Here is a 115,343-nt window from a genome sequence, read left to right as displayed (position 1 = left end):
CGGCCACCATCTCGGCCAGCGGCGCGACGCCGTCGGTGAGGTCGGTGTGGGTGTGCAGGTCGCCGCGGATGTCCGCCGCGCTCACCAGGGCCGGCAGCGCTCCCTCCCGGGCCGCCTCGACCTCGCCCCGGTCCTCGCGCAACGGCGGTGGAACCCACTGCAGGCCGAGCCGCTCGTACACCACCTCCTCGGTCTCCGAGGCCACGAGGCTGCCGTCCTCGACGCGGAACAACCCGTATTCGGACAGCTTGAACCCGGCGCGGACGGCGATCTCGCGGACCCGGACGTTGTGCGGCTTGGAGCCGGTGAAGTACTGCAGCGCCGCGCCCCACGACGCCAGCGGGACCACCCGCAGGTCGACCTGAAGGTCCCCTTGCAGCCGGACCGAGGACTTCGTCGCGCCCTTCGCCAGCACGTCGTCGACCGACGGCAGCCGGGTGAACGCGTCCATCAGCGGACCGGGCTCACTCGCCGCGGCGAGCACGTCGACGTCGCCGACCGTCTCGCGGAACCGGCGCAGCGAGCCCGCCCAGGTGCACCGCAGGCATCCCGGCACGCCGCGCAGCACCTCCACGACCTGCTCCGCCGCGGCGGTGGCCGCCGACAGCAGCACCCGGCCGTGGCTGCGCTCCAGCACCTCGATGCCGTGCAGGATGTTCTCGGCCGCGCGGGCGCCGAACCCGCGGTGCCCTTCGAGCTTGCCGGCGACGATCGCGTCGCGCAGCTCGTCGATGGAGTCCACGCCGAGCTCGTCGTGCAGCTGCACGGCCCGTTTCGGTCCCAGGGTGGGGATGCGGGTGAGCTCCAGCACGCCGCCGGACACCTGCTCGCGCAGCGTGTCCATCGCGGCCAGGTGGCCGTTGTGCAGATACTCGGCGATCTTGTCGGCGATCGAGGCCCCGACGCCCGGAATCTGCCGCAGCCCGCCCGCGTCCAGTGTCGCCACGTCGACCTGGTGGCCGGCGACCGCCCGGGCCGCCTTCTCGTACACCCTGGTCTTGAACTGCTCCCCGCCGGTGACGGTGAGCAGGTCGGCATACTCCTGGAGCATCGCCGCGACGGCGTCGTTCGCCCGCCCCATGCTGCCCAGTGTAGGTCGGCCGGGGCGGGTTCGGCCGGGCCGCGCCGGGCCGGCGCAGGTGAGTCCGGCCCGGTCGCGGGTGATCTGCGAGGTCTCGTCACAGGCGGCTCGCCAGGCCGTCGAGGATCAGCTCCAGGCCGAAGGCGAACTGGTCGCCGAAGTCGTAGCCGGGCTTCGTGATGTGCTCGGTGGCCATCTCGACCAGGTGCGGGTAGGCGCCCGGCGGGAAGTGCTCCATGATGGCCTCGGCCACATTGCCGGCGCTCTGCCCGCCGTCGTCGAAGGGCAGCGCCGCCTCCTGGACCGCGAAGCCGTAGATGTAGCTGTCCAGCAGCGCGTACGCGTGCGCGGTCAGCTCGACCGAGAAGCCGGCCGCACGCAGGCAGCCCAGGACCGCGTCGTGGTGGCGCAGGGTCGCCGGGCCCGGCGCGGACCGCGACTCCATCAGCCCGATCGCCCACGAGTGCCGGCGCAGCACCCGGCGCGCCGACTCGGCCCGGCGGCGCAGCTGTGCCCGCCAGTCCCCGCCCGGCGCGGGCAGCTCGATCTCGGCGAACACCTCGTCGACGATGCCGTCGAGGATCTCGTCCTTGCCGGCGACGTGGTGGTACACGGACATCGGCTTGACGCCGAGCCGGTCGGCCAGCGATCGGATCGTCAGCGCCGCGATGCCGCCCGAGTCGGCGAGCTCGACCGCGCAGCGCAGCACCCGATCCCGGCTCAGCGGGGGTCCGTCGTGGATCCGTCTCGACATTCGTGGCTCCTCGGGGCTGTTGCCGATCGTACTAAGTACGGTACCGTCACCGTACTTAGTACGGTTACATCGCTCAGGAGGAGTGTTCGTCATGACCGTCTCCGCCCCGTCCCGCCCGGAGCTCGACGAGCGCGGGCGCACGGCCGCCCCGCGCGTGCTCGGCGGGCTGTTCCTGGCCGGGTTCCTCTGCTACGGCACCGGGTTCGCGCTGGTGACCTCGGTCGTCGGCGAGCCCGGCTTCCTGCCGTCCGTCGGCGCGCACCGCACGACGCTCACGGTCGGCGCCTTCCTCATGCTGCTCAACGTGTTCATCGACATCGGCAAGGGCGTGCTGTTCTTCCCGATCCTCGACCGGCGCGGCCGCCGCACGGCCCTGGCGTACCTGACGATGATGAGCGCCCAGGCGGTCCTGCTCGGCCTCGGCGTGTTCTTCCTGCTGATGGTCGTCCCGCTGCACGACCGCGGCGCCGACCCGATGTTCGGGGAGCTGGCGCTCGACGCCAACAACCTGGTGTACCAGATCGGGGAACTGCTGCTCGGCGTGGCCGGCGTCGCCCTGTGCGCGCTGCTGCTGCGCCACCGCCTGATTCCGCGTTACCTGGCCTGGTGGGGCGCCGCCGGCTACGTGCTCTTCGCCTGCGGTACCGTCGCCGAGCTCTTCGGCGTCCACGCCGGGCTGGCCCTGTCGATCCCGGGCGGCCTGTTCGAGGTGGCGCTGGGCATCTGGCTGCTGAGCCGATCCGCCCGGCGGCCGTTCGCGTAGGCGGCAATTTCAGCTACGATCATCGATATGCAGTCGGCCTTGCGGGTCCTGGTGGTCGGGGCGCTCGTGGCGAGCCTCGCGCCGCTCGTCGGTTTCGGTGCGCCCGTCGCCGCGCAGAACTCGTGGACACCGCCGCTGAGCACGCGCGGGCGGTACATCGTCGACGCCGACGGCCACCGGTTCAAGCTCAAGGCCGGCAACTGGCACGGCGCGAGCGGCACCTGGACCGGCTCCGGCGACCCGGAGGCGGACGCGAACCACCACGCCGGGGAGAACTCGGGGCGCGTCCCGCTGGGGCTGGACCGGGTGCCGCTGCCGGGGATCGTCGCCCAGTTCGCCGCGACCGGGATCAACAGCGTCCGGCTGCCGTTCTCCAACGAGATGCTGCACGACCAGCGCCCGGTGACCGACGCGGCGGTGGCCGCCAACCCGGGGCTGCGCGGGCTGACGCCGCTGCAGGTGTACGACGCCGCCGTCGCCGCGCTCACCGGCGCCGGGCTCGCGGTGATCCTCAACAACCACACCAACACGACCCGCTGGTGCTGCGGCGTCGACGGCAACGAGCGGTGGAACGCGAGCCAGTCCGAGGACACCTGGCAGTCCGACTGGCTGTTCATGGTGCGGCGGTACCGCGACAATCCCCGCGTCGTCGGCGCCGACCTGTACAACGAGGTCCGCCGCTCCGTCTGGGACGACCCGAACTGGGGCCTGGGGGACAGTCACGACTGGCTCGCCGCGGCCCAGCGCCTCGGCGACCGCATCCTCGCCGAGGCCAATCCCGACCTGCTCGTCATCGTCGAGGGGATCAACTGGACCGGCATCCCCGTCGACGGGTTCGCGCACGGGCGGCCCACCCTGGAACCGGCCCGCACCCTGTCGCCGACCCTGGTGCGCTCCGGCAAGCTCGTGCTCTCCGCCCACTTCTACGACTACACCGGGCCGCACCACAGCGGCGCGACCGGCATCGGCGAGACCAGCGACCCCCGCTACCGCGACCTGAGCCGCGACGAGCTGTTCGCGACGCTCAACCAGCAGGCCTTCTACGTCGCCGACGAGGCCGCCCGGCACTACACGGCCCCGCTGTGGGTCAGCGAGTTCGGCATCGGCCGGTTCGGCACCGATACCAAAGGCCGGGCCTGGTTCGCGAACTTCGTCGACTACCTCGTCGCGCACGACACCGACTTCGCGTACTGGCCGCTGGCCGGCTGGCAGGACAACGGCTCCGGCAACGGCTGGGCGCTGCTGAGCTGGGACCGGGCCGGGCACCTGCTCGGCATCGACGACGGCGCCGACTGGCGGGCCGCGGACTGGCACCGGCTCGTGAACGCGCCCGGCCGGACCGGCGTCGTCGACCCCGTCCCGCGCTGGTCGATGCTCGCCCCCGACCACGGCGACTTCGTACAGTCGCTGCGGATGCGGGCACTGCCGGACCGGGACTCGGGCGCGCGCAAGGCCGCCTGCCCCGACGGGCAGCGGCTGATCGGCCTCGCGCACGACGGCAACCGCGGCCTGTGCACCGACGCCGGGCCAATGCCGTCGTGGCCGGCCGGCGCCACCCATCGGGTCGTCACCGACGAGCGCTACGTCAGCCCGGACTGGGCGGGCGGATACACCAAGCTGCAGTGCCCCGACGGGTCGTTCCTCGTCGGATACGCCGTGCGCGGCGCGACGGTCTCCAGTGCCCTGTGCGCCCCGGCGGCGGCCGCGCTCCCGCCGGGCGGCCGGACGGTGTGGTTCGACCGGGGCGACAACGCGCCCCGGCGGGCCCGGCGGTGACTTCGCCACCGGGCACTACAAGGGGCAGTGCGGCGAGGGTGAGTACGCGGCGGGCATCGCCTTCACGCGCCGGATCGGCTCGAACGGGGCCCCGGCCGCGTTGTACTGCCGCTTCTTGTAGCGCCGGTCCGGCCCTCAGCCGGCGGGGCCGCCGCATCAAGAGCCGCTGGCTCTCGGCCCGCATCATGGTCGTCGGCCACCCGGTCTTCTGGTCTGCGGCCGGCCGAGCCCGGCACCGGTGGCGTGCCGGAAGGATGAGGTCGGCGTGATATCGCCGCGGCGACCGGGGTAGCCCGACGGTGTGAACGGCGTCGGTTTCCTGATGGTCGTCATCTGCGCCGTGGCGCTCACGGCGCTGGCCAACCGGCGCGGCTGGCCGGGCCCGCTGGTGGTGGTGGCGGTCGCGTCGGCCGTGTCGTTCATTCCGGGGCTGCCGCGCATGGAGCTGCCCGCGCAGCTGATCCTGGCCGTCGTGCTGCCGCCGCTGCTGTACTCCGCGGCGCTGGAGCTGTCGTTCGTGAGCTTCCGGCGCGACCTGCGGCCGATCCTCTCGCTCGGGGTGGGCCTGGTCGTGTTCACCGCGGTCGCGGTCGGCTTCGCGGCCTGGGGCATCGTGCCGTCGCTGAGCGCCGGGGGCGCGTTCGTCCTCGGCGCGGTGCTGGCCCCGTCCGACGCGGTCGCCGCGGTGACGCTGGGCCGCCGGGTCGGGTTACCGAACCGGCTGATGACGATCCTGACGGGGGAGAGCCTGGTCAATGACGCCGTCGCGCTGGTCGCGTTCCAGCTGGCGGTCGCCGCGTACGCCGGCTACCGGCCGTTCATCGCCCAGCCGGCGCTGCTGGCCTGCTACAGCGTGGTGGTCGGCATCGGCGTGGGGCTCGTCGCGGCGGTGGTCGTGCACCAGATCCGGCCGCGGCTGCACGACCCGGCGCTGGAGACGGTGCTGGGCGCGATCGTGCCGTTCGCCGCGTACCTCGCCGCGGACCAGGCGCACGCCTCGGGCGTGCTGGCCGTCGTCGCCGCCGGGTTCTGGATCGGCCACCACAACGCCGACGCGGCCTTCGCCACCCGGCTGCAGAGCCGCCAGGTGTGGCGCACCACGGATCTGCTGCTGGAGGCGTTCGTCTTCGCCTACATGGGCCTGCAGGTCCGCACCATCCTGGACGCGGCGGTCGGCGAGGGCGCCGGCCCGGCCATGCTGGTCCTGGCCGTCGGCGTGGTGCTGCTCGTCGTGGTCCTGGCCCGTCCGCTGTGGGTCTTCACGCCCATGCTCCTCGTCGTACCGCGGCGGATATCGTGGCGGGCGGCCACGGTAGTGTCGTGGTCCGGCATGCGCGGCGTGGTGACGCTCGCGGCCGCGGCCGCCGTTCCCGCCACCACCATCGCCGGCGCACCGACGCCGGACCGCAACCTGATCCAGGCCATCGCGCTGCTGGTCGCCGTGCTCACGATCCTGCTGCAGGGGGCCACGCTGCGGCCGCTGGTCCGGGCGCTGCGCGTCTCCGACGCCGCCGAACGCCGCCGCGCCGATGCCGACCTGTCCCGGGCGCTGCGGGTGGCGCGTAAGGCCGCGCACGAGGTCACCGCCCGCGCCGCCGCGTCCGGCAACGCTGTCGAGGCGGCCACGCTCGCGCTGATCGAGCGGCGGATCGCGCACGTGCTCACCGCCGCCCCGCACCGCCTCGCCGGTCTGCAGGAGACCGCGCCCGCCGCGGAGCAGCCCGCGCACGAACTCGTCCAGCAGATCCTGGCCCACCAGCGCCGGGCCCTGATCCGCGAGCGCAACCGCGGCCGCCTCGACGACGAGGTGCTGCGCGCCGTGCTGCAGCAGCTGGACTACGAGGAGGCCGCGGCCTGCACCGACCTGCGCACCCGGCTCTGAGCGTGCCAGGTGCCCGCGCGCCCGGCGCCGGGTGGGAGCCCTGGCCGACGGCCAGCAGGGCCACCCGCGATGTCATGCTTCGCACGCCCCGCGCTCCGACCGGTTGCTCGTAGCATCGGCTCGTTCCACCAACGTTCTCCGCCGGCGCGCCGTCGCGCTTCCCGGCGGTGGCCTCGTGCGCCCGTCTCGCCGTACGGCCGATCCGAACCGGAGCTTCCATGGCAATGATCAGGACCCTCTGCGCCGCGTCCCTCGGCGTCCTCGGCTGCACCCAGAAGCCGGCGTACCGCCGCCGCGTCTCGATGGGCGTCTACGTGTCGCGCCGGCCGGAGCAGTACGACGAGGCCGCCCGGCGCTTCGGCGGGCTCGAGGTGGCGCTGCTGCCCGCGCGGGGCGGAGCGGCGGCATGAACCGGCTGCGGGTCCTGCTCTTCGGCGCGTCCGGATTCCTCGGCGCGGGCGTGCGCACGGCGCTGGCCGCCGACCCGCGGGTGGCCGCGCTCACCTGCCCGTCGCGCTCCCGCCACGACCTCGTCACCGACGGCGTCGCGAACCTGACGGCGCTGGTGCGCCAGGCGCGCCCGGACGTGGTCGTCAACTGCACGGGACGGCTCACGGGCACGGCCCTGGACCTGCTCGAGGCCAACACGGTGGCGACCGCCCGGCTCGTCGAGGCCGTCACGGCCGCGGCACCGGGGGCGCGGCTGGTCCGGCTCGGCTCGGCGGCGGAGTACGGCCCTGTCGCCCGCGGCGCCGGCGTCAGCGAGGAGCACCCGTGCGCGCCGGTCGGCGAGTACGGCACGACCCATCTCGCCGCGACCCGCCTGCTGCAGCTGGCCACCGCGGCCGGCCACGTCGACGGGGTGACCCTGCGGGTGTTCAACCCGGTCGGCGCGGGCCTGCACCGCGACAACCTGCTGGGCCGGGCCGCGGTGCTCATCCGCGACGCGGTGGCCGGCGCGGCGGGCGAAGTACTGCTCGGGCCGCTCGGCGCGTACCGCGACTTCGTCGACGTCCGCGACGTCGCCGCGGCCGTTCTCGCCGCCGTCACCGCGGAGGGCCGGGGCGCCGGGGTCGTCAACATCGGCAGCGGGCAGGCCGTGTCGGCCCGCGACGCCGTGCGCTGCCTCGCCGACGCCGCCGGGTACGGCGGCGCGATCGTCGAGCCGGGCCGCGGCCCGGCCCGCCCGGCCGGCGTCGACTGGATCCGGGCCGACGTCGGCCGGGCCGAGGCCGTGCTCGGCTGGGTGCCCACCCACACGCTGGCGGAGTCGGTCAAGGCGATCTGGGCCGGGCTCGAGGACGCCGAGCGGTGATCGGCTCGCGGGCCCGGGTGCCGACCGCGCTCGCCGCCGCGCTGGCGTCCGTCTCACCACATCGACATCAACGGAAGGATCGTCACATGACCCGCAGCATCGGCGTGATCGGGATGGGCTACGTCGGCCTGACGCTCACCGCCGCCCTGGCCCGCAAGGGGTTCACCGTCCACGGCGTGGACGTCCAGCCGTCGGTCGTCGACGCACTCAACCGCGGCCGGCCGCACATCTACGAGCCCGGCGTCGCCGAGACCCTGGCCGAGTACGGCGGCCGGACGGTGCACATCGACACGGCGTTGCCGCGCGGCGTGCTCGACGCGGCCGTCATCTGCGTCTCGACGCCGGTCGACGAGCACACCCGCCGCCCCGACCTGACCAACCTCGCCGCCGCGGCCCGGCAGGTGGCCGAGGCGTGCGCGCCCGGCACCCTCGTCGTGGTGCGCAGCACCGTGCCGGTCGGCGCGAGCCGCCGGGTTGTCCTGCCGCCGCTGCGCTCGGCGTGGGGCGAGGTCCGGCTCGTGATGGCGCCCGAGCGCACGATCCGGGGCCAGGCGCTGCTCGAGCTCGTCGAGCTGCCGCAGATCGTCGGGGGCCTCGACCAGCCGAGCCTGGCCGCCGGGCTCGACCTGTTCGGCGAGCTGGCCCAGCGGCTCGTCCCCGTCTCCGGCCTGGAGACCGCCGAGCTGGCGAAGCTGGCGAACAACTGCCACACCGACCTCATCCACGCCTACGGCAACGAGGTGGCGCTCATCGCCGAGCAGCACCGCCTCGACCCGCTCGAGGTGATCCGCGCGGCCAACGTCGACTATCCGCGCCCCGACCTCGCCCGGCCCGGTTACGTCGGCGGCGGCTGCCTGTCCAAGGACCCGTACATCATGCTCAGCGGCGCCGGTGCCCGGCCGCCGTTCCTGGTCGAGCCGGCCCGGCGGCTCAACGAGTTCCTGCCGGTCCACGTGGCCCGTACCGTCGTCGAGCTCATCCGCCAGGAGCGCGGTGCGACCCAGGGCGCGCGGCTGGCCGTGCTCGGCTGGGCGTACCAGGGGTGGCCGCCCACCGACGACATGCGCGGCACCCCGATCGCCGCGATGATGCCGGTCTTCTCCGAGGCGGGGCTCACCGTGCTCGGCCACGACCCGCTGGTGCCCGACGCCGTCGTCCGGCAGTACGGCGGCGAGCCCGTCAGCATCGACAAGGCCTTCAGCGACACCGACGCCGTGCTCGTCGTCAACGACCACCCCGACTACCGGGCGATCCTGCCGGGCGCCGTGCTCGGCGCCGGCCGCCCGGCCGTCGTCTTCGACTCGTGGCGCATCCTCGACGAGGACGCGCTGACCGCCGCCGGCGTGCGCTACGCCGGCATCGGATATCTCCCGCGGGGGGCGGCGGTATGAAGACGCTGCTGCTCGGCGGGGCGGGCTTCATCGGCCTGCACCTGGCCCGCCGGCTGGTCGACGACGGTCACGAGGTGTCCATCGTGGACGACTTCTCCCGCGGCCGCAACGACGCCGAGCTCGCCGGGCTGGCCCGCGATCCGCGCCTCGGCGTCCAGCACGGCGACCTCACCGACCCGGCGACGTGGCGGGTGCTGCCGCACGGATGGGACCGGATCTACCTGCTGGCCGCCGTCGTCGGCGTGCGCAACGTCGAGGCCGACCCGGCCCGGGTGGTACGCGTCAACAGCCTCGCCGCGCTGCACCTGCTTGACTGGCTCGTCCCCGGCGAGCGGGTCTTCTTCGCCTCGACCAGCGAGGTCTACGCCGGCGCCCTCGACGCCGGGATCGCGCGGGTGCCGACCGGCGAGTCCGTCCCGGTCACCGTCGGCGACATCACGGCGCCCCGCTACGCCTACGCGGTGAGCAAGCTGCTCGGCGAGGCCGCCCTCATCCACGGCGCCCGGGCGAAGGGCTTCCGGGTCGTCGTGGGCCGGTTCCACAACGTCTACGGGCCGCGGATGGGCACCGACCACGCCGTGCCGGAGATGACGGTGCGCGCGCTGCGCGGCGAGCGCCCGTTCCGGGTGCCCGGCGCCGAGCAGACCCGGGCCTTCTGTTACGTCGACGACGCCGTCGAGGCGACGGTCCGCCTGATGGACTGCCCGCGGGCGGCCGGCCGCATCGTCCACATCGGCGACGACACCGCCGAGACCGGCATCGCCGACCTGGCCAAGCTGATCCTGCGCCTCACCGGCTCCGACGCCGACATCGAGCCGGCCGCCGGCGCGCCCGGTTCGGTCACCCGGCGCTGCCCCGACCTGACCCTGCTGCGGGCGCTGACCGGCTACCAGCCGACCGTCCCGCTGGAGGAGGGCGTGCGGCGCACCGTCGAGTGGTACCGCGGATGAGCCACTATGTCGCGGGCCGCGTCACGGCGCGGCCCCGGCGGTCTTCACGCTCTCCCGCCGGGGCCGGGCGAGCGCCTCGTCGGGGTTGAGCGCCAGGAACGCCATGCCCGCCCCGGCCCCGGCGAGCAGCTGCACGATGAGGTACAGCAGGGTGACGTACCACGGCAGCAGCCCCATCGCCGTGAGCCCGAGGGTGACGGCGGGGTTGAACGCCGCCCCGGAGATCCGCCCGACCGCGATCCCGCCCGCGGCGACGGTGAACCCGATCGCCAGCCCGTAGAACGAGGCGTTCGGGTTGCTCCGGCTGGTGGCCACGTTGAGCATGACGTAGGCTAGGGCGAAGGTGAACAGCAGCTCGACGAGCAGCGCCGCGGCGAGGGCGCGCCCCTGCGGGCTCAGCGTTCGCGTCCGGGCCGGGTTCACCGCCCAGAGCGCCACCGCCGCCCCGATGATGCCGCCGAGGATCTGCGCCGCCCAGTAGGCGACGGCGTCGGGCCGCCCCAGCCGGCGCCGCACGAGCGCGGCAAGGGTCAGGGACGGGTTGTAGAGGCCACCCGACACGTGGGCCCCGGCGTAGACCATCACCATGAGCACGGCGCCGATCGCGACCGGGGCGAGCGCGGAGCCGGACAGCACGCTCGTGCCGACGGTGAGCATCAGGAAGAACGCTCCGATGAACTCGGTCACGTAAGCCGCGTACCTGTGCATGCCGCGTCTCTTCCCCGCCCCGCCGGGCTTAGACACCCCGGCGGGGTCAGGCGGCGAGCTGGGCGAACAGGCGCCGGGCCCCGAGGAGAACGGAGTGGCGGCGGGCGAGCAGCCGCGGCTCCCTCGACACCGGTGGGCGGGCCGCGACGTCGGCGGCGCACAGCAGCAGGTTGACGGCGAACGGCTCGACGATGTCGGCCTCGGCGGCGCGCCGGCAGACGGCGAGGCGGGCCGGTGCGTCGGGGGCTGCGAGGGCGAGGGTCGCCAGGTCGATCCCGGCGACGTACATCCCGGCGTCGCCGAATCCGGTCAGGGCGAGCCGTCCGGAGGGCAGCCGGATGACGTCGGACGGGGTGAGGTGGCCGTGGGCGAAGGCACGGTCGGCGCCGCAGCCGCGCAGCAGCGTGTCGAGCCGGTCGGCGTCGTCGGCCGTGAGATGCCCGGTGCGCGCGTGGCGGGCGATCCAGGCGCCGTAGTCGACGCTCCACCGCCGGGCCTCGGCCGGGCTGGGCCGCCAGACGGACAGCAGCGCGCCCAGCCGCTGCGCCGCGCTCCAGTCCGAGGCGTCGATGGCGGGCGGGGAGTCGGTGCCGTGCTGCAGCGGCTCGCCGACCGGGCGGCTGACGACGAGCATCTGCTCGTCGTGCCAGCGGTGCTCCTCGACGGTCACCCACGGCGGCGTGCGGGTGAACGCCTGCGCGACCTCGACCCGGCGGCGGAACCGGCGCACGGCGGCCGGCTCGTCGGTGGTACGGATGATCGCCGTTGCCGGTTCGCCGCTCCACCGGCCGGTCACGACGACCTCCGCGGACCCGGCACGCGTGGGCGGCCGGCCGTCCAGGGTCAGCGCCGCCGGAAGCTCCCGCGGCGTCCACAGCGGGCGGATGCGGCCGTGGCCGGGCGGCGGCCGCTCACCCGGCAGCGCCGCGGCGGGTGCACGGGCATCGGCGGCCGGCGGGGCGGCGGCGCTGAGCTCCAGCAGCTTGCGGCCGCAGCGGGCGGCGAGACGGTCCAGGCCGGCCAGTTCCGGTTCGGTCCACGCGCGCGGCTCGGCGTCGATGGCGCACACCGCGCCCAGGACATGGCCGTCGCGGCCGCGCACCGGGGCGCCCGCGTACGCGGTGACCCCGAGGTCGCGGATCGCATCGCTGGTGTGCAGCACCGGGTCGCGGCGTACGTCGGCGATCGCCAGGATCGCGCCGGCCCCGACGACGTACTGGCCGATCGAGAGGGTGAGCGGGGTCTCCCGGCGCTGTTGCCACGGCTGCGGCAGGCCGACCGAGCCGGGAAGGATCTCGCGGTGGCGCTCGACGAGCACCAGCAGGACGATCGGAACCCCCATGGCGTGTCTGGCCAGCTGCACGAGCTCGTCGAACCAGGGGTGCGGACCCGCCCGCAGACCGGTGGCGGACACGGCCCACAGCCGGCCGGCGTCGCGCACGGCCGCGGCGGCACGGAGCACGTCGATCGCGGCACCCGGCAGGTCACGCATGTCACGCTCACGGTCGCATCGGTTCAGATGTTTACCTGTCTGGTTTATCGAGCCTCCGTCCGCGCCGCCATCGGCCACGTGGTCGCGATCCGCCGTGTCCGGCCGTCCGTCCCCGACGAACAGCACGGCGTACCCGTCCGCCGTGAGGGTGAGACCCGGCATGTATCCATCGATCAGACAGACAATGTTGCCCGCGCGTCCATCGGCGGGCGCCAATCCGGTAATAATCGCCGCAACCGGCGCAAGCGGTGGACAGGCGACGGATCGTGCTGCATTGTCGGCGTGACGGCCTGTAGCCATATCGTTTCGCTCAGGCACGGGCCGCCGCGGATCGCGGTCGAGGGTGGGAGACCGAGGCGATGGACCGCACATCCCTGCACCGCCGTGTGAGCAGCATGGGCAGCCGTCGCCGCTGGGATCGCCGTGTCCCGGTTCCGCCGTCATGACAGCCGGGCTGCCCGGAGCGCCCGGTGGGCGCCCGCCGCTGCGCCGTCCCCGCCTCGCCTCCGCGCTCGACACCGGGCTCGACGTCAGGCGCCGCAGGCCGATCGCGGCCGTCTACGGCCCGGCGGGCGCCGGCAAGACCACGGCGCTGCTGGACTGGCTCGCCCGGCTGCCGCGTCCCGCCGCGGTGCTCTACCTGGAGGTGGCCGAGGCGAACACCGCGCACGTGCGATCCTCGCCCGGCTGGGCCGGGGCCCGTGTCGCCGGAGCCGGCCGGGCGACCCCGGCGTGGCTGGGCGTCGAGCGCCCGGCCGGCTCGGCGCGGATACCGCTACAGGAGATCGCCGGTTTCATCGCCGGGCTGAGCGGCACCACGACGACGGACCAGCCGCCGATCGTCGTCGTCGACGGCATCGAGCGTGCCACCAACGCGCGCGCCCTGCGCGGGCTCCTCGGCTCGCTGACGGCCTTGGACCCGGCAGACCGGGGCGGCCGGCCACGCGCGCGGCTCGTCGTCTCCGGCCGGTCGCAGCGCCAGCTCGACGCCGTCGAGGACATCGCGCCGAGCGTGACCACGGTGCTCAGCCCGGACGAGCTGCGGCTGACCAGCGGCGAAACCGCCCAGCTGTGCGCACAGCGCGGCCTGGAGCTCGAACCGGACGCACTGCGCCGCCTCTATGCGATCACCGGGGGCTGGGCCGCCGGGCTGTCGGTCGTCATCGACACACTGCAGTACGACCGGCACGACCCGCACCACCAGCTGGACGAGGCGTTGCGCACCGGGGCGGGCCTCGACGCCTACGTACGCAACGAGGTGCTGGCCGGCTTCCCCCGGGACGCCCGCGACGCGCTGCAGGCGGCCAGCATCCTCGCCTCCTTCGACGCCGAGCTGTTCACCGCCGTCACCGGCGTGCCCGACAGCCACGCGCTGCTGGACGCCCTCGCCGAACACGAGCGCTGCCTCGTCGAGCTCGCCGGCGGGTCCGGCTGGTACCGCATTCCCCGGCTGTGGCGCGCCGCCCTGCACTTCGGCCTGTCCACCACCGCCCCCGACCGCGTCCGCGACCTGCACCGCGCCGCGGCCACCTGGTACACCGAGCACGGCCAGCCGGACGAGGGTCGATCCCACGCCGCCGAGGCGCTCGGCGAGGGCCCCACCGGCCGGCTCGCCGCCGCGCCCCACCCGCCAGAGCGAAGATCGGATCCGCGCCCCGGCCCGGCGCTGACCGACGCCGCGCTCGCCCGGGCCTGGCTCGCGTTGCGGGCGGGCGAGCCCGGCGTGGCCCGGCGCCATCTGCTGGCGGCACCGACCGGCACGGCGGCGGCCCGGATCGAGGCCCTGGCGGACTGCCTCGCCGGACGCCTGCACGCGGCCGCCCGTACCGCGGCCGGCATCCAGGCCACCCTGCACCGCCAGGGCACCGCCGACTCCGGGGACGAGGGATGGGCGCTGCTCACCCTGGCCGCGGTCGCCGTGCTGCGCGGACACGCCGAGCAGGCCCACCGCCGCCTCGACGAACTGCTGGTCCAGAACTGGCCACCCGAGCCGAGCCTGCAGGCCGGCGCGGTCTTCCACCGGCTGCAGATCGAGTCCCAGACGGGCCACGTCGGCGTCGCCCTCACCGAGCTGGAGCGGCTCATCGCCGAGGAGGCCGACACCCTCGTCCTGCCGGCCTGGGCACCGCGCGCGCTGCGAATCGACCTGTTGCTCGGCAACGGCCTGCTGCACGACGCCCAGCGCCGGCTGGACTCCGACGCCGCCCGCTTCCCGCCCGTCGTCGCCGCGATCACCGCCGCGAAACTCGTGGTCGCCGGCCCCGCCACCCAACCGCCGGCCGGCGCCGTCGAACGCCTGCTGCACCCGTTCCTCGACGACCACCCACCGTGCCTGGCCCAGGCGGTCGAGCTGCAGCTGCTGCTCGCGACCGCCGCCCGCCAGTCGGGCGACACCCGGAGGGCCGACCGCTGCACCCACCGGGCCATCGCGCTGGCCCGCCCCGAGGAGCTGCGCAGCCCGTTCATCACCACACGCCTCATCGACCGCCAGCACCGCACCGGTACACCCAGCGGTGCGCCATCGCACTCCGCGACGCCCGCAGTCACCGGCGATGCACCGCCGGACCCGCCCGCCACGGCCCACTCCCACCCGGACAACACGGCGACCCTGACGGAGGCCGAGGCCGGCGTCCTGCACATGCTGGTCGGCTTCCTCACGGTCGCCGAGATCGCCGAGACCCTGCACCTGTCCCCGAACACGGTGAAGACCCACCTCACGGCGATCTACGGCAAGCTGGGCGTGCACCGCCGCCGAGACGCCATCCGCCGCGCCCGCGACCTGGGTCTGCTCTGACCCTGCTGGGCCCTGGTGAATGCGCCGGGGCTGATGATCGCGGCGGCGCATGTATTATCCAAAGTGAAATACATGCGTCGGCCCCCTCGACGGAGACGGAACCTCTCATGCCTTCAGTTCTGACCGATCTACGCACCGACGGACAGCGTGAACCGCTCGGCATCGGGTCCGATGCGCCGGAGTTCAGCTGGCGAGTCGCGTCTGCGAACGCGTCGCCGCAAGATGCGTGGGAGATCGAGGTCTCGACGAGCGCCGAGTTCGCCGGCGGCGACATTGTCTGGGCCAGCGGACAGGTTCGCGGCAGCTCGCCGTTCGGCGTGCGATACGCAGGTGCCGGTCTCGGGTCGGCCTCGGTCTATCACTGGCGGGTGAGGGTGTGGACCGCCAAGGAATCCGAGCCTTCGCCGTGGATCGCGAGCCGATTCGAAACCGGTCTGCTGAAGGACGACGATTGGAAGGCCGCCTGGGTCGGGGGCCCCGCGCGAGGAGCAAAGGACCCGGCGACGACGCTCTACCTTCGGGGTACCGCGCTCATCGACTCGGAAGTCGTCCGAGCCCGCGCCTACGTTTCATCCCTCGGATGGCATCGGCTGCTGCTCAACGGCGAGGATCTGACCGGCCCCGCTCTCGTCCCGCGCTGGACCGCCTTCGATGAGGAGGTCGAGTACGTCGCATACGACGTCACGCACGCCCTCGCAACCGGCCCGAACGTGATCGGGATGGTGGTGGGCGACGGGCGCTTCCGCGGATCCAACGGATTCGAGAACCACACACGTATCTACGGTGACCGCCTCGCCGGGCTCCTGCACATTGTCGCCGAGCTCGCCGACGGTACCGAGCAGATCATTGTCACGGACGGCTCGTGGAGCGCGGGGACGGGGCGCATCAAGGAGTCTGACCCGAAGCGAGGCGAGCGCGCCGACCTGCGCGTGCCCGAGGACTGGGCGCGGGTTCCCGAGCTGCCGTCCGGCTTCGCTCGGGTCGAAGTCCTGACGCACCCCCGCCGGCTCGTGGCCGAGAGTGTCGGGCGTGTCCGTCAGGTCGATGAGCTCGTCCCGGTAGCGATCTCGCGCACGAAGGACGGCGCGCAGGTCGTGGACTTCGGACAGAACTTCGCGGGAGTCGTACGGATTCGGCTGCGGGGTTCGATCGGGACCGAGGTGACCCTCACGCACACCGAGGTCCTCAAACCCGACGGAACCCCGGACCTCGACTACATCCACATCGTGCCGTGGGGTCGTTGGTACCAGCGGGACGTGGCCGTGCTCGGCGGGGATGACGTCTTGTGGCAGCCCTGGTTCACGATTCACGGCTTCCGATACGTCGAGGTCCGCGGTCTCGTCGCCGACCTCGAGCCCGACGAGGTGCGCGGCATCGTCATGTCGAGCGATCTGGAACAGGCGGGTGAGTTCGAGAGCTCCGATCCGCGCCTCAACCGGCTCTGGAAGAACGTCGAGTGGTCGCTGCGCTCCAACTTCATGGACACGCCGACCGACTGTCCGACACGCGAGCGGTCGGGATGGACCGGTGACATCCAGGTATTCGCGCCCACGGCGACCTTGTTCGTCGATGCGCAGTGGTACCTGCGCCGATACCTGCACAACCTCGCCGTTGAGCAAGGCACCGACGGCACTGTCCCGGCCGTGATTCCTTCGGGTTTCTCGCAGTTCTCGGGAGGACCCCGCGGACGACTCGCGTCCGCGGGGACGGCCGCTGGTTGGGGGGATGCCAGTGTCCTTGTGCCCTGGACGCTCTACCAGTACTACGGTGACAAGCGGGTGCTGGAGGACCAGTACGAGTCGATGGTCGCTTGGGTCCAGTCGAGTAAGCGCCTGGCGCGCGAGTCGACGAGCCGGGCGCGACGCGGCGCCGCACGACGAGACCCGGAGACCGAGAGCCACATCATCGACGGCGGGTTCCAGTTCGGCGAGTGGCTCCGCCCGGGTGAGAACGCCATTCTCTCCTCGATAGACGCCCGGCGCCGGGGCGCCGTCGTGGCGACTGCATACTTTGAGCGCTCCGCCCGCGTGCTCTCGCAGGTGGCGAGCGTGCTCGGCCGGGACAGCGACCATGTGCAGTACCTGGCACTCGCGGACCGGGTGCGGCGGGCCTGGCGCTCGGCCTTCCTCGGCGCGGACGGCCGCATCGGAACCGACCGTCAGGACGACTATGTGCGGGCGCTGGCTTTCGGGCTCCTCGACGACTCGGAGCGTCGCGCTGCTGCCGCTCGGCTCGTCAGCCTGATCAAGAAGGCCGGGGGCCACCTCGGCACCGGCTTCCTCTCCACCCCCATGCTGCTCGGCACACTCGTCGACACCGGGCATGCGGATGTCGCGTGGGACCTGCTGCTCACGACCTCCAGCCCTTCGTGGCTGTACCAGGTCGAGCACGGCGCCACGACGGTCTGGGAGACGTGGGAGGGCTACACCAAGTCCGGCAAAGCCAAGATGAGCCACAACCACTACGCATTCGGCTCCGTCGCGCGCTTCCTCATTGAGCGGCTCGCGGGGCTCTCACCGGCGGAGCCGGGCTATCAGGCCATCACGGTGAACCCAATGGTTGGCGGCGGGCTCACCTTCGTGCGGTCCTCGGTGCAGACCGTGTTCGGCCGCGCGGCGAGTGCATGGCGGATGGACGGCGACGACGTCGAGTACACCGTCACCGTGCCGCCCGGGACAACCGCGCGATTCCAGCCCGTAGGGCACGAGCGGGCCGAAACCCTCGGCCCGGGAACCCATACGCTGCGGCGCGCCCGCGAGGCGTGAAACGGCGACCTCCAGTTCACTCGGGATCGAAAGACACGATGATGGCGATGACGCGCAAGGATGCGATCGCAGCGCTCAACCCCGACTTCCTGGTTCCCGGGGTGGCTCGGCCCCTCCACGTCCGAGGACGGCTCACGCTCTGGCTCATCCGCAGGTTCAACAAGAGGAAGACGAGCACCCGGCCCGGGGTCACATCCGAGCGCAAGGAGATTCCCGGCGCACACGGACTCCGGGTCGTCGTCCACCGGCCTGACGGCCGGGAGGCGCCGACCGGAGCGTTGTTGTGGATCTTCGGCGGCGGGCTCATCTCGGGATCCGCGGAGCACGTGAACGACGTCGCGTCGACATTCGCCGCGGAACTGGGAATCGTCGTGGTCGTACCCGACTACCGCCTCGCCCCCGAGCACCCCTACCCTGCGGCGATAGACGACAACTTCGCCGCCCTCACCTGGCTCGCAGAAAATGTTGAGGACCTCGGCGTCGACGCCGACCGGATCATCGTGGGAGGCGAGAGCGCGGGAGCGGGCCTCGCCGCAGCGCTCGCTCAGCGCGCCCGGGATGCGGGAATATCCCTTCGTCTTCAGGTGATGATCGCCCCGATGCTGGACGACAGGTCGGTCATCCGTGCGGAGGAAAACGGAGAGTACTACCTTCTCTGGACCGTTCCATCGAATCGCTACGCCTGGATGAGGTATCTCGGTCACGCCCCGGGCGAGGAGGAGGTACGCCCCTATGCCGTGCCCGCGCGACGCGAGGATCTCCGGGGCCTCGCCCCGGCCTGGATCAGCGTCGGAGAGTCCGACCACTTCTACGCCGAGGCGGTCGACTACGCTCGCCGGCTCAGCGAGGCCGGTGTCCGCGCGGAGATCTGCACGATTCCTGGTGCGCACCACGGCTGGGAGCTCTTGACTCCTGAACACCCGGAAGTCCTACGTGTCCAATCGGAGCGACTGGCTGCGATGCGATCAGCTCTCTGGGACTGACGAAGCCTCAGGCGAGGATCGGGGGCAGGGCGAACAGCATCACCATCGACCACGTGACGTGGGTCAGCATCGGGGCCAGGATGCCCCCCGACGCGCGGCGCTGCAGGCCCAGCACCGTGCCGAGCACCGCCGCGGCGAAGGCCAGCAGCGGGTTGGCCGTGGCGAGCGTGGCCAGAGTGTAGACGAGCGTGGAGATCGCGACCGGGTGGCGGCGGCCGATGGCGGCGAACAGCGCACCCCGGAAGAAGACCTCCTCGGCCAGGCCGTTGCCGAGCGTGACGGCCGTGATCAGGGCGATCTCGCCGTAGCGGGCGTGGTCGAGGACTCGGCCGGCGTAGTCGCGCAGCGGGGGGATGCGCTGCACGACGAGCGCGCCGGCGATGAAGACGGCGCCGACGAGCAGGCCGGTGACCACCGGCGTGACGACGGGGCGGCGCAGGGTGTCGCGGTAGGCGATGCGGCCCAGGTGCAGCGGCCCGGACAGCAGGCTGCCGGCGATCCAGGTCGCGGCGACGGCGAGGGTCGTCGGGTAGAACAGCGGGTCGCCGGGGCGGATCGCCAGCGACCAGCCCAGCAGAACGGCGCCGGCGACCAGGGTCACGGCGACGACGACGCGGCGGCGCAGCCGCGCGGCCGGCGACACCGCCCGCTCGGCCGTGGCAGGATGGACGAACGCCGCCCTCGCCAGGTCGTGCAGGGCCCTCACGCCGGGCCCGGGCCGAGGGCTTCGCGGCGGCGCGCGCCGGCGGACCCGGAGGCGCCGGTCACCAGCACGGTCATGCTCACCCTTCGGTCATACCCTACGCGGGTCCCGCCATGTACGGTTCACGGCCGGCCCGAGGCCGCCCCGTACGTGCGAAAACTGCCCGTTGCGCGGCGGGGGAGGCTCGGCTATGTTAGCGCTCACATCAACGGTGTTCCATGGCAGGCAGTCCCGGGACACGCCCGCGTGTGAGCGCCGACAACACTCCGTCCCGCCAAACGGAAGAGGTTGGAACACATGGCAGAACACCTGCGGTCCCGGCGTCTGCGGGCGGCCGCGCTGGCCGTCGCCACCGCCGGAGCCCTCGTCACGAGTGTCCTCGTGGACGCCGGGACGTCGCAGGCGGCGACGTCGCAGCCCTGCGACATCTACGCCGCCGGCGGCACCCCCTGCGTCGCCGCCCACAGCACCACCCGTGCGCTGTACGGCTCGTACAGCGGCCCGCTCTACCAGGTCCGCCGCGCCTCCGACAACGCCACCCAGGACATCGCGCCGGTCAGCGCCGGCAGCTACGCCAACGCGGCCACCCAGGACAGCTTCTGCGCGAACACGTCGTGCGTGATCACGATCATCTACGACCAGAGCGGGCGCAACAACCGCCTCACCCAGGCCCCGCCCGGCGGCTTCAACGGCCCCGCGGCCGGTGGCTACGACAACCTCGCCAACGCCACCGCGGCGCCCGTGACGATCGGCGGGCACAAGGTGTACGGCGTGTTCGTCGCCCCCGGCACCGGCTACCGCAACAACAACACCAACGGCATCGCCACCGGCGACCAGCCCGAGGGCATGTACGCCATCTTCGACGGCACCCACTACAACGCCGGCTGCTGCTTCGACTACGGCAACGCCGAGCGCAACAGCCGCGACAACGGCAACGGCACGATGGAGGCCATCTACTTCGGCAACATCAAGGCCTGGGGCTACGGCGCCGGCAACGGCCCGTGGATCATGGCCGACCTCGAGAACGGTCTCTTCTCGGGCGTCAACGCCGGCTACAACGCGGGTGACCCGAGCATCAGCCACCGGTTCGTGACCGCGATCGTCAAGGGCGAGCCGAACCACTGGTCGATCCGCGGCGGCAACTCGCAGTCCGGCAGCCTGTCCACCTTCTACAACGGGGCCCGGCCCAACGTGTCCGGCTACAACCCGATGAAGAAGGAGGGCGCGATCATCCTCGGCATCGGCGGCGACAACAGCAACAGCTCCGCCGGCACCTTCTACGAGGGCGTCATGACCTCGGGCTACCCGAGCGACGCGACCGAGAACTCCGTCCAGGCCAACATCGTCGCCGCGAACTACAACACCTCGGGCCAGGGCACCGGCACCACGCTGACGCCCGGCCAGACGATCTCGCTGCGGGCGACGACGGCCTGCTGCGCCACGCGGTACATCAACCACTCCGGCAGCGCCGTGAACACCGCGGTGGTGAGCGCCTCCAGCTCCGCCACCGACAAGGCCAACGCCTCCTGGATCGTGCGGGCCGGCCTGGGCGGCGGCTCCTGCTACTCCTTCGAGTCCAGCAACACGTCCGGGCAGTACCTGCGCCACCAGAACTACCAGATCTCGCTGCAGGCCAATGACGGCAGCGCCCTGTTCGCCCAGGACGCGACGTTCTGCGCCGAGGCCGGCAAGAACGGCCAGGGCAACTCGCTGCGGTCGCTGAACTTCTCCACGCGCTACATCCGGCACTACAACAACAACGTCTACATCGCCAGCAACGGCGGCTCGAACACCTTCGACGCCACCGGCCTGTGGTCCGACGACGTCAGCTGGGTGGTCACCGCCCCCTGGACGCCGTAACCGCAGCTCAGCGCCGGCCGCCCCACCCGGGGCGGCCGGCGACCGGGTTCTCGACGAGTGCCTCACCGGCCTCGTGGCGCACGGCCTCGAGGGTCCACTGTGGACGGCTGCCCGGCCGCGCAGCGGGGTCTTCGACGCCGCCCTCGACCTCGCGCGGTTGCCCAGCGCCGAGCCCGCGCTGGTCGCGGCCGTGGACACCTTCTCGCCGTCGGTGTCGCTGCGCCGCCGGAGGCGTGGCGTGGCCGGAGGCGTGGCGTGGTCGACTGGTGCAGCCGACCACGCCGCTGCCGTAGCGATCGCCGAGATCCAGGCGCTACTCGAAGTCGCCGAAGTCCTCGCCGCCGCCGTCGTCGAAGACCTCGTCGATCACCTCGCCGGCCACCAGGCCGCCGACGATGCCGGCCGCGCCCGCCGCGACCACCGCGCCCATGCCCATGCCCCGGCGGCCCTGCGGTTGGCCGTAGCCGGGCCCGTGCGGGTGGCCGTAGCCGCCCTGCCCGTAGCCGCCCTGCCCGTAGCCGCCGTGCGCCGCGTGCATGTTGCTGAAGTGCCGCTCCGTCGCCGCGCGGACCCAGCCGTCCACCACCGCGGCCCAGTCGGTGCCGTCGACCTGGTCGTGGCCGATGCTGAAGCGGCTGTAGGAGTCGTGGCCTTGGCGGAACATCCCGCCGCGCTTGTCGAACTCCAGGATGACCTCGACCCCCTGCGGGTTGGTCAGGAACGTCAGCTCGGCCTCGTTGACCTGGCCCGCGTATTGCGGCGCGGGCCAGAACTCGATCTCCTGGTAGATCGGCAGCTGCTGCGCGACGCCCTGGATGCGGCCGTGCTCGACGTCCGCGTGCTTGAAGCGGAAGCCCAGCACCGAGAAGGCGTCCAGGATCGCCTGGTGGACCGGGAGCGGGGCGATCGCCACCGGGTCCAGGTCGCCCTTGTCGCGGCCGCCCGCGATCTCCAGCTCGGTGCGCACGCCCATCACCATGCCGCGCAGATGCTGGCCGTACACACTGGTGATCGGCGCCTCCCACGGCACCGACAGGCGGAACGGTATCGATTCGTTGGCGCCCGCGCGCACCGTGAAGCGGTCGGCGACCGAGACGCGGTTGAGCTCGATGCCGGCCTCGCGGTCGAAGCCGGCCCGCTCCACCTCGACGCGGGTGATGAGCGAGAGCACGACGTGCTCGATGCGGGCGTCTTTTTCGCCGCCGCGGATGTGGACCTGTCCGTCGATGAAGCCGCCCGGCTGGACGGTGGGGGTGTCGAGCACCGTGTCGACGCTCGGGCCGCCGACCCCGAAGGCGGCGAGCATCTTCTTGAACACCATGGCAATTGACACTATCACGTGGCACTGTACGGTCGCTGTGACAACCAGGCGAGTGACCCCCGTCCGAGTGCCGCCGCCATCGCCACCAGGTTAGGGTCCGCCTCGCCGGTCGCCGTGACCGCCAGCCGCACCAGAAACCCCGAGTGCGCCGCGAGAAACGCGTCGACGGCGAACGGTTCGAGACCCGCGGTCAGCGGATTCGCGGCCAGCAACGGCTCCGGGTCGGCCGCGGTCGACATGAGCGTCAGCACGTCGCAGTGCGCGGCGCCGACCCACGCGTGCGGCCAGTCGACGAGGTACACCTTGCGATCCTCGTCCAGCAGCACGTTGAAGGCGTAGAGATCCCCGTGCAGCAGCGTGTCGCCGGCGAGCGTGTGCGCCCCGGCCGCCTCGAGCGCGACGAGCCGCTCAAGATGCGCGCCCGCCCACGGGGAGACCCGGGCCACCGCGTCGGCCGCGAGCCCCGCCCACCCTCCGAGCCGTGGCGGGGTGGACGGCCGAAACGGCGCCGGCGTGAGCGCATCGGCCGCGCGGGTGGCCGCGTCGAGCACCGGCCGCAGCTCGTCGTCCCGCCACGGCCGGGCCGGCAGCCGCCCCGCCACGAACTCGAATCCGAGCACCACCCAAGGGTCAACTGCAAGGGCGAAGAGCAGAAGCGGCGACGGTACCGCACGAGGCAACCGAGCCGCGACACCCCCTTCGCGCCGGTGAAACCCGGCCACCACCGGCTCCGCGGCCGCCTTGACGAACACGTCCCGCCCGTCGGCGAGCCGCAACCGAGCCGCGACGCCCTCCGAGAACCCGCCGGCGAGATCGACCGCGCCGGCGACCGGGCTGCCGAGCCGCTCCTCGACCGCGTCGCGCACGCGGGCGGGCACCGTGCCCCACGAGACCCGCCGGCTGCCGGTGATCGATAATTGCCCCATGGCCGAACAGTACGTTTCCGCGTTCGCGATCGACCCGTCAGCCCTGGCCGCCGCGGCACCCGGCCAGGAACCCACCCTGCACGAGCTGGGCGAGGCGACCCTCCCCGGCCGCCGCTGGGACCAGCTGGCCGAGGCGTTGCGCTCCTGGGGCCTGCCGGGGGTGGCGAACCTGTGGGGCCGCCCGTACTCCCCGCCGTGGTTCGCCAAGCCGGTGGGCGAGGACCCCTGGCCGTTCCTGATGCACGCCCCGGCCGCGGACCTGGCCGGCCTGGCCGAGGAGCTGGACGAGTTCGACGAGCAGCGCATCTACGAGGAGTACGCGGACCTGCCCAGCGGGGACGACGACGTCGAGGAGGCGATCTGGCTGGTCGGCGAGAAGCTCCCGGAGTGGATCATGGCTGCCCGGGACCAGGGCCGCGACCTCTACATCATCCGCGACGGCGCGAAGTAGCGGCGCGTCACGGAGTTCGATGCCAGAACCGGGCCGCGGCTGGGTAGGCACGCAGGCACGGCGGAACTCGGCTGGCTGGGCGTGGTGCGGCACGGACAGCGCGTCGCCAACGTGCGGGCCGAGGCCCTCACCCCGGCTCTGCCGCCGTCATGACGAACCCGGCGACCTCGCGTTCACCCTGGTACCACGAGCCGGTCAGCTCATCGCCCGAGATCCGGGCCTCGTAGCGACCCCGGAGGTCGATCTCGCGCCCGCCCCTCGTGATGTAGGCGGTCTCCCGCCAGGTCAGCACGCCGTCGCGGGCCTCGCCCTGCACGCGGGTGGTCGTCGCGGGCCCGGGGTCCGGGTATCGCATCAGGCCCGTGAACTGACCGCCATCCCGCCGCTGGATGCTCAGCTCGATCGGGAACCGCCCGTCGTACGTGCCCCGCCACCGGTCCGGCCCGGGCTCCCGGGCGGGCGCGGCGCGCAGGACCGCGTGGATCGCTCCCTCCGCGAGGGTGAGGTACTGCAGCGCGTATCGCGCATCCACCGCCTCCGCCGGCCCGGCGGCCAGCCCCGCCAGCTCCCGCAGCCGCGTCACCGCGTCGGCGATGCCGGGCTTGACCAGCCCGCGCCGGGCCAGCTCCCGCACCGCGTCGGGCAGCCCGTCCTCGCCGACGTCGGCGAGCTGCGGATACACCTGGACCAGCGCCCGCCGCACGTGCGCGAACGCCATCCGGATCGCATCGCGCGGGCTGAGCGCCGCCAGCGGGATAAGGTCGGCGAAGAACGTCGGCACCGGCCCGTCGACCGGCGGCGGCGAGGCGTTCTCGGCGAGCGCCCCGGCGACGCTGCGAGCCGCGTCCGCGGCCTTCTCCTCGAACTCGGCCTCCACGGGCCCGAGCTTGATACGCTTGATCCGGGCCCCAGCGGTGGCCCCGGAGACGGTGGCGGTGATCCAGCGCCGGAAGACGAGCAGCAACACCAGCACCACGATCGGCCAGGCGACCGTTGCGACCATCTGGGCGGTGAACTCCAACCCGTTCACACCCGTCATTGTATGGGCGCGCCGCACGCTGTCAGCAGCCGGTGGTGTCCCGGTATCCGGCGATCAGGTCGGCGCACAAGGCGAACGCGCCCACCTGTCACGAGCCAAGCTCTGACCCGCCATCGGTCACGTGCGGTGGCGGAACTGGTGGAGTCCCTCGCGGAGCTCGTCGTCGCTCATCACCAGGTACACGACCGGGCAGTCCTGCGGGCCGGTCGCGTTCGGGTGGCACAGGGTGCACGGCTGGCCCGGGCGCAGCGGGCATCGCGGGTCCGGTCGGCGCTTGTCGGTCATGGCCCCTCCAACGTCCTCGCGTCCATGATCGGCGCCATCGGGACCCGGCCGGCAGGAGCGAAGGTCGTGATCGGGCAGGACCGAAGTCCCGGACTCGCGAAACCGATGCGGGGCCGGTGCGGCCAGGGCGTGTTCACTGATCCGGACACGAACAAGTCCTACGACACCGAGCGGGACGGGACCGGCCGGCGGATCGCGCTCGGCGCCGTCGCAGTCGTCGTCGCCGGAGCGGGCTACTGGTTCCTGCACGACGACCGGGTGCCGCTCACCAAGGCCGAGGTCGCGGGCGGGTGGTGTGGCCCCGGCGGCAGCAGCCTCTCCTTCGCCGGCGATGGTGCGTTCACCTTCGCCGGCGTTGACAACAAGGTGCTGCGGCCGGTCGAGCCGGACGACGGCCACGGCTCCGGCTCGGGCACCTGGGCCCTAGCGGCGCCGATCGTGGACCGCAAGGGGCCGCTCACGCAGGTCGACATGACATTCCGCTCGATGAACGGCCCGGCCGGCGGCCTACGGCAACCGGCTACGCTCGGACCGCGGTGGCGGGAAGCTCACGCTGTACTACTTCATCGGCGACCCTGACTCGGGCGTGACGTATGTATTCCGCCGCGGGTCGGTGCCCTGTCCAGTGGATGCGGTGTGACCAGTGTGAATACGGTGGTGCGGGCCCTCGGGTGACCGGGACCTGCCCCGGCCGTGACCCTTGGTTCAGCCCGCGGACCGGAAGGCGGTCGACCAGGTCCAGCAGTGGCGGTCGCGGGTCAGGACGGCCAGGGCCAGCTGCTTGTCCAGCAGCGACTCGCCGGGCCGCAGGGGAAGGCCGGCCCGCAGGTGGGCGAGGTGGAAGTCGTGCGTGCGGCGTAGCCCGTGGCTCTCCAGGCGGGCGTACAGCTCGCTGTGGGTCAGCCACGGGCTCGCCGCCGGCTCGGTGTTCAGCGCGACCCGATAGTGGATCGACGCGAGCACGGCGATGCCACTGCGGCGCGATGACCGACGAGCAGGGTGGGCGCACGGCCGCCGGGGCGCCGCCCGACCTGTGACGTCACACCGCGAGCATGCCGCGGACGAGGCGGCGCCGGGGTAGAGAGGAGGGCATGGACTTCGGAGTCGGGTACTTTCCTACGCACAACGCCATGGCGCCGGGTGAGCTGGCGCGGCTGGTCGAGCAGCGCGGGCACGCGGCCGTGTTCTTCGCCGAACATACCCACATCCCGGCCAGCCGGGAGACGCCCTACCAGGACGGGCACCGCGAGCTGCCGCAGCGATACTGGCACACGTACGACCTCTTCGTCGCGCTCACCGCCGCCGCGGCGGCGACCTCGCGGCTGCGGATCGGCAGCGGCATCTGCCTGGTCATCGAGCGCGACCCGATCATCACGGCCAAGGAGGTGGCCTCGATCGACCAGCTCTCCGGCGGGCGGTTCGAGTTCGGGGTCGGGGCCGGGTGGAACCGGGAGGAGATGCGCAACCACGGGACCGACCCGCGGGTGCGGATGAGCGTGCTGCGCGAGCGGGTCGAGGCGATGCGGGCGATCTGGAGCCAGGACGAGGCGTCGTACCACGGCAAGTATGTCAACTTCGACCGTATCTGGTCGTGGCCCAAGCCGGTGCAGCAGCCGGCGCCGCCGGTGCTCGTCGGCGGGACCGGGCCGGGCGTGCTGGACCGGGTGCTGACGTTCGGCGACGCCTGGTTCCCCAACTACGAGGAGGGCATCTTCGAGCGGATCCGCGAGCTGCGGGCGCGGGCCGAGCGCCCGGTCGGCGTGCAGGTGCTCTCCGCGCCGGCCGATCCCGCGGTCCTGCGGCGCCTGCACGACGCCGGCGTCCAGCGGGCCAGCCGGTGGATCCCCTCCGGGCCCCGGTCGGTCGTCGAGCGCGCCTTGGACGAATGGGAGCAGGCGATCGCCGAGTTCGCCGGCGAGGGGCCGTGAACGACGAGGAGGCCCGGCGCCGGTTCGCGGGGGCTCGGGTCGCGCGGCTGGCCACGGCCGGGGCCGACGGGTCGCCGCACGTGGTGCCGATCGTGTTCGCGCTCGACGCGGACACGATCTACCACGGGGTGGACGCCAAGCCCAAGCGGCACACGGCGCTGCGGCGGCTGGCGAACCTGGCCGCGAACCCGCGCGCGGCGGTGCTCGTCGACCACTACGAGGACGACTGGTCGGCGCTGTGGTGGGTGCGCGCCGACGGCACCGCCCGCGAGGTCGGCCCGGAGTCCGACGAGGGGCGGCTGGCGGTGGCGCGGCTGGTGGAGCGCTACCCGCAGTACGAGCTCACGGGCGGCCTGGTGGCGATCGACGTGCGGCGCTGGACGGGGTGGGCCGCCGCCGGCTGAGCTGTCCGCCCGTACAGTCGAACCATGACCAACTTCTCCACCGTCCATCAGCAGCTCGTCGACGGCGTGCCCGAACCCTCGGGGGCGCGCCTCGAGGAGGCGGCGGTGTCCTACGACCACGACGGCCAGGCCCTGGAGGGCTACGCGGTGCACGACGCCGCCGCCCCCGGGCCGAAGCCGGCGGTGCTGCTCGTGCACGACTGGACGGGCCTGCAGGAGTACCCCAAGGCCCGCGCCCATATGCTCGCCCGCCTCGGCTACGCCGTGTTCTGCTGCGACGTCTACGGCGCCGGGCGGCGCTTCGACAACGACGCCGACTCCTCGGCCGAGGCCGGCAAGTACTACGGCAACCTGGACCTGCTGCGGGCCCGCGTCCGGGCCGGCTACGACGTACTGGCCGTCCGGCCCGAGGCCGACGCGTCCCGGATCGTCGTCGCCGGGTACTGCTTCGGCGGCTCCGCGGCGCTGGAGTTCGCCCGGACCGGGGCGCCGCTGGCCGGCACCGTGTCGTTCCACGGCGGCCTCATCGCCCACGACCCCGCCGACGTCGCCGCGATCACCGGCTCGGTGCTGGTGCTCACCGGCGCCGTCGACCCGGTCGTGCCCGACTCGGCGGTGACCGCGTTCCAGGACGAGCTGCGCACCCGGGCCGACCTCGACTGGCAGGTCGTCACCTACTCCGGCGCCCCGCACGCGTTCACGCTGCCCGGCACCGGCGCCTACCACGCGGTCGCCGACCGGCGCAGCTGGCGCGAGTTCGTCGCCTTCCTGCGGGAGGTGACCGGGCATGGCGGCTGAGGGCGGCAGCACTCGCGCGGTCGTCACCGCGCTCGCCGCGAACCTCGGCATCGCCGTGAGCAAGGGCGTCGGCGCGCTCGTCACCGGCTCGTCATCGATGCTCGCCGAGGCCGTGCACTCACTGGCCGACACCACGAACCAGGCGCTGCTGCTGGTCGGTGGGCGCCGGGCGAAGAAGGCCGCTGACGAGCAGCACCCGTTCGGTTACGCGCGTGAGCGCTACATCTACGCCTTCATCGTCTCGATCGTACTGTTCACGCTCGGTGGGCTGTTCGCCCTCTACGAGGGATACCACAAGATCGTCGAGCCGACGGAGCTCACCTCCCCGCTGGTCGCCGTGATCATCCTGGTCATCGCGATCGGCCTGGAGGGCTACGCGCTCATCACCGCGGCGAAGGCGGCGAACGAGATCCGCGGCGGCCGCAGCTGGTGGCAGTTCATCCGCCACGCCAAGGCCCCCGAGCTGCCCACGATCCTGCTGGAGGACGCGGGCGCGGTGACCGGCCTGGTCGTGGCGCTGTTCGGCGTCGGCCTCACCGTGCTCACCGGCAACGCGGTCTTCGACGGCATCGGCACGTTCGTCATCGGCGCGCTGCTGGTCGCGATCGCGGTGGTCCTGGCGATGGAGACCAAGAGCCTCCTCGTCGGCGAGGCCGCGTCGAAGGCGAACGTCGCGAAGATCCGCGAGGCGCTGCTGGCCGAGCCGCGCTTCGATCGCGTCATCCACCTGCGGACCATGCACCTCGGCCCGGACGAGCTGCTCGTCGCGGTGAAGGTGACGGTCGCCAGGGGCACCCTCGCCGAAGAGATCAGCGAGGCGACCAACAGCGCCGAGGCCCGCGTCCGGGCCGCGGTGCCGATCGCGACCCTGATCTTCGTGGAGCCCGACGTGTACCAGCCCTCACTGAGCGGGCAGTAGCCCGATCCGGCCGTGGTACTCGCCGCCGATACGGTCCGTGTCGGACCCGACGAGCAGCCCGGCCGGGCACGTCACCAGCACACCGACGCCGACGCCGCGGCTGTGCGTGGGATTCCACGCCAGCGCGGCGCCGGTCGCGGGGTCCAGCGCGGCGATCCCGGGCCGTGACACCGCGCCCGGCCCCTTGCTCTTGTGCCCCTGGGGGTTGTCCATCCACTGCTGGTGCCCGCCGACGTACACCGCCGTGCCGGTGACCGCCACCGACCACAGCGTGTTCCCGCCGGTCCGGTTCACCCACACCGGCCGGTGGTCGCCCGTGCCCGCGAGGTTGAAGCGCGCCGCGCTGTCACACATCCGGGTCGGCCCCGACATGCCCCCGGTCGCGGCGACCGCGAGCCAGCTGCCGTCCGGGGCGAAGTCGACGCCGCGCAGATAGCTGTCGTACAGCGTCTTGCACTGCCCCGCGTAGGCGTCCGTCGACCAGTCCGAGACCCGGGGCGCGGCCCCGAGGTCGGCGACGACGAGCTGCGTGCGCCGCTGCCCCGCCGCCGAGTCGAAGGCACCCACCGCGGCCAGTCGCGTGCCGTCGTTGCTGACCGCGACCTCCTCGACCTTGACCAGCCCCCGGTCCCGCCGCGCGAGCCCCAGGTCGAACGCGGGGTCGGCGGCCCCGGTGGCCGCGTCGAGCCGCGCCAGCGCCGTGCGCTGCTGCCCGCCGATCGCGGTGAAGCTGCCCCCGACGTAGAGCCAGCCGCCGTTCGCCGCGAGCGTGCGGATCTGTCCCTTGCCGGCGCCGGCCGCGAACCCCGGCATCGTCGCCCCGGTGACCGCGTCGAGCTCGACGAGCCCGGCCCGTGCCTGCCCGTTCACCTTCGCGAACCGCCCGGCCACGAACACCCCGGCCCCGTCGGGCGCCGCGGCGAGCGCCGTGACCGCCCCGTCCACGACCGGCGCGGCGTCGAGCACCCGCCCGGTGCCGAGCTCAAAGGCGAAGAGATTGCGCCGACGGTACCGCTCCCCGCTCGCCGAATCCGCCACCTGCGTGAAGTCCCCGCCCACCACCACGGTCGTACCGATTACGGCGATGGCGGTGACGGTGCCGTCGAGCACGTTGGGCGTCCACGCGACGGGCCGCTCACTCACGACCCGAGGCTGCGTCATCCCGGCGGTCGCGGGCCCGGCGGCCACCAGAGCGAACAGCAGCACGACGACGGCGAGGAGCCTGCGCTTGAGGGTGGACACGGCCCTTCAACGACCCGCCACCACCCCTGGTCACGCCGCCGGCGGCGCCCGCCGGTTCGCTGCCCCGCCCGCTCGGATCGCGAAACGCCCTCGGCTACGTGGTCACGCTGCGACGCGCTGACTCCATCGGACCAGCACCCACAGCGCCACCATGTCTACGGCGAGCTCCGAGACCGCGGCGAACTGGTTGACGGTGAACTTGAAGACCTGACCGACGAGCAGATCGGTGAGCAGCGCGAGTCTCAGCCACCGGATACCGGCCGCGCGGTCGGCGCGTAGCGTTGTCGCGCCCCGTATGCTCAACACCCCCGCACACACCGCCGCACCGATGACCACCAGGCCGGCTGGCCGCCCGCCGGCATGATCGAGGCCGCCGGTGAAGGCTGCGACCACCGTACCCACGATCGTCAGCGCGGGCAGCGCGATGAGGTAGTACGCCGTCGCCGCCAGGGTCCACGGCGGCCGAAGCAGTGTGTCCAGCCGGGCCCGCAGCCGGCCGGCCGCGGCGCGCCAGCGCTCGACGCGCCGCGGTTCGGCGTCTGGTATCGCGTTGAGCAACCGGACCAGCGCGCGGTCGACGTCGCGCTCCGATTCGGTCACCAGGTCGATGGCCTCCATCCGCTGCCGTGTCGTCAGACCCGAGATGACGCCGATCAGCGCGGCGTTGGCCGCGTCGGCGCGCCGCTCGTCCGCCGTGCGCTCGACCGGCCCGCGTAGCCACTGCGTCATGACGACCAGCACGGCGAACGTGAGGTAGATGATGCCGGCGGCCGGCCGGTAGAAGTAGTCCGTCGTTTCGGTGATGAACTTGCCCACCTCGTCGACGAACAGTCCGAATCCCACCCCGCCGAGCATGGCGCCGCAGATCCGCGCGGCCCGGCCCAGGAAGGCCAGTGCCACGCCGAGCGCCACCATCATGAGCAGGCCACCCCACAGCACGTGGGCGATGTGCAGGCCGCCGCCGCCGATCTTGGGATATCCGGTGGCCGCCAGGTATGCCCGGGTGAGCAGGACGGTGCTGATACCGCAGAGCACGAACGCCTGCAGGTAGGCCGCGGCGCTGCCGGCACGGACGAACCCCGATCGTTGCGAGCCCATGTGATCAACGATATGCCGGTACGGTGCCGCCCTGTCCCGATACGCGAGCACAGTTCACATCTCCCGGCGGGCAGTGTTGCGGTACGCGGGCCGTCGCCGACCTGCGCGCGACGCCGCTCGGCCGTAGCGAGAAGGCCGTCCAGTGTGGACAGCACCGCGACGCGGATGCGGATGTCGTCGTTGTGGGCGTCGTGCAACGCCATGGCCAGGGTCAGCGCGGCCCGGCCCGGGGCGGTAAGATCAGCACAGGTTGGCCCGGAACGGCTCGCCGATGAGGAGCAGGTGGGCGCCGACACCTCCACCACGCCCGGCATCGGCGGAGCAGCGCAAATCGAGGTGGTGGGGGAGCTGTGAAGCTCGCGGAGGCACTGGCGTTGCGGGCGGACGCGTCGCGGCGGGTGGAGCAGCTGCGGGCGCGGATCGCCGGCAGCGCCCGCTACCAGGAGGGCGAGACGCCCGCCGAGGACGCGGCGGCGCTGCTGGCCGAGGTCGGCGCCGTGCTCGACGAGCTGGAGTCGCTGATCCGGCGGATCAACCGTACGAACGCGGCGACCGTGGTCGAGGGCGGCACGCTCACCGATGCCCTCGCCCGCCGTGACGTGCTGCGGCTGCGCCACGGCGTGGTGACGTCCGCGGCGAGCGCGGCGGCCGGGGAGGGGCAGCGGGGCCTTCGCCAGCTGCGCTCGGAGCTCAAGATGCTCTCGGCGCTGCCGGTCGCCGACCTGCGCCGCGAGGCCGACGACCTGGCCCGGCAGCTGCGCGAGGTCGACACGCTCATCCAGCGCACGAACTGGGAGGCCGACCTGCTGGACTGAACGGGACGCGGAGCAGGTAGCCGGACGTGGAGGCGTGCACGAACCCGAGAGCCGCGGGGTAACACGGCTCCCTTCTCTGGCGCGCCGAGGGCGGGCGTGGGGGTTCGACTCCCCGGATTACCGAGCATGCCCAGCACGGCACACAAGTGACGGCGCACCGAGCACGGCACACCACCATGTGCAGATCCACGACCGGTGAGGGCGGGCCAGGGGAACTCCGCGTCCCGTTCGGCAACAAAGCGGCGGCGTGCGACCGGGACGGGATGGTTGTTCAGGCGACCGCACCGCACCATCGGCGGCGCCGCGCCCCGGACGCTCGTCGACGACGCCCGTCAACCTGCGGCCCCGGACGTCAGGCAACGTCCCGGGTAGCGACCCGCAGGATCTCGTCGAGGCGGGTCAACGGGTCGTCCATCGGGTCGCGGAAGTAGTCCTCGTACCAGACCCGGAACCCGGCGATCGCGCACCCGGCCAGCAGCCGGCGCCGCCAGCCGGGCGGGCCGCCCCGCGCGGTGAGCCGGTCGGCCAGGCGCGCCTCCTGGTCGGGGCGCACGCCCGGATACGCGGTGCGCAGCTGGGTCGACTGCAGGGCCACCGTGCGCAGCCCGGTGAGCAGCTCGCGGTGCTCGACGACGAACTCGCCGACGGCCAGCAGCGCCAGCCGCAGGACCTCGGCGTCGGGCAGCTCGGCGGGGGCGGCGGCGATGTGCTCGTCCGTGAGCGCGTTCATCCGCCGGACCGGCTCGGCGATGATGTCCTCCTTCGCGGCGAAGTACCGGTGGAAGGTCCGCGGCGCGATGTCCGCCGCCGCGCAGATGTCCTGGACCGTCACGTGGTCGTAGCCGCGCTCGATGAACAGCCGCCAGGCCGCCTCGACCGTGGCGGCGCGGTTCCGCTCGCGCTTGCGCTCCCGCAGGCTCTCGATCGCCGACCCCTCTCCCGCCTGTGACCGCGGTCTCACCTCACCGCGCGGCCACCTCCCGGCAACATTTCCGTGGCAGGCTCTGCCTCATGGCAGATTGTGCCACATTTTCCCGCGCTGATGGAGCCCGAACATGACCCACACCGCCGACCCCGAGGTCGCCTCGGCGGCGCCGGCCGCGGCCGTCCACGAACGCTGGACCGGCCGGCAGCTCGCCGTCGTGCTCGTGATCGGCACCGCCGCGCTGATGGTCTCGCTGACCCAGTCGCTGCTGGTCCCGGTCCTGTCCGAGCTCGCCGTGGACCTCAAGGCCGGCGGCGACGGCGTGGCCTGGCTGCTGACCTCGACGCTGCTGGTCGGCGCGGTCGCGGTGCCCGCCTTCGGCCGCCTCGGCGACCTCTACGGCACCCGGCGGATGGTGCTGGTGACGCTCGCGGCCCTGGTCGTCGGCTCGCTGATCTGCGCCCTGGCGCCCAACCTCACCGTCATGATCGTCGGAAGGTCGGTCGTGGGCCTGGCCGTCGCGGCGGTACCGCTGAGCATCAGCCTCATCGGTGTCACCCTGCCCAAGGAGCACGCGCCCGCGGGCATCGCCCTGATCAGCGCCATGCTCGGCGTCGGTGGCGCGCTGGGCCTGCCGCTGGCCGGGCTCATCGCCGAGTACGCCGACTATCACGTGCTGTTCTGGGTCTGCGTCGCCGGCGGCCTGCTCGCGGTCCCCGGCATTGTCCTGCTCGTGCGCGAGCCGGTCCGCGTCGCCAAGGGGCGCATGGACCTCGTCGGCACCGTCCTGCTCGGCGGCGCCATGCTGTCGCTGCTGCTCCCGCTCGCCCAGGGCGACGCGTGGGGCTGGACGGACCCGCTGACCGTCGGGCTGCTGGTGGCGGCCGCGGTACTGCTGCTGGTCTTCGTGCTCGTCGAGCTGCGCCTGGCCTCGCCGCTGGTGGACGTGCGCACCACCATCCGGCCGTCGCTGCTGCTGACCAACCTCGCGTCGCTGTGCGTCGGCTTCGCGCTGTTCGCGACCCTGATCGGCACCGCATCCTACGTGCAGGCGCCGGCGGCCACCGGCTACGGCTTCGGCCAGTCCGTCCTCGCCGGCGGCCTGTGCATGCTGCCGGGCGGCATCGCGATGCTGCTGCTCTCGCCGCTGTCGGCCCGCCTGCGCCCGCGCACGGCCCTGATCATCGGCTCGCTCATCATCGCCGCCGGCTTCGGCACCCGCATGGTGCTGACGGACTCGCTGTGGCAGGTCGTCCTCGGCGCCACGATCTCGGGGGCGGGCACCGGCATCGCCTACGCGGCCATGCCCGGCCTCATCATCCACGCCGCCCCGCGCTCGGAGCTCGCCGCCGCCAACGGCCTCAACGCCCTGTTCCGCAGCGTCGGCAGCTCCCTGGCCAGCGCCATCGGCGGTGCGATCCTGGCCGCGCAGACGATCAGCCTGGCCGGCCACGAGCTGCCGTCGCTGGCCGGCTACCGCACCCTGTTCGCCATCTGCGCGGGCGCCGCGGTGGTGGCCGCCGCCCTGGCGGTGTTCATCCCGCGCCACGCCGCCACCGCCGACGCCGCCCTGCCCGAGGAGTGATACCGGGCCGTCAGCCGACCCCGCTCGCGGTCACCGTGAAGGACTCCAGCTCGTGCAGCAGGGTGCGGACGTCCGGCAGCGGCAGGTAACGGGTGTCGACGTCGACCATGAGGCGTACGACATCCGGGACGTCCTCGACGATGACCATGAGCTTCGGCCCCAGGAACGGCAGGGGCTCCTCGGCCAGGATCCGGGTTTCGCGCGGCCGGCTGTCATCCACTGTGGACGGCCGGGGCGAGCGGCGGTCGTTGTACAGTACCGTCAGGTCCAGCGGCACGCCGCGCTCCTCGTTCAGGCGCCGGGTCAGGTCCGCGCGGGCCGCAGGGTCGTAGTAGGCGTACTTCGACGCGCTCATCGACGCCGTTCTCGCCCGGGCGATCGCCTCCTGCGGCGTCGCGCCCGTGACATCCAGGACGCACAGGCCGTCCTGGGTCAGGGGGGTCACCACGTCGCGCAGGGCCGGGCGGAAGCGGTTGCTGATGATGCCCAGCGCCACGAACGGGCCGCGGCCCGGGAAGACGCGGTCGAAGGCGGTCGCGATCCCGGCCAGCAGGATCCAGGCCGGGTCGGCGCCCAGGCGGGCCGAGAGCGCCGCCGAGGCCAGGTGCATGGCGGAGGACTCCCAGCGCACGCGGCAGTACCTCGGCTCGCCGTTGTCCGCCGGGGCGCCGAGCAGGCTGGGCGGGACGGCGCGCAGGTGGGCCTCCCAGTACCGCATCGCCGCCGCCGTCTGGCGCTGCATCGCCGGCTCGCGCTGCAGCCGGGCCAGGTCCAGCGGCGAGGGCGCCTCGTACGGGCCCGGGTCGGGCTCGGCCAGCTCGCGCTGCATGACCGCCATCCCGCCGAGGTCGGCCGCGATGTGGCACATGAGCACGACCACGTGCGTGACCTTCTCGTCACGGCGGACCACGCCCATGCGCAGCGGCCACTCGTCGGCGTAGTCGAACTTGCGCTCCCGCCACGCCGCCGCGAGCGCCTCGGCCACGGCCGCCGGGTCCTCGCTGTCGGCGGGCTCGTGCACCTCGAGGGTCGCCTCGCCGCGGGAGTACACCTCCTGGGCGACGGCGCCGTCCGGCTCGAAGCGCAGACGGGTGCGCATCGCGGCGTAGCGCGACATGAAGAACCGCAGCTCGGCGGCGAAGTCCTCGGTGACCCGTCCGTCCTCGACCGGGACGACCCCGCCCATACTCATCGAGGAGTCCGACTCCACCATCGCGGCCCAGACCTGCTGCTGCCCCCAGTTCAGCGGCCCAACCCCGGCCCCCGGCCCCTCGAACGACACGACGATCCGCTGCACCAACACCACACGGTGGATATTCACATGCATGCGTGGGTACGAGCGATCCACCGTTCGGCGCCGGAACCCGGCTTCTTTCGCCACTTGTTTCAGGTCCCGCGGATGTGATGCCCCGGCGAACCGGACGATACCTACCATTGCTGGACGTTACCGGACGCAACGCCGGCGGTTCGCGGCGGGCTCAGCGCGGTACGACCACTGCTTTGAGAAGATTGTGGTCGGACAGCCCGTCCATGTCGATCACCGCCGGGTCCTGCACCGCGGCGCCGTGCGCCACGACGTGGTCGATGTGCGGCGAGCGCGAGCCCGGACGAGTCGGCGGCGAGCCCGGCGCGAGCCGCGCGACGGCGAAGCCCGGCCCGAGCCCGGCCGCGACCGTGGCCGCGTCGGCGTTGAAGTCGCCGAGCAGCACCACCGGACCGGCCGCACCGCGGGCCAGTTCGGCGATGCGGGCCAGCTGGGCGGCGCGCGGCGGCCCGAATGTCACGTGCGTCGCGACCACGAGCACGCCCCCGGTCGCGACCGCGAGCAGCCCCTTGCCCGGCTCGCCGGGGAACGCCTCCGCGGCGACCTCACGGGCCGGGCCGTCGACGAGGAGCACGAGATACTCGGCGGGATCGGCCAGCGGCGACTCGCCCGACCGCGGGCGGGGAACGCGCGGATAGCGCAAGGCGTAGATGTCGTACCGGGGGAGCGTCCGCAGGCTCGCCAGCTGGTCGCCGCTGACTTCCTGCAGCGCGACCACCCGCTCGCCCCGGCCGGCCAGCACCGCCGTGACCGCGCCGATCCGTCCGGCCTCGTCGGGCCACCGCCCGGCGACCGGCTCCGCCCAGTTCTCGGCGTGGACGCGGTGCAGCACGTTCCAGGTCGCGACGGTGAGCACGGCCGGTCGTCAGCCGTCGCCGTCGATGATGGACGTCATGGCCATCATGATGTCCGCGCCGGCGATCGTGATGGTCGCGGCCTCGTGCGCGGTAACCGGCGGCGGGTGGTCGGCCGGACGCGCTCGCGGTGCGGGACCTGGCTCGGGTACGGGCGCAGGGCGGCGTTGAGCCCGCGCTCGCGCCTCTCCGGGGCGCGCTCGCCCGACCACAGCCCGAGGTAGCCGCTCTCCATCATGACGAGCTCACTGGACGGGCACGTGATCTCGCCGAGCACAACGTGATCTGCCACGTCCGAGGAGTCTATCCGGAACCGCCGGGCCGATCGGGGGCGGAAATCGGGGGCGGAAACCGGCCGCCCGGCGTGCCGTTCGCGTAGCCGTGCCGACGCACTCGGCGACTGGGAGTCGGCGTGCCCACCACGCCCACCGTCGCCACTTCCGGCCAGTCGGTCGCGGACGACGGGCAACGCCGCTCGATCGGCGCTTGGGCACGGGGTCAATTCCGGCAGCCTGCGGTGCCGCACCGTACCCACGTGCTGGTGGTCAGGCTGCCCTGCGCGCGGGCGATCGGGGTAGTGGAACAGCGGCTCGCCGGCCGGTCCTGGTCCGGTGGGCTCATGCCCGGAAAGCGCACGACGACCGCGATTTGGACGTCGGACGCGGAGCGGGTAAGGTACTCAACCGGCAGGGAAATGGACGAAGAAAGCGGATCGGAAACGAGCCGCCGCGGACGTCCTGCCATCAGCGTACGACATTCGGCCGGGTAACCGGTAGGGTGTTTTGCGTTCGCAAAACTGGACAAAGTACGGCAAGCCGGACTTGACCCAGTAAAGCGGACCTGCTAGACTAGAACGGTACGAAACGCCCCGGGCGGGCTGAACCGGAAACGGTGAGGTTCGGCGGTGTGTGTTGGTTGTTTGAGAACTCAACAGGGTGCTTGTTAAGCCAGTGCCAATTGAAATTTACCCCGTGGCACGGGCTCTCATATTGAGGGTTTCGTGTCTGGGATTCCTTTGGTGACAACATGTTTGTTGCCGGGTGATTGATTCACCAACGCAGGTTTTGTTGGAGAGTTTGATCCTGGCTCAGGACGAACGCTGGCGGCGTGCTTAACACATGCAAGTCGAGCGGAAAGGCCCTTCGGGGTACTCGAGCGGCGAACGGGTGAGTAACACGTGAGTAACCTGCCCTAGGCTTTGGGATAACCCTCGGAAACGGGGGCTAATACCGAATATTCATATCTGGCGGCATCGTTGGGTGTGGAAAGTTTTTCGGCTTGGGATGGGCTCGCGGCCTATCAGCTTGTTGGTGGGGTGATGGCCTACCAAGGCGACGACGGGTAGCCGGCCTGAGAGGGCGACCGGCCACACTGGGACTGAGACACGGCCCAGACTCCTACGGGAGGCAGCAGTGGGGAATATTGCACAATGGGCGGAAGCCTGATGCAGCGACGCCGCGTGAGGGATGAAGGCCTTCGGGTTGTAAACCTCTTTCGACAGGGACGAAGCGCAAGTGACGGTACCTGGAGAAGAAGCGCCGGCCAACTACGTGCCAGCAGCCGCGGTAAGACGTAGGGCGCGAGCGTTGTCCGGATTTATTGGGCGTAAAGAGCTCGTAGGCGGCTTGTTGCGTCAGCTGTGAAAACCCGCAGCTCAACTGTGGGCTTGCAGCTGATACGGGCAGGCTTGAGTTCGGTAGGGGAGACTGGAATTCCTGGTGTAGCGGTGAAATGCGCAGATATCAGGAGGAACACCGGTGGCGAAGGCGGGTCTCTGGGCCGATACTGACGCTGAGGAGCGAAAGCGTGGGGAGCGAACAGGATTAGATACCCTGGTAGTCCACGCTGTAAACGTTGGGCGCTAGGTGTGGGGGGCCTCTCCGGTTCTCTGTGCCGCAGCTAACGCATTAAGCGCCCCGCCTGGGGAGTACGGCCGCAAGGCTAAAACTCAAAGGAATTGACGGGGGCCCGCACAAGCGGCGGAGCATGCGGATTAATTCGATGCAACGCGAAGAACCTTACCTGGGTTTGACATGTTCGGTAATCCGGCAGAGATGTCGGGTCCTTCGGGGCCGTTCACAGGTGGTGCATGGCTGTCGTCAGCTCGTGTCGTGAGATGTTGGGTTAAGTCCCGCAACGAGCGCAACCCTTGTTCGATGTTGCCAGCGGTTCGGCCGGGGACTCATCGAAGACTGCCGGGGTCAACTCGGAGGAAGGTGGGGATGACGTCAAGTCATCATGCCCCTTATGTCCAGGGCTTCACGCATGCTACAATGGCCGGTACAAAGGGCTGCGATACCGTGAGGTGGAGCGAATCCCAAAAAGCCGGTCTCAGTTCGGATCGGGGTCTGCAACTCGACCCCGTGAAGTCGGAGTCGCTAGTAATCGCAGATCAGCAACGCTGCGGTGAATACGTTCCCGGGCCTTGTACACACCGCCCGTCACGTCACGAAAGTCGGCAACACCCGAAGCCGGTGGCCCAACCCTTGTGGAGGGAGCCGTCGAAGGTGGGGCTGGCGATTGGGACGAAGTCGTAACAAGGTAGCCGTACCGGAAGGTGCGGCTGGATCACCTCCTTTCTAAGGAGCACCTTCAGCCGAAAGGCTGTAAGGAGCCCGCACCAGCCGAGTGTGTTGGTGGGGTGCTCGATGGCGGAGACACTGGCGAAGGTCCTGCGGACAACGGTCCCGGAATCTAGTACTGCTGCTTCGGTGGCGTGGAACGGTTTGGGGTGCGGTTTGCGGCGATCGTATAGGCACCCTGTTGGGTCCTGAAACAACCAACGGTTTGTTTCGGACGTGAATCCAGGCCGGCGGCCAAAACCGGGCACGGAGTGTGCTGAGGTTGGTTCGCGGATGCGGTTTGGGTTTGGTGTTGGTTGAGAATTGCACAGTGGATGCGAGCATCTTTATTGCTTTGTGGTCAAGTTGCTGAGGGCGTACGGTGGATGCCTTGGCACCAGGAGCCGATGAAGGACGTGGGAGGCCGCGATAGGCCTGGGGGAGCTGTCAACCGAGCTGTGATCCCAGGGTGTCCGAATGGGGGAACCCGGCACCAGTCATGTGGTGTCACTCCTGCCTGAATACATAGGGCAGGTTGAGGGAACGCGGGGAAGTGAAACATCTCAGTACCCGCAGGAAGAGAAAACAATAGTGATTCCGTGAGTAGTGGCGAGCGAAAGCGGATGAGGCTAAACCAGGCATGTGTGATACTCGGCAGGGGTTGCATGTTTGGGGTTGTGGGGCGTGTCTTGTCTGGTCTGCCGGCTGGGCGCACAGTGAGAAAACCGAGGGTTAGTCGAAGTTCGCTGGAAAGCGGCACCGTAGACGGTGAGAGTCCGGTAGGCGAAAATGTTCGGTCTGTGTTGGCGTGTTCCCGAGTAGCGGCGGACTCCTGTAATCTGCCGTGAATCTGCCAGGACCACCTGGTAAGCCTAAATACTCCCTGGTGACCGATAGCGGACGAGTACCGTGAGGGAAAGGTGAAAAGTACCCCGGGAGGGGAGTGAAATAGTACCTGAAACCGTGCGCCTACAATCCGTCGGAGCGTCCTGCCTTGTGCAGGGGTGACGGCGTGCCTTTTGAAGAATGAGCCTGCGAGTTAGTGATACGTGGCGAGGTTAACCCGTGTGGGGGAGCCGTAGCGAAAGCGAGTCTGAATAGGGCGTCAGAGTCGCGTGTCCTAGACCCGAAGCGGAGTGATCTAGCCATGGGCAGGCTGAAGCGCGGGTAAGACCGTGTGGAGGGCCGAACCCACCAACGTTGAAAAGTTGGGGGATGATCTGTGGTTAGGGGTGAAAGGCCAATCAAACTCCGTGATAGCTGGTTCTCCCCGAAATGCATTTAGGTGCAGCGTTGCGTGTTTCTTGCCGGAGGTAGAGCACTGGATGGCCTAGGGGGCCTACAAGCTTACTGAAGTCAACCAAACTCCGAATGCCGGTAAGTGAGAGCGTGGCAGTGAGACTGCGGGGGATAAGCTTCGTAGTCGAGAGGGAAACAGCCCAGATCACCAGCTAAGGCCCCTAAGCGTGTGCTAAGTGGTAAAGGATGTGGGGTCGCATAGACAACCAGGAGGTTGGCTTAGAAGCAGCCACCCTTGAAAGAGTGCGTAATAGCTCACTGGTCAAGTGGTTCCGCGCCGACAATGTAGCGGGGCTCAAGCACACCGCCGAAGCTGTGGCATTCACACGTATACTAGGCTTTTGTGGTCCAGGTGTGTGGATGGGTAGGGGAGCGTCGTGTCACCGGTGAAGCGGCGGAGTGATCCAGCCGTGGAGGTGACGCGAGTGAGAATGCAGGCATGAGTAGCGAAAGCAGGGTGAGAAACCCTGCCGCCGGATGACCAAGGGTTCCAGGGCCAGGCTAATCCGCCCTGGGTGAGTCGGGGCCTAAGGCGAGGCCGAGAGGCGTAGTCGATGGACAACGGGTTGATATTCCCGTACCCGCGTAGAAGCGTCCATGCTGAACCTGCTTGTACTAACTTCACAATGGTCTGAACCTTTCGGGGGGATGGCCGGCGTTTAGGAACTCGGGTGGTAGTAGGCAAGCGATGGGGTGACGCAGGAGGGTAGCTGGACCCGGCCGGTGGTTGTGCCGGGGCAAGCGTGTAGCCCGTGCTGTAGGCAAATCCGCAGCACATGTGGGTGAGGCGTGAAGCGGAGCCGTTCAGGTGAAGCCAGTGATCCCATGCTGCCGAGAAAAGCCTCTAGCGAGTTTCGAGCGGCCCGTACCCCAAACCGACACAGGTGGTCAGGTAGAGAATACCGAGGCGATCGGGCGAACTGTGGTTAAGGAACTCGGCAAATTGCCCCCGTAACTTCGGGAGAAGGGGGGCCACCGATGGTGAGACCACGTGCTGGTGGAGCGGTTGGTGGCCGCAGAGACCAGGGGGAAGCGACTGTTTACTAAAAACACAGGTCCATGCTAAGTCGTAAGACGACGTATATGGACTGACGCCTGCCCGGTGCTGGAACGTTAAGGGGACCTGTTAGTCTTTCGGGGCGAAGCGGAGAACTTAAGCGCCAGTAAACGGCGGTGGTAACTATAACCATCCTAAGGTAGCGAAATTCCTTGTCGGGTAAGTTCCGACCTGCACGAATGGCGTAACGACTTCCCCACTGTCTCAACCACAGGCCCGGCGAAATTGCACTACGAGTAAAGATGCTCGTTACGCGCGGCAGGACGGAAAGACCCCGGGACCTTCACTATAGCTTGACATTGGTACTCGAATTCGATTGTGTAGGATAGGTGGGAGCCGGTGAAGTCCTCACGCCAGTGGGGGTGGAGGCAAGCTTGAAATACCACTCTGTTGGATTTGGGTATCTAACCTTGGGCCGTGAGCCGGTTCAGGGACAGTGTCTGGTGGGTAGTTTAACTGGGGCGGTTGCCTCCTAAAATGTAACGGAGGCGCCCAAAGGTTCCCTCAGCCTGGTTGGCAATCAGGTGTTGAGTGCAAGTGCACAAGGGGGCTTGACTGTGAGACTGACAGGTCGAGCAGGGACGAAAGTCGGGACTAGTGATCCGGCACTGGCAGGTGGAAGCGGTGTCGCTCAACGGATAAAAGGTACCCCGGGGATAACAGGCTGATCTTCCCCAAGAGTCCATATCGACGGGATGGTTTGGCACCTCGATGTCGGCTCGTCGCATCCTGGGGCTGGAGTAGGTCCCAAGGGTTGGGCTGTTCGCCCATTAAAGCGGTACGCGAGCTGGGTTTAGAACGTCGTGAGACAGTTCGGTCCCTATCCGCCGCGCGCGTAGGATACTTGAGAAGGGCTGTCCCTAGTACGAGAGGACCGGGACGGACGAACCTCTGGTGTGCCAGTTGTTCTGCCAAGAGCACGGCTGGTTGGCTACGTTCGGAAGGGATAACCGCTGAAAGCATCTAAGCGGGAAGCTCGCTTCGAGATGAGGTATCCCACCCCTTGAGGGTTAAGGCCCCCAGCGAGACCACTGGGTTGATAGGCCGGAAGTGGAAGCCTGGTAACAGGTTTGAGCTGACCGGTACTAATAGGCCGAGGACTTGACCTACATAACGGGTTTTGAAGATGTTTGCATCCACTGTGTGATTCTGAACCAACACCGAACGCACCCCCGGGAAACAGTTCTGGGGTGTGCGGGGTTGACAGGTTCATAGTGTTACGGCGGCCATAGCGGAGGGGAAACGCCCGGTCCCATTCCGAACCCGGAAGCTAAGCCCTCCAGCGCCGATGGTACTGCACCCGAGAGAGTGTGGGAGAGTAGGACGCCGCCGGACAAACTTTCGTTCAGGGGCCCACCGATTTCGGTGGGCCTCTGAAGCGTTTCTGAACAACGAACGAGCCGGCCCGCGAACGGACCGGCCGGCAATCACCTTCAGCTGCGGTGCTCGACCGCGCTGCGCAGTTCCAGGAGCGACTTCGCGGAGTCGGCGACGTTACGGCCGGAGAACAGGGCCACGCCCAGCGAACCGTTGTCCGCCCAGCCGCACACCGACAGGTCCGAATCGTCCACCTTCGTCGTGCCGCAGCGCATCGTGCCGCCCAAGGGGCCCGCGTCCACGTCGTGGACGTCGCGCACGCCGCCGGCGTCGTCGGTCACCATGCCGATCCCGGCGGCGCTCGCCGTCGATGAGTAGGACGCTGGCGCCCCCGCTTGAGCAACTTTCACGCGCGATCTGCCGGTATGCCTGCCGCCCCAGCGCTTTCCTTGCGTGCTCCGGAGGGTCTTGCGAGAGTCGGGCATCGAGAGGGGTGGAGACATGCTCAGTGCCAAGCGACTGCTCGTGGCCGGTGCCGCGCTCGCCGCACTGGCCGCCGCGACCGTCCTGTCCGTCGGCACCGCCAGCGCCGAGTCCAACGGCGGGGTGCGGATCATGCCCCTCGGCGACTCGCTCACCGAGGGGCTGAGCGTCGCCGGCGGCTACCGGATCGACCTGTGGAGCAAGCTTGTCGCCGGCGGGTACAAGGTCGACTTCGTCGGCTCGATGTCCAACGGGCCGTCGACCCTCGGTGACCACGACCACGAGGGCCACTCCGGCTGGACCATCGCGCAGATCGACGCCAACGTCGGCACCTGGCTGCCGACCTACACTCCGCGCACGATCCTGCTGCACATCGGCACCAACGATATCTACGGCAGCGATCCGGCGGGCGCTCCGGCCCGGCTGGGCACGCTGCTGGACCACATCACCACCCTCGCACCGAACGCCGAGGTGTTCGTGGCCCAGATCATCCCGGTGTCGTGCTGCGACGCGACGGTGCGAACGTACAACGCCGCGATTCCCGGTCTTGTCCAGACCCGCGTCAATGCGGGCAAGCACCTGCACCTCGTCGACATGTACAGCGCGCTGAGCACCGCCGACCTGCTCGACGGTATCCACCCGGGGACCATCGGTTACGGCAAGATGGCCACGGTTTGGTACAACGCGCTGCTGTCAGTGCCCGGCAGCCTGACCGGCGGCACCACCGGTTCCCCCTCGCCGGGGACCTCGTCGGCGAGCCCGTCGCCCTCCAGGTCGCCGTCGCCGAGCGCGCGGCCGTCCAGCGCCGGCCCGGGCGGCTGCCGGGTGACGTACACCAGCAATGCCTGGAACACCGGGCTGACGGCCAACATCACCATCGCCAGCACCGCCGCGACCCCGGTCAACGGCTGGGCGCTGACCTTCACCCTGCCGTCGGGCCAGACGATCACCTCCGGCTGGAACGCGACGTACGCACCGGCCAGCGGCGCGGTCGGTGCCCGAAACGTGAGCTACAACGCCGCCATCCCGGCCGGCGGGTCGACGAGCATCGGCTTCCAGGCGAGCCACACCGGCAACAGCGCCTCGCCGACCGCGTTCGCGCTCAACGGCGCCGCCTGCACCATCGCCTGATCGAGACCGGGACCTCCGCGCCGCCCGACAACTGCGCTCCGGCCGGGCCCAGCCTGGCACGGTTCTGGGCGGGAGGTGTGGCGGCGGCGCTGCGAATCGAGCGTGGCGAATCTGATGTCGATCGAGCACGCGGCTGTGGGCGGCGCGCCCGAGGGGACCCGGTTGGAGGTGGTGATGGTGCCAACCGGGCCGGCTCCTGTCCCGCCACGCCAAGAGCAACGGTATCGACGCTGACATCCCTGGCTCGGCGGCGTGTGCTCCTGTGGGCCGTGGCGTTCGAGCCGTGGACCGGGCGCGCTGGGCGGGGTCGAGCGCCTGCTGGGGCTGGCCGAGGTTGTGACGCTGGTGTGCATGGCCGGGCGGGCGGCTTCTCAGCGAGGCATCAGCATTCGCCGCGCATCCCCTTCGAGAAGTAGTCGCCCAGCTTCCCGGTGAGGTTCGCCCGCCAGGTGGTGCCCAGCTCGCCGGCCATGACGGTGCGTAGCCCGGCGTACACCTCTCCGTTCTTGCACATCGTCAGCTGCGCGGCCTTGGCGATCTTGGCATCGTCGTTCAGGCCGGCCCCGAGCAGCGACGGGTCGTTGCGCTGGGCGTCGCGGTAGGTCAGGTACTGCACGGCCGCGCCCAGCGCCGCGTTCTGCAGGGGCACGTCGCCGCCGCCGTGGCCCACCTGCTGCTGGTACTGCTGCCACGCCAGCGTCGGGTTGATGTTGATGACGACCTTGTCGCCGGCGGCGGTCGGCGGGCAGGCGATCGCCTTGACCTTCACCCCGCAGGCCGAGCCGGACGTGACCACGATCTCGGGGTGGCGGTCGTCGCCGGGCGCTCCCACGGCGTGCTCGACGGCCGTCGTGATCAGGTCCCGCATCACCTGCTCGACCGAGTCGGCGCCCGACACCGTGGGCAGGGGACCCGGCGGAGCCGGGGCGGCGGCGGAGGTGGGCGTGGGCTCGGCCGCGGCCGAACTCCCGGCGGACGTGCCGGACTTTTCGGCATTTGTACCGCATGCCGCCGCCAGCACCACCAGCGCAGTAAGGGCCAAGCCGAGTCGTCGCACCGTTCATCCTCCTGATCAGCTGAGGTCGATCAACGTAACATCGGCGGCAGTCGGGCTGTAGCGGACGCGGTCGTCCTTGCGGGCAGGACCGGCCGTCCTTTCGCCCGGGTGGCCACCCGGGCGAAAGGACGCCACGGAACGGGGTCCTATCCGGTGCTGCAGGAGACGGTGGGCCAGGTCCAGGTGCCGTTGGTCATGATCGTCACACCGAACGTGTTGCCGTTGCCGTTCGGTTTGGCCACCATCACCTGGGCGCTGGGCCAGGTCGCGCTGATCTTCGCCGGGGACGGGACGTTCATCGTCACGGTCCAGGTGTTCGTGCCGGAGATCGCGACGTTGAGGTTGTACCGATCGCTCCACTGCTGCCCGGCCGACAGTGTTGCCGTGCAACCGCCGCCTCCTGCGCCGTCACCACCGGTCGTCGGCGGAGGCGTGGTGTCGCCCAGCGTGAGCTGGTAGCCCTCCGTGGCCAGGATCATGTAGTTGAACTGGCCCATGTTCATGCCGTTGCTGGTTGAACGTCGCGTTACCGATGATCGACGGAGCGTTGTAGCGGGTCGTCTCGTAGATGCGTCTGTTCATGTGGCCGCTTTCCTCCTCGACAGGGCAGTGTGCCGCGACCCGGTGAGGCAGCCGGGTAGACGGATGTCGATGGCGGCAGTATTTGGTCGGCCCGCGCGGCGGTGTCAACGCTTTCCGGAAGCTTCTGCACCGCTTTAACAGCCTCTACGCGGGCATTCGCGGGATCGCGGTGTGGAAAGTTCCGGCGATGGTTCCGAAAATGCGGGCATGCGAAAATATCGAAAACGATGAGGGGGCGCTCGTGACACTCGAGGAGACGGGCCGGGTCACCATCACCGCGATCGCGCGGGAGGCCGGCGTGTCGGTGCCGACCGTGTCCCGGGTGCTCAACGGCCGATCCGACGTCTCGCCCCAGACCCGCGAGCGCGTCGAGACGATCCTGCGCGAGCACGGGTACCGCCGCCGAACCTCCCGCAGCAAGCCCGCCGCGAACCTGATCGACCTGGTCTTCAACGACCTCGACAGCCCCTGGGCCGTGGAGATCATCCGCGGCGTCGAGGAGGTCGCGCACGCCACCGGCATCGGCACCGTCGTCTCGGCCATCCACGACAAGCCCGCCTCGGCCCGGCAGTGGCTGCAGAGCCTGCGCGCCCGCGCCACCGACGGCGTCATCTTCGTGACCTCCGACGTCACCCCGCCGCTGCACGCCGAGCTGCGCCGCCTCGACATCCCCCTCGCGGTCATCGACCCGGCCGGCGTGCCGGCGATCGACGTGCCGACTGTCGGTGCCACCAACTGGGCCGGCGGCCTGCGCGCCACCGAGCACCTGCTCGACCTCGGCCACCGCCGCATCGGCTTCATCGCCGGCCCGAAGCGCCTGCTGTGCAGCCGCGCCCGCCTCGACGGCTACGGCGCCGCCCTCGCCGCCGCGGGCCTGTCCACCGACCCCGACCTGATCCAGCAAGGCGACTTCTACCATGAGTCCGGCTGCTCCGGCGCCGACGCGCTGCTCGCCCTGCCCGACCCGCCGACCGCCATCTTCGCCTCCAGCGACCAGATGGCCTTCGGTGCCTACGAGGCCGTGCGCCGCCGCGGCCTTCGTGTCCCCGACGACGTCTCGGTCGTCGGTTTCGACGACCTGCCGGAGAGCCGCTGGACCTCGCCGCCGCTGACCACGATCCGCCAGCCCCTGGCCGAGATGGGCCTGCTCGCCGCGCGCACGGTCCTGCGGATGGCACACGGCGAGACGATCGAGAGCCCGCGCGTGGAGCTGGCGACCGAGCTGATCGTCCGCGACAGCTCGGCCGCCCCAGTGACGGTCTGACTACAGTTCGTTAATCGATTTCGATCGATCTGATAGGGTGAATCAAGCGGAACGCCACCTACTCGCGCAGTCCGATATTCTCCATCACCGGCGCCCGCAGCAGCGCAGCGACCGGAAGGAGCGTCGTGGTCAGCGCCAGCACGGCGGCCCCGCCCAGCACCACGACCCACCCGAGCGGCGGCACGAAGGGCACGAGACTCCCCGTCAGCGCGGAAACCACCGCCACCAGCGTGGTCGCCGCGATCGCCACCCCCAGCAGCAGCGCGGTCCCGAGCAGCCCGATCTGCTCCGCCCGCACCATCCGGGAGGCCTGCCGCCGGGTGACGCCGACCAGCCGCAGCAGCGCCAGCTCCCGCCGCCGCGCCAGCGCCGCCATCACCATGACATTCGCCGCCGCCAGCGCCGCATACCCGACCATGACGCCGATCAGCAGCCGGTTCAGCCACGCCGACAGCGCCAGGTCCGCGCCGACCTTCCCGGTGATCTCCCGCGCGTCGACCAGCCGGCTGCCGGGATACCGGTCGAACACGGCGTCGTCGCCGGCCACGGCGTTGGCGTCGGCCCGGACCAGCACGTAGTCGTCCAGGCCCGTCGCGGTGTGACCCGCGACCGTGGCCCGAGCCAGCGTGAAGTCGCCGAAGCCCAGGCCGCGGTCGTAGATCGCCGCGACCGTCAGCGTCAGCGGCGTCCCGTCGCCGAGCCGGACCGCGACTTTGTCGCCCACGTGCCACCCGTGCGTGCCGGCCCGGACCGACGACACCGCCATGCCGGTCTCGTTCAGCCCGGCCAGGCTGCCCGCGGTCACCCGCAGATCGAGGGTCCCGGCCAGCGCCGGAGGGTCCACCACCTGCGCGGGGGCCGCCTCCAGGTCGCCCAAGAGCGAGACCACCACGCTGGTGTGCGCCACGCCCGTCGCCGCCCGAACGCCCGGGACGCCGCGGATCTCCTCGGCGGCGGACGCGGGCAGGCCGGCGGGGGAGACCAGGGCCAGGTCCGCCAGCATGCCGTCGCGGCCCTGGGTGACCGTGCCGCGCTCCAGGTTGTCCTGCACGAACCATACCGAGCCGCCGAAGCCCACCGACAGCACCAGCGCGGTGAGCACAGCCGCGCCGCCGCGGGCGTTCGCGCGCAGGTTCGCCGCCGCCAGGTGGCCGCTGGTGCCGAACACCGCGCGCAGGGGAGCGGCCAGGGCCCGGGCCGCCAACGCGTTGATCCACGGGGCGAGCAGGGCGACCGCGGTGACGAAGAGGTACAGCATCCCGACCGCCCCCGTCAGCGCCATCTGACCCGACGCGGCCAGCGTGAACGAGCTCGACGTCACCGCGCCGACGAGCGTGAGCACGCCGAAGACCAGGCGGACCGGGCCGCCGCGCTGCGGCTCGACAGCCGCCTCGCCCAGCGCCTCGGCCGGGCGGACCCGCGTGACCCGGCGGGCCGCGATCAGCGCCGCGAGCACCGCGGAGAGCACCGTGAGCAGCGCGACCGACGCCGCCGCCAGCGCGCCCGGCGCGATCGGGAACGTGGCCGGGACGAAGCCGCGACCGACCAGCTCGCCGAACACCCAGCGCGCGGCGCCCAGGCCGGCCGGGATGCCCAGCACCGCGGCGAGCAGGCTCACCAGGGCCGCCTCGGTCATGATCAGGCGGCGGGCCTGGCCCGGCGTGGCGGCAACGGCCCGCAGCAGGGCCAGGTCGCGGCGGCGGTGCCGGACCGACAGGCCGATGGTGCCGGCGACGACGAAGACGACCAGCATCACGACGTACCCGCCGAACGCCCCGCCCGCCGCGAGCAGCAGCTCCCGCGCCGCCCGGTCGCCGGAGCGCTCGGCCAGGCCGCGATCGCCGCCGGTGTACACCTTGCCGTCCCCGCCCACGATCCCGCGCACCGCCGCCGCGAGCGCCGCCCGGTCCGCGCCCGGCGCGGCGATCACGCCGATGACCTCGGCCCGGCCCGGGTGCGGCGACAGCGCGGCCGCGCGGGCATCGGTGAAGAACACCGCCGGCGGGCCGGTGAGCGCGCTCGCGGGCGCGGCCACGCCGCTGACCCGGACGTGGGCGGCCCGCCCGGCCACGATCAGGTCGGCTTCCGCGCCGGGATCAAGGCCCAGTCGGGCGTCGGCGACGATCTCATCGTCGCGGCCCGGAGCACTTCCGCCGACGAGGTTGTACGGCGTGAGCCGAGCACTGCTCCACCCGTGCCCCTGCGCCGGTCCGTCCACAGTGGTCACCGGCACGGTGTCGTCGGCGATCACGGCCGCGGCGCCCGGCACCGCGCGCAGCTTGCCGGTCAGCTCCGCCGGCACCGTGCCGCCCTCCGGCAGCTCGATCGTGCTGGTCGTCGTGGTGCCGTCGAATTCGCGGCTGGTCTGGGTGGCGTCGCGCCGGGCGACGACGACGTCGGCCGCGGCGTACTGGGCGGCGACCGGCTCATAGCTCAGGCCGGACTCGACCAGGACCCCCATCGCGGTGAGCACCATCGCCCCCACGGCGAGCGCGACCAGCGTCGCGACGACCGACCCGGGGCGGTGGCGCAGCATGCGCACAGCGAGCAGACGCAGCACGGGTCAGCCCCCCACGGCCACGGCGCGGCGGTCCAGGGAGGCCAGCAGCTCGCCGATGCGCGCCGCGCCCGGCTGCGGCAGGTCCCGCACGATCCGGCCGTCGGCGAGGACGACCACGCGGTCGGCGTACGAGGCGGCGACCGGGTCGTGGGTCACCATCACCACGGTCTGGCCATGCTCGTCGACCACGGCCCGCAGCAGGGCCAGGACCTCGGCGGCCGTGGTCGTGTCCAGGGCCCCGGTCGGCTCGTCGCAGAACATCACGTCGGGCCGGGTGGCCAGGGCCCGGGCGATCGCGACCCGCTGCTGCTGGCCGCCGGAGAGCTCGGCCGGCCGGTGGTGCAACCGTTCGCCGAGCCCGACCCGCGCCACCACGTGCGCGATCCACGCCTGGTCCGGCTTCACCCGCGACAGCCGCAGCGGAAGCTCGATGTTCTCGGCCACGGTGAGCGCGCCGATGAGGTTGAACGCCTGGAACACGAAGCCGATCCGGTCGCGCCGCAGCTCGGTCAGGCGGGTCTCGGACAGCCGCGACAGCTCGGTGTCGCCGACGAAGACCCGCCCCGACGTCGGGCGGTCCAGCCCGGCCGCGGTCTGCAGCAGCGTGCTCTTGCCCGAGCCGGAGGGGCCCATGACCGCGGTGAACGTCCCGCGCCCGAACGCGGCATCGATCCCCGCGAGCGCGGTCACCGCCCGCGGGCCGTCCCCGTAGACGCGGGTCAGCGCCTCGACGCGTACGGAATCCATTGCGTTTCCTCCCAAGAATGTCGTCACCGGAAACGCTATGGAGGAAAGCGGCCGCGGACGATGCCGCAGGCGGGCCGAGCGAGGTACAGCAGGCACTACCTCTTATGCTGAGCCGATCGGCACCGAACAGTCCCCGGCGGACACGTCGCGGCGGGTCGCCCGCCTGCTGACCGAGGTCCTCGCCCCCTCGGTTCTGGCCGGCGCGCTGCCGTTCGTCATCGCCGTCCACGCCGCCGGCGCCCTGTGGACCGGGTTGGCCTGGGGCCTGCTGGCGAGCGCCTTCTCGACGCTCATTCCGTACTCCATGATCTGGTGGGGCGTCCGCAAGGGCCACCTGAGCGACCGGCACATCGGCCGCCGCGAACAGCGCACCAAGCCCCTCGTCCGCGGCCTGGCGTGCGTGCTGATCGGCCTCGCCCTGCTGCTCGTGCTGCACGCCCCGCGCGAGCTGGTCGCCCTCGTCGTCGCCCACTTCCTCGGCGGCCTCGCCGCCACGGTCGTCAACCACTTCTGGAAGCTCAGCGTCCACGCGGCCGTCGCGTCGGGCACGATGATGGTGCTGGCCGTCGCGTTCGGCCCGGCCCTGCTGGCCACCGCGGTTCTCGTGGTGGCGGTCGGCTGGTCCCGCGTCCGCCTGCGCGACCACACCACCGCGCAGGTCGTCGCCGGCACGATCCTGGGCGTGCTCACCACCGGCCTGGCCTTCGCCCTGCTGCGCTGACCCCGAGGGTGCGGCGGGACAGCGCGAAGTACCGGCGAGGGCCGACAACCGACAGCATGGAACACCGGAATTCGGCCGCCGCACGTTGCCCCGGCGTCATCGTGCGGCCCGCCACCGCACCCGACGCCGCGGCGGTTGCGTTCGTGCAGGTGCGCACCCGGCAGGCGGCCTACCGTGGGCATCTGCCGCAGGAGATGCGCGACTCGCTGGACTGCGACAGACATGGCGAGAGTGCGCCGACAAGGATCCTCAGTGATCCTGGCGTATTCCAGGTCGAATGGCTCCGATGGACCTACCCCGTCCAGCCAGCGACCAATCGTCGGCACCGCCGTGACAGCGGGTAGCTCCTGCCTGCCTTTCACAAGGTCGCGACGATCCCATTGCGGCGTGAGCGGATGCCTGGCGCTCTCCTGCACTACGAGCTTGGCGAAGTTCCGGCTGATGTGGGCGCGCGGCGTGCCGGGCGGCAGCCGGAGGTCCTGGGTGATCTCGGTGTTCGACCGACTGCGGGTGACCGCCTCGACACCGTCCATGCTGTTTTCGGAGTCCATCGGGGCTATGTCGGGTCGGGGTGTTCTCGTCCACTCTCATGGCGGTCTCGCCGGGCTGAGGCTGGCGACAGGCCGCCCGGACGTGCCCTGCCTCGCAGGCAGGGCACGCGTTATGGGGTGGGGCCGTTGTCGCGTGCCGCGATGGCCAAGGCGATGAACTCACGGAACTCGGCGAACTGCTCGGTGGTCATGTTCCACCGGCGCCCGCCCATGATGTCGTTCTCGCCGTACGCACGCCCCAGGCGAACTTTGAATCCGTCGCCGTGTGGCTGTCCGTCGATCCGCAGGAACGCCACGTGGTATCGCAGGCTCTCCTCAGTATCCCGATGAAAAATCTCCAGCACCCGGCCGTCCAGCACCATGATCTGGTTGTCGAATGAGAACTCCGTCGCCATGTTCCTGCCTCGGGTCATTCGCCGACCGGTGGCCGACGGCACCTGGGCGACGATAGACGGCTGAAACCGCGAGGAGAAGCGCGGCTCACGGATAGAGATCAAATCGGCTGGGCCAGGAGCCTGGCAGCGCCTTCCGCAGGTCCGGACGCGGCGGACCCATCGATCAGGTGAGCACTCATCGGCTATGAGCGCGCACCTGATCAAGGCCGTCAGTCACCACCGGCGGCGATTGCATCGCGCTGTTCCGGATGCACTGCGTACCGGTAGTACTGGTATAGCGAATGCTTCGGACCCTGCTCGAAGCGCTTCGCCACCTTGGTGTGCGGCCACCCCATGACACCGTCGCCGGTTTCGACGACCACCTCGCGCAGGTCGGCGTCGTAGCCCCACCGACCTCTGGTCGCCCGGACTATGAGCTCACCCAAGTACGCGCCCATCGACATGATCATCGAGTGTTTGACCTTGGCCGACGGTCGGCTACGAAGGAACTCTTCGCAGAGCCGGTCGAGGTTGGCGGCGTCCTGCTCGCCCCAGCCGATGCTGATGCCGGTCTCCGCTGCGGTACCTCGAACGAAGGCCTCGGCCAGGGCGGTCATGACCTGCGTGGTCTCCCGCGCCTTCCGAGTCGTGAAGTCTGCGTTCATCCTCGATTCCTCCCCCGTCGGAACACCGAGCGCGGACGCCGCCGACGCTGGGAGTTCAAACGCAACATCACGTCCGCACGGCCACCGACGCGCATGCGATGGTAGTCAATCAACCAAGAGCGTGGCGGCGCACTGCCTTCGGCATGACAGGAAGCCTTGGTATCGCCGCTCCCCATCACTCGCTGCGACCAGTGCTGTCGTGCCGCTGCGCAGCAATCGCGGCAGATGCGGTCACCATGTCCAACGTCCGAACGCTGGCCGGCGTTTGTCAGTGCAGAAGCCGTTGCGCCCAATAGACCTGGCCGTCGGGACCGACGCTGATCAGGGCAATCAACACGTCTTCTACTGCCGCGGGTGCCGTCGGCGCCATTTGCTCAGGCGGTGTTCCGGGGCGCGCCGCGCGGAGCACGGTCTGGAACGTCACCGGTGATGCGTCCGCCGACCACACAGAGACGGCGCAGCCCGAGTTCGAGAACGACCCGTTGATCTTCCGTGGGCCGATGCCTCGCAGCCACGGGTAGCGCTTCTGGGCGATGTCGAGAGATCCGTCCGCTCCTGCGTTGACCTTGTCGGGCCGGGCTGAGGTCACCGCGATGAAGCCAGGCATGAGATGACTGCGCTTGTCCAGCACAACGATGCGAAAGGAACTGCCCATCTGCGGGTTCGGCGGTCGGGTCCAGGTGACGCGCCCGAGGAGGATCTGGTCGCCGCCATCTGCCGCTACCGCGTTGACCGGTTTGAGCGCGGCGTCCGCTGTCGCTTGGTCGACGAGTTGAAGCGTCGCTTGTGCGTTCAGCGCGTCAGGGCCGTACGGCGGCCGGTTGTGCCACCAGCGCCAGCCGACCCCGCCGGCGGTTCCGGCGAGGACGATCGCCACGCCCAGAATCAGACCCGCCCGTCGCCTCATACCGGCAGTAGAGCACAGCATGTGTCGATTGCTGATCGACAAAGCTGACGTCGTGGTGCCAGCATCCGCACATCAAGCATTATGCAGGTAACCCTGCATGAGCGGATGCCCTCAAACGCGGCCATGTGATCAGCCGCTACGCCACGTGACACACGATCAAGCGATGCAACCCACGCCGGGTTGACGGGCACGCACGACGGACTGCTTGTCTGGCGATCGCCGTTGGGAAGTGTTCGTCTACACGGGAGGTCTTTGCCGGGGTGTTCGCAGTGGTATGTCTATCCCGGCGGCTGTCGGTCAGGTGAGGCGCCAGTCCTGGGTTTGCTTGGCCGCGCCCGGGTGGAGGCTCAGACGGAACCGAGCGATCTCGGCGTTGCCGCTCACCTCGAAGATGATTTCGCGGCCGTTCAGCCAACCCGGGTCGAGCCGGGGGGCTGGGTGGAGCTGGCGGGAGTCAGTCATCTCGATGTTGCGTGGGTACGTGTGGCCGGCCTTGTCGACGAGCCAGGTGTACTTTTCGACGTCGTCGATGAACGGGACGCCGCCGGTATTCTCGACTCGCACGACGACCGAGACCACCCGGTAGCCGAGTTTCGGCGAGATCTTTGGGCCATTGGGGTTGTCGGAGTCGATGGTCGGTGCCGGGTTGGCGATGCGTACGACCGTGAGCGTCATCTCCTCGCCGGAGTCGCCGTGCATGGTCACGCTGCCGTTGGGAGGGAGCACGCCGCCCACTGGAACCGGCGCCGGCGGGGTCGTCGCCGGTGTCCAGGAACGCGTCGTGGGCGGCGTCCAAGCTGGAAAGGATGAGGCGACGACGACCCGGGCTTCCGGTTGGGCGCTCGTGGGGCGGTCGATGCGAGTCGCGGCCACTGCGATGGCGGCCGCGGCGGCGGTGAACCCGGCCACGGCGATCAGGGGGTTGCGCCGTGATGTGGCGGCGGGGGCGGGCTGGTCGCGCTGCGCCGGAGGCACCGGCGTGGCGGGTAGGTCCGGCGGCACCGGTGGTGACAACGGTGCGGCCGGGGTCGGTGCGGCGATGACGCGCCCGCGGCGCACACGCCAAGCAGCGGCACCAGCCGCCGCCACGGCGGCGACCGTCGCGATCGTCATCCAGCGAGAACGCCTGGTCACGGACCCTGCTTTCGGCGACACAACCGGGAACTTGAGGGCTAGCAGGGCGTGACGTCGCTGTTCGTGGCGGTGAGCGGGAGCTCTACGCGCAGGCTGGTTCCCGCCCCGTGGGGGCTGTGGAGGGTGATTCGGCCGCCGAGTGCTTCTACTCGGTCTTTGAGGCCGAGCAGGCCGGTGCCGCGGGTGAAGTCGGCGCCGCCGATGCCGTCGTCGTCTACTGCGACGTGCAGGACGGTGTCGGCGGGGTCGGTTTCGACGGTGACGGTGACGGTTGAGGCGTGTGCGTGTTTGGCCACGTTGGTGAGCGCCTCGGCGACGACGTAGTAGGCGCTGACCTCGACGTGTTCGGACACCCGCGCCCCGGTACGCAGGTCGAGGTGGACCGGGATCGGGCAGCGGCGGGCGAGCGCGCGTAGTGCTGGGCGGAGGCCGCCGTCGGTGAGGATCGCCGGATGGATGCCGCGGGCGATCTCGCGTAGCTCGTCCAGCGCGTCGGTTGCTGTGGCGACGGCGTGGTTGAGCTGTGCGCTGAGCGCGTCGAGTTCGGGTGGCAGCGTTGCTTGTGCCGCGCGGAGTTGCAGGGCCAGGGAGACCAGTCGCTGCTGGGCGCCGTCGTGCAGGTCGCGCTCGACGCGTCGGCGGGTCTGGTCGGCGGTGGCGACGATCCGTGCGCGGGAGGTGGTGAGTTCGGCGTAGAGGTGGGTGTTGTCAAGGGAGACGGCGAGTTGGCTGGCGATGAGTTTGACGGCGTCGAGTCGTTCGGTGGTGAAGGCGCCTCGGATCAGGCGGTTTTCCAGCAGTAGTACGGCCCGTAGCCGGCCGCGGCTGAGGACGGGTACGGCCAGGAGTGAGCAGCAGCCGAGGCCGGTGAAGTAGGGGTCGCGGGCGAAGCGGTCGTCGCGGGTTGTGTCGGCCACGACCAGTGGTTCACCGATACGCTGAACGTATCGCAGCACTGACATCGGGACCGCGTGTTCGGTGCCGCCGTGTTGGGTGAGCGGCAGCCAGTCGTGCCGCTCGTCGCTCCACAGCGGCAGGTTGACGTCGGTGGCGCCGGTCATGGCGCTGACCACCTGGACCACGCGGGCGTGCAGCCGTTCGATGCTGGTCTCGGAGCTCAGGGCCTGCGAGGCGGACAAGATGCCGAGCAGGTCGAGCGCTCCGGTGGTGACGGTGGCCCGTTGGTGCGGGGAATCCCCGGTCTGGTTCCCGTTCTGGTCAGCGCGCTGCGCGACGGTGGTGCCGGGTTGTGGGCGAAGGCTCGGGTAGGCCCAGTCGAGTTGGTCGACTTTCGCGGTGGCGCCCCAGGCGAGGTACTCCTGGCGCGCTTCGAGGAGCAGGTCGTAGCCGGCGTATTCGAGGCCGTGGGCGAGGTGGAAGCGGGCCGCGTGCTCGGTGATCAGGGCTCTGTGCCATGGCCGCTGATACTGGGCGGCCTCGCGCCGGGCGGCGTCGAAGGCGAGGGCGGCGGCATGGAAGTCGCCGACCGCCCACGCCCGCTCCGCCTCGAGCAACCGGAGCAGGTGCTGGAAGTTCGCCGGCGCGTCCGCGGCACGTGCGGCCAGCCACTGCGTCACCTCGTCCAGTTCGGTCAGCAGAGCGCCGCGCTCGCCACCGTGGCTGGCTTGAGCCTGCCCGGCGAGGGCCAGCCCCCGCAGCAGGTAGGCGATGCCGGTTGCGTAGAGGCCCAGGCCAGCCGGTCGCAGCGACATCGCCGCCGCGGTGTGCCGCGTCAGGCCGGCCGGATCAGCGAGGATGGCGGCGGCGATCGCGCGGGTGACGTGCGCGTGGAAGAGCGCCGTCGGGTTGCCGGCGTACCGGTCGATGGAGACCGCCTCACCGGCTACGGCGGAGCTTTCACCGCGCAGCACAGCAGCCAGCCATCGGTGCGAGTCGAGCCACATGATGAGATGTCCGCTGCCGGTACGGTGCACGAAGGAAAGTCCCGCCTCCACGTTGGCGACGTAGTCGGAAAGCGATGGTGCGCATTCCAGCAGGCCAGCCGCGGTCGGGGCATAGCTGTATCCCGCGTTGGCCAGGTCACCCCCCGCGATCAACCCTTCGCGGGCCCGCTGAACTGTTGGGACACTGTTTTCGATCGGCTCGAACCAACAGCTCACGAGCGCGCACAGGTAGCGCGCCTCTGAGGTCTCGGGCTCGTAGCCGCGCGCCTCGCTGAAGGCCAAGACCCGCCGCGCCGCCTGATACGCGGCCCGGTCACTGCGCAGCCCCACCGCGGCGAAGGCAGCGGTACCGGCCGGTCCAACCAGGGTACGGGCAGGGCCGTGCTCGATCCATATCCGCAACCCCTCCAGGCTCAGCCACGCATACACGGGAAGGTCGACGAAGTAGACCACCGGCAAGACCGCGTCGAGCAGACGGGTCGCGGCGAGCAGTGTCGGCTCGGTGATGTCCGGCCGCGTCAGCCCGTCGGCGTCGTCGGTGTGGTCCAGCCACCGGTACAGATAGTTGAGCTGATGGTCGAGCTCCATCTGGAGCCGGTCTGCGGCCGGCACGGCGATGCCCAGTTCACGCAGCGACTCCAGGCCGAGTCCGATCGCCTCCGCCAAACGGTGCTGGTGGCTCAGGCTACGCACCTGGACGCACGTTGCGTCCGCACGCTGCATGGTGGTGGTGCACAGCCGGTCGATCGTACGGTACTCCTCGTCCGCCTCCTCCAGGCGTCCCATGCTGTACAGCGCGGTGTGGCGGGCGGTGTGCACCTCGATCAGCGTGGCGGTCTCACCCGGGTCGATGAGCTGCAGCGCGGCGGCCAGCAGCCTTTTCACCAGCACGTAGTCCCCGATCAACGCGGCCTGGTCGGCGCCGCGCCGCAGCAGCCCCGCCACCCGACGCCGCTCCACGGCGTCGTCGACCGCGTCGACCACCGGGAGATACTGCTCCGCCGCGACCGCGTACAACTCCGGCACCGCCGCCAGCCGCCGCGCCATGGCCAGGTGCAGGGCGTGTCGCTGCTGGGGATGCAGCCCGCGCAGGATCACCTCACGGATCCGGTCGTGGCGAAACCGCACCGCCTGATGTATCCCGGGCTGCACCACCAGGAGGCCCTCGTCGAGGGCGGGTGCCAGCGTTTGTTCCACCATGCTCGCCGGCTCGCCGGTGGCGGTCTGCAACAGGCTCAGCTCGGCTCGCCCGCCAAGGCACGCCATCGCCTGCACCATCTGCCGCGACGCCGGCGGCATCGCCTGAACACCGGCCGCCAGCAGCCCGGCAACCTCGGACCGGCGCAGATGAGCGCGTACGGCCGCCGCGTCCCACCGCCACCCGGCGGCCGTCGCCGCCAGCACGCCGTCACGTCGCAGCGCGTTGAGCACCTCCACGATCTCGTACGGATTGCCGGACGGGTTGATCACGTCGACCAGGCCCGCCGCCGTGGCCCGATCCACGCGCAGCATCTCGGCCACCATCGCGACGGAGCCGGACACTGGCAGGTTGACCAGCCGTAGGTGCCGCACTCCGGCGAGTTCACGCCATCGGGACAACGGCGCCACCAACGGATGCGCCACGTCCACGTCGTCCTCGCGGTACGCGCCCACCAGCAACAGGCCGTCGATCCGCTCCCCGCTCAGCACGAGGTCGACGAAGCCGAGTGGCGTACGCCCCGCCCACTGCAGGTCATCGAGGAAGAGGACCACCGGCCGTTTGCGCGAAGCGACCGCGCGCAACACGTCCACACCCACTCGCTGCGCCCGAACCTGCGCGGTCAGCGGATCTCCCGCATCGGGTGGCACCGCCAGCAGCGCCGCGAACTCAGGCACTGTCGCGGTCATCAGGCCCGCGTTCGGGCCGGCCGCCTTCAAGATCCGTTCGCGGACCTTGGTCAGCTCGTCCTCCGGCTCGGCCAGCAACAGCCGACCCAACGCGCGGAACGCCTGATGACCCGCGTTGAACTCCAGATCCCGCCGGTACTGGTCGAACTTGCCCGCCACGAACCAGCCATCACGGCCCGTCACCACCGGCCGTAGCTCGTCGACCAACGCCGTCTTGCCCACCCCCGCCGCACCGCCGATCAGCACCCCACGGCACCGGCTCCCCAGCGCGTCTTCAAACGCCGCCTCCAGCGCCGCCACCTCGTCATCACGTCCGACCGGCCGCGACGGGGGCAGCAGCCGCAGCGGAAAATCGCACTCGCCGACCCGCAGCGCAGCCGCCTCTGGGCGCGCGCCGGTGTCCCGCAACCGCTCAAGGTCGTAGACCACACCCTCAGCAGTCTGGTACCGGTTGTCCGGCTCCTTCTCCAGCAGATGCATGACAATCGCGGACAACGGCTCCGGCACCGCGTGGTTCACCTGCGTCGGCGGCACCGGCACCCGCGCCAGATGATCATGCGTGAGCCGCAACGGATCCCCGGAGCCGAATGGCGGCGCACCCGTCGCCAACTCGTACAACGTCGCACCCAACGCGTACAGATCGGCCCGCTGATCCACCGACCGGCCGGTACGCCCCGTCTGCTCCGGCGCCAGATACGCCAACGTCCCCACGATCTCCGTGTGATGGGTGAACTCGGGACGGATCTCGGCGAACAACGTCGCCAACGCGAAATCCACCAGGCACGGCGCACCCTCAGCAGAGATCAGCACGTTCGCCGGTGTGATGTCCCGGTGCAGCACATCCCGCCGGTGCATCCCCGCCACCGCCCGGGCCAGTCCCACCGCCAGCCCGACCAGCTCACCAACCGCCAGCGGCTTCACCAGCCCGGCCAGGCTCACCGCACCAGCGTCCGCCAGCACAATCGACCCCGGGCACCGCGACACCTCCACCAACTGCGCGACCCCTTCGACACCGCGCAGCCGCTCGAGCATCGCCAACTCGTGCCGCACCCGCCTCTGAGCATCCGGCCCCAACGGCTCTTTGCGGACGACGACCTGCCCATCGACACACAGCCGAGTGACGCGTGTGTGCTCACTCTCGTGCACCACCACGCCCCGAACGGGCGAATCTCGCCAAGCCATTATCCCAGCTGCCCCATTCGACACAGCCCCACACACATGGTCGGAGCCGCCTTATGCCCTGCTTACCCCTATTTGAGGGCAACGACGAGGGGCGCGCTGCGGCCGTCACCGGCTCAGCCGGCGATGGCCAACGAGTCCCACGCCCCAGCCCCAGTCGGGTCACACCCGTTCCAGGACGGTGATGGCGCAGACGGCGGGCGTATACGGGTCGCTCAGCGTAACTGCTCCTCCGGCGTTCTGCGCACCGTTGAGCTGTCGGTCGCCTACGCGGCCGAGCAGCTGATCTGTGATTTCGGCGATCTGGGCAGCTCGGTGGCGCCGACGGGATGTCGAGCAATAGTCAAGACTTGTGGATGAGAAATCTTGACTAGCTAACCGCGGCATTCGTCTGCCCGGCCGCGTCCAGTTCGGCCGTCAGATTCAGCCGATCCCAGATGCAGCCACCCTAGGTGTCCGCAGCGACGGGCGGACGGTCGCCGCAACCGGGCAACGCTTCATCGCGGCCCGCGTACGGTGCGCCGGCTTCGAGGACTCCGTCGGTCTACCAGCCGATGCCCGGACGACGCCACCGCAGCCCGGCTGCGTCATCGCCGGCATGGTGTTCCTGGCCGCCTCCCTGCCCGACCTTGCCCTGCCTCACGACGAGCCGCACCGACGTCCCCAACTGCCGATGGCGGTCCTGGCCGTCGCGTTCGGCCCGGCCCTGCTGGCCACCGCGGTTCTCGTGGCGGCGGTCGGCAGGTCCCGCGTCCGCCTGCGCGACCACACCCCCGCGCAGGTCGTCGCCGGCACGATCCTCGGCGTGCTCACCACCGGCCTGGCCTTCGCCCTGCTGCGCTGACCCCGAGGGCTTCGGCGGGACACGGGAAGCACCGGCGAGGGCCGGCAACGGGCACCATGGAACACCGGACTTCGGCAGCCGCGCGTGGCCCCAGCGTCGTCGTGTGACCCGCCACCGCGCCCGACGCCGCGGTGGTCGCGGCTGTGCTCTACTGCCGGTATGAGGCGACGGGCGGGTCTGATTCTGGGCGTGGCGATCGTCCTCGCCGGAACCGCCGGCGGGGTCAGCTGGCGCTGGTGGCACAACCGGCCGCCGTGTGGCCCTGACGCGCTGAACGCACAAGCGACGCTTCAACTCGTCGACCAGGCGACAGCGGACGCCGCGCTCAAACCGGTCAACGCGGTAGTGGCAGATGGCGGCGACCAGATCCTCCTCGGGCGCGTCACCTGGACCCGACCGCCGAACCCGCAGATGGGCAGTTCCTTTCGCATCGTTGTGCTGGACAAGCGCAGTCATCTCATGCCTGGCTTCATCGCGGTGACCTCAGCCCGGCCCGACAAGGTCAACGCAGGAGCGGACGGATCTCTCGACATCGCCCAGAAGCGCTACCCGTGGCTGCGAGGCATCGGCCCACGGAAGATCAACGGGTCGTTCTCGAACTCGGGCTGCGCCGTCTCTGTGTGGTCGGCGGACGCATCACCGGTGACGTTCCAGACCGTGCTCCGCGCGGCGCGCCCCGGAACACCGCCTGAGCAAATGGCGCCTACGGCACCCGCGGCAGTAGAAGACGTGTTGATTGCCCTGATCAGCGTCGGTCCCGACGGCCAGGTCTATTGGGCGCAACGGCTTCTGCACTGACAAACGCCGGCCAGCGTTCGGACGTTGGACATGGCGCCCTCATCGAGAAGCCGCGATCCGAGCGCTCGATGCTTCGTCGGTCGCGTGGCGCCGGTGGCCTTGGTCGGTGAGTCGCAATGGCGGCGTGGGACGGGGCTGACGCGCAGTCCAATCGCCGTGGCCAAGACCAGAAGCTGCGGGGCGTTCCCGACGCGACCGGCTGTGCCACGAGCACGGGTGAGTCGTCGGTGGATCGGTAGGTTCTTGGCATGGATCGAGATGTGTTCGCCGCGCGGTTCGCGGCGTCGGCCGAGGCCGCGTTGGGGTTCGGCCGGGAGATTGTCGCCGAGGAACTACCGGTGGCGTTGGCGTTTCGTGTTCGGCTCAACCAGTCGTACGACGGGCACCCGCCGCAGCCGGGTGAGATGCGTTATCCCGACGACTCGGCCCGGCACCGGGCGGCCGAGCTGAGTATGTGCGATGCGCAGACGGTCGTAGCGGAGCTGTGGCGCGACGGTCGTGTTCCTGAGTGGATCAACCTCGCGGTCGTCGGCGAGACCGGCACCGCGACCGTGATCGAGGTCGTGTGCTGTGGGCGGTTCACCGACGACGACACGCGGCTCTACCACGCCCAGGAGGGTGCGCCGCCGTTCCACGTGCTCGGCCCCGTGCTGCCCCCCGGATTCGACGGCACCCGGTTCAGCATCCACCGGCGTGCCGAATGCTGGAGCCCGTCCGAAGCCACCCATCTGGCGACCGTCGCCGACAAGGTGTGGTCCTTCGACCTTCGCACCGACGTCTTCGACGAGCACCTCCTGGCCGCACTGCCGGACCTGCCGAATCTCGAGATTTTCGAACACCGGGCCTGCGCGCTCGCCGGCAACGTCATCTCGGCCTTCACCCGCTTCCCGAAGCTTCGTGTCCTCCGCCTGAACCTGAGCGATCCCGAGCATTTCCGCGTCAGTCCCGGGACCTCGCTCCCGGACACCGTCACCAGCCTGACGATCATGAACCTGCCACCCCGTCCCTGGGGGCACACCGCACTCGCCGAGACGGCCCCGATGTTGACCTCGGCCGGCTTCAGCGCACCGCAAACCCTGTGGCTCGACGGTGTCTTCAGCACGCACCTGCGGGAACTGACCCTTACCGCCGCCGACATCGGCGGCTCGCCACGGTTGCCGACCCACCTCGACTCGCTCGGCATCCACCTCACCCGCGGAACGGATGAAGATGTCGCGGCGCTGCTCGAGAACGTCACGCAGCTGGGATCACTGAGTCTGCGCGGTACGCCGGTGACCGATGCGATCATCCCCGAACTCGAGCGGTACGAGCTGCGCCGTCTCGACCTCGTGCATACCGCGACGACCACGGGCTGGCCTCGGGGGACGGGCTAACCATCCGGATGCGGGAGGCATGCGAAATCGGCCGCTCAGGGGCCGGCGAGTGCGCGTAGCGCCTCCGGGCCGCCGTTGACCACGTCGCGGTCGTGGCTGTGACGCTCGTCGGGGTCGCCGGGCATGTACTGCCACAGCGCGAACGTCGTCCACCCGGCCGGCAGCTTCGGCGATTTCTTCGTGTAGTTGGCGATGTCGAGCGGGTAGGAGCCGTACGAGGTGTCGTTGCCCGTGCACGGGTTCCACCAGTACGTGTTCGTGTAGATCATCGGCTTGCGGCCGATGTCGCGCTCGATGCGGCCGATGAACGCGGCGATCCAGGTCCGCATCTGCTCGACGGTGAGGTCGTAACAGGGCCCGGCGTTCACCCCGGAGTAGGGCCACTCGAGGTCGACGAACGGCACCAGCGTGCGCGCGTCGCGGGTGAACCGGGCGTGGCGCAGGAAGTGCTCGGCCTGCCCGACGGGGTTGCCGAGGTCGGGCCGCGCGTAGACGTAGGCGCCCACGTATCGTCCGGCCGTCCGGGCCGTGGTGTAGTCGGTGGTGAAGTGCGGGTTGACGTACGAGGTGCCCTCGGTCGCCTTCACGTAGACGAACTGGCTGCCGGCCGCGATCTCGGTCGGCCAGTGCACCGTGAACTTCTTGTGGTCGTGGCTGGAGATGTCGATCCCGGCGACCGCGAACCCGGCCGGCCGCCCGGCCTCGATCGCCGCGACCGCCGCCGGTGACGGTGGCTCCACCGGCAGCGGCGGCACCGGCTTGCCCGGCGCCGCGGCCACGCCCCAGATCGAGCCGGTCAGCACGAGAAGGATGAACGCGACGGCGCGCCGCTCGCGGGGAGTGCGGGCCATGCGCTGCAGCCGCCGCCGGACGACCCGCGCCGCCGCCCACCACCGCTCCGCCACCATCCCAGTGTGCCCGGCCCGGCGGCCGTGCTGGAACTTTCAAGTCCCTGGTCGGGGCCTGCCGGCGGTGACAGAACGTAGTCGGCATAGACCATGCACTCTGTAGATGCGCGCCGGATGAGAGCGATAACATGAATGCGTCGGCGAATTCCCGCATTGACCGCGCTCGCTTTACACGCCTGACTCGCTGTGCAAACATACGGCGCGACCAACGGCGCCCGGCCGGACGACCGATGGCGGCCGGGTCGCGGGTCGAAGGGAACAGTGGTGACGCAGGGTGAGGCCGGGCCGGTCCGGGACGTCACCTCGCTCGTGCGGGCCGCGCAGGGTGGGGACGATCGCGCCCTGGACGAGCTGATCGCCGGGCACCTGCCGCTGGTGTACAACGTCATCGGCCGGGCCCTCAACCGCCATGCCGACGTCGACGACCTCGTCCAGGAGACGATGATCCAGGTCGTGCGGGGGCTGCCCGGGCTGCGCGAGCCGGCGCGGTTCCGCTCCTGGGTCGTGGCCATCGCCTACCGTCAGATCCAGATGCACCGCCGCGGCGCGACCCGGCGCCAGCCGCCGGCCCGCGAGGTGCCGGAGGAGCTGCCGGACCCGGGCGGCGACTTCGAGGAGCGCAGCCTCACCGGGCTCATGCTCACCGGGCAGCGCCGAGAGCTCGCCGAGGCGACCGGGTGGCTCGAGGACGCCGACCGGCACCTGCTCGCACTGTGGTGGCAGGAGGTGGCCGGGGACCTGACCCGCGTCGAGCTCGCCGCCGCGCTCGGGCTCAAGGCGACCCACGCCGCGGTGCGAGTACAGCGGATGCGCGCCCAGCTCGACGCTGCCCGCGGGCTGGTGCGGGCCCTGCACGCCACCCCGCGCTGCCCCGGCCTCGCGGAGGTGCTCAAGCCGTGGGACGGCGGCCGCGACGCGCTGTGGCGCAAGCGGCTCACCCGGCACGTGCGCGGCTGCCGCCGCTGCTGCGAGCTCGGCCGCGACCTGCTCGCCCCGGAGAAGCTGCTGCCCGGCATCGCCGCGCTGCCGCTGCCGGTGTTCGCGCTTGCGGGCCTCAAGACGGCCGCGTTCAGCACCGGCGGCGCCCACGCCGCGACCGGCGCGCTGGGGAAGACCGGGGTGCTGGCCAACCTGCAGCACCTGGTGCAGAGCAAGGCCGCCGCCGTCGCCGCGGTCGCCGTCGTGGCCGGCGGCGGGATCGCCGTGGCCGTCTACGAGACGCCGCCGGCCGGCGAGGACGGCACGCCGAGGGCCGCCGCACCGCCCGCCACCGGCGGCGCCGTCGCGCCCGACCCGCCCGCCCCGGCCGACTCCGGCGGGCCGTCGATCCAGCCCGGCCCGTCCAGCACCGCCGGGATCGGCCCCGCCTCGGGGGTGGGCCGCGCCGAGTACTTCGTCGCCCCGAACGGCAGCGACTCCGCCGACGGCAGCCTGGAGCACCCGTTCGCCACGCTCACCAAGGCCGCCACCGTGGTCCGGCCGGGCCAGACGATCGCGCTGCGCGGCGGCACCTACCGGCCCACGGCGCCGATCACGGTGGACACCAGCGGGACCGAGGACCAGCGGATCACCCTGAGCTCGTACGGCACCGAGCACCCGATCATCGACGCGAGCCGGATCCCGGCGGACAAGTGGGCGATCACCCAGCACGGCTCCTACTGGACCGTGCAGGGCCTGGAGGTCATGAACTCCCGCAGCCACGCCTACGTGTGCATCTCCTGCCGGCAGAACCGGTTCCTGCGCCTGTCGATGCACGACAACGTCGAGTCGGGCCTGACCCTGCGCGGCGAGAACACGATCGGCAACCAGGTCCTCGACAGCGACTTCTTCAACAACCACAACCCCGCCGACCAGGGCCAGTCCGGCATCGGCATGGCGATCAAGTTCGGCTCCGGCGAGGACAACACCGTCCGCGGCTGCCGCGCCTTCAACAACGCCGACGACGGCTTCGACTTCGGCGACTTCGCCGGCGCCATCGACATCCAGCACAACTGGGCGTTCGGCAACGGCGTGAGCCGGTGGGGCGTGAGCGGCTGGCGCAGCAACGGCAACGGCTTCACCTTCGGCGGCGGCAACCCGCCGGCGAGCGCGAGCCACAGCGTGCGGCACAACGCCGCCTGGGACAACATCCACAACGGCTTCGCCGACGGCGGCAACCCGGCCGAGCTGCGGCTGAGCAACAACACCGCGTTCCGCAACGGCGCCACCGGCTTCGGCCTGCCCGGCAGCCCGGCGACCCTGCGCAGCAACGTCTCGATCGGCAACGACGCGTCGGTGAGCATGGGCGCGGGCGCGCACACCAGCCGCAACACCTGGGACGAGGGCACCTGGACCGCGTCCATGTTCCGCTCCACGGACGCGTCCGCCGCGCAGGGCGCGCGCCGGGCCGACGGCACCCTGCCGGCCACGGACTTCCTGTCCACGGGCAACGGCATGGGCGCCTCCATGTCCGAGGCCTGAAAGTTTCACCGGTATCGCAGCACGAACGGTGAATGTCCCAGCTTCTTGTTATGCGCAGGTCACGGCCGTCATCTACGGAAGTGCTCGGCGCGGCACCTCGTTCTCGAGCCGCGCCTCAGCCCCGCCCCCGAGGAGAGGACGACCATGCCCCAACCACCCGCCGCCGGCAACCGCCGGCGGCTGCGAACCCGCATCGGCACCGCGGCCGCCGTCACGGCCGCGGTGCCCGTCACCGTCCTGGCGGTGACCGTCTGGCCGTCCGAGGCGGCCACGGCACCCGTCGCCGGCGGCGTGTACACCCTCGCCGCCGGCGCGTCCGGCAAGTGCATCGACGTCGCCGGCGCCTCGACGAGCAGCAGCGCGCTGCTGGTCCAGATCGCGTGCGACACCGCGGCGGCGCACATGCAGTGGAAGGCCGTGGCCCGCAACAGCGGCCAGTTCCAGCTGTCCAACGTGGGCAGCGGCAAGTGCGTCGACGTGCCGAGCTCGAACACCACGCCGGGCACCCAGCTGCAGCAGTACAGCTGCGGCGACGCCACGAAGGCCAACCAGCTGTGGACGTTCACCGCGTCCGGCGCGGCCTCGGGCAAGTATCTGGTGAAGTCCGTCGCGACCGGGCTGTGCGTCAGCGACAAGGACGGCTCCACGGCGGGCAACAACCCGATCGTCGAGGAGACGTGCTCGGACATCGCGCGCATGCAGTGGTCGTTCAACTACGTCAGCGGCGCGACCTCGGGCCCGACGACCGGCTCGGGCACCAAGCCGACGGTGGCCTCCGACGGCAGCGGCAGCTACACGACCGTGCAGGCCGCGATCGACGCGGTCCCGGCGAACAACACCACGCGGCGGGTCATCACCATCAAGGCCGGCACCTACCGCGAGATCGTGAAGGTCCCGTCGAACAAGCCCTACGTCACCCTGCAGGGCCTCGGCGCCGGACCGTCCAACGTGGTCATCGTCAACAACCACAACGCCGGTGACTACGGCACGTCGGGCAGCGCCACCGTGTTCGTCGACGGCCACGACTTCATCGCGACCAACCTGACATTCGCCAACGACTTCGACGAGAACCAGCCGAACAACGGCGCCCAGGCGCTCGCGCTGAACCTGACCGCCGACCGCTCGCAGCTGCTCAATGTGCGGCTGCTCGGCGACCAGGACACGTTCTACCTGTCCGACTCCGCGCGAACGCTGGTGCGCAACTCCTACATCGAGGGCACCGTCGACTTCATCTTCGGCGGCGGCACGGCCGTGTTCCAGGGCTGCTCGATCTACGAGAAGCGCACCACCGGCGGCCCGATCACCGCGGCCAGCACCCCGAACACCAAGACCTACGGCTTCCTGTTCCACCAGTCGACGATCACCGGCGCGGCGAGCAACGTGACCCAGCTCGGCCGGCCGTGGCGGCCCGACGCGCAGGTGCTGTACCGCGAGTCGAACCTCAGCAACACCGTCAAGACCACCCAGCCGTGGACCGACATGTCCGGCAACTCGTGGAAGAACGCGCGCTTCCTCGAGTACGGGAACACGGGCGCGGGCGCCGGGACGAACAGCAACCGGCCGCAGCTCAGCGACGCGCAGGCGGCCAACTACACCCCGCAGAAGTACCTTGCCGGCACGGACGGATGGAACCCGTTGTGAACAAACACAGCAAGCTCGCCTTCGCCCTCGCGGCGGCCTCGGTACCGGTGATGGTGCTGACCGTCGCCGTCTGGCCCTCGCAGGCCGCGACGACCCCGGTCGGCAACGGCGTGTACACCCTCGCGGCCGGCGCGTCGGGCAAGTGTGTCGACGTCGTCGGCGGGTCCATGGACAACAGCGCGCTGCTGGTCCAGGTCGCCTGCAGCACGACCACGACCCACATGCAGTGGAAGGTTGTCGCGCAGGCGAACAGTCAATCCAACCTTGCCAACGTCAACAGTGGACGTTGTATCGACGTGCCGAGCGCGTCGAGCACGTCAGGGACGCAGCTGCAGCAGTACGGCTGCGGCGACGGCACGAAGACCAACCAGCTGTGGACGTTCACCGCGTCGAGCGCCGCGTCCGGCAAGTTCCTGGTGAAGTCGGTCGCGACGGGTCTGTGCATCAGCGACAAGGACGGCTCGACGGCGGGGAACAACCCGATCGTCGAGGAGACGTGCTCGGACATCTCCCGGATGCAGTGGTCGTTCAACTACGTCTCGGGCACCACCTCCGGGCCGACCACCGGCGGCGGCACGGGCGGACGGACCTGGTCCAGCACCGCCGACGGGTTCGCCCAGGGGACCACGGGCGGGGCCGGTGGCCCGACCGTCACCGTGAGCACCTACGCGGACCTGCTCAAGTACGCGACCTCCAGCTCGGCCTACGTGGTGCGGGTCAACGCCACGATCACGGTGCCGCAGTACGGATACGAGATCCCGGTGACGTCGAACAAGACCATCATCGGCGTCGGCAGGAACGGCCGGATCAAGAACGGCGGGTTCTTCCTCGGGGCCGGGGTCCACAACGTCATCATCCGGAACCTGACGATCGGGGACACCGCGGTGGCCTCGGACGATCCGGACGACAAGGACTTCGACTACGACGGCATCCAGATGGACACGGCCGACCACGTGTGGATCGACCACAACACGTTCACGAACATCAACGACGGGTACATCGACTCGCGCAAGGACACCAGCTACTTCACGGTGTCGTGGAACGTGCTGGGCAACCACAACAAGACGTTCGGCATCGGCTGGACCGACAACGTCACCGCCCGCGCGACCATCCACCACAACTGGTTCCACGACACGAACCAGCGCAACCCCAGCGCGGACAACCTCGCCTACGCCCACCTGTACGACAACTACCTGCAGAACATCGCCAGCTACGGCAACTACAGCCGGGGCAGCACCAAGATGGTGCTGGAGAACAGCTACTTCGACAACGTCAACAATCCGTACTACCCGGACAGCACCGCCCAGCTGAAGCAGTCCGGCTCGATCGTGGTCAACAGCAGCGGCCGCAGGGAGACGTCGGGCTCGGCGTTCGACCCGCACAGCTTCTACTCGTACACCCTCGACCCGGCGGCCGACGTGCCGAACCTGGTCAAGACCTACGCCGGCCCCCAGTCCAACATCGGCGTGTAACAGGGCGCGCCCGCTCGCGCGCCAGCTCCGCCTGGCGCGCGAGCCGATCGGGTCCGTCGAGGCGCCCCGCTGGTCCACGCGCGGTTCGGCCACTGGTGGGACAAGCTCCCGGAAGGCGTCACGAAGGCGACGTTCGGTGGATCGATGCACTGCAGCGGGTAAGGTAGCGTGTCCCGCGTTATGACCAGCCTCGTGTTCGTGCACGGCACCGGAGTGCGCCGGGCCGCCTTCGACAAGACCCTGGCACTCGTCACCACCGGCGTGCGGGGCCGCGCCCCGGTCGTGCCCTGCTACTGGGGTGAGCCGTTCGGCTCCAGCCTGCGCCTCAAGGGCGCCAGCATCCCCGACGGCCTGCGCCACCGCGGTCCGGGCGAGCCCGACGAGGTCGAGCTGTGGCGCCTGCTGGAGCTCGACCCGCTGCTGGAGCTGCGGCTGCTGGGCACCGCAGCGCCGGTGGAGGCCCCCGTCAACGAGGACTCGCCCGGCCGCCGGCTGCGCCGCGTCGCCGCGCGCGCCCTCGACGACCCGGACCTGCGGGCCGCCGTCGCCGCCGCCGGCCTGACCGAGTTCTTCGCCCCGGCGCTCACCGCCGTGCTGGAGTCGCCGGCCCTCGACGTCGCCGGCGCCGGCCAGGCCCTGGCCGGCGCCGCCGCGCGGGCCGCCGTCGCCGAGACGCTCGCCCGGGCCGACGAGGCCGCCGGGATGCCGGTCCCGGTCGACGGCGCCCACCGCGACGCCGTCGTGGCCGCCCTGCTCACCGCGCTCGGCGCCGACACCCGCGGCATCGGCACGGCCCTGCTGAGCCTCGCCATGCGCCCGGTGGACCGCCGCCGGTTCCTGCTCACCAGCGCCGCGAGCCCCGCCGCCGGGGACATCATGGTGTACCTCGCCCGCGGCGCCGCCATCCGCGAGCACATCGCGTCCGTCGCCGCCGCCCAGGACGACGGCGTGATCCTGCTGGCCCACAGCCTGGGCGGCATCGCCTGCGTCGACCTGCTCGCGACCGCGCCCCCGCCGAACGTCCGCGCCCTGGTCACGGTCGGCTCCCAGGCGCCGTACCTGCACGAGCTCGGCGCCCTGCCGGGCCTCGAACCGGGCGCCGAGCTCCCGGACACGTTCCCGGTCCCGTGGTACAACGTCATGGACCAGCGCGACCTGCTGTCCTTCTACGCCGAGCCGGTCTTCGGCGACCGCGTCCGCGACGTCGAGCTCGACAGCCGCGTCCCGTTCCCGCGCTCGCACAGCGCCTACTTCACCAACGACGGCCTCTACGCGCTCCTCGGCCACATCCTCGACGCGGTCACCTGATGCCGACGGTCCACGCCGTCCTCGTCGCCGTCGAGGCGTACCATGCCGGCCCGGCCCTGCCCCCGCTGAACGGCCCCGCGGCGGACGCGGCGCGCTACCGGACCTGGCTGCGCGCCCACGGCGTGCCCGACGGGTCCGTCACCGTCTTCGCCTCCCCGCTGTCGGACGCCTCCGATCTCGGCCCGCGGGTCCGCCCGGCGCAGCAGCAGCAACTGTACGACTTCATCACCGGCGAACTGCCCACCCTGGACGCCGACCAGCTGATCGTCGTGTGGGGCGGCCACGGCGTCGTCGACCCCGACGGCCGCCGCCGCCTCTTCTACGCCGACGCGACGGCCGACGACAAGCGCAACCTGGACTTCAACGAGCTGGCGAAGTCGCTGACGACGACGTACTACCCGCGCCTGAAACGCCAGCTGCTCATCGTCGACGCCTGCCAGACCGAGGCCCGCTTCATCACCACGCTGCCGCACCAGGCCCTCCCGGCCGGCCCGTCCCTGGCGGTGGACCGGGTCCAGGAGATCCTGTTCGCGGCGGGCCCCGGCCAGGTGGCGATCAACAACTCCCGGCGCGCGACGGGCCTGTTCTCGCAGGAGCTGCTCGGCCTGCTGGGCGCCCCGGCCACCGGGTTCCCGCCGGCGGCGGACCACCTCGCCGAGCGGCTGAGCCGCCGCTTCGCCGAGCTGCGGACCGCCGATGCGACGTCGCAGATTCCGCAGTACCTCTGGCATCGCACCGCCGAGGGGGAAGGTTTGGACATCGCACCGCCGCCCCGCCCGGCCGCACCGCCGTCACTGGCCCCGATCACCGCCGCGATGCAGCAGGTCGACGAGCTGATCAGCGTGCCGCTGCAGCAGCGCCTCATCGCCGGGCTGCCGAGGGAGATCCGCGCCGCCGTGCCGCACACCGGCTTCCCGATCATCGACCTGGTCGCGCTCGTCCGCGCCTGTGCCCGCTTCCCCGGCGGCCGCGCGGCGCTGGTCGAGGTGCTGAGCACCAACCTGCCCGACGACCCGGCCCGCGCCCGCGTCCTCGCGGCCATCGACGAGCACTGGCCGGCGCCGTGAGCGCCCCGATCGTCGAAGCCCTCGTGCGGATCGAGGCGACGGCCAACCGGGAAGTCCGCAGCATGCTGCTGCATCACGTGCAGCGGTTCCTCGCAACCGAGCTGGCCCCGGCCGAGCTGAGCGTCACCCGCTTCAGCGAGCACCGCTTCGACCTCATCGCCATCGTCGACGCCGCCGTCGCGCAGCCCGGCGGGGCGGTGGCGTTGCGTGAGGCGATCCGGTTCCTCTTCGGCTCGCAGGCCTCCGACGCCGCTGCCGCGCTGCACGCGTGCGATGCCGAGGCCGACCGCGAACCGAGCTGTCTGGGGCGCGAGTCCCGCCTGGCCCTGCTCGACGCGCTCGACGGCATCGCGCTGCCGGCCGGCGTCGACGTGCCGCTGCTGTTCAGCCGGGCCACCGAGCCCCTGCCGGTGCAGACGTCCGCCGCCACCCTGACCCAGGCCGTGGTCCGCCTGGAGCGGCGCGCGACGGCCGTGAGCCTGTTCCGGTTCCTCGAACTGGCCGCCGCCCACTCGAGCACGACCGACGCCCGCGACGCCATGCGGACCTGGATCGACAAGAACATCGCGCTGGTCCCGCGGCACCGCCGCCGCGAGATCACCGACCTGCGCGCCGAGCTGACCGGCCGCCTGGTCGACACCGACGCCCGCACGGTGCTGCTCATCCGCGTGGACCCGGTCGAGGACGATCTCTACACCGTCTTCGCCTGGCTGGGCCAGACCGACGGCCCGCCCGGCCCCAACCGCGGCCCGGAGGACGTCCTCACCCTGCCGCAGCTCCAGCGGTGGCTGGCCGGCCTCGTCGCCGGGCTGCGCGACGGCGCCCTCGACCCGGCCCGCGGCCCGCTCATCGAGTTCCTGCTGCCGTCGAGCTGCTTCGACCTGGACGTGGACACGTGGCCGCTGGACGGCACCCGGCTCGGCGCGGTGTACCAGGTCGCCATCCGCCCCATGGACACCTCCGCCGCCCGCGGGGCGTTCGCGATACAGCGCTGGCAGACGCTGGTCGCGAGCGTCAACAGTGCCACGACCGCCCTGGACTGCGCCCGCTGGCTGGACTCGACCGTGCCCCCGCTCGCCGGCCACGCGGCGGCCACGCCGTGGGCCTGGCTCGCCATCACCTGCCCCTCGATGAGCACGAGCGCCGCAGGCGTGGACGCGGTCCTCGACACGGGCGCCCCGGTGGCCGCCTGGCTGCGCGGCGGCGGGGGAGCGGACGACCTGGAGAAGCTGGGCCGCGGCCGGGTCGTGACGGAGCTGCCCCGCACCGTGCGCAAGTGGCGCGAGCTGTCCTGGAAGGCCGGCACCGCCGACCGCCGCCGCGATCTCGTCCTGCTCTGGGACGACCCGACCCGACCGCCGCCGCGGGAGCACCTGGTGAGCGCCCCGCAGGCAGGAAGCTGACGGACATGACCGACTGGCTGGTGTACCGCAACGAGGCCCACCCCCACGACGGCATCGACCGCCTGCCCGCACCCCCGAACTGGCGGACCTTCAGCGGCGGCCCGGCGCTGCCCACACCGCCGGCCGAGCCCGACGAGACCCAGCGCCGTCTGGGCGCCATGACCGGCGGCGAGCCGAACACCACCGCGGTGCAGATGGTCAACGCCGCCCTGTACCTGCGCCGCCCGCTGCTGGTCACCGGCAAACCCGGCGTCGGCAAGTCCGCCCTGGCCTTCAAGGTCGCCCACGAGCTCGGCCTCGGGCCCGTCCTGGTGTGGCCGATCTCCAGCCGCTCGACGCTGCGGGAGGCGCTGTACGAGTACGACCCGATCGGCCGCCTCCGCGACGAGAACCTCCGCCGCGCCGGCGCCGCGGCCGACACGGACATCGGCCGTTATCTGACCCTGGGCCCGCTGGGCACCGCGCTGCTGCCCTACGCCCGCCCGCGGGTCCTGCTCATCGACGAGATCGACAAGAGCGACGTCGACCTGCCCAACGACCTGCTCACCGTGTTCGAGGACGGCCAGTACCCGATCCCGGAGCTGCGCCGCCTCGCCGGCGAGCATCCGCGGGTCGACGTTCAGACCGCCGACGGCGGCACCGCCCCGATCCGCGAAGGCCGCGTCACCTGCCAGGCCTTCCCGTTCATCGTCCTGACGAGCAACGACGAGCGCGAGTTCCCGCCGGCCTTCCTGCGCCGCTGCATCCGCCTGACGATCAACGAACCGGACGCGGCCGAGGTCACCGCGATGATCACCGCCCAGCTGGGGCCGGAGATCGCCGCGGCAGCCCAGGACATGATCGAGGCCTTCGTCACGGGCCGCGACGAGACCGGCACGTACGCGACCGACCAACTGCTGAGCGCGATCTACCTGCGCTACTCCCAGGCCGACGCGGCGGCCGACGAGGCCATGCTGCGCACGGTCCACCACGTCCTGGCCGACCTGAACCACCCCGGTCCGGCCTGACCGCCATGGACGCGCTGGTCCACGCGCTCCGAGCGGCGGCCATGTCGCCGGACGCCGTCGACCTCGCCGAGGCCCTGTGGCTGGCCCAGCACGTCGACCTGCCGACCAGGGCGGTGGCCGCGCAACCGGCGCAGGCCACCACGCCGCCGCCGGCGGACCCGCCGTCGAACCCTGTTCCAGCCCCGAGCCACGCCACCGAGCCGCCGACCGCGCCGGTGTACCCGCGCTCGACCGCTTCGGAGCCCTTCGGTGGCGCGGCGGGCGCGGTGGGCCTGCGCGGCCCGCGAGTCCCGGCCCTGCGCGAGGCCTTGGCCCTGGGCCGGGCGTTGCGCCCCCTGCGGCGCACGGTCCCGTCCCGCCGCTTCGCGGAGGTCGACGAGCAGGCAACGGCGGACCGCGTCGCCCAGGAAGGTTTGTGGGTACCGGTCCTGCGCCCCAGACCCGAACCCGAAGCGGACCTGGTCCTCATCGTCGACTCCTCGGCCTCGATGCGGGTGTGGACCAGAACCACGCAGGAGCTGCTGCTGCTGTTCCAGCGCCTGGCCGCCTTCCGGGCGATCCGGACGTTCACCATCGACGCCGACGGCGACCTCGCCCTGCAACCGCGGATCCACCCCGCCGCCGTGGTCGATCCGACCGGCCACCGCCTGATCGTCCTCGTCACCGACGCCGTGGGCGCGGCCTGGCACGACGGCCGCATGGACGCCCTGCTGCAGCGCTGGGGCGCGACGAACCGCCTGCAGATCATCAGCGTGCTGCCGCGCCGGATGTGGCGCTCCACGGGCCTGCGCACGGCGCCCTCCACCGCCGCCCCGCCGCGCCGCATCCCGGTCCCGGTGGTGGAACTCTCGCTCCCGGCGATGCGCCGCCGAGCCCACGCGTTCGGCGAGGCGCCGGGCGCCGCGATCCTTCTCCCGCCCACGCCGTCGCCGACCCGTCCGGATCCGCAACAGGATCCGGCCGAGCTGATCCGCCGTTTCCTGAGCCTGGCGTCCCCGACCGCCCAGCGCCTCGCCGGTCATCTGGCCGCCGCCCCGTTGACCCTGCCCGCGATGCGCCTGGTCCAGCAGGCCTTCCTGCCCCGGTCGGACACGACCCACCTCGCGGAGGTCTTCGTCAGCGGCCTCCTGGAGCGCCGAGCCGGCACGCCGGCCTTCGGCGAGCCGGACACGATCGAGTTCGAGTTCCGTCCCGGGGTGCGCGAACTCCTGCTGGACCAGGCCGACCGCTTCGACGCGATCGAGGTCCTGAAGACGCTGACCCGCTTCGTGACCGACCGCCTGGGCCACCCCTTCGACTTCCCGGCGATGCTGCTGGACCCCGAACACGCCCCGATCCCCGGCCTGGTCGCCGGCACCCTGCCGCTGGCCCGGCTCACCGCCACGGTGCTGCGCGGCCTCGGCCCGAAGTACGCGATCCTCGCCGACCGCCTGGAATCCGCCGCCCCCCGTACCGGACCTGTGGATGTGACCCCGAGCCTCGGCTATCTGGCCCAGGTCGCCGACCGCACCGGCCGGATGGTCGGCACCTGCTTTCAGGTCGAGCCCGGCATCCTGGCGACGACGTGGCACGTGCTGCGCAGCGCGGGTGCCGACTTCGCCGGTGCTGAGGTTCGGGTGGTGCCTTTCACCCCATCCGCCGAAGCGACCGGCGTGGTGCAGGTGTTCGACGACGAGCTGGATCTCGCGCTGCTCAGATGCGAGCCACCGTTGCCGGCGTCCGTCCCCGCCGAATTCGGTACCGTCGCCGTCGGTCTGCCCGTCTCGACATGGAGTTTCCCGGCGGCAATGTTTCTCACCGGCCGTATCGCGAATTTCGGTTCATCGCCGCGGCGGATCGGCGTGCGGTTGACCCCTGCGTCGCTGCCCGGCACGGCCGGTGCTCCGGTCATGGCGACGCCTGGTGGGGAACTGATCGGAGTCGTGGTGGCTCAGTCGCATGCGACCGCGGGCGGTGAGGCGCTGATCGCGATGGCGGACGACCTGGCGGTGCTGCTGGCGAGGCTGGGCGAGCCGGTTGCGGAACGCCCGGTGGCTGCGCCGTTCACCCGTGTCTCGCAACGGGTGCCATCCGGCGAACCTCCTGGACAGGAATCGCCCTCGCCGCTGTTCTTCGTCAGCTATCCCCGTCTCTCGCCGTTCGAGCGGGGTACCCGTAAATATGTACAGCTGCGGACATTTACGATGCGCCTTTCGGACCATCTCCGTGAGTTGGTCGATGTGCCGCCGGACGTGGAACTCGGCTACCTGGATACCGCAATGCGGGGCGGTGAGTCCTGGAACGCTGAGCTCGCCGAGGCGGTGGGCCGGTGCCAAGTGTTCATCGCGCTGGTGTCGAGGGCATATGTCGACAGCGCGTGGTGCGAGCGTGAATTGGCGGCCTTCGGTCAGCGGAAGGTGACTCCCCGGGACAATGCCAAAGCCTTGCGCGAGGTTCCGATCATTCCGGTCGTCTGGTCACCCCTCGACATGCGCGAAGTGCCGTCACGGATCGGTCGCGTGCAGTTCTTCGACCCCGGCATCCCTCCGGACGCACATCGGAAGAACGGTCTGGCCCGGCTGCTCGAGGACGGCGATCCCATCGCGGACGCGATCCTCTTCCGGCTCGCGCAGCGCGTGCAGCAGATGCTGGCGTCGATGCACGTCGAGCCGCACGTGCTGAAAGACATCACCGACCTGCAGTGACGTCAACGCCGTTGCGTCAAACGTCGAGCGAATCGGCCAAGCGGCTGCGGTACTCAATCGTCGCTGGATTCTACGTGGCGACGTGTTGCGTGGATCTCGGAATCGCCTGGGACGGATGGCGTTACGGCACGGGCGGCGGTACTGGACGTGAAATGGAGGCCGGTAGTCGCGGCCAAAGAAGCAGCTGACGCCCTTCGGCGCCGCCGTGACCGAAATCCCTGTTCGACGTGATGCGCCACCACAACCCGGGCTTTCCGCACTGCCGAGCCCCCGTCCCTGGCCCCGCGCGTGTCGACCGCCCCGCCGCGCAAATGCCGCAACGCAGTCGGCCGGTGCCGCCACGTAGGTGGTGGTTGCTCGGCTGGCCGCTGTCGTAGCCGCAGGCATCGAGCCGCTGCCGCCTCACGTGCCGCCGGGCGCGCCCCACGGGCCGCCATGCCGGGGACGAGTACGCGGGCGGGTGCCGGTGTCCGCGATGCCGCCGCTGTGGCAGCCGCGGATCGCGGCGCAGGTGATCGGGGATCGCAGGCGGGCGCAGGCACGGCAGAACGCATCTGAGGGGTTCGCCGAATTGCTCGTCGTCTTGTTCCTTCCGCGCCAGCCGGCGCCGCGCGGGCGCGCTCGTCGAGCGGGCTCGGCCAGGACCATCAACCGACCGGCGGAGCACGGCATCTTCGGCATGTCACTGCTTCGGCGGCCGCCGATCGGCCGACACGAACTTCGTCGCATTCCTGCGATCCTGGGCGGGGAGGATGCCTGTGTCGAACGTCATCACGTTCCGGAATGCGCACACCGACCTGACGTTCCCGGTTGAGGTCTTCCCCGGCCAGACGATGAGCGACGTCCTGACGGCCAACGGCCTGCTTCCGCCCGGTTGTGGGTTCTATGTCGATGACCGATACGGCGAATGGTCCGAGGACGCGCCGGCGATCGGCCTGGCCGGCATGGTGGTGGCGCTCGCGCCGGAGGAGGGACTGCGGATCAACCCGCCCGACCGTCCGCGCTCGCGCCCCGCTGCGCCGCGCCGACCGGAGCCCGTGAACGCGTATGTCGCCGACGGTCCGGCGTCGGCCGTGGTCACATTCCGCAACGCGCTGACCGACTCTACGCAGACGATCGAGGTGGTCAACGGTCAATCCGTTCGAGACGCCGTCACGAGCAGCGGATTCATCGCCGCGGGCAATGACTTCAGCGTCCGCGACCGCGACGGCGTGGTCGTGGACCACGAACCCGCCGTGTACTACTCGGGACTCATGCTATCGGTCGGGCTGCCCGGCGACGGTGTCGCCGGGGGCGGCGCGGGGATCGTCGTCCGGATCTTCGTCGAGCGGCTTCCCTCGCCCTTCACGTGGGCCTGCCCCGAGTACGACTGCAGCCATGAAGAGACCGGGGACCGCATCCGGCCGTTCCTGCACGAGTGGTGCCCACAGCATCCGGCTCGGCGGCTGATCAGGTCGGCTGGCCGGCCGTGACCGACCTGCTCGGCACGCTCATCGTCGACTCGATCGCGCCCCGCTGGAAGCATTACGCCATCGGGTCCGTCGCCGTCTTCTGGCTCGGCGGCGCCGCCCTGCTCCTGCTCGGCTGGCCGGAGCTGGCCCACCTCGGCGACTGCTCGGGCAGCGCGGCGGCGCTCTGCCGATCCGAGCCGCCTGGCGGCTGGCGGTCGTGGGTCGTCCCGGCGACGCTCATCGTGGTCGTCATCGGCACGGCGTCGCTGCTGCACGCCGCGGCCCAGCCACTGCTCGCGTACTGCAGCGGCGACGACTGGCCCGACCTGGCAGCCGTGCGGGCCTGGGAGCGCCGCCGCCGGTCCGCGCACGCCCGTCGGCGCGCCCGGCTGACGTCGATGTGGGTTGAGCGCGATGAGGCGGAGTGGGGCTGGGAGGCCCGGACCGGCTCGTACGCCAGGTGGCGCCGCTACCCGACCGGGGAGCGCCGGGCCGGCGAGGCGCGCGTGGCCACGACCCGCCCCGGCAACGCGCTCGCGGCCGCTCGGCAGCGGGTGTACGACATTTTTGGTTTGGATCTGGGCATCTGCTGGGGACCGATGCTCGCGGCGATGCCGGAGCTCGGGCGGACGCGCGTGGCGGAGGGCGCCACCGTCGTACAGTTGCGGGTCCAGCAGCACGGCCTCGCGTTGCTGACGCCCGCATGGGTAATCGTGGCTCTCGCCGCGCCGTGGCCATGGCGTACCCGGCTCGCCGTCGCGGCCGCGCTGCTCGTCGTGGCCGTCGTGGCCATCGTCGCTACCCGGCTGCGGATGTGCACGGCGATCGAGGGGTACGCCGACCTCGTGGAGGACGCCGTCCTGGTGCACCGGGGCGCGCTCTACGCCGCAGCGGGTGTCGGCCTGCCCGGTGACAGCGAGCTCGAGCGGCGCGCAGCGGCACGACTCACGGACTGGCTCACCGCGACCAACCCCGCACCGGTCGCGTTTGCGTGGCCGGAGTGATCCCCTTCGCGTGTCGCGAATATGACCGGGCGTATTGCGGTAGGCCTCCCTACCGTCTCCATGGGCCCTCCCGCAGGCCTCAGGGCCGAGTGGCCGGGGACGCGTATGACGTTTTAACTTGATCGCCTTCACTGCGTCCGGCCGCTGGTGCAGCGCCGTTCGACGATGCGTATCACGTGCGGCGTTGCGACATGGACGTCGCAGGATGAATGCCTCCGACGCATGTTGCCGGCCGTCCCCAAGATCCCTGTGCGCCACGGCCTGTCGTTCGAGCGGCGGGATGATGCGGTCGACTCGATAAGGCCTCGACATGCCGGTGCTGGCAAGGCACGCTGCTCGCCGTGAGCTTGGACCTCGTCGTCCTTGCTGTCGGGGCGGCGCAACGGCAGACAACGAATCCTTGTTCGCCGGCACGCTGGTACTTGCGCTTGTGGGTCGAAATGGGGGATGAAGGTTGGGCGGCCTGAGCATCGTCGTGTGCCTTGCGCCGGATTCGTCGGCGAACGTCGTTGCCGCAATCGATAGGGCGATGGCGCCGTTCGAGGCGATGCGGGGCTTTGCCCCGGAGCGGGACCAGCGGGAACGGTGGTCCATCCGGGGTGGCTCCGACGGCTTCGGGTTCCGGGTCCTGGCGGGTATGGAGAACGATCCCCGCCTCATCCACGATCAGCCCCACTGGCGGCTCGGACCCCAGCCCAGCCTGGCCGGCATGTGTGCCGGTGGACCGAGAGGACTGCTCGACCTGGCCGGCCCCGGCGCCGAAGCGGAGATCGCGGCCGGGCAGCTCTGGGACCTATTCCACCAGCTGCGCGGCGAACTGCCGGCGACCCTGCCTCGGGATCATTTCGTGGCACTGCCGGAGAACCAGGTGCCCCACATGCCCGTTGGCCGTGACGCCGAGGGCGAATACTGCCTACTGCCGGACCCTGGCCAGCGGCAAGCGGAGCAGCAGTACGGTGCGCAACCGCTGATCCGACGACTCCACGCTGCGCCGTTCTTCGCTGCGGGCGTGGTCGGCCGGCTCCCGGAGATGCTGCCGTGGTTCGCTCTGCCCCGCGAGGAGTATGTGGCCCGCCGGGCCGAGGAGGCACTGCGGAGATCCGAGCTGCTCACGCTCGACGGCTGGTGGATCGAGCTGAACTATGAACCGGTGCACGGCGCCTGTCATAGCCTCGCCGCCTGTCCGCACCGTGCCGGCCGGAGCGAGCCGTGGACGCGGGCGGAAATGGCAGCCTACTTGGAACACCTGCCCGACGACGTCATCATCGTCCAGCTGCATTGCAAGGTCTGAACGGCCGCCATGCCGGAATCGGCAGCGTCCGGATCCGCTTGATGAGCGTGCGTGTTGGCTAGTTCCAGTTCGTCGCGGTGCATGTCGTGAGCCTGCACTCCTCGCAGAGGTACAGGCTGCGCCAGCCGTGCCCGTACTCGCGGATGTAGTTCTGCACCGTGACCACGTGGAACATCAACCGGTCGCACGAGCGGCAATGTGGGTTCGGATAGAGACCTATCGCAGGGCCGCCAGCCGTCCCGAAGACGCCCGGCGTCAACAGGACGTGACCGTTGCTGTAGACGAGGTCGTCGTCGTACGGCCGGAGCACGACCGCACCTATGCTGCCCTGGTCGTCGTTATCGACGAAATCGTCATCGTCGTTCTCGGGCGGCTCGTCGAACGTAACAACCTCGTCGTACCAAAAGCCGTCCCGATCGACTGCCGCAGTCAACATCCAGCCCACGGAGCCCTTGGGGCTCACCAGGTGCACCCGGCCGGCCGGCCAGTCCGGCATGCCGGGGACCTCGGCGAGGCGCAGCGACAAGTAGTGCCAGACGAGCGCGGTGGCGTCCGGATGGCGAACGATCTGATCCAGCGGCAGTCCGACTGGATGGTCTGCGGTGAGCCGCTCTGCCGGGCCGGACGCCGATCGGAACTCGATGGCCCGCCGGTGCGGTGAGAACCGGTACTGTGCGGGACCGGTCGACGGTGTCCAGACGCCCGAGTCCTCGAATTCTTGCGGGTCCGCGCCATCCCGGACGAGGTCGGCGATCGCGGTGAGTGCGGGCTCGGTTCCGATTGCCGCAAGCGCCGACGCTTCCCGGAATGACCAGCGGTTCCGCAGTCGCCGTTCCAGATGCTCCACACAGCTGGTAGGTGCCCCGTTCAGCAGCACGTACAGGTTGTCGAAGCTAACGTCGAATCCGTCGAGAAACTGGGTGACGACCGCTTCCTGATGCGGCCGGAACCATTCCGGACACACCCCCGCCACGTACGCGAAGTGGTCGCTGAGGTCATTGCGTAGCCGACTGTCCGTGGCCGCTCGGCCGAGAAGGTCAACCAGTGCCGTGACGTCGTCTGCCGTGTCAACCGGGAACGAAGCGGCGCCGGTGTAGGCCTTGATCGGCATGCGCGGACTGTACCAAGACGACCGGTTCGACGGCGCCGACAGCAGCCATGTGGGCGGGCGACAGTACTGCGTACTTGTGCTCCTGCAACGCACTCACCTGTCGAAGAGCGAGCACGTGATCATATGAATGCCACGCCAGGTGCTACCGCAAAAGCAGGAGCTTTTGGCGATTCTCACCAGCGCTCGTAGCGCCGGCTCGGCCAGCTCAGCGGATGGCGCAGATCGTCGAGCACCATCCGCGTGAACTCTGTCTGCCCGGCAATGTCCACACCGGCCCCGCCGCCCCATCGCCCGCCGACGGCGACGAGTGCCATGCTCGACATGAACGCCGTCGCGGCGGCGAAGAACCCGATCGCCAAGGCGGCGACCGCCAGCGGATCGCAGACCGACCCCGGGACGCCGATCGCGCTCAGCAGCCAGGCGAGACCTCGGATTGCCAGCGTCAATAACAGCACCTGAATGGCAGTCAACCAGAGGCGGTACGCCACTGACGCCCGCATCCGGCGGAACCGCTCGTACGCTGGCGATCCCATCGAACCACCCTCCCGAATGTGACGCCACCGAGCGAGCGGAGTCACGATGCTCAGCCGTCTGCCGCCCATCGTAGTGGCGGCGATCCAGCCCTACCTGACCACCAGTCTCAGCGCACGCCATTGCCGAGGACCCGGTTCTGCCGAGCCAGCGGTCATGACCGGCGTCAAGTCATTCGCGCCACTCCCCGCTGCAGGCGCACGCACATGCCCCGATCCGATCGCGACGCACCAATCCCGTAGATCGCCCTTCATCAGCGTGGCGTTTCGTGCCCGGACGCCCCGCCCGATGCTCGTCCCTGCCGCGAGCCACTCGTCGCCGAACGTGATGCGGGCCCGCGGCTGCTGGAGCCCTGCTCCTGCCGACGATCGTGTGCGCAACCGAAGCTGTCAGCATGAGGCGTCGCGGCGGACGCCGGCTCTTTGCCGGAATGCGAGTACGTCCGTCGCGTGGGGCAGCTCGATGGGCGGATCGGCTGCCCGCATCGCGAGGAGGCCCGGTATGTTGCCGCGGCGGATGGCATCGTCGATCATCTTCTGAGTGCTGGCCGGCAGCTGCTTCCAGGTCGCGGCGGCGGCACAGAGACCGCACAGCATATTGACGCGGTCACCGAGACTCGTCCAGGAATGTACACCGCTGCCCGGACAGAACCAGTCCAACAGCCAACACCCCGACGGCATCCTGGCGGATGGTGACACAGACCCGCTGGCCCAGGCCGAAGCCTGGGCGGTCAGCGTCATCAAGCCGACGCGCGGCGGGGCCGATGAGCGGGTGTAGCCAAAGCGGGGCTTGACGCCGAGAAACCGGTTGCGGGTGCCACAAGCGCACTGCAGCCTTGCGGCTTGTGGGCCAAGCTGAAACATACGTGACGCTGCGGATCACCAAGCCGGGAGTGTCTGCCGACGGCGTGACGGCGAAGCTGGGGATCGAACCCACCCATTCGCATGACGTTGGCGATCAGAAACCTCGCGGCACTCCTTACCGCCACATGATGTGGTCGCTCTCGACCAAGTCTCAGGGTTACGGACCCTTGAGTGAGCATCTAGCCACATTGCTGGATCGTGTTGAGCCGAAGCGGGCAGTTCTGGTTGAGATGGCCGCTGACAGGTTCGAAATGGACCGGTTCTGCTTTGTGTCCGTCGAGGGAAACGGGGGCGTTGTTCTCCAAGTCGATCTCCTACGACGTTTAGCCGCCCTGCCCGTCGTGGATAGACGCCCATGGGCGTTCGTATCTGCCGCGGTCCTTGTTGACGGGTGCTGCGGCCGTCCGGAATGAACGTGGATCGTCAGCGGGCGCGGCCGGTGGGGCGGCCGCGGGTGCTGTTGGCCGTCCTTCCGCGGACGATGCCGATCATCTCCTCGACCAGGTCCGTGTGGGCGTCGACCGGCCAGGACAGGGCCACCGAGGACGTCGGGGCGTCCGTCACCGGGCGGTACTTCACGTCGCGGCGGTGGTACAGCCGCGCGAGGGACTGTGGCACGACCAGCAGCCCCGCCGACGCCGCCACCCACTCGACGGCCTCCTCGGTCGTCTCCGGGCGCTGCGCCTCCTTCGGCTCCCAGTCCAGCACGTCGTCGAGGGGGTGCAGCAGCGGCTCGCCGAGCTCCAGCAGCTCAGCGACGGTCACCTCGTCGGCCGCGTTCAGGACATGCTCGCGCGGGGCCAGCACCACCGACTGCTCGGTGTAGAGCGGGATCGCGTGCAGCCGGTCGCGGTCGACCGGCGGGCGGAGCAAAGCCGCGTCCGCGTGGTCGGGCAGCTGGGCGGCCGCGTCGGCGGCGGCGACCGGGATTAGCTCCAGGCGGGTGTCCGGGCGGCGGTCCGACCAGGTGCGGGCCCAGCGGTCGATGACGACGCCGGGGACCACCGCGAGGCGGAAGACAGATGCGGTCACGGTACCTCCGGGCTCAGCCTACCGGCCGCCCAGTCGCTACCCTGAGGCGGTGAGCAAGTCGAAGCAGCCCCAGATGTTGAAGCCCGCCACCGTCGCGCAGAAGCTCGATGTGTATCTGCCGGCGACGCCGCGGGAGTTCCAGGACGGGTCGATCTCCCGCGAGGAGTTCGACGAGCTGCGGCGCAACCCGCCGCAGTGGCTGGTCGACCTGCGCCGCGACGGGCCGCACCCGCGCAACGTGGTCGCGGCGCGGCTGCGGGTGTCCAACAGCGGCCTGGCCCGCGGCGGGGTGACCGAGGCGCTCACCACCACCCAGATCGCGGACCTCACCGCCGACCCGCCGGAGTGGCTGCTGCGGGAGCGGGAGAGCTTCGCCGAGGTCCGCCGGGAGCAGCGCCGCCTGCAGGAGCGCCGCGACTAGGCTTCGAGCGTCGCGCTGAAGTCCGAGGTGGAGCCGGCCGGCCGCAGGCTGTGGATGCCGTCGCCGCGGACCAGGCGCAGCCCGTCCTCGTCGCGGGCGCGGCGCAGCGCGAGATGGACCCCGAAGGCGAGCACGGGCAGCAGGGCCACGCCGAGCACGGCGAACGCGACCGCCTGCCCGGAGCTCTGCGCGCCGGCGACCGGCACGACCAGCACGACGGCGAACGCGCCCGGCACCGTCGCCAGCCCCCGCCACCACAGCCGCAGTCGCCGCACGCCCGCGGCCCCGGTCACCGCGCAGGCGACCTCGGCCCCGCACTCACCGCAGACGAGCACCTCGACAACCCGCCCGGCCTCGGGCCGTGTGACCGGGATCGGATACAGCGCGTAGGTGCTCCACGACCCGCCGGTGCTCTCCCCGGACCCCGTCCGGTGGGCGAGCTGCCGGACCGGGGAATCAACCCCCATCGAAATACCATAGCGCGGGTGCCGGTCCGGGCCCCCTGCCGAGAGGCCGGGCCCGTGATGATCCCCTAGGATCGGCCCCGATGTCGTCTCGCATGTTGCAATCCGGGCTCGGGGTCGCGGTCGCGATCGTCGGCAACGGGCTTGCTGATCTTGCCGCGTTCGTTGCCATGCGGGCGCACGGGGGTGGGCTCGGGTGTGGGTCCTCGCTCGATCCCGGGGCGCGCTTCGCGCTGCTCACCGCGCTCGTGCTCGCCTACGGCGGTGCGCAGCTCGTGCTCGGCGGGGCCGCGTTCGGCATCTCGTACCTCGCCAAGCCGCCGGCCGCCTACTGGGCGGGACTGCGCGCCGGGTGGGCCGTGCTCGCGCTGCTGTCGGTCCTGTCGGTGTTCTACCCCGGCTGCTGAGCCGCGGTCACGGCTGGTCGTACAGCCCGTCCAGCAGCGGGCGGTAGCGGTCCTCGACGACGCGGCGGCGCAGTTTCAGCGACGGGGTCAGGTCGCCGTCCTCGACGGACAGGTGCCTGGGCAGCACCGCGAACCGCTTCACCGTCTCCCACGGCCCCAGCCCGGCGTTGAGGTGCGCCACGTACCGCTCGACTTCCGAGAGCAGCTCGGGCGCGGTGGCCAGCTCGGGCAGTGCAAGGGAAGCGAGGCCGTGCTCGGCGGCCCAGGCGCGGGCCGCGTCCGGGTCGAGGTCGATGAGGGCGGTGATGTGCTTGCGCCCCTCGCCGTGCACGACGACGTTGCCGGCCAGCGGGCACAGGGCCTTGAGCCGGGCCTCGAGGACCTGCGGGGCCACGTACTTGCCGCCGGAGGTCTTGATGAGGTCCTTCTTGCGGTCGGTGATGCGCAGCGAGCCCCGGTCGGTGATCTCGCCGACGTCGCCGGTGTGCAACCAGCCGTCCTCCAGGGCCTCGGCGCCGGCGTGGCCGTGATAGCCGGGCATGACGCCGGGGCCGCGCACCAGGATCTCGCCGTCCGGCGCGATCGCCACCGCCGTGCCGGGCAGGGGCAGGCCCACGGTGCCGTACTCCAGGTGCGTCAGCCGGTTCACCAGCGTGGCCGCCGACGACTCGGTCAGCCCGTAGCCCTCCAGCACCGGCAGCCCGACGGCGTCGAACCACGCGGCGAGGTCGGGCGCGAGCTTGGCGGCGCCGCTGATGAGGTACCGCATCCGCCCTCCGAACCGCGCGCGGACCTTGCCCAGGACGATCCGGTCGGCCACCGCGTGCGCCGCCCGCAGCCCCACGCCGGGGTGTGGCGTTGCCGAGCGCGCCCGGCCGAGCGTGACGGCCCAGTCGAACATTCGCCGGCGCAGGCCGCCGTCGCGGTGGACGGCGGCGAGGACGCCCGCGTGGACCTTCTCGAAGATGCGGGGTACGGCCGGCATGATCGTCGGCCGGACGACCGGCAGGTTGGTGATGATGCGGGTGACGTCGCCGTCGACCGCGGCGGCGTGGCCGATCGCGACCTGGGATGCGAGCAGGGTCTTGCCGAACGAGTGTGACAGCGGCAGCCAGAAGTAGCCGAGGTCGTCCGGTGTCGCGAGGCCGGTCGCCTGGCTCGCGATCGCCTCGTACAGCCAGCTGCGGTGCGGCAGTTGCACGCCCTTGGGCCGCCCGGTGGTGCCGGAGGTGTAGATGAGCGTCGCGAGGTGCTCGGGGCCGACGCCGGCGAGTGCTCGTTCCACGGCGTCGGGCCGTTCGGCGAGCAGGGCGCGGCCGCGCTCGCGCAGGGCGTCGAGGGAGCCGTCCTCGATGACGATCGCGTGCTCGACCGGGGAGCCGGGCGCGCGGACCTTCGCCAGGTGCTCGGCGCGCTCGACGATGGCGATGCGGCTCGCGGAGTCGGCGAGGATGTGCACGACGTCGTCGAGGGTCGAGGTCGGATACACCGTCGTCGTCGCCCCGCCCGCGCACATGATGCCGAGGTCGGCCTCGATCCACTCGACACGGGTGCCGGACATGATGGCGACCCGGTCCTCGGGTGCCAGGCCCAGTCCGAGCAGGCCGGCGGCGATCTCGGTGGCGGCCCGGTGCGTGCCGGCCCAGGTCTGGCTGCGCCAGCCGCCGTGGCCGTCCGGGCGCCGGTACGCCTCCGCGTCCGGCGTCGCCGCGACGCGGGCCTGCAGCAGCGCGCCGAGCGACGGCGGCGCGGCCCGCCAGAGGCGCTCGAACGCGGCGGTCTCGTCCGGCGGGGCGGTGCACGCGGTGTCGGGTGAGATCATCGGCGACCTCCCAAGCGGCTAACTTACAACCTGTAAGCTACAGCGTGTAACTTACCCGTAATAGAGTGCTCCTGTGAAGACCCGCATGACCCGGGCCGCCCGCGAGCAGCAACTGCTCGACGTCGCCGAGGACCTGTTCCTCGAGGCCGGCTACGAGCGCACGTCGATCGAGGACATCGCGCGGGCGGCCGGCGTGACGCGGCCGGTGGTCTACGAGCACCACGGGAGCAAGGAGGGGGTGTACCTCGCCTGCGTGCGCCGGGCCCGGGCGCACTGGAACCGCGAGATCCTCGCCGCGGCGTCGGCCAGCACCGACCCGCGGGAGCAGCTGGCGCTGGGCGCGGACGCCTACTACCGGGTGGTGGAGCGGGACCCGGCGCGGTGGCAGCTGCTGATCGGGGCCGGCGGCCTGGTCGCCGGGCCGCTCGCCGGGGATCTGCACCGGGAGCGGCTGCGCACCGTGAACCTGATCGCGGACCTGGTCGAGCCGCACCTGCCCGACGCCGATCCGCAGCGGGTGGACGCCTTCGCGAACGTCGCCTCCGGGGGCGCCGAGCAGCTGGGGCGGTGGTGGCTGGCGCACCCGGAGGTCCCGCGTTCGAAGGTCGTGGCGTACTACGTCGACACCGTGTGGCCGGCGTTCACCGCGATCCGGGCCGATTAGCTGTCGGGGCAGCCGGCGGCCGGTAATCCCGTCGGAAGGAGGAGTGCGGCGGGATGCCGAGGGTAGGCTGCCGCCATGTTCGCCTCCGCCATGTTCGACGAGGAGCATTCGGCCGATGTCGTCGCGGCGAGCTTCGCGGGCGCGCCCGACGAGCGGCTGCGGCAGATCATGGCGTCGCTGGTCCGCCACGCGCACGCGTTCGTCAAGGACGTCGGGCTCACCGGCGAGGAGTGGGCGGCGGCCGTACGCTTCCTCACCGAAACCGGCCAGATGTGCGACGCGACCCGGCAGGAGTTCATCCTCCTCTCCGACGTCCTGGGCATCTCGATGCTCGTCGAGACGCTCAACAACCGCTCCGTCGGCGGCAGCACCGAGACGACCGTGCAGGGGCCGTTCCACCTCGTCGCGTCCCCGCCGCGGGCCCTCGGCGACACCATCGACCTGGTCGGCTCCGGCGAGCCGTGCCTGGTCACGGGCTCCGTCACGGACACCGCCGGCGCCCCGGTCCCCGGCGCGCGCGTCGACGTGTGGCAGGCCGACGCCGACGGCTTCTACGATGTGCAGCGCCCGGATACCGTACCGGCGCAGAACCTCCGCGGCCTGTTCACCGCCGACGCCGAGGGTCGCTTCTGGTTCCGCACGGTGGTGCCGCGCCACTACCCGATCCCGTCCGACGGCCCGGTGGGGCGGCTGCTGGGCGCGACCGGCCGGCACCCGTACCGCGCCGCCCACATCCACGTCGAGGTGTCCGCGCCCGGCGTGCGCACGCTCACCACGCACGTGTTCGTCGCCGGATCCCCCTACCTGGACTCGGACGCGGTGTTCGGCGTCAAGGAGAGCCTCGTCCGCGCGTTCTGCACGGTCGACGACCCGGACCGCGCCGCGCGGCACGGCCTGCCGAACCCGTTCCGCCACGTCGACTTCCCGATCGTGGTGCGCCCCGCATGACCGTCTATGAGACCCTGCCGTGCCGGGTCGTCACCGGCCCCGGCGCCCGGCGCGAGATCCCCGGCGAGGTCGAGCGCCTCGGCGCCCGCCGGGTGCTGCTCGTCGCCACCGGCTCGGCCCGCGCGGCGGCGGACGAGCTCGCGGCCGCGCTCGGCGCGCGGTGCGCGGCCCGGTTCGACCGGCCCGCGGTGCACACGCCGGTCGAGGTGACCGCAGAGGCCTTCGCCGCGGCGCGAACGGCCGGGACGGACGCGGTCGTCGCGATCGGCGGCGGCTCGGCGGTCGGGCTCGCCAAGGCGCTCGCCGCGCGGAGCGGGATGCCGCAGCTGGCCGTACCGACGACGTATGCCGGATCCGAGGTCACACCGGTGCTGGGAGAGACCGAGCGGGGCGTGAAGACGACCCGCCGCGATCCGGCGCTCGCCCCGGGAACCGTCGTCTACGACCCGGAGCTGACGGTGTCGATGCCCCCGGGACTGACCCGGGCCAGCGCCCTCAACGCCCTCGCGCACGCCGTCGAGGCCCTGTGGGCGTCCGACGCGACGGCCGTCACCGACGCCCTCGCCACCGAGTCCGCGACCCTGATCCTGGCCACCCTGCCGGAGGTCCTCGCCGAGCCGGGGGCGCTGCCGGCGCGGACCCGCCTGCAGCAGGCGGCGTGGCTGGCCGGTCTGTGCCTGGCCCAGACGAGGATGGGCCTGCACCACCAGCTCGCCCACGTCCTCGGCGGCGCGTTCGGCCTGCCGCACGCGGCGCTGCACGCCCTGCTGCTACCGCACGTGCTGGCGTTCAACCTGCCGTTCGCCGAACCGGCGGCGGCGCGCCTGACCCGCATCGCCGGCCCGGACCCGGCCGCCGCGGTCGCCGCCCTGGCCCCGCCGACCCGGCTGCGGGACCTGGGCGTGCCGCACTCGGGGCTACGCGAGGTCGCCGAGCGGATCGTCGCCGCGCCGTACGCCAACCCCCGCCGGTTCGCGCTCGACGATCTCCTCGGACTGCTCGACGGGGCCTGGTAGCGGGTCGCCGTCGGCGCGCACCAGCGCGATCCCGGCCAGGACCACCAGCCCGCCGGCCAGCTGCCAGGCGCCCGGCCGCTGCCCGAGGGCGAGCCACGCGAAGACGACGGCGAAGAGCACCTCGGTCAGCCCGACGAACGAGGCGACCCGCGCGCCGAGCAGCCGGGACGCGGCGATGCCGGATGCGTACGCGAGGGCCGCGGCGACCACGGACAGCCCGGCGATCGGCACCAGCCAGCTCGTGCGGTGCCCCAGCAGCGTCACGTCGGCGGTCGCGGTGTGAAACGGCAGCAGCCCGGTGACGTCGAACGCGGCGAGGCCGAGCGCGCCGACGGTCATCGCCGCCCACGCCAGGGCGATCGGGGGCAGGGCGCCGTCGGCGCGGGAGGCCATCACGAAGTACACGGCCAGGCCCGTCCCGGCCAGCACGCCCCACAGCACGCCGAGCGGGTCGAGGCCGCCGCCGGCGGGGTCGAGCACGAGCACGAGGCCGGTCAGGGCGGCGATGCCGCCGGCGACGGTGCGGCGGCGGGGGCGCTGTGCGTGGCGCAGCCAGGCCCAGGCCACGACGAAAAGGATGCCGCCGTACTCCAGCAGCAGCGCGACGCCCACGTCGAGGCGGCGGACCGCGTTGAAGAAGAACAGCTGGCATCCGGCGACGGCGACGAGCCCGAACGCGAGCACCTCCGGCACGGCCCGGCGCAGCAGGGCGAACCGGCCGCGCAGCGACCACAGCGCCGGCCCGGTCAGCAGCAGCGCCGCGATCGCGACCCGGTACGTGACCACGGCCCCGGGCGTCCAGCCGGTCGCCATCAGCACGTCGGCGAAGATGCCCGACGTGCCGAACATGGCCGCGCTGGCCACCGCGAGCCCGAGGCCGGCCGCGCCGCGCCCCGTGTTGTTATGGGCAAACCGCGTTATGCTCATGACACGAACGTAGGCGGAGCTCGCGTAAGGAGTCAAGAGGATTTTTGCGCATGACACCGAGGCTGCCCTCAGCGCGACGGCGGCGCTCGTCAACACTGGCTCGCGCGACGGCGGCGAGGGGCTGCCCGACGTCGCGGCGCTGGACGCGTTCATCGACCGGTGGGGGTACACCGGCGTGCGCCGCCGCGACGAGGCCGAGCTCGCCGCCGTGCGCGCCCTGCGCTCCCGGCTGCGCGCGCTGTGGAGCGCCGGCGAGGACGAGGCCGCCGAGCTCGTCAACGCGATGCTGCGCGAGGGCCGGGCCCTGCCGCAGCTCATGCGCCACGACGGCTGGGACTACCACCTGCACGCCACCGCCGCCGACGAGGCCCTCGACGTGCGCATCCTGGTCGAGTTCGCGATGGCGCTGATCGACGTGATCCGCATGAAGGAGCTCGACCGGCTGCGGATCTGCGCCGCCGACGACTGCGACGACGTCCTGGTCGACCTGTCGAAGAACCGGTCCCGCCGCTTCTGCGAGCAGGGCTGCGGCAACCGGGCCAACGTCGCCGCCTATCGCGCTCGGCGGGCGGCCGGCCAGTAGAGTTGTGGTCGTCACTTTCAACAGGGAGGCTGGGCAATGGCGTACACGCGGGGATCCTTCGATGTCCACGTGACCGGCCGCCGGGTCGTGGCCACGATCATCGACGCGATCCTGTTCGGGATCGTCAACACGATCCTGACCGAGATCTTCAGCGCCGGCGGGAGCGCGTCGGGCTTCAGCGCCACGCGCCTGTCGACCGGCAACTGGATCGCGTTCGTGTTCGTGGTGGCGTACTACATCTACATGGAGGGCGTGCTGGGCCGAACCGTCGGCAAGATGGTCACCGGCATCCGGGTCGTCGACGAGGCCACCGGCCGCGCGCCGGGCGTCGGCAAGGCCGCCATCCGCACCGTGCTGCGCATCATCGACGGTATCTTCGCGTACCTCATCGGCTTCATCGTCGTGCTGTCCTCGCAGCGCCGCCGCCGCCTCGGCGACATGGCCGCCAGGACCCTCGTCGTCCGCGGCTGATCCCGATCGGGCGGCCCGCGGGGCGCGCATCGTCGCCGAGGTCGTTCGGTTGTCGAGGCCCGGCTGCCGTCCGGCCCGCGCGGCGTCCCGTGCCCGCCGGTGGCGACGTGGACCGGCCATCCGGTGCCGTTCTTCTTCGAGGACGACCACGTCGAGGTCGAGTCACCGGACCCCGCCACTGTGCAGCGCATGCTGGCGCTCGCCCCGGCCCGGCACGCCCGCGTCGTCGACGACGACGGCGGCGATCCGGTCACGCTCCGGCCCTGAGCCGCTGCCCGCGTCCGGCCTCAGCGAGCTCCAGCAGGCCAGGCCGATCGGCAGGATCGCCCAGCACGACAGCACCCGGTAGATGAGCACCGCCGCGGCCGCCGCGGCCGGGGCCGCGCCCGCCGTGGTGAGCGCGACCATGAGACTCGCCTCGATGACGCCGATGCCGCCCGGGGTGAGCGGGACCTGCCGGACGAGCTGGGCCAGCAGGTACGCGGTCGCGGTCGTCGTCACCGGCACCGCCAGCCCGGCGGCGTGCATGGCGGCGAGCAGGCAGGCGAGGTCGGTGAGCCAGTTGACGGCGGCGATGCCGAGCACCGCCACCCACCGCCGCACCGGCACCGTCCTGGCCAGCGCGAGCGTGCCCCGGCAGCTCGCCGCGGCCGTCCGCCCCGCCGCCCGCAACTTCCCCGCGGCCGTGTCCAGCAGCCGTCCGGCCGTGCCGGGCAGTCGTTCGCTTGTCTGGGTCGGCTGCTTGGCCGCGCTGGGCAGTCGCTCGCCCGTCTGGGTCCGCTGCTTGGCCGCGCTGGGCAGTCGCTCGCCGGTCCCGAGCCGCCGCCTGGCCGCTGCGGCTTCGCGGGTGGCCGTTGCGAGTGGCCGCGTGACCGTCTCGGGACTCTGCGTGGCCGCGACCCGGGGGAGTGCGAGGCCGGCGACCACCACCGCCGCGGCGGCCGCCCACAGCGTCCAGCCGGGCGGGTCGGCGAGGATCAGCAGGTACAGCACCGCGAGGCCCGCCGTCGACGCGACCGCCGAGAGCATCATCACCGCCGCGGCGATGCCCTCCGCGGCGCCGCGGAGGCGGTATTGCCGGAACGCGTAACCAGCCGAGATCGCCGAGCCGGCCGGCAGCGCCGTCGCCATCGCCGAGCGGGCGTAGCTCAGCGCGAGCGACCAGCCCGCCGGGATGCGGACCCCGAACGCGGCCATCAGATGCCGCTGCTGCTCGGCGAACGCGGCCATCGACAGCACCGACAGGGCGGCCGCCGCGGCGAGCCAGCCGGGGGTGGCCGCGCTCAGCGCCCGCCACGTGGCCGACGGTGACGGCAGGTGGTCGTGCAGGGTGTATGCCGCGAGCGCGACCCCGGCGGCGAGCAGGACCGGACGCCACCACCGGGCTGCGGACTGCCTCATGCGCCCCAGTGTCGGGACGCCGGGTAAGACCAGGGTCAGACGATGCTTAAGAGTCCCGTGAGAAAACCGGCAGCCGGACCGTCAGCACGGTGCCGTGCGGCTCGTTGGGCGCGACCGCGACGGCGCCGCCGTGCTGGGCCGCGGTCTGTGCGACGATCGCGAGCCCCAGGCCGGAGCCGGGCATGGAGCGCGCCGCCGCGGCGCGGTAGAAGCGGTCGAAGACGTGCGGCCGGTCGGCCTCGTCGATGCCCGGGCCGTCGTCACGCACGGTGAGCGTGCAGCCGCCGGCTCCGTCGGGACCGAGCGTGACGGTGACGGTACTGCCCGGCGGGCTCCACTTCGCCGCATTGTCGAGCACGTTCACCGCCATCCGCTCCAGCTCGCCCGGCCGCCCGAACACGGTTACCGGGGCGAGGCCGGCGTCGAACGTCAGCCCCGGCGCGCGGGTGCGCACCCGCTGGATCGCGGCCGCCACGACGTCGGCGAGATCGACCGGTTCGGGCTCCCCGCGCGCGGTCTCCTCCCGCGCGAGCTCGACCAGCTCGGTGGTGAGCGTCGCCAGCTCCGCGACCTGCGACTCGAGGTCCGCGAGGAGCTTCGCGCGCTCCTGCGGCGGCAGCCGGTGCGCGAGCTCCGGGCGCCGCTCGACCGCCAGCAGCAGCTCCACGTTGGTGCGGATGCTGGTCAGCGGGGTGCGCAGCTCGTGCCCGGCGTCCTCGACGAGCGTACGCTGGGCCCGCCGGGAGGCGTCGATCGCGCCGAGCATCGTGTTCACCGAGCGGCCGAGGCGGGCGATCTCGTCGACCCCGTGGACCGGCACCGGACGGGTCAGGTCCATCGTGGCCGCGACGCCCTCGACGGCCTCGGCGAGCCGCGACACCGGCGTCAGTCCCGCGCGCGCGACGCGCCGCCCGAGCAGCGCCGCGCCCGCGATCCCGACCGCGCTCCCGGCGACGAGCAGCGCGCCCAGCTGGGCGAGGGTGCGCCGGACCGGGTCCTGGTTGATCGCCACCTGCACGACCCCGCCGCCGGTCGCCGGGATGGTCAGCATCTGGTAACGGTCGCCGTTGATGGTGAGCTGCTCCTGCGCGGACCTGCGCCGCCCGGCCAGGACGTCACGTACGCCCGCGGTGACCGGCAGTGACGCCGAGTCGCTCACTGCGGCGCCGTCGGAGCCGACGATCTGCCAGCGGGCGCCGAGGTCCCGCGGCCGGTGCCGCCCGGGCGGGCCGTGCCCGGCCGGCCCCGGCCCGTAGTCCGGCATGGCGTCGGGCAGCTGCCCGGTGCTCGCCCGCCACTGCTCGGGCTGCGCCGCGATCGCCTGCGCGTCGGCGGTCAGCTGGGACTGGATCTGCCGGTGCTGAATCTCGAACACGGCCGCGAACGCGACGGCCGCCACCGTGAGCACGGCCACCGTCACCGCCCCGGTGACCAGCAGCGAGAGCCGGTCGTGCAGGGTGCGCCGGTGCCACCACGCGATCACAGCGGCTCCTCGCGCAGCACGAACCCGACCCCGCGCACGGTGTGCAGCAGCCGCGCCTCCCCGCCGGCCTCCAGCTTGCGCCGCAGATACCCGAGGTAGACATGGATGCTGTTGGAGGTCTCCCCGAAGTCGTACCCCCAGACGTGCTCGAACAGCACCTCCCGGGTCAGCACCTGGCGCGGGTGGCGCAGGAACACCTCGAGGATGGCGAACTCGGTCCGGGTCAGCCGCAGCGCCCGATCCCCGCGCCACACCTCCCGCGTCTGCGGGTCGAGCCGCAGATCGGCGAAGCGCAACCACCCGGACGCGTCCGCGGCGCTGCGCTCCTCCGGCGCGGCCTGCGCGGCGAGCATGGAGCGCCGCAGCAGCGCCCGCAGCCGAGCCAGCAGCTCCTGCAGCGCGAACGGCTTGATCAGGTAGTCGTCGGCGCCGGCGTCGAGCCCCGCCACCCGGTCGCCGACACTGTCGCGCGCGGTGAGCATGAGCACCGGCACCAGCACTCCGTCGGCCCGCAGCTCCCGGCACGCCTCGAGTCCGTCCATGACCGGCATGCTCACGTCGAGCACGACAGCGTCGGGCTCGGCCGCGCGGACCGACTCGACGGCCTGCTTGCCGTCGGCCGCGGTCTCGACCTGGTAGCCCTCGAACCGCAGCGTACGCGCGAGCGAGTCCCGCACCGCCGCGTCGTCGTCGACCACGAGAATCCGCACGCCCGCCTCCGTCGCCATGGGGTCACCCAGCAACGTCTATCACGGCCCGGGCCAGGCGGCGGTGACCTGGCACAGCCCGGACGCGGACACCAGCAGCCCGGCGTGGCCGTCGAGCGTCTCCAGCCACCGCAGGGCGAGCGGCCCGCGGGCCGCGGCGGCGGTCGCGTACACGTCGGCCCACAGCAGCTGCGGCCCCGCGACGGTCACCGACCGTACAGCGGTGGCGCTCTCGCCCGTGTGCGGGTCGCGGATGTGCCCGCCGCGGTGCGCTGTGCCGGACGTGGCGACTGCCCCGCCGTGGCGCTCCACGACCGCGAGCACCCGCCCGGGGTTGGCGGGGTCCTCGATCCCGATCCGCCAGGCCGGGGTGCCGGGCTCGGCGTGCACGAGGACGTCCCCGCCGGCGTTGAGGCACCAGGAGTACCGCTGAAGCTGCCGCAGATGTTGTGCGGCCCGCTCGACGGCCCATCCCTTCACCAGCCCCGACGGGTCGAACCGGGGTGCGGCGGTGCGCGGGTCGGGCAGCCCGCGCGGCTCGAACCAGCCGCCGGTGCGCTCCCGCGCCTCGTCGCACAGCGCCAGCACCTCGGCGAAGACCGGGTCCGCGTCGGCGACCGCCAGTTCGCCGCGCTCCCAGCGGGACAGTTCGCTGTCGTCGCGGTACGGGCTGAACACCGCGTCGGCCCGCCGCAGGTCGGCGAAGACCGTGGCGACCCGGTAGCGCACCTCGGCCGAGTCCGGCTCGTCGCCGCGCACGTGCACGCTAACGGGCAGCCCCATGATCTGCTCCACCCAAGCCCGCCGGTTCACGACAGGTGCGCCGCGTCGAGGGCCGCCTGTAGTGACTCCTTGTAACCGTTGCTGGTGACCGTCGCACCCGAGACCGTGTCGATGTGCGCGTTCTGCGCGGCGAGCGTCTCCCGCACGAGGATCGGCAGCGCCCGGGCGTTGATCTGCCGGTCGCGGCGGTTGCTGTTCGGGTATACCGGCACCGTGACCGCGGTGATCTTCCCGCCGGCGACGGTGATCGCGACCTGCACGTCGCCCCACCGGGTCGGCGCGGCCGAGCCGGTGTAGGTGCTGCCCCCGCCGCCAGTGCCGCCGGTGGCCGAGGTGCCGCCGCCCTCCGGGGCGGTGCCGGCGGCCGTGGCGGGCGCGGCGGTGCCGCCGAGGCTCGTGCGGTAGCTGAACAGCAACACCAGCGCGGCCAGGGTGGACAGCAGCCAGAGGGTGATGCGTCGCAAGGGTTGCTCCTACCAGGCGAACTGTTCAGTGTGGATGCGCTCGGGGGATGCCCCGGCAACGCGGGCCGCGGCTTCGGCGGCCTCGGTCCAGGCGCCGGGGCCGCAGACGTACACGTCGGCGGTGGCGATGTGCGGCGCGCAACGGCGCAGCGCCTCGGCGTCCGTGAGTCCGGCGGCCGACGCGGGCAGCCAGGAGCGGCGGCGGGCGCGGGAGCCGAGCAGGTACACGATGCGCACGCCACGGTGGCGGGCGAGCCAGTCGAGCTCGGCACGGAAGGTGACCTCGGCCTCGCTGCGGGCGCGGTACACCAGGGTGGCCGCGCCCGGTGCGTAGGGCAATTCGCCGAGTAGCGCCAGCAGCGGGGTGACCCCGATGCCGCAGGCGAGCATGACGACGTGGCCGCCGGCGTACGTCTCGCCGGTGAGGCGGCCGTACGGGCCCTCGATCAGTGCCCGGGTTCCGGGTCGCAGGCCGGCGACGCGGGCGCTGCCGTCGCCGAGGTCCTTGACGGTGATGCGCAGCATGCCGGTGTGCGGGGTCGCTGACAGCGAGTACGGATGGGAGCGGGACCAGCCCGGGCCGTCGAGGAAGCGCCATTGGAAGAACTGCCCGGCGCGTACCGGGAGCCGGTGCAGGTCGCGGCCGCGCAGGTACACCGAGGTCAGGCCCGGCCCCTCGGCGACGACCCGCTCGACGGTCAGGCGGTGCCGCGCGCTGCGCCACAACGGCAGCCCGACGCGGTAGACGAGCACGGCGCCGGCGGCGGCCGCGTAGAGGGTCCACCAGTAGGCGCGCGACCACGGCGAGGCGATGAAGTCGGCGCCGGTCCAGATCTGGTGCGGCAGGGCAAGGCCGACGCCGAGGTAGGCGTACAGGTGCAGCAGGTGCCAGGACTCGTACCGCAGCCGCCGCCGAGCCGCCCGCATCGAGGTGACGACGAGCATGACCAGCAGCCCGGTCCCCGCCGCCGCGAGCAGCATCCCGGGGTAGTTCACCGTGAGATCCCACAGCTCGCCGAGCACATCCGCGTCCGTAGTGGCCGCGTAGCCGACCGTGATGAGCACGATGTGGACGACCATGAGGTGGAACGAGCTGAACCCGGTCCAGCGGTGCCAGCGCGCGAGCCGGTCCTGACCGAAGGCCCGCTCGACGAGTGGTACCCGCGCCATGAGCAGCACCTGCAGCAGCAACAGGTCGGAGGCGATCAGCCCCGTGAGCCGCCCCAGCGCGCTGGTCGCCTCCGCCACCCCGCCGGCCATGCCCTGCAGCCCACGGTTCGCGACCCACAGCGCCACGACGACGAGCAGGCTCACAAACGCGGCCGTACGACCGGCGTCGGCCCACCAGCGCGGCGTGGCCCGCGACCGCGCGACCGCCACCGAAGCGACGGGCGTGGATGTCATTGTCACGAGACAACAATCGCCTCGGTGCATGAGAGCACCGGCGCGCGGTCCCTAAGAATTCGCTAAGAGCACCTCTTCTCACGCAATTCTTAGGCTCACCTGCGCGATGTCTTTAAGCGCCCTGCCGATGCTGATGGTCGATGTACCAGCAGACCCCCTTGGAGCGCAAGATGAGCGACGAACCTTCGATCCCGAACCGCCAGCCCGCGGACGAGCCCGCCGCCGCTCCGCCCCCGCCCGCCCCGGCGGCCCCGCCTGCCCCGCCGTCTCAGGTGGCCCCGGCGGCCCCAGCGTCTCAGGCTGTCCCGCCACCCCAGGCTGTTCCGTCCGCGCAGGCTGTTCCGTCCGCCCAGGACGGATCCGCCGACCCGGCCGGTGAGCCGCCCTCCTCGATTACGCCGAGCGCGGCGGCCGACCCACTCGTGCCGGTGGCCTTCGCCGCCGAGTCGGTTCCGGCCTCAGCCGCTCCGGCCGCCGCGCCCGGTGCTCCCGCCGCGTCCGGCGGCCCTGCGACGTCCGGTGGTTCTGCCGCGTCCGGTGGTTCTGCCGCGTCCGGTGGTTCCGCCGAGCAGGCCGCAGCCGGTAGGTACTCGCCGCCCGGCGCCGCCTACGCCGCACCGCCGCCTCCGGCCGGCCCTCCGCCCGCGTGGCGCAGCGGCTGGCGGGACGGCTGGCGCGGCCGCGGCCTGCTGATCGCCGGCGCGGCGCTGGTACTCGGCTGCTGCCTCGGCGCCGGAGTGACGGCGATCGGCGCGGCCGTGGTTGGCCACCATCACGGCCCGCACGGCACGGGTCCTCGCTTCGATCGCCAGGACCACTACCGCGGTGGCGATCCCCGCGACGGCCGTGGCCCGGGCTTCGGCCACCCCGGCGACCGCCAGGACCGCAACTGGCCCCCAGCCCCGGCCGCGACGACTCCGGCGGCTCCAGCCCCGACGACCCCGGGAGCGCCAACCCCGTCGGCCTCCTGATCGCCGATCCCGTCGGTTTCCTAATCGCCGACCGGTAACAACGGCACACCCGCATCCAGATCGAGGTCCTCCCGCACCTCCGCCTCGGTCGGCATCCCGCACCTCCGCCTCGGTTGGTCCCCTGGTCGCCGGCTCGGTCGGCCTCCTGGGCGTCGGTTCTGCCGGCCTCCTGGGCGTCGGTTCTGCCGGCCTCCTGGGCGTCGGTTCTGCCGGCCTCCTGGGCGTCGGTTCTGCCGGCCTCCTGGGCGTCGGTTCTGCAGGCCTCGTAGTGGACACAGCGGGGCGTCATCGCAGGAGCCGATGGCGCCCCGCTGTCGGTTCAGCAACCCGGCGGCGTCGTGTGGTGTTCACGGGCGGGTGCTTGGAGGCCGTCATCACTTCCGACACCTGGGCTGCCAATCGCCTCGGCCTCTCTCCGTCCGGTCCCGGCGTCGGCGTGGTCTCGCGCTGTTCACCATGCTCCGGCGGCGCAGCTCTCCGCGACAGTCACTGTCGGTGGCGCGGATTACGAATTATCGGATTACCGGCAATTGCTAATCCGGTAATTCGGCTACGCTCACACGGCGTGACGACGGTCGCGGTCAGGGGATCGAGACAGCACCGGCTGGGGCGGGGACGTGGCGGTCCAGAGCTTGCCATACGGCCGGCACGGTGGCGAGCGCCGCGTCCGCGACCTCGTCGGTCTCGCGAAGCCAGGCCAGGTGCCGCGCGGCGTGGGTGGCCACGGCGTCGGTGGCCACGACGTCGGGGCAGATGTGGAGCGGGCTCGGCCGCCGCGGGTCGGGGGAGCGGGCGGTGCCGTGGTCCTCTACATCGACACCCTCACCGGTGACGCACGGCTCGGGCAGGGGGCGCGCCGGTGGTTGGCGGCGTCGAGGATCGCGGCGTAGGTGAGGACGACCTGGCCGGCCGCATACCGCCATGATGTCGAGTGCAGCAAGGCCAGGGCCGCCGGGGCGCCGGTGAGGGCAGTGGCGACCGTATCCGGCTGTCACCGCCGGTGACCGTCACGGTGCGGGTGTCGTAGTGCAGGTCGCCGTCCCAGGCGCCGAGGACCAGAACCGCGTTGGGGCGCAGCGTGACGGCAACAGGTCGCGGTTGCGGCGCCGGCGTGCGTGGGAGAGGGCCTGGTTACGGCGGCGGTGCGGTTTCAGCGTGGCGTGCGGGGGAGAAGAGCCCGGCTGCGGGACGCGCGGTCGTGGCAGGGCGGCGAGCGTACGGCCGCGGTGGGGTGCCGCCTGCAGCGGCCAGCTCCGCGTGATGCGGGAGCAGGTGCGGGTGGGGGCGCCGCTACAGGGGCACGCTCCAGGTGATGCGGGTGCCGCGGCCCGGGGCGGGGGTGGCCGTGCAGTCGCCGCCCAGGTCCTTGGCGCGGGCGCGCATGTTCGGCAGGCCGTGGCCGGAGGATGCCGGCTCGTCCGGCAGGCCGCGGCCGTCGTCCTCGACGAGTAGGTCCAGGCTGCCGCCGCCCACCGCGATCGTCACCCGGACCGACGCGGCCCGCGCGTGCTTGGCGACGTTGCTCAGCGACTCGCGCAGTACGGCCAGCAGGGCGGTCCGGGGCGCGTCGGGAACGGCGGTGTCGACCGGGCCGTCGATGCGCAGGGTGGGGCGGAAGCCGAGGGACTCCGTGGCCTCCTCGACCAGGTCGCGAATCTCCTTGCGCAGGCTGTGCTGGCCGGCCCCGCGCAGCTCGAAGATCGCCCCGCGGATGTCGCGGATCGTGGTGTCCAGGTCGTCGGTGACGCGGCTGATGCGGCCGCGGACGTCCTCCTGGGTGCTGCGGTACGCCGCGCCCTGCAGCTGCATCCCGGCCGCGAAGAGCCGCTGGATGACGACGTCGTGCAGGTCGCGGGCGATGCGCTCGCGGTCGCCGACGACGGCGAGCATTTCGCGTTCGTCCTGGGCGCGGGCGCGCTCCAGCGCCAGGGCAGCCTGGCCGGCGAACGTTTCGACCATCGCCAGCTCCAGGCCCTCGGTGATCGGGGTGCTCTCCTTGCCGAACGCGACCACCAGGGCGCCCAGGGCCACGCCGCCGACGGCGAGCGGCACGAGCAGGGCGGTGCCGGTCGGCAGGAGGATGGGCCAGTTCGCGGCGGCGCCGAGGTCGGTGATCACCGCCACATGCCGCTGCTGCAGCACGTCGGCGAAGTCGCTGCCGGCGACCGGGATCGACCAGCCGGTCGCGTTGGCGGGGGTGCCGACGGCGACCTCGACGGTGAGGCGCTCGCCGTCGTCGCCGCTCAGCAGGACCATCGCGAGCTCGGCGCCGGCTACCTCGCGGGCGCGGGTCGCGACGAGTTCGAGGGCCTCGGTGCGGCGGACCTCTCCCAGCAGTACCGACGTGATCTCCGCGGCGGCGACCAGCCATCGCTGCCGGCGCTCCGCCTGGGCGAAGAGGCGGGCGTTGTCGATCGCGGCGCCGGCCGCCACGGACAGCGCCGCGACCAGGTCCTCGTCGTCCTGGGTGAACTGCTCGCCGCCGTGCTTCTCGGCGAGGTACAGGTTGCCGAACACCTGGTCGCGGATGCGCACCGGCACGCCGAGGAAGCTGTGCATCGGCGGGTGGTTGGGCGGGAAGCCGTACGCGCGGGGGTGCTGGGTGATGTCCTTGAGCCGGATCGGGCGCGGCTCGTCGATGAGCAGGCCCAGCACGCCGTGGCCGCGGGGCAGGTCACCGATCTCGGCGCGCTGCTCGGCCGTCACGCCGTGGTTGATGAACTCCACCAGCATCCGGTCCGTGCCGATGACGCCCAGCGCGCCGTATCGCGCATCGGCGAGACGACAGGCCGCCTCGACGATGCGCTCCAGCGTGCTGTGCAGGTCGAGGTCGGAGCCGATCGCGACGACCGCGTCGAGCAGCGCGCGCAACCGCTCCCGGCTGGTCATCACCTCGCCGACCCGGGCCAGCAGCTCCTGCAGCAACGCGTCGAGGTCGACCCGGGACAGTTCCGGCAGCGGCAGCGGCAGCGACGTCACGGCTTCTTTTGTAGCAGGCGCGACGCGAGCACCGCCGCCTGCGTGCGCCTCTCCAGCCCGAGCTTGGCCAGCAGGCTGGAAACGTAGTTCTTCACCGTCTTCTCGGCCAGGAACATCCGCTCGGCGATCTCGCGGTTGGTCAGGCCCTCCGCCACGTGGAGCAGGATCTTGCGCTCCTGCTCGGTGAGGTGCTTGAACTCGTCGGGCTGCTCGGGGCCGTTGCGGATGCGCTCCAGCACGCGCGCGGTCACCGCCGGGTCGAGCAGGGACTGCCCGGCCGCCACGCGGCGTACCGCGTCGACGAGGTCGGTGCCGTGGATCTGCTTGAGCACGTACCCCGACGCGCCCGCCATGATCGCCGCGAACAGGGCCTCGTCGTCGTCGTACGACGTGAGGATCAGCGCGTTGATCGACGGGTCGATGGAGCGCACGTCCCGGCACACGTCGATGCCGCTGCCGTCGGGCAGCCGCCCGTCGAGCACGGCGACGTCCGGCCGCAGCGCCGGGATGCGGTGCGTGGCCTCGACGGCGGATCCCGACTCGCCGACGACCTCGATGTCGCCTTCGCGCTCGAGCAACTCACGCAGGCCGAAGCGGACGACTTCGTGGTCGTCGAGCAAGTACACCCGGATCATAAGACCCTTTCTAGCGCCCATTGTCGTGCCCCGCCAGGGAACAAAGGTCCCGGGTTCGGGACTTTCGGCACTGTACCGGGTCAGGCCCGCCGTGACTTGGTTGCAGGATGAACCTCACCGCGCGCGGGGTGCGCCCGCACGAACGCGAGGTCGCCGAGGCACTCTTCGGCGCGCTCGCCACCCGCCACCGGCTCGACGGCGGCCTGCGGCTGCGGCTCACGGCTGCCGCGAGGGAGGGCGGGCCGATGGTGGTCCAGGCCAACCTGCGCCTGTTCGGCGCACCCGTGCGCATCCAGGTCGCCGGGCGCGACGCCGCCGAGGCCATCGCGACCGGCGCCACGCGCCTGGACCGGCAGATCCGCCGCCTCAGCACGGCGTGGGAGCCCTGGCCGTGGCCCGATCCGGAGCACCGGCCGCTGGCGGTCCCCGGAAAGCCGGTCATCACCAGGATCAAAAGCGTGCAGCTGTACCGCCGGTGCTTCTGCCAGGCCGCCGCGCACCTGGCCGCCATGGACTACGACGCGCTGCTGTTCACCGACTCCGAGACCGGCGAGGACGCGCTCGTACACCGGGCCGGCCCCACCGGGCTTCAGCTGTCGCGGCAGCGCAGCATGCACCCGGCGGCCGGGCGGGGCACCCCGGTGCCGACGGTGAACCCGCGCCGCCCGCCGGTGCTCAGCCAGCAGGACGCGGCCGCGCGGCTGGCCGACGGCTGGCTGCCGTTCCTGTTCTTCACCGATTCCGCCACGGGCCGCGGCAATCTGGTGTATCGCCGCTACGACGCGGGCGCCGGCCTGGTGCGGCCCGGAAAAGTCCCGTCGCGAATATGACCTTAGGCCCTGCGCGGCCCACGGGGATGGCAACAGAATCGCGGCATGGACAAGCTCGACCTTGCACGGTGGCAGTTCGCCATCACCACCGTGTACCACTACATCTTCGTGCCGATCACCATCGGCCTCTCGGCGCTCGTCGCCGGGCTGCAGACGGCATGGGTACGCACCGGCAAGGAGCACTACCTGCGCGCCACGAAGTTCTGGGGCAAGCTGTTCCTGATCAACTTCGCGATGGGCGTCGTCACCGGCATTGTGCAGGAGTTCCAGTTCGGCATGAACTGGTCGGCGTACTCGCGCTTCGTCGGCGACATCTTCGGCGCGCCGCTGGCCATGGAGGGCCTGCTCGCGTTCTTCATGGAGTCGACGTTTCTCGGCCTGTGGATCTTCGGCTGGGACCGGCTGCCCAAGCGGCTGCATCTGGCCACGATCTGGCTCGCGTCGATCGGGACGATGCTCTCGGCGTACTTCATCCTCGCGGCGAACTCGTGGATGCAGCATCCGGTGGGGTACACGATGAATGCCGAGCGGGGCCGGGCCGAGCTCACCGACATCGGCGCGGTGCTGACGAACAGCACCGCCCTGGTCACCTTCCCGCACACCGTCACCGCGTGCTTCCTCACCGCGGGCGCCCTGCTGCTGGCCGTCAGCGCCTGGCACCTGCGCCGCGGCAACCAGCCCGAGGTGTTCCGGCCCGGGCTCAAGCTCGGTGCCTGGGTCATCCTCGTCTCCGGTGTGCTCGTGCTCATCACCGGCGACCTGCAGGCGCGCATCATGACCGAGCAGCAGCCGATGAAGATGGCCGCCGCCGAGGCGCTGTACGACACCAGCAAGCCCGCGTCGTTCTCGGTGTTCACGATCGGCTCGCTGGACGGGCGCGAGGAGATGTACAGCGTCCGGATCCCCTCGCTGCTGTCGTTCATGGCCACCGCGGACCCGCAGGGCGAGGTCGAGGGCATCAACGACATCCAGCAGCGGTACAACGCCCAGTACGGCGAGGGCGACTACGTGCCCTACGTCCCGGTCACCTACTGGTCGTTCCGGCTGATGATCGGCTTCGGGGCGCTGGCGATGCTGGTCGCCGCGCTCGCGCTGTGGGCCACGCGCAAGGGCCGCCGCCCGGCCGGCCGGTGGCTGTGGATCGCCGCGGTGTCGACGGTCGCGATGCCGCTGCTGGCCAACTCGTTCGGCTGGATCTTCACCGAGGTCGGCCGCCAGCCCTGGACGGTCTTCGGAATGTTCAAGACCGCCGACAGCGTCTCGCCGTCGGTGGCGACGAGCCAGGCCGCGTTCTCGGTCGTTCTCCTCACGCTGCTGTACGGCGGGCTCGCGGTCATCGAGCTGACGCTGATGCTGCGGTACGCCAAGGCCGGCGCTCCGGAAATTGTCGTACCCGACGAGGAAGATGACCCCGACCGCCCGCTCGCGTTCGCCTACTGATCGAAAGGAGGCACCTTCCTCATGGAGCTGACCACCGTCTGGTTCATCCTCATTGCCGTGCTCTGGGCCGGGTACTTCCTCCTGGAGGGCTTCGACTTCGGCGTCGGCATGCTGCTGCCGGTGCTGGGCCGCGACGACCGCGAGCGCCGGCTGATCATCAACACCATCGGCCCCGTCTGGGACGGCAACGAGGTCTGGCTGCTCGTCGCCGGCGGCGCCACGTTCGCCGCCTTCCCGGAGTGGTATGCGACGCTGTTCTCCGGCTTCTACCTACCGCTGCTGATCATCCTCGTCGCGCTGATCCTGCGCGGCCTCGCGTTCGAGTATCGCGGCAAGTCCGACAGCCCCGCCTGGCGCCGCCGCTGGGACTGGGCCATCATCGGCGGCAGCCTCGTGCCTGCCCTGCTGTGGGGTGTGGCGTTCGGCAACATCGTGCGCGGCGTGCCGATCAGCGCCGAGCACGAGTATGTCGGCGGCTTCTTCAACCTGCTCAACCCCTACGCGCTGCTCGGCGGGCTCACCACGCTGACGCTGTTCCTGCTGCACGGCGCGGTGTTCCTGGCCCTGAAGACCGACGGCGACATGCGGGTGCGGGCCGGCAAGCTCGCCGAGCGCCTCGGCCTGCCCGCGGTCGTCGTGGCCGCCGCGTTCCTGCTGTGGACGCAGCTGACCCACGCCGACGCCTGGGGCTGGGCGCTGTCCGGCGCCGCCGCCGCCGCGCTGGTCGCGGGCGTCCTGGCCGCCCGGGCCCGCCGCGAGGGCTGGGCGTTCATCGCCACCGGCGCGACGCTGGTGCTGGCGGTGGCGGCGCTGTTCGTCACGCTCTTCCCCGACGTGATGCCCACGACGCTGACCGGCGGCGACAGCCTCACGGTGACCAACGCGTCCTCGACGCCCTACACGCTGAAGGTCATGACCTGGGTCGCGGTCGGCTTCACCCCGATCGTGCTGCTCTACCAGGGCTGGACCTACTGGGTGTTCCGGCGCCGGCTGCGCATCGAGCACATCCCGGCGGGCCACTGATGAAGCCCCTGGACCCGCGGCTGCTGCGCCACGCCCGGGCGACGCGCACCTATCTGGTGCTCTCCGTCGCCCTGGGCGTGGCCCTGGCCGGCCTCATCGTCGCCCAGGCGACCCTGCTGGCGCAGGCCATCACGCGGGTGTATCTGCACGGCGCGGACCTGCGCGGCATCGCGCCGGAGCTGGCCTGGCTCGCCGCCGTCGTCGCCCTGCGCGCCGCGGTCGCCTGGGCCCAGCAGGTCTGCGCCACCCGCGCGTCGGCGGCGGTCAAGCGCCAGCTGCGGGCCCGGCTGCTGGCCCACGTGGCCGCGCTGGGGCCGGCCGCGGCCCCGCCCAGCGGCCTGGTCGCCACGCTGGCGACCCGGGGCCTGGACGCCCTGGACGCGTACTTCGCCAAGTACCTGCCCCAGCTCGTCCTCGGCGCGCTCGTCCCCGTCATCGTCCTGGCCCGCATCGCCCCGGCCGACCTGGTCGCGGCCGGCACGATCGCCGTGACGCTGCCCCTCATCCCGGTCTTCATGGCGCTGGTCGGCCTGCACACCGAGGCCACCAACCGCCGCCAGTTCGCCCTGCTGACCCGCCTGTCCCAGTACTTCCTCGACGTCGTGGCGGGCCTGCCCACCCTGCGCGTGTTCGGCCGGGCCAAGCGCCAGGCCGCCGTCATCGCCGAGATCAGCGCCCGCCAGCGCCGCGTCACCATGCGGACCCTGCGCGTCGCGCTGCTCTCCTCGCTGGTGCTGGAGCTGCTGGCGACGCTGTCGGTCGCGCTGGTCGCCGTGGGCATCGGCCTGCGGCTCGTCGACGGCGACCTAGGGCTGGCCACCGCGCTGCTGGTGCTGATCCTCGCCCCGGAGGCGTATCAGCCGCTGCGCCAGGTCGGCGCCAACTACCACGCCAGCGCCGAGGGCCTGGCCGCCGCGACCGAGGTCTTCGCGGTGCTGGAGACGCCGCTGCCGACCCGCGGGAGCGCACCCGCCCCGGTGCCCGGCGCCGTGCGCTTCGACCGGGTCGTCGTCGAGCACCCGGGCCGCCCGCCGCTGCCGCCGTTCACCGCGACGATCGAGCCGGGCGAGCTGGTCGCCCTGACCGGCCCGAGCGGCTGCGGCAAGACGACCGCGCTGTCGGTCCTCATGGGCTTCGCGACCCCGGCGTCGGGGACCGTGACGGTCGCGGGCGTCGAGCTGTCCACGGTGGACCCGGACGCGTGGCGCCGCCGCGTCGCGTGGCTGCCCCAGCGGCCGTGGCTGGGGGCCGGCACGATCGCCGACAACATCCGCCTCGGCGCCCCGGAAGCCTCCGACGACGCGGTGCGGGCGGCCGCGGCCCGGGCCGGCGCCCTGTCGTTCATCGAGTCCCTCCCGTCCGGCTTCGCCACCCCGCTGGGCGACGACGGCGCCGGCCTGTCCGCGGGCCAGCGCCAGCGCATCGCCCTGGCGCGGGTCTTCCTCCGCGACGCGCCGCTGGTGCTGCTCGACGAGCCGACGGCGGGCCTGGACGCGGCCACGGAGGCCGACCTGCTGACCGCGATCCGGGCGCACGCCGAGGGCCGCACGGTCATCCTGGTCGCCCACCGCCCGACCCTGGTCGCGATCGCCGACCGCGAGATAGCCCTGACCCCCGCATTGGCGGCCTCGTCATGACCACCCCACGCGCGTTCACCGCCTCCCGCGTCCGCCGCCCGTTCGGTCCCGTTCCTGCCGCCCTTCGCGCGGCGGAGCGCGCTGTCGTGGCGCATCGTGCGGTTGCCATCAGCCGCCCGCCGGAGGTGACCCGATGACGGCCGTCCTCGAGCCCTCGAACACGGCGCCTTCGAGCATGGCGCAGAGCACGGTGCCCTCGATCGCGGCGCCTTTGACCGTGCCGTCCTCGACCGTGCCGTCCTCGACTGCGGTGCCCTCGACCGCGGCTTCCGCGGAGGCCGGGTCTGCCGCGGGGCACGGTGTCGAGCCGGCACGGGCCGGGTCGGTGCGGGCCGGGTTGACGCGTGCGGCCCTGGTGCGGGCGGCGCTCGGGCTGCTACGGCCAGCGGCGGGGCGGCTCACGGTGGCGGTGCTCGCCGGGGTCGCGGCCGCGGCGTCGGCGGTCGGGCTCATGGCGACGTCGGCGTGGCTCATCTCGCGGGCGGCGATGCACCCGCCGGTGCTGCACCTCATGGTCGCGGTCGTCGCGGTCCGGGCGTTCGGCATCGGCCGCGGTGTGCTGCGCTATGTCGAGCGGGTCACCGGCCACGACGGGGCGCTGCGGGTGCTGGGGGAGCTGCGCGTGCGGGCGTACCGGCGGCTGGAGCGGCTCGCCCCCGCGGGCCTGGCCGGGTTCCGCCGCGGCGACCTCGCGGCCCGGCTGGTCGACGACGTCGAGTCGATCGTCGACCTGGTCGTGCGCGTGGCGCTGCCGATCGCCGTCGCCGCCGTCACCGGCCTGGCCTCGGTCCTGCTGATCTGCTCGATGCTCCCGGCGGCGGGTCTGGCGCTGGCGGCTGGCGTGCTGGTCGCCGCGGTGGGGGTACCCCTGCTGCAGTCCGCTCTCGTCCGCCGCGCCGATGCCCGCCTGGCCCCGCTGCGCGGCGCCCTGACGGCCGGCACGGTCGACCTCGTGCAGGCCCTGCCGGACCTGCTCGCCCAGGGGGCGACCGCCGACGCGCTGGCCGCCATCGACCGCACCGACCGCGAGCTGCTGACGGCCACCCGCCGCTCCAGCGCGGCGACGGGCGTCTCGGCTGCGGTGACGGCCCTGTGCACCGGCCTGGCGGTCCTGGCCGGCCTGGCCGCGGGTGCGGTGGCCGTCCGGGCCGGGACCCTGCCGGGCGAGCTGCTCGCCGTCGTGGTCCTGACGCCGCTGGCGGTCTTCGAGATCGTCGGCGCCGTCCCGGCGGCGGCGCAGACCCTGGCGTCGTCGCGGGCGGCCCTGTCCCGGCTCGCCGAGGTCGCCGCCACCCGGGACCCGGCCCCGGACCCGGACTCGCCGGCCGGGCTGCCGGCCGGTCTCGACGTGCGGGTCGAAGGGGTCTCGGCCGGGTGGGTGCCGGGGCGCCCGGTGATCCGGGACGTGTCGTTCACGCTGGAGCCGGGGGCGCGGGTCGCGCTCGTCGGGCCCAGCGGGGCCGGGAAGAGCACGGTCGCGGCGCTGCTGGTGCGGTGGCTCGACCCGGTCGCCGGGCGGATCACGCTCGGCGGCACCGACCTGCGGCGGCTGCCCGGGGACGAGGTGCGGCGCGTGATTGGCTACCTGGGCGACAACGCGTACCTGTTCGACAGCACCATCGAGGCCAACCTGCGGGTCGGCCGGCCGGACGCGACCGACGCGCAGCTCGCCGCCGTGCTGGAGCGGGCGCGGCTTGCCGAGTGGGTGAGCGGGCTGCCCGACGGGCTGCGGACCCGTGTCGGGGAGCACGGGGTCGCGGTCTCCGGCGGGCAGCGGCGGCGGATCGCGCTGGCGCGGGCGCTGCTGGCCGACTTCCCCGTGCTGGTGCTGGACGAGCCGACCGAACACCTCGACGAGGGCACCGCCGTAGAGCTGCTGCACGACCTGATGGACGCGACGCGCGGGCGGACCGTGCTGCTCATCACCCACCGCGCCGACGCGCGCGAGCACGTCGACACCGTCGTGGCGCTGGGCGCGGGCTGAGGAAAGGCGGAGAGCATGGGAGTGTTGCGGTCGCTGGGCCGGCGGCGATGCCTGGAGCTGCTGGGCTCGGTGCCGGTCGGCCGCGTGGTCTTCACCGACCGCGCGCTGCCCGCGATCCGGCCGGTCAACCACCTCGTCGACGGCGAGACGATCGTCATCCGCAGCAACCTGGGCGCGGGCCTGGCCTCGGCGGCGACGGCCCACGGATCCCTCGTGGTCGCCTACGAGGCGGACGAGATCGACGCCGGCACCCACACGGGCTGGACGGTCGTGGTGACCGGCACGGCCCGGCTGGTGCTGGACGAGTCCCGCCTGCGCCGCTACGAGGAGGTCCTGCACCCCTGGGTCGGCGAGACCATGAACTGCGTCATCAGCATCGACTGCGACCTGGTCAACGGCTACGAGTTGACAAGCGACCCGGCCTGACCAGGGTGACCTGGCGTGACTCGGCCTGACCTGGCGTGACTCGGCCTGACCGGCGTGACTCGGCCTGACCGGCGTGACTCGGCCTGACCGGCGTGACTCGGCCTGACCGGCGTGACTCGGCCTGACCGGCCTGACCCGGCCCAGCGGTGGCCCGTGCCGCCCGCGGCCGGTTCGGTTACCGCAGCTCGGCCGCGCTGCCGAAACCGGTTGTCTTCGTCGGCTCGCACCAACCCCGCATCTGCTATTTGTCGTGCGCGACAAACCTCGGCCCTGTGATGTTTGCCTATATTTCATACTCGTAGGCGGCCTCCCAAGGAGCAGCTCATGGTGTGCACAACGAACGGCCGTGCGGCCGTCGTGACCCTCGCCGCCGTGGCGATGCCCGGGCCGCAGCGCGGGGACGAGGCGGCCCGCTACCTCGACCTGGTCGGCATCGATCCGGCGAACGCCGCGAACCCCGGACGCGCTGCCGGGCGGGCAGCGTCAACGCGTCGCGCTGGCCCGGGACCCGGCCGCCCGGCCCGGTGTCCTGATCGCCGCCGAGCTCGCCTCGGCCCTCGACGTCCCGATCCAGGCAGCGGTCCTCAACCTGTTGCGACGCCTCCAGCGGGAACCGGGCTTCGCGATGGTGTTCATCTCCCACGACCTCGCCGTGGTCCGCTACCGCTGCGACCGGATCGCGGTGCCGGACGAGGGCCGGCTCGTCGAGAGCGGTCCGGCGGACGAGGTGTCGCGCGCACGAGACCACGCGCACGCTGCTCGCATGCATCCCCGCCGGCCGGCGGCGCAGCATGACCCGCCCGCTTTCGCCCGGGGACCTGTACGACCTGCGGCTGCCGGTCGATCCGCAGCTGTCACCGGACGGCGAACGGATCGCATACACCGAACTGGAGTTGGAGACGTTGGAGAAGGACGCCTGCGTTGTGCTGCGCCCCGAGATCGGGATCTACTTCCCCGTGGTCTTCTACAACCTGCCCGACGGCTCCCGATACATGCGGGCGACCCCGAAGGTCGACTGACGTGCCCCACCTCCTGCGGGCGCTGCAGGCCCGGTTGCCGAGCCTGCTCGCCGATCTGGAAGAGCTCGTCCGGGCCGAGTCGCCGACGGCCGACCGCGAGGCCTCGGCCGCCTGCGCCGACGCCGTGGCGGCTCTCGGGGCCCGTCTGACCGGCGCGAAACCCGAGTATCTGGCCGAGGGCGGCAGTGTCCAGCTGCGCTGGCGCTTCGGTGCCGGGGACCGGGTCCTGCTGCTTGGACACTGCGACACGGTATGGCCGCTCGGCACGCTGGCGAGCCACCCCTTCACCGTTGCCGGCGGCCGGGTGACGGGGCCCGGCTGCTTCGACATGAAGGCCGGACTGGTCCAGATGTTCCACGCGCTCGCGGTGCTGGACTCCCTCGACGGCGTGACCGTCCTGGTCACCACCGACGAGGAGATCGGTTCGCCGTGTTCGCGGGAGCTGATCGAGACCGAGGCGCGGCGGGTCCGCGCGGCGCTGGTCCTGGAGGCCAGCGGGCCCGGCGGGGCGCTGAAGACGGCCCGCAAGGGCGTGTCCGCCTACGACGTCAGGGTCGTGGGCCGGGCCGCGCACGCCGGGCTGGAACCTCACCGGGGGATCAACACGACGGTGGAGCTGGCCCACCAGGTCCTGGCGATCGGTGGCCTGGCGGACCCGGGCCGGGGTACCACCGTGACGCCGACCGTCATGGCCTCGGGGGCCACCCGCAACACGGTTCCCGACGCCGGGGAGCTGCAGGTGGACGTCCGCGTCGCGACGGTTGCCGAGCAGGACCGCATCGACACGGCGATGCGAGCCCTGCGGCCCGTGGTGGCGGGGGCCCGGCTCGAGCTCATCGGCGGCCCGAACCGGCCGCCGATGCCAGGCACCGCATCCGCCGAGCTGTTCGCCCGCGCCGCCCGGATTCATGAGGACCTGGGGCTCGGAACGTTGCACGGCATCGCGGTCGGCGGCGGTTCCGACGGCAACCTCACCGCCGGCGTCGGCACACCGACCCTGGACGGCCTCGGTGCCGTCGGTGGCGGCGCCCACGCCGACGACGAACACGTGTCCGTCGAGCATCTGCCGCAGCGTTCGGCGCTGCTCGCGGAGCTGGTGCGCGCGCAGCTGACACCCGGCTCGAAGGACCGCCATGGCTGATCAGGACCCGAAGCTCGAAACGGCGACCCCGCCCGCGGCCGGCGTCACCGTCGGCGAGCTCACCACGATCGAGCAGCTGGCCGAGGCCGGCGCGCTGCTGGACCGCGTCTGGCGACCCGGGCCGGGCAATCCCCCGATCACGCTGAAGCTGCCCAACGGGCTGTCGCACTTCGGCGGCCACGTCGCCGGGATGTTCGCCGGCGGCCGCCTGGCGGCCGACGGCCAACCGCGGCGCGTCGACGCGGCAGCTGCCGGCCGGTGGCTGCCGCGTCCCGCGAGGTTCTCGGTGGGCTGATGGCCGCCGGGCGGCCCGTCGTCGGCTTCACCCGCGACGGTTGGTAAGTGATCGACGAGGGGGAGGAGCAGCGATGAAGATGCAGCTGACCGGTATCGAGGTGCGGCAGATCGCAGTGCCGCTGGTGTCACCGTTCCGGACGTCGTTCGGCACGCAGCACTCGCGCGAGATCGCCCTGGTGCGCGCCGAGACGCCGGACGGCGAGGGCTGGGGCGAGTGCGGGGCGATGTCCGCGCCCCTGTACTCCTCCGAGTACACCAGGGCCGTCGGCGACGTGCTGCGCGACTACCTGATCCCGGCGCTGGCCACGGTGCGGGACCTCGACCCGTGGCAGGTCGCCCCGGCACTCGCCCCGATCAAGGGACACCGGATGGCGAAAGCGGCACTGGAGACCGCCGTGCTGGACGCCTGGCTCCGCGCGCACCGCATCTCCTTCGCGACGTGGCTCGGCGCGACGCGGGAGCGGGTTGCCGCCGGCGTCTCGGTCGGGATCATGGACTCCATCCCGCAGTTGCTGGACGCGGTCGGCGGCTACCTCGCCGAAGGCTACGCACGGATCAAGCTCAAGATCGAACCGGGATGGGACGTCGAGCCGGTACGCGCCGTGCGCGAGCGCTTCGGCGACGAGGTGCTGCTGCAGGTGGACGCCAACACGGCGTACCACGTCTCCGACGCGCGCCACCTCGCCCGGCTCGATCCCTTCGACCTCCTCCTCATCGAGCAACCGCTCGACGAGGAGGACATCCGCGGCCACGCGGAGCTGGCCAAGGTCCTGCGCACGCCGATCTGCCTCGACGAGTCGATCGTCTCCGCGCGTTCGGCGGCGGACGCCATCGCGCTGGGTGCCTGCTCGGTGGTGAACATCAAGCCCTCCCGCGTCGGCGGCTACCTGGAGGCCCGGCGTGTCCACGACGTGTGCGTCGCCCACGGCGTGCCGGTGTGGTGCGGCGGGATGCTGGAGACCGGCCTGGGGCGCGCGGCGAACGTGGCCCTGGCGGCGCTGCCCGGCTTCACGCTGCCGGGCGACACCTCCGCGTCGGACCGCTACTACGCGACCGACATCACCGAGCCGTTCGTGCTCATCGACGGACACCTCGACGTCCCGCAGGGGCCTGGGCTGGGCCGCACTCCGGTTCCGGAACTGCTCGACAGCGTCACGGTGACGAAGGAGTGGATCCCGTTCCCGCGACCGTCGTGACCGCCTGCCGTACGTTCCGCTACCCGGTCCAGGGTCCCCGGTGACCGAGAGTATTCATTCTCTGTAAACCGGGTGTTGTCCCGGGCGATGGGGGACCTATGGCCCTGTTCGGGTCGGCGGGCGGCGCGCGACTGTTGCGGGATGACCAGAAACCTGCGCGCCGACATTGATCTCGTGGCCGAGGCGTCGATCGCGGCGCTGCGGGCACCCTCCATTTTGAACACGCAGCCGTGGCGGTGGCGGCTGGCCGGTGACCACGCCGAGCTGTGGGCGGACCGCTCGCGCCAGCTTGCCGGGATCGACCCGGACGGGCGGCTGCTGCTGCTCAGCTGCGGTACGGCGCTGCACCACGCGTCCGCCGCGCTGCACGCCGCCGGGTACGACGCCGACGCCCAGCGGCTGCCCGATCCCGACCGGCCCGACCTGGTGGCCCGGGTCCGGGGCGGGGCGCCGCGCCCGGACGCGGTGCGCGCCGCGGACGAGCGGCTCGCCGCGGCGATCGAGCAGCGGCACACCGATCGCCGGCCGTTCGGCGACGAGCGGCCCGCCGCGGCGGTGCTCGACGCGCTGCGGGCGGCGGCGCAGCGGCATCGGGTACACCTGCAGGTCGTGCGGGACGAGCAGCTGACCGCGTTCGCGGCGGCGGTGGCCCACGCGGGGGCCGTCGAGCAGGCCGACCCGCGGTTCCGGGCGGACCTGCTGGCCTGGACGGCGCGGCCCGGCGCCGAGGGGATCGCGGCGAAGCACGTCGTGGCGGCCGACCGGCGTACGGTGGCGCCGCGGGACTTCACCGTGGTGGGCGGGCTGGAGCCCGGGCCGGGCAGCGACCGCGGCACCGTGTACGCGCTGCTGGTCACCGACGGCGACGAGCCCCGCGACTGGCTCGCGGCCGGGGAGGCGCTCTCCGACGTGTGGCTCACGCTCACCGCGCACGGCCTGGTCGCGTCGCCGATCAGCGAGGTCGTCGAGGTCGCCGCGGTCCGTCACGCGCTGCGCGGCCTGCTCGGCGGCGTCGGCAACCCGGCGATCGCCCTGCGGGTC

General features: G+C 71.7%; 99 protein-coding genes and 3 rRNA genes (2 of these 102 running past the window's edge). 60 read left to right on the top strand and 42 right to left on the bottom strand.

The window, feature by feature from the left end:
- On the bottom strand, positions 1–1,081 hold the 5' portion of the coding sequence (polX, locus tag ACQPY0_RS32925) for a DNA polymerase/3'-5' exonuclease PolX (protein WP_432969256.1). The gene continues 656 nt to the left of window position 1, outside the view; 1,081 of the gene's 1,737 nt are visible here — the first part of the coding sequence; its start codon is at positions 1,079–1,081; the stop codon falls past the left edge of the window.
- Between the two features lie 97 nt (positions 1,082–1,178).
- The gene (locus ACQPY0_RS32920; RefSeq protein WP_432969253.1) at positions 1,179–1,835 is read right to left on the bottom strand and encodes a TetR/AcrR family transcriptional regulator; all 657 of its coding nucleotides are present in this window, start codon (positions 1,833–1,835) and stop codon (positions 1,179–1,181) included.
- A 91-nt stretch (positions 1,836–1,926) separates the two neighbouring features.
- Here ACQPY0_RS32920 and ACQPY0_RS32915 point away from each other — a divergent pair, with 91 nt between their 5' ends.
- From ACQPY0_RS32915 to ACQPY0_RS32885, 7 genes are all read left to right on the top strand, one after another.
- Positions 1,927–2,598 (top strand): DUF4386 domain-containing protein, encoded by a 672-nt coding sequence (locus ACQPY0_RS32915; RefSeq protein ID WP_432969250.1) that lies wholly within the window; start codon positions 1,927–1,929, stop codon positions 2,596–2,598.
- 27 nt (positions 2,599–2,625) lie between these two features.
- Positions 2,626–4,374, top strand: a complete 1,749-nt coding sequence (locus ACQPY0_RS32910) for a glycoside hydrolase family 5 protein (RefSeq protein WP_432969247.1) — start codon at positions 2,626–2,628, stop codon at positions 4,372–4,374.
- A gap of 301 nt (positions 4,375–4,675) precedes the next feature.
- Entirely contained in the window at positions 4,676–6,256 is a 1,581-nt protein-coding gene (locus ACQPY0_RS32905) for a Na+/H+ antiporter (RefSeq protein ID WP_432969244.1), read from the top strand.
- A gap of 218 nt (positions 6,257–6,474) precedes the next feature.
- Positions 6,475–6,666: a hypothetical protein gene (locus tag ACQPY0_RS32900; RefSeq protein ID WP_432969241.1), complete on the top strand. Its 192-nt coding sequence runs from the start codon at positions 6,475–6,477 to the stop codon at positions 6,664–6,666.
- Positions 6,663–7,571 carry an NAD-dependent epimerase/dehydratase family protein gene (locus tag ACQPY0_RS32895; RefSeq protein ID WP_432969238.1) on the top strand — a complete coding sequence of 303 codons (909 nt, stop codon included), beginning with the start codon at positions 6,663–6,665 and terminating at the stop codon, positions 7,569–7,571. The genes ACQPY0_RS32900 and ACQPY0_RS32895 overlap by 4 nt, the downstream gene beginning before the upstream one ends.
- A gap of 86 nt (positions 7,572–7,657) precedes the next feature.
- A complete protein-coding gene (locus ACQPY0_RS32890) occupies positions 7,658–8,962 on the top strand; it encodes a nucleotide sugar dehydrogenase (RefSeq protein ID WP_432969235.1) in 1,305 nt (434 codons plus the stop codon).
- The gene (locus tag ACQPY0_RS32885) at positions 8,959–9,912 is read left to right on the top strand and encodes an NAD-dependent epimerase/dehydratase family protein (RefSeq protein WP_432969232.1); all 954 of its coding nucleotides are present in this window, start codon (positions 8,959–8,961) and stop codon (positions 9,910–9,912) included. The genes ACQPY0_RS32890 and ACQPY0_RS32885 overlap by 4 nt, the downstream gene beginning before the upstream one ends.
- Positions 9,913–9,933: 21 nt before the next feature.
- Here the strand turns inward: ACQPY0_RS32885 and ACQPY0_RS32880 are convergent, their stop codons facing one another.
- Both ACQPY0_RS32880 and ACQPY0_RS32875 read right to left on the bottom strand, forming a co-directional pair.
- Positions 9,934–10,620, bottom strand: coding sequence for an aquaporin (locus ACQPY0_RS32880; RefSeq protein WP_432969229.1), 687 nt, complete (start codon positions 10,618–10,620; stop codon positions 9,934–9,936).
- Positions 10,621–10,666: 46 nt separating this feature from the next.
- Positions 10,667–12,112 carry a GAF domain-containing protein gene (locus ACQPY0_RS32875; protein WP_432969226.1) on the bottom strand — a complete coding sequence of 482 codons (1,446 nt, stop codon included), beginning with the start codon at positions 12,110–12,112 and terminating at the stop codon, positions 10,667–10,669.
- Positions 12,113–12,554: 442 nt separating this feature from the next.
- Here ACQPY0_RS32875 and ACQPY0_RS32870 point away from each other — a divergent pair, with 442 nt between their 5' ends.
- The 3 genes from ACQPY0_RS32870 to ACQPY0_RS32860 all read left to right on the top strand — a co-directional run bounded on the left by ACQPY0_RS32870 (position 12,555) and on the right by ACQPY0_RS32860 (position 18,654).
- Positions 12,555–14,906 (top strand): LuxR C-terminal-related transcriptional regulator, encoded by a 2,352-nt coding sequence (locus ACQPY0_RS32870; RefSeq protein ID WP_432969223.1) that lies wholly within the window; start codon positions 12,555–12,557, stop codon positions 14,904–14,906.
- Positions 14,907–15,013: 107 nt separating this feature from the next.
- Entirely contained in the window at positions 15,014–17,671 is a 2,658-nt protein-coding gene (locus ACQPY0_RS32865; protein WP_432969220.1) for a family 78 glycoside hydrolase catalytic domain, read from the top strand.
- Positions 17,672–17,718: 47 nt separating this feature from the next.
- Positions 17,719–18,654: an alpha/beta hydrolase gene (locus ACQPY0_RS32860; RefSeq protein WP_432969217.1), complete on the top strand. Its 936-nt coding sequence runs from the start codon at positions 17,719–17,721 to the stop codon at positions 18,652–18,654.
- Positions 18,655–18,661: 7 nt separating this feature from the next.
- Here the strand turns inward: ACQPY0_RS32860 and ACQPY0_RS32855 are convergent, their stop codons facing one another.
- Entirely contained in the window at positions 18,662–19,360 is a 699-nt protein-coding gene (locus ACQPY0_RS32855; protein ID WP_432969214.1) for a lysostaphin resistance A-like protein, read from the bottom strand.
- 294 nt (positions 19,361–19,654) lie between these two features.
- On the opposite strand from ACQPY0_RS32855, the gene ACQPY0_RS32850 reads away from it, so the two are divergent.
- Positions 19,655–21,217: an alpha-L-arabinofuranosidase B gene (locus ACQPY0_RS32850; protein ID WP_432969211.1), complete on the top strand. Its 1,563-nt coding sequence runs from the start codon at positions 19,655–19,657 to the stop codon at positions 21,215–21,217.
- A 313-nt stretch (positions 21,218–21,530) separates the two neighbouring features.
- Here the strand turns inward: ACQPY0_RS32850 and ACQPY0_RS32845 are convergent, their stop codons facing one another.
- A complete protein-coding gene (locus ACQPY0_RS32845) occupies positions 21,531–22,538 on the bottom strand; it encodes a sporulation protein (RefSeq protein WP_432969208.1) in 1,008 nt (335 codons plus the stop codon).
- A gap of 14 nt (positions 22,539–22,552) precedes the next feature.
- A complete protein-coding gene (locus ACQPY0_RS32840; RefSeq protein ID WP_432969205.1) occupies positions 22,553–23,464 on the bottom strand; it encodes a phosphotransferase family protein in 912 nt (303 codons plus the stop codon).
- Between ACQPY0_RS32840 and ACQPY0_RS32835 the strand changes: the two genes are divergently transcribed.
- Positions 23,463–23,915 carry a hypothetical protein gene (locus ACQPY0_RS32835; RefSeq protein WP_432969202.1) on the top strand — a complete coding sequence of 151 codons (453 nt, stop codon included), beginning with the start codon at positions 23,463–23,465 and terminating at the stop codon, positions 23,913–23,915. The genes ACQPY0_RS32840 and ACQPY0_RS32835 overlap by 2 nt on opposite strands.
- Before the next feature lie 127 nt (positions 23,916–24,042).
- On the opposite strand, the gene ACQPY0_RS32830 is transcribed toward ACQPY0_RS32835, so the two are convergent.
- Both ACQPY0_RS32830 and ACQPY0_RS32825 read right to left on the bottom strand, forming a co-directional pair.
- Positions 24,043–24,945 (bottom strand): hypothetical protein, encoded by a 903-nt coding sequence (locus ACQPY0_RS32830; protein ID WP_432969199.1) that lies wholly within the window; start codon positions 24,943–24,945, stop codon positions 24,043–24,045.
- Positions 24,946–25,071: 126 nt separating this feature from the next.
- The gene (locus ACQPY0_RS32825) at positions 25,072–25,239 is read right to left on the bottom strand and encodes a DUF6767 domain-containing protein (RefSeq protein ID WP_432969196.1); all 168 of its coding nucleotides are present in this window, start codon (positions 25,237–25,239) and stop codon (positions 25,072–25,074) included.
- 129 nt (positions 25,240–25,368) lie between these two features.
- Here ACQPY0_RS32825 and ACQPY0_RS32820 point away from each other — a divergent pair, with 129 nt between their 5' ends.
- Positions 25,369–25,818: a hypothetical protein gene (locus tag ACQPY0_RS32820; protein WP_432969193.1), complete on the top strand. Its 450-nt coding sequence runs from the start codon at positions 25,369–25,371 to the stop codon at positions 25,816–25,818.
- 126 nt (positions 25,819–25,944) lie between these two features.
- On the opposite strand, the gene ACQPY0_RS32815 is transcribed toward ACQPY0_RS32820, so the two are convergent.
- Positions 25,945–26,202 carry a hypothetical protein gene (locus tag ACQPY0_RS32815; RefSeq protein WP_432969190.1) on the bottom strand — a complete coding sequence of 86 codons (258 nt, stop codon included), beginning with the start codon at positions 26,200–26,202 and terminating at the stop codon, positions 25,945–25,947.
- Positions 26,203–26,330: 128 nt separating this feature from the next.
- On the opposite strand from ACQPY0_RS32815, the gene ACQPY0_RS32810 reads away from it, so the two are divergent.
- Genes ACQPY0_RS32810 through ACQPY0_RS32795 form a run of 4 tightly spaced genes read left to right on the top strand, consistent with a single transcriptional unit; the run spans position 26,331 to position 29,288 of the window.
- Positions 26,331–27,167 (top strand): LLM class F420-dependent oxidoreductase, encoded by an 837-nt coding sequence (locus tag ACQPY0_RS32810; protein ID WP_432969187.1) that lies wholly within the window; start codon positions 26,331–26,333, stop codon positions 27,165–27,167.
- Positions 27,164–27,571 carry a TIGR03668 family PPOX class F420-dependent oxidoreductase gene (locus ACQPY0_RS32805; protein WP_432969184.1) on the top strand — a complete coding sequence of 136 codons (408 nt, stop codon included), beginning with the start codon at positions 27,164–27,166 and terminating at the stop codon, positions 27,569–27,571. Before ACQPY0_RS32810 ends, ACQPY0_RS32805 begins: the two co-directional genes overlap by 4 nt.
- 24 nt (positions 27,572–27,595) lie before the next feature.
- The gene (locus tag ACQPY0_RS32800) at positions 27,596–28,369 is read left to right on the top strand and encodes a dienelactone hydrolase family protein (RefSeq protein WP_432969182.1); all 774 of its coding nucleotides are present in this window, start codon (positions 27,596–27,598) and stop codon (positions 28,367–28,369) included.
- Positions 28,359–29,288 (top strand): cation diffusion facilitator family transporter, encoded by a 930-nt coding sequence (locus ACQPY0_RS32795; protein ID WP_432969179.1) that lies wholly within the window; start codon positions 28,359–28,361, stop codon positions 29,286–29,288. Before ACQPY0_RS32800 ends, ACQPY0_RS32795 begins: the two co-directional genes overlap by 11 nt.
- On the opposite strand, the gene ACQPY0_RS32790 is transcribed toward ACQPY0_RS32795, so the two are convergent.
- Entirely contained in the window at positions 29,271–30,530 is a 1,260-nt protein-coding gene (locus ACQPY0_RS32790) for a delta-60 repeat domain-containing protein (RefSeq protein ID WP_432969176.1), read from the bottom strand. The two genes, ACQPY0_RS32795 and ACQPY0_RS32790, sit on opposite strands and share 18 nt — an antisense overlap.
- A 102-nt stretch (positions 30,531–30,632) precedes the next feature.
- Positions 30,633–31,628: a hypothetical protein gene (locus ACQPY0_RS32785; protein WP_432969173.1), complete on the bottom strand. Its 996-nt coding sequence runs from the start codon at positions 31,626–31,628 to the stop codon at positions 30,633–30,635.
- A 144-nt stretch (positions 31,629–31,772) separates the two neighbouring features.
- Here ACQPY0_RS32785 and ACQPY0_RS32780 point away from each other — a divergent pair, with 144 nt between their 5' ends.
- Both ACQPY0_RS32780 and ACQPY0_RS32775 read left to right on the top strand, forming a co-directional pair.
- A complete protein-coding gene (locus ACQPY0_RS32780; protein ID WP_432969171.1) occupies positions 31,773–31,982 on the top strand; it encodes a hypothetical protein in 210 nt (69 codons plus the stop codon).
- The gene (locus ACQPY0_RS32775; protein ID WP_432969168.1) at positions 31,979–32,443 is read left to right on the top strand and encodes a DIP1984 family protein; all 465 of its coding nucleotides are present in this window, start codon (positions 31,979–31,981) and stop codon (positions 32,441–32,443) included. Before ACQPY0_RS32780 ends, ACQPY0_RS32775 begins: the two co-directional genes overlap by 4 nt.
- 352 nt (positions 32,444–32,795) lie before the next feature.
- Here ACQPY0_RS32775 and ACQPY0_RS32770 read toward each other — a convergent pair whose 3' ends face one another.
- Complete coding sequence (locus ACQPY0_RS32770; RefSeq protein WP_432969165.1) at positions 32,796–33,404, bottom strand: TetR/AcrR family transcriptional regulator; 609 nt, start codon at positions 33,402–33,404, stop codon at positions 32,796–32,798.
- Positions 33,405–33,498: 94 nt separating this feature from the next.
- On the opposite strand from ACQPY0_RS32770, the gene ACQPY0_RS32765 reads away from it, so the two are divergent.
- Positions 33,499–34,953, top strand: coding sequence for an MFS transporter (locus ACQPY0_RS32765; RefSeq protein ID WP_432969162.1), 1,455 nt, complete (start codon positions 33,499–33,501; stop codon positions 34,951–34,953).
- A 10-nt stretch (positions 34,954–34,963) separates the two neighbouring features.
- Here ACQPY0_RS32765 and ACQPY0_RS32760 read toward each other — a convergent pair whose 3' ends face one another.
- The 3 genes from ACQPY0_RS32760 to ACQPY0_RS32750 form a co-directional block, all read right to left on the bottom strand.
- The gene (locus tag ACQPY0_RS32760; RefSeq protein ID WP_432969159.1) at positions 34,964–36,256 is read right to left on the bottom strand and encodes a condensation domain-containing protein; all 1,293 of its coding nucleotides are present in this window, start codon (positions 36,254–36,256) and stop codon (positions 34,964–34,966) included.
- Positions 36,257–36,431: 175 nt separating this feature from the next.
- A complete protein-coding gene (locus ACQPY0_RS32755; protein ID WP_432969156.1) occupies positions 36,432–37,133 on the bottom strand; it encodes an endonuclease/exonuclease/phosphatase family protein in 702 nt (233 codons plus the stop codon).
- Positions 37,134–37,177: 44 nt separating this feature from the next.
- Positions 37,178–37,423, bottom strand: a complete 246-nt coding sequence (locus tag ACQPY0_RS32750) for a hypothetical protein (protein ID WP_432969153.1) — start codon at positions 37,421–37,423, stop codon at positions 37,178–37,180.
- A gap of 772 nt (positions 37,424–38,195) precedes the next feature.
- On the opposite strand from ACQPY0_RS32750, the gene ACQPY0_RS32745 reads away from it, so the two are divergent.
- From ACQPY0_RS32745 to rrf, 3 genes are all read left to right on the top strand, one after another.
- Positions 38,196–39,710: ribosomal RNA gene (locus tag ACQPY0_RS32745) — 16S ribosomal RNA — on the top strand.
- Positions 39,711–40,051: 341 nt separating this feature from the next.
- A 23S ribosomal RNA gene (locus tag ACQPY0_RS32740) occupies positions 40,052–43,157 on the top strand.
- Between the two features lie 109 nt (positions 43,158–43,266).
- A 5S ribosomal RNA gene (gene rrf, locus ACQPY0_RS32735) occupies positions 43,267–43,383 on the top strand.
- Together the 16S, 23S and 5S rRNA genes form the textbook arrangement of a ribosomal RNA operon.
- A 98-nt stretch (positions 43,384–43,481) precedes the next feature.
- Here rrf and ACQPY0_RS32730 read toward each other — a convergent pair.
- A complete protein-coding gene (locus ACQPY0_RS32730; RefSeq protein WP_432969150.1) occupies positions 43,482–43,709 on the bottom strand; it encodes a hypothetical protein in 228 nt (75 codons plus the stop codon).
- Between the two features lie 157 nt (positions 43,710–43,866).
- Here ACQPY0_RS32730 and ACQPY0_RS32725 point away from each other — a divergent pair, with 157 nt between their 5' ends.
- On the top strand, positions 43,867–44,979 hold the full coding sequence (locus tag ACQPY0_RS32725) for a cellulose binding domain-containing protein (protein ID WP_432969147.1): 1,113 nt from the start codon (positions 43,867–43,869) through the stop codon (positions 44,977–44,979).
- Positions 44,980–45,361: 382 nt separating this feature from the next.
- Here ACQPY0_RS32725 and ACQPY0_RS32720 read toward each other — a convergent pair whose 3' ends face one another.
- A complete protein-coding gene (locus tag ACQPY0_RS32720) occupies positions 45,362–46,036 on the bottom strand; it encodes a hypothetical protein (RefSeq protein ID WP_432969144.1) in 675 nt (224 codons plus the stop codon).
- Between the two features lie 146 nt (positions 46,037–46,182).
- Positions 46,183–46,539 (bottom strand): hypothetical protein, encoded by a 357-nt coding sequence (locus tag ACQPY0_RS32715; RefSeq protein WP_432969141.1) that lies wholly within the window; start codon positions 46,537–46,539, stop codon positions 46,183–46,185.
- Positions 46,540–46,859: 320 nt separating this feature from the next.
- On the opposite strand from ACQPY0_RS32715, the gene ACQPY0_RS32710 reads away from it, so the two are divergent.
- A complete protein-coding gene (locus ACQPY0_RS32710) occupies positions 46,860–47,882 on the top strand; it encodes a LacI family DNA-binding transcriptional regulator (RefSeq protein WP_432969138.1) in 1,023 nt (340 codons plus the stop codon).
- A gap of 58 nt (positions 47,883–47,940) precedes the next feature.
- On the opposite strand, the gene ACQPY0_RS32705 is transcribed toward ACQPY0_RS32710, so the two are convergent.
- Together ACQPY0_RS32705 and ACQPY0_RS32700 are read right to left on the bottom strand one after the other, a co-directional pair.
- A complete protein-coding gene (locus ACQPY0_RS32705; protein ID WP_432969135.1) occupies positions 47,941–50,442 on the bottom strand; it encodes an FtsX-like permease family protein in 2,502 nt (833 codons plus the stop codon).
- Positions 50,443–50,445: 3 nt separating this feature from the next.
- Complete coding sequence (locus ACQPY0_RS32700; RefSeq protein WP_432969132.1) at positions 50,446–51,189, bottom strand: ABC transporter ATP-binding protein; 744 nt, start codon at positions 51,187–51,189, stop codon at positions 50,446–50,448.
- A 37-nt stretch (positions 51,190–51,226) separates the two neighbouring features.
- Here ACQPY0_RS32700 and ACQPY0_RS32695 point away from each other — a divergent pair, with 37 nt between their 5' ends.
- Positions 51,227–51,910 (top strand): phosphoesterase PA-phosphatase, encoded by a 684-nt coding sequence (locus ACQPY0_RS32695; protein WP_432969129.1) that lies wholly within the window; start codon positions 51,227–51,229, stop codon positions 51,908–51,910.
- A gap of 661 nt (positions 51,911–52,571) precedes the next feature.
- Here the strand turns inward: ACQPY0_RS32695 and ACQPY0_RS32690 are convergent.
- The 5 genes from ACQPY0_RS32690 to ACQPY0_RS32670 form a co-directional block, all read right to left on the bottom strand.
- The gene (locus tag ACQPY0_RS32690) at positions 52,572–52,856 is read right to left on the bottom strand and encodes a hypothetical protein (RefSeq protein WP_432969126.1); all 285 of its coding nucleotides are present in this window, start codon (positions 52,854–52,856) and stop codon (positions 52,572–52,574) included.
- A gap of 209 nt (positions 52,857–53,065) precedes the next feature.
- Complete coding sequence (locus tag ACQPY0_RS32685) at positions 53,066–53,452, bottom strand: hypothetical protein (protein ID WP_432969123.1); 387 nt, start codon at positions 53,450–53,452, stop codon at positions 53,066–53,068.
- A 316-nt stretch (positions 53,453–53,768) separates the two neighbouring features.
- A complete protein-coding gene (locus ACQPY0_RS32680) occupies positions 53,769–54,377 on the bottom strand; it encodes a hypothetical protein (protein WP_432969120.1) in 609 nt (202 codons plus the stop codon).
- A gap of 327 nt (positions 54,378–54,704) precedes the next feature.
- Positions 54,705–55,541: a hypothetical protein gene (locus tag ACQPY0_RS32675; RefSeq protein ID WP_432969117.1), complete on the bottom strand. Its 837-nt coding sequence runs from the start codon at positions 55,539–55,541 to the stop codon at positions 54,705–54,707.
- Between the two features lie 38 nt (positions 55,542–55,579).
- A complete protein-coding gene (locus tag ACQPY0_RS32670; protein WP_432969114.1) occupies positions 55,580–60,382 on the bottom strand; it encodes an AAA family ATPase in 4,803 nt (1,600 codons plus the stop codon).
- Positions 60,383–61,109: 727 nt separating this feature from the next.
- Here ACQPY0_RS32670 and ACQPY0_RS32665 point away from each other — a divergent pair.
- The 3 genes from ACQPY0_RS32665 to ACQPY0_RS32655 all read left to right on the top strand — a co-directional run bounded on the left by ACQPY0_RS32665 (position 61,110) and on the right by ACQPY0_RS32655 (position 63,526).
- Complete coding sequence (locus tag ACQPY0_RS32665) at positions 61,110–61,355, top strand: phosphatase PAP2 family protein (protein WP_432969111.1); 246 nt, start codon at positions 61,110–61,112, stop codon at positions 61,353–61,355.
- Between the two features lie 189 nt (positions 61,356–61,544).
- The gene (locus ACQPY0_RS32660) at positions 61,545–62,153 is read left to right on the top strand and encodes a hypothetical protein (protein WP_432969108.1); all 609 of its coding nucleotides are present in this window, start codon (positions 61,545–61,547) and stop codon (positions 62,151–62,153) included.
- A 248-nt stretch (positions 62,154–62,401) separates the two neighbouring features.
- On the top strand, positions 62,402–63,526 hold the full coding sequence (locus ACQPY0_RS32655) for a hypothetical protein (RefSeq protein ID WP_432969106.1): 1,125 nt from the start codon (positions 62,402–62,404) through the stop codon (positions 63,524–63,526).
- 35 nt (positions 63,527–63,561) lie between these two features.
- Here the strand turns inward: ACQPY0_RS32655 and ACQPY0_RS32650 are convergent, their stop codons facing one another.
- The gene (locus tag ACQPY0_RS32650; protein WP_432969103.1) at positions 63,562–64,431 is read right to left on the bottom strand and encodes a GH25 family lysozyme; all 870 of its coding nucleotides are present in this window, start codon (positions 64,429–64,431) and stop codon (positions 63,562–63,564) included.
- Positions 64,432–64,698: 267 nt separating this feature from the next.
- Between ACQPY0_RS32650 and ACQPY0_RS32645 the strand changes: the two genes are divergently transcribed.
- The 11 genes from ACQPY0_RS32645 (at position 64,699) to ACQPY0_RS32595 (ending at position 81,222) form a co-directional block, all read left to right on the top strand.
- Positions 64,699–66,894, top strand: coding sequence for a sigma-70 family RNA polymerase sigma factor (locus tag ACQPY0_RS32645; RefSeq protein ID WP_432969100.1), 2,196 nt, complete (start codon positions 64,699–64,701; stop codon positions 66,892–66,894).
- A gap of 144 nt (positions 66,895–67,038) precedes the next feature.
- Entirely contained in the window at positions 67,039–68,535 is a 1,497-nt protein-coding gene (locus ACQPY0_RS32640) for a pectinesterase family protein (RefSeq protein ID WP_432969097.1), read from the top strand.
- Entirely contained in the window at positions 68,532–70,007 is a 1,476-nt protein-coding gene (locus tag ACQPY0_RS32635) for an RICIN domain-containing protein (RefSeq protein ID WP_432969094.1), read from the top strand. The genes ACQPY0_RS32640 and ACQPY0_RS32635 overlap by 4 nt, the downstream gene beginning before the upstream one ends.
- Before the next feature lie 180 nt (positions 70,008–70,187).
- Positions 70,188–71,315, top strand: a complete 1,128-nt coding sequence (locus tag ACQPY0_RS32630; protein ID WP_432969091.1) for a hypothetical protein — start codon at positions 70,188–70,190, stop codon at positions 71,313–71,315.
- The gene (locus ACQPY0_RS32625) at positions 71,315–72,382 is read left to right on the top strand and encodes an effector-associated domain 2-containing protein (RefSeq protein ID WP_432969088.1); all 1,068 of its coding nucleotides are present in this window, start codon (positions 71,315–71,317) and stop codon (positions 72,380–72,382) included. The genes ACQPY0_RS32630 and ACQPY0_RS32625 overlap by 1 nt, the downstream gene beginning before the upstream one ends.
- Entirely contained in the window at positions 72,379–73,785 is a 1,407-nt protein-coding gene (locus ACQPY0_RS32620) for an effector-associated domain 2-containing protein (RefSeq protein ID WP_432969085.1), read from the top strand. Before ACQPY0_RS32625 ends, ACQPY0_RS32620 begins: the two co-directional genes overlap by 4 nt.
- A 5-nt stretch (positions 73,786–73,790) precedes the next feature.
- Positions 73,791–74,792, top strand: a complete 1,002-nt coding sequence (locus ACQPY0_RS32615) for an AAA family ATPase (protein WP_432969083.1) — start codon at positions 73,791–73,793, stop codon at positions 74,790–74,792.
- Positions 74,793–74,797: 5 nt separating this feature from the next.
- On the top strand, positions 74,798–77,476 hold the full coding sequence (locus ACQPY0_RS32610; RefSeq protein WP_432969080.1) for an SAV_2336 N-terminal domain-related protein: 2,679 nt from the start codon (positions 74,798–74,800) through the stop codon (positions 77,474–77,476).
- A gap of 758 nt (positions 77,477–78,234) precedes the next feature.
- Entirely contained in the window at positions 78,235–78,948 is a 714-nt protein-coding gene (locus tag ACQPY0_RS32605; protein WP_432969078.1) for a hypothetical protein, read from the top strand.
- Positions 78,945–79,931 carry a hypothetical protein gene (locus tag ACQPY0_RS32600; RefSeq protein WP_432969075.1) on the top strand — a complete coding sequence of 329 codons (987 nt, stop codon included), beginning with the start codon at positions 78,945–78,947 and terminating at the stop codon, positions 79,929–79,931. Before ACQPY0_RS32605 ends, ACQPY0_RS32600 begins: the two co-directional genes overlap by 4 nt.
- Before the next feature lie 454 nt (positions 79,932–80,385).
- Positions 80,386–81,222, top strand: a complete 837-nt coding sequence (locus ACQPY0_RS32595; protein WP_432969072.1) for a hypothetical protein — start codon at positions 80,386–80,388, stop codon at positions 81,220–81,222.
- Positions 81,223–81,280: 58 nt separating this feature from the next.
- On the opposite strand, the gene ACQPY0_RS32590 is transcribed toward ACQPY0_RS32595, so the two are convergent.
- On the bottom strand, positions 81,281–82,333 hold the full coding sequence (locus ACQPY0_RS32590) for a hypothetical protein (protein WP_432969069.1): 1,053 nt from the start codon (positions 82,331–82,333) through the stop codon (positions 81,281–81,283).
- 173 nt (positions 82,334–82,506) lie between these two features.
- Positions 82,507–82,821: a hypothetical protein gene (locus ACQPY0_RS32585; RefSeq protein ID WP_432969066.1), complete on the bottom strand. Its 315-nt coding sequence runs from the start codon at positions 82,819–82,821 to the stop codon at positions 82,507–82,509.
- 583 nt (positions 82,822–83,404) lie between these two features.
- Here ACQPY0_RS32585 and ACQPY0_RS32580 point away from each other — a divergent pair.
- Both ACQPY0_RS32580 and ACQPY0_RS32575 read left to right on the top strand, forming a co-directional pair.
- On the top strand, positions 83,405–83,641 hold the full coding sequence (locus ACQPY0_RS32580) for a hypothetical protein (protein WP_432969063.1): 237 nt from the start codon (positions 83,405–83,407) through the stop codon (positions 83,639–83,641).
- Between the two features lie 67 nt (positions 83,642–83,708).
- On the top strand, positions 83,709–84,140 hold the full coding sequence (locus tag ACQPY0_RS32575; RefSeq protein WP_432969060.1) for a DUF4279 domain-containing protein: 432 nt from the start codon (positions 83,709–83,711) through the stop codon (positions 84,138–84,140).
- A gap of 10 nt (positions 84,141–84,150) precedes the next feature.
- Here the strand turns inward: ACQPY0_RS32575 and ACQPY0_RS32570 are convergent, their stop codons facing one another.
- The gene (locus tag ACQPY0_RS32570) at positions 84,151–84,759 is read right to left on the bottom strand and encodes a LysR substrate-binding domain-containing protein (RefSeq protein ID WP_432969057.1); all 609 of its coding nucleotides are present in this window, start codon (positions 84,757–84,759) and stop codon (positions 84,151–84,153) included.
- 49 nt (positions 84,760–84,808) lie between these two features.
- Between ACQPY0_RS32570 and ACQPY0_RS32565 the strand changes: the two genes are divergently transcribed.
- The gene (locus ACQPY0_RS32565) at positions 84,809–85,180 is read left to right on the top strand and encodes a DUF5997 family protein (RefSeq protein ID WP_432969054.1); all 372 of its coding nucleotides are present in this window, start codon (positions 84,809–84,811) and stop codon (positions 85,178–85,180) included.
- Here the strand turns inward: ACQPY0_RS32565 and ACQPY0_RS32560 are convergent.
- Positions 85,177–85,647 (bottom strand): hypothetical protein, encoded by a 471-nt coding sequence (locus tag ACQPY0_RS32560; RefSeq protein ID WP_432969051.1) that lies wholly within the window; start codon positions 85,645–85,647, stop codon positions 85,177–85,179. The two genes, ACQPY0_RS32565 and ACQPY0_RS32560, sit on opposite strands and share 4 nt — an antisense overlap.
- Before the next feature lie 80 nt (positions 85,648–85,727).
- On the opposite strand from ACQPY0_RS32560, the gene ACQPY0_RS32555 reads away from it, so the two are divergent.
- Positions 85,728–86,051 (top strand): hypothetical protein, encoded by a 324-nt coding sequence (locus ACQPY0_RS32555; RefSeq protein WP_432969048.1) that lies wholly within the window; start codon positions 85,728–85,730, stop codon positions 86,049–86,051.
- Between the two features lie 7 nt (positions 86,052–86,058).
- Here ACQPY0_RS32555 and ACQPY0_RS32550 read toward each other — a convergent pair whose 3' ends face one another.
- Complete coding sequence (locus tag ACQPY0_RS32550) at positions 86,059–87,873, bottom strand: AMP-dependent synthetase/ligase (RefSeq protein ID WP_432969045.1); 1,815 nt, start codon at positions 87,871–87,873, stop codon at positions 86,059–86,061.
- A 73-nt stretch (positions 87,874–87,946) separates the two neighbouring features.
- On the opposite strand from ACQPY0_RS32550, the gene ACQPY0_RS32545 reads away from it, so the two are divergent.
- The 3 genes from ACQPY0_RS32545 (at position 87,947) to ACQPY0_RS32535 (ending at position 90,501) form a co-directional block, all read left to right on the top strand.
- Positions 87,947–88,537, top strand: coding sequence for a TetR/AcrR family transcriptional regulator (locus tag ACQPY0_RS32545; RefSeq protein WP_432969042.1), 591 nt, complete (start codon positions 87,947–87,949; stop codon positions 88,535–88,537).
- Positions 88,538–88,612: 75 nt separating this feature from the next.
- Entirely contained in the window at positions 88,613–89,485 is an 873-nt protein-coding gene (locus ACQPY0_RS32540; RefSeq protein WP_432969039.1) for a dioxygenase, read from the top strand.
- The gene (locus tag ACQPY0_RS32535; protein WP_432969036.1) at positions 89,482–90,501 is read left to right on the top strand and encodes a maleylacetate reductase; all 1,020 of its coding nucleotides are present in this window, start codon (positions 89,482–89,484) and stop codon (positions 90,499–90,501) included. The genes ACQPY0_RS32540 and ACQPY0_RS32535 overlap by 4 nt, the downstream gene beginning before the upstream one ends.
- Here ACQPY0_RS32535 and ACQPY0_RS32530 read toward each other — a convergent pair.
- Entirely contained in the window at positions 90,403–91,428 is a 1,026-nt protein-coding gene (locus ACQPY0_RS32530; RefSeq protein ID WP_432969033.1) for an EamA family transporter, read from the bottom strand. The genes ACQPY0_RS32535 and ACQPY0_RS32530 overlap by 99 nt on opposite strands.
- Before the next feature lie 40 nt (positions 91,429–91,468).
- Here ACQPY0_RS32530 and ACQPY0_RS32525 point away from each other — a divergent pair, with 40 nt between their 5' ends.
- Entirely contained in the window at positions 91,469–92,011 is a 543-nt protein-coding gene (locus ACQPY0_RS32525; protein ID WP_432995472.1) for a CGNR zinc finger domain-containing protein, read from the top strand.
- Between the two features lie 36 nt (positions 92,012–92,047).
- Positions 92,048–92,482 (top strand): RDD family protein, encoded by a 435-nt coding sequence (locus ACQPY0_RS32520; protein ID WP_432969030.1) that lies wholly within the window; start codon positions 92,048–92,050, stop codon positions 92,480–92,482.
- Positions 92,483–92,644: 162 nt separating this feature from the next.
- On the opposite strand, the gene ACQPY0_RS32515 is transcribed toward ACQPY0_RS32520, so the two are convergent.
- The 9 genes from ACQPY0_RS32515 to ACQPY0_RS32475 form a co-directional block, all read right to left on the bottom strand.
- Complete coding sequence (locus ACQPY0_RS32515; protein ID WP_432969027.1) at positions 92,645–93,883, bottom strand: lysylphosphatidylglycerol synthase transmembrane domain-containing protein; 1,239 nt, start codon at positions 93,881–93,883, stop codon at positions 92,645–92,647.
- 46 nt (positions 93,884–93,929) lie between these two features.
- Positions 93,930–95,366: a HAMP domain-containing sensor histidine kinase gene (locus ACQPY0_RS32510; protein ID WP_432969024.1), complete on the bottom strand. Its 1,437-nt coding sequence runs from the start codon at positions 95,364–95,366 to the stop codon at positions 93,930–93,932.
- Positions 95,363–96,094, bottom strand: coding sequence for a response regulator transcription factor (locus tag ACQPY0_RS32505; protein WP_432969021.1), 732 nt, complete (start codon positions 96,092–96,094; stop codon positions 95,363–95,365). Before ACQPY0_RS32505 ends, ACQPY0_RS32510 begins: the two co-directional genes overlap by 4 nt.
- 21 nt (positions 96,095–96,115) lie before the next feature.
- Positions 96,116–96,856 carry an FAD:protein FMN transferase gene (locus ACQPY0_RS32500; protein WP_432969018.1) on the bottom strand — a complete coding sequence of 247 codons (741 nt, stop codon included), beginning with the start codon at positions 96,854–96,856 and terminating at the stop codon, positions 96,116–96,118.
- Between the two features lie 26 nt (positions 96,857–96,882).
- A complete protein-coding gene (locus ACQPY0_RS32495) occupies positions 96,883–97,320 on the bottom strand; it encodes an FMN-binding protein (RefSeq protein WP_432969015.1) in 438 nt (145 codons plus the stop codon).
- A gap of 9 nt (positions 97,321–97,329) precedes the next feature.
- Positions 97,330–98,724 carry a ferredoxin reductase family protein gene (locus ACQPY0_RS32490; protein WP_432995470.1) on the bottom strand — a complete coding sequence of 465 codons (1,395 nt, stop codon included), beginning with the start codon at positions 98,722–98,724 and terminating at the stop codon, positions 97,330–97,332.
- Between the two features lie 1,552 nt (positions 98,725–100,276).
- Positions 100,277–100,435: a hypothetical protein gene (locus tag ACQPY0_RS32485; protein ID WP_432969013.1), complete on the bottom strand. Its 159-nt coding sequence runs from the start codon at positions 100,433–100,435 to the stop codon at positions 100,277–100,279.
- Positions 100,436–100,985: 550 nt separating this feature from the next.
- Positions 100,986–102,653: a GAF domain-containing protein gene (locus tag ACQPY0_RS32480; RefSeq protein WP_432995468.1), complete on the bottom strand. Its 1,668-nt coding sequence runs from the start codon at positions 102,651–102,653 to the stop codon at positions 100,986–100,988.
- 17 nt (positions 102,654–102,670) lie between these two features.
- Positions 102,671–103,309: a response regulator gene (locus ACQPY0_RS32475; RefSeq protein WP_432969010.1), complete on the bottom strand. Its 639-nt coding sequence runs from the start codon at positions 103,307–103,309 to the stop codon at positions 102,671–102,673.
- Positions 103,310–103,416: 107 nt separating this feature from the next.
- Here ACQPY0_RS32475 and ACQPY0_RS32470 point away from each other — a divergent pair, with 107 nt between their 5' ends.
- The 11 genes from ACQPY0_RS32470 to ACQPY0_RS32420 form a co-directional block, all read left to right on the top strand.
- Complete coding sequence (locus ACQPY0_RS32470; RefSeq protein WP_432969007.1) at positions 103,417–104,139, top strand: hypothetical protein; 723 nt, start codon at positions 103,417–103,419, stop codon at positions 104,137–104,139.
- 45 nt (positions 104,140–104,184) lie between these two features.
- Positions 104,185–105,579: a cytochrome ubiquinol oxidase subunit I gene (locus ACQPY0_RS32465; protein WP_432969004.1), complete on the top strand. Its 1,395-nt coding sequence runs from the start codon at positions 104,185–104,187 to the stop codon at positions 105,577–105,579.
- A 21-nt stretch (positions 105,580–105,600) separates the two neighbouring features.
- The gene (gene cydB, locus ACQPY0_RS32460) at positions 105,601–106,602 is read left to right on the top strand and encodes a cytochrome d ubiquinol oxidase subunit II (RefSeq protein WP_432969001.1); all 1,002 of its coding nucleotides are present in this window, start codon (positions 105,601–105,603) and stop codon (positions 106,600–106,602) included.
- Positions 106,602–108,239 carry a thiol reductant ABC exporter subunit CydD gene (gene cydD / locus ACQPY0_RS32455; protein ID WP_432968998.1) on the top strand — a complete coding sequence of 546 codons (1,638 nt, stop codon included), beginning with the start codon at positions 106,602–106,604 and terminating at the stop codon, positions 108,237–108,239. The genes cydB and cydD overlap by 1 nt, the downstream gene beginning before the upstream one ends.
- Positions 108,240–108,372: 133 nt before the next feature.
- Complete coding sequence (cydC, locus tag ACQPY0_RS32450) at positions 108,373–110,223, top strand: thiol reductant ABC exporter subunit CydC (protein ID WP_432968995.1); 1,851 nt, start codon at positions 108,373–108,375, stop codon at positions 110,221–110,223.
- Between the two features lie 15 nt (positions 110,224–110,238).
- A complete protein-coding gene (locus ACQPY0_RS32445) occupies positions 110,239–110,649 on the top strand; it encodes a pyridoxamine 5'-phosphate oxidase family protein (protein ID WP_432968992.1) in 411 nt (136 codons plus the stop codon).
- 791 nt (positions 110,650–111,440) lie between these two features.
- Positions 111,441–111,668: a hypothetical protein gene (locus ACQPY0_RS32440; protein WP_432968989.1), complete on the top strand. Its 228-nt coding sequence runs from the start codon at positions 111,441–111,443 to the stop codon at positions 111,666–111,668.
- 1 nt (position 111,669) lies between these two features.
- Positions 111,670–112,809, top strand: coding sequence for a M20 family metallopeptidase (locus tag ACQPY0_RS32435; RefSeq protein ID WP_432968986.1), 1,140 nt, complete (start codon positions 111,670–111,672; stop codon positions 112,807–112,809).
- Positions 112,802–113,104: a hypothetical protein gene (locus tag ACQPY0_RS32430; RefSeq protein ID WP_432968983.1), complete on the top strand. Its 303-nt coding sequence runs from the start codon at positions 112,802–112,804 to the stop codon at positions 113,102–113,104. Before ACQPY0_RS32435 ends, ACQPY0_RS32430 begins: the two co-directional genes overlap by 8 nt.
- A gap of 73 nt (positions 113,105–113,177) precedes the next feature.
- The gene (menC, locus tag ACQPY0_RS32425; protein WP_432968980.1) at positions 113,178–114,302 is read left to right on the top strand and encodes an o-succinylbenzoate synthase; all 1,125 of its coding nucleotides are present in this window, start codon (positions 113,178–113,180) and stop codon (positions 114,300–114,302) included.
- Between the two features lie 141 nt (positions 114,303–114,443).
- On the top strand, positions 114,444–115,343 hold the 5' portion of the coding sequence (locus ACQPY0_RS32420; RefSeq protein ID WP_432968977.1) for an Acg family FMN-binding oxidoreductase. Its footprint extends 75 nt past the window's final position; only the first 900 of its 975 coding nucleotides appear in the window; its start codon is at positions 114,444–114,446; its stop codon lies off the right edge, out of view.

Origin of the sequence: Dactylosporangium sp. CA-233914, from assembly GCF_050942935.1 — a bacterium.
GTDB lineage: Bacteria > Actinomycetota > Actinomycetes > Mycobacteriales > Micromonosporaceae > Dactylosporangium.
This window is presented reverse-complemented; position numbering and strand designations above follow the sequence as displayed.

What these genes read in the sequence shown, in the direction of transcription:
- ACQPY0_RS32795 (WP_432969179.1), top strand. Translation starts at nt 28,359, where the DNA reads ATGGCGGCTGAGGGCGGCAGCACTCGCGCGGTCGTCACCGCGCTCGCC.
- ACQPY0_RS32520 (WP_432969030.1), top strand. Translation starts at nt 92,048, where the DNA reads ATGGCGTACACGCGGGGATCCTTCGATGTCCACGTGACCGGCCGCCGG.
- ACQPY0_RS32900 (WP_432969241.1), top strand. Translation starts at nt 6,475, where the DNA reads ATGGCAATGATCAGGACCCTCTGCGCCGCGTCCCTCGGCGTCCTCGGC.
- ACQPY0_RS32530 (WP_432969033.1), bottom strand. Translation starts at nt 91,428, where the DNA reads ATGAGCATAACGCGGTTTGCCCATAACAACACGGGGCGCGGCGCGGCC.
- ACQPY0_RS32470 (WP_432969007.1), top strand. Translation starts at nt 103,417, where the DNA reads ATGAACCTCACCGCGCGCGGGGTGCGCCCGCACGAACGCGAGGTCGCC.
- ACQPY0_RS32500 (WP_432969018.1), bottom strand. Translation starts at nt 96,856, where the DNA reads ATGGGGCTGCCCGTTAGCGTGCACGTGCGCGGCGACGAGCCGGACTCG.
- ACQPY0_RS32875 (WP_432969226.1), bottom strand. Translation starts at nt 12,112, where the DNA reads ATGCGTGACCTGCCGGGTGCCGCGATCGACGTGCTCCGTGCCGCCGCG.
- ACQPY0_RS32730 (WP_432969150.1), bottom strand. Translation starts at nt 43,709, where the DNA reads ATGGTGACCGACGACGCCGGCGGCGTGCGCGACGTCCACGACGTGGAC.
- ACQPY0_RS32475 (WP_432969010.1), bottom strand. Translation starts at nt 103,309, where the DNA reads ATGATCCGGGTGTACTTGCTCGACGACCACGAAGTCGTCCGCTTCGGC.
- ACQPY0_RS32870 (WP_432969223.1), top strand. Translation starts at nt 12,555, where the DNA reads ATGACAGCCGGGCTGCCCGGAGCGCCCGGTGGGCGCCCGCCGCTGCGC.
- ACQPY0_RS32590 (WP_432969069.1), bottom strand. Translation starts at nt 82,333, where the DNA reads ATGCCGATCAAGGCCTACACCGGCGCCGCTTCGTTCCCGGTTGACACG.
- ACQPY0_RS32440 (WP_432968989.1), top strand. Translation starts at nt 111,441, where the DNA reads ATGACCCGCCCGCTTTCGCCCGGGGACCTGTACGACCTGCGGCTGCCG.
- ACQPY0_RS32845 (WP_432969208.1), bottom strand. Translation starts at nt 22,538, where the DNA reads ATGGTGTTCAAGAAGATGCTCGCCGCCTTCGGGGTCGGCGGCCCGAGC.
- ACQPY0_RS32885 (WP_432969232.1), top strand. Translation starts at nt 8,959, where the DNA reads ATGAAGACGCTGCTGCTCGGCGGGGCGGGCTTCATCGGCCTGCACCTG.
- ACQPY0_RS32615 (WP_432969083.1), top strand. Translation starts at nt 73,791, where the DNA reads ATGACCGACTGGCTGGTGTACCGCAACGAGGCCCACCCCCACGACGGC.
- cydD (WP_432968998.1), top strand. Translation starts at nt 106,602, where the DNA reads ATGAAGCCCCTGGACCCGCGGCTGCTGCGCCACGCCCGGGCGACGCGC.
- ACQPY0_RS32655 (WP_432969106.1), top strand. Translation starts at nt 62,402, where the DNA reads ATGGATCGAGATGTGTTCGCCGCGCGGTTCGCGGCGTCGGCCGAGGCC.
- ACQPY0_RS32825 (WP_432969196.1), bottom strand. Translation starts at nt 25,239, where the DNA reads ATGACCGACAAGCGCCGACCGGACCCGCGATGCCCGCTGCGCCCGGGC.
- ACQPY0_RS32890 (WP_432969235.1), top strand. Translation starts at nt 7,658, where the DNA reads ATGACCCGCAGCATCGGCGTGATCGGGATGGGCTACGTCGGCCTGACG.
- ACQPY0_RS32560 (WP_432969051.1), bottom strand. Translation starts at nt 85,647, where the DNA reads ATGGGGGTTGATTCCCCGGTCCGGCAGCTCGCCCACCGGACGGGGTCC.
- ACQPY0_RS32835 (WP_432969202.1), top strand. Translation starts at nt 23,463, where the DNA reads ATGGCCGAACAGTACGTTTCCGCGTTCGCGATCGACCCGTCAGCCCTG.
- ACQPY0_RS32490 (WP_432995470.1), bottom strand. Translation starts at nt 98,724, where the DNA reads ATGACATCCACGCCCGTCGCTTCGGTGGCGGTCGCGCGGTCGCGGGCC.
- ACQPY0_RS32555 (WP_432969048.1), top strand. Translation starts at nt 85,728, where the DNA reads ATGTCGTCTCGCATGTTGCAATCCGGGCTCGGGGTCGCGGTCGCGATC.
- ACQPY0_RS32640 (WP_432969097.1), top strand. Translation starts at nt 67,039, where the DNA reads ATGCCCCAACCACCCGCCGCCGGCAACCGCCGGCGGCTGCGAACCCGC.
- ACQPY0_RS32665 (WP_432969111.1), top strand. Translation starts at nt 61,110, where the DNA reads ATGGTGTTCCTGGCCGCCTCCCTGCCCGACCTTGCCCTGCCTCACGAC.
- ACQPY0_RS32540 (WP_432969039.1), top strand. Translation starts at nt 88,613, where the DNA reads ATGTTCGCCTCCGCCATGTTCGACGAGGAGCATTCGGCCGATGTCGTC.
- ACQPY0_RS32765 (WP_432969162.1), top strand. Translation starts at nt 33,499, where the DNA reads ATGACCCACACCGCCGACCCCGAGGTCGCCTCGGCGGCGCCGGCCGCG.
- ACQPY0_RS32725 (WP_432969147.1), top strand. Translation starts at nt 43,867, where the DNA reads ATGCTCAGTGCCAAGCGACTGCTCGTGGCCGGTGCCGCGCTCGCCGCA.
- ACQPY0_RS32800 (WP_432969182.1), top strand. Translation starts at nt 27,596, where the DNA reads ATGACCAACTTCTCCACCGTCCATCAGCAGCTCGTCGACGGCGTGCCC.
- ACQPY0_RS32880 (WP_432969229.1), bottom strand. Translation starts at nt 10,620, where the DNA reads ATGCACAGGTACGCGGCTTACGTGACCGAGTTCATCGGAGCGTTCTTC.
- ACQPY0_RS32840 (WP_432969205.1), bottom strand. Translation starts at nt 23,464, where the DNA reads ATGGGGCAATTATCGATCACCGGCAGCCGGCGGGTCTCGTGGGGCACG.
- ACQPY0_RS32695 (WP_432969129.1), top strand. Translation starts at nt 51,227, where the DNA reads ATGGAGGAAAGCGGCCGCGGACGATGCCGCAGGCGGGCCGAGCGAGGT.
- ACQPY0_RS32850 (WP_432969211.1), top strand. Translation starts at nt 19,655, where the DNA reads ATGGCAGAACACCTGCGGTCCCGGCGTCTGCGGGCGGCCGCGCTGGCC.
- ACQPY0_RS32535 (WP_432969036.1), top strand. Translation starts at nt 89,482, where the DNA reads ATGACCGTCTATGAGACCCTGCCGTGCCGGGTCGTCACCGGCCCCGGC.
- menC (WP_432968980.1), top strand. Translation starts at nt 113,178, where the DNA reads ATGAAGATGCAGCTGACCGGTATCGAGGTGCGGCAGATCGCAGTGCCG.
- ACQPY0_RS32700 (WP_432969132.1), bottom strand. Translation starts at nt 51,189, where the DNA reads ATGGATTCCGTACGCGTCGAGGCGCTGACCCGCGTCTACGGGGACGGC.
- ACQPY0_RS32785 (WP_432969173.1), bottom strand. Translation starts at nt 31,628, where the DNA reads ATGGGCTCGCAACGATCGGGGTTCGTCCGTGCCGGCAGCGCCGCGGCC.
- ACQPY0_RS32865 (WP_432969220.1), top strand. Translation starts at nt 15,014, where the DNA reads ATGCCTTCAGTTCTGACCGATCTACGCACCGACGGACAGCGTGAACCG.
- ACQPY0_RS32505 (WP_432969021.1), bottom strand. Translation starts at nt 96,094, where the DNA reads ATGGCGACGGAGGCGGGCGTGCGGATTCTCGTGGTCGACGACGACGCG.
- ACQPY0_RS32610 (WP_432969080.1), top strand. Translation starts at nt 74,798, where the DNA reads ATGGACGCGCTGGTCCACGCGCTCCGAGCGGCGGCCATGTCGCCGGAC.
- ACQPY0_RS32445 (WP_432968992.1), top strand. Translation starts at nt 110,239, where the DNA reads ATGGGAGTGTTGCGGTCGCTGGGCCGGCGGCGATGCCTGGAGCTGCTG.
- cydC (WP_432968995.1), top strand. Translation starts at nt 108,373, where the DNA reads ATGACGGCCGTCCTCGAGCCCTCGAACACGGCGCCTTCGAGCATGGCG.
- ACQPY0_RS32910 (WP_432969247.1), top strand. Translation starts at nt 2,626, where the DNA reads ATGCAGTCGGCCTTGCGGGTCCTGGTGGTCGGGGCGCTCGTGGCGAGC.
- ACQPY0_RS32895 (WP_432969238.1), top strand. Translation starts at nt 6,663, where the DNA reads ATGAACCGGCTGCGGGTCCTGCTCTTCGGCGCGTCCGGATTCCTCGGC.
- ACQPY0_RS32715 (WP_432969141.1), bottom strand. Translation starts at nt 46,539, where the DNA reads ATGAACATGGGCCAGTTCAACTACATGATCCTGGCCACGGAGGGCTAC.
- ACQPY0_RS32690 (WP_432969126.1), bottom strand. Translation starts at nt 52,856, where the DNA reads ATGGCGACGGAGTTCTCATTCGACAACCAGATCATGGTGCTGGACGGC.
- ACQPY0_RS32430 (WP_432968983.1), top strand. Translation starts at nt 112,802, where the DNA reads ATGGCTGATCAGGACCCGAAGCTCGAAACGGCGACCCCGCCCGCGGCC.
- ACQPY0_RS32630 (WP_432969091.1), top strand. Translation starts at nt 70,188, where the DNA reads ATGACCAGCCTCGTGTTCGTGCACGGCACCGGAGTGCGCCGGGCCGCC.
- ACQPY0_RS32625 (WP_432969088.1), top strand. Translation starts at nt 71,315, where the DNA reads ATGCCGACGGTCCACGCCGTCCTCGTCGCCGTCGAGGCGTACCATGCC.
- ACQPY0_RS32860 (WP_432969217.1), top strand. Translation starts at nt 17,719, where the DNA reads ATGACGCGCAAGGATGCGATCGCAGCGCTCAACCCCGACTTCCTGGTT.
- ACQPY0_RS32550 (WP_432969045.1), bottom strand. Translation starts at nt 87,873, where the DNA reads ATGATCTCACCCGACACCGCGTGCACCGCCCCGCCGGACGAGACCGCC.
- ACQPY0_RS32465 (WP_432969004.1), top strand. Translation starts at nt 104,185, where the DNA reads ATGGACAAGCTCGACCTTGCACGGTGGCAGTTCGCCATCACCACCGTG.
- ACQPY0_RS32685 (WP_432969123.1), bottom strand. Translation starts at nt 53,452, where the DNA reads ATGACCGCCCTGGCCGAGGCCTTCGTTCGAGGTACCGCAGCGGAGACC.
- cydB (WP_432969001.1), top strand. Translation starts at nt 105,601, where the DNA reads ATGGAGCTGACCACCGTCTGGTTCATCCTCATTGCCGTGCTCTGGGCC.
- ACQPY0_RS32515 (WP_432969027.1), bottom strand. Translation starts at nt 93,883, where the DNA reads ATGAGGCAGTCCGCAGCCCGGTGGTGGCGTCCGGTCCTGCTCGCCGCC.
- ACQPY0_RS32810 (WP_432969187.1), top strand. Translation starts at nt 26,331, where the DNA reads ATGGACTTCGGAGTCGGGTACTTTCCTACGCACAACGCCATGGCGCCG.
- ACQPY0_RS32920 (WP_432969253.1), bottom strand. Translation starts at nt 1,835, where the DNA reads ATGTCGAGACGGATCCACGACGGACCCCCGCTGAGCCGGGATCGGGTG.
- ACQPY0_RS32915 (WP_432969250.1), top strand. Translation starts at nt 1,927, where the DNA reads ATGACCGTCTCCGCCCCGTCCCGCCCGGAGCTCGACGAGCGCGGGCGC.